Genomic DNA, 115,343 nt, shown 5'->3' with positions numbered 1-115,343 from the left:
TTTTTTCGACGATAAGTACGGTTTTCCCAGTGGCAAGCCCAGTACGATTGCCAACACGAAAGATATGCGTGTCAACAGCCATGGTTGGCTGGCCAAAGGCCGTATTCAACACGACGTTGGCAGTTTTACGACCAACACCTGCCAGTGATTCTAAGTCTTTGCGGTTATCAGGAACAGTGCTATCAAATTTCTCAATCAAATCACGGCAGGTTTTGATGACGTTTTTTGCTTTGGCATTATATAAACCAATGTTTTTGATATAGGATTTTAGACCGTCTTCGCCTAGTGCCAGTATTGCCTCAGGTGTATTGGCCACAGGGTATAATTGCTTGGTAGCAATATTGACACTGATATCAGTCGCTTGTGCGGACAAAATTACCGCGATAAGTAACTCAAAATTACTGTCATAATTAAGCTCGGTGACAGGCTCATCAATTGTCGCTGCTAGCTTTTCAAAGAATGGACGCACGTCACGATTGGGCATTCGTCTAGAGGGCGGTGTGTCAGCTGTTTTATGTTTGACCGTTTTACTCATGGCATTTTGACTATTATTTTGATGAATGATGGTGCCAAATTATATGCTAGCGCTAGCATTCATGTTAATGATTAAAGTATCAATTTATTAACGCATTAATTGCGTAATCAGCTATTACCGTTATAGCGCTACTTGTAATGACTCAAGCTCGGCTTGTAAGGATTCGAGCTCTGCTTGTTTCTTATCATTTGCACGCACACTCAGTTGCTTTTCTAGTTTTTTGATTTTGGTACGGAGCTTGGCAGCTGCGATGGTGTTTTTCGCTTGCGATTCACTGATATTTAGAGACTGGCTTGCTGCGTTATTAAGTTTAGCCTCTACCATACTAACGACAGGTCTACTATTGCTCATATCGGCAAGCTGTTCAGTAACGCGTTTTAAATGAGTGTGGTAGCGTTGTCTCAAATCCTCTTGCTCTACTATTCGCTCAGGCTCAGATATTTCCCGCTCAATCGTAACTAAGTCAATGCAATCAACAGGGCAGGGAGCAATACACAGCTCGCACCCTGTGCACAAATCTGTAAAAATCGTATGCATATGCTTACCAGTACCGACGATAGCATCGACTGGGCAAGCAGGAATGCATTTGGTGCAGCCGATACAGTCATCTTCACGGATAACCGCACGAACCTCGGTCGGACGTTCGGAAGTGGCATCTATTGGCCACTGTGAAGGTACAGCCGTCAGCGTAGTGTTAGGAGTGTCTATATCGAGAGTCTGAGCAATCGCATTGGTGACTGGCTGACCACCAGGCACGCATTTATTGTACGGCTCGCCATCTAATACAATCGCAGCGGCATATGGCAGGCAACCATCTGGGTGCTCACATAGCCCGCACTGCGTCTGTGGCAAACAAGCATCCACACGTGCAATTCTTGCCTGTATGTCAGCGGGCAAGGTATCAATGTGTAATGTATCAAATAAGATAGGTAGATTGACTAAGCGTATATTGGTGCTACTTTGCATTTAATTAAGGACCTTAATACCAGTCGTTAGAATTGGTATTAGTATAAATAGAGATAAAAGGTTGAGAAAGCGGTCTTTGTAAAACAGTATTTATAAGAGCACTGGCTCTGTCAGCGTTTTACTACTCATGTTAGCGTGTTACTTATTAAAAAACCAAATTTAAAGTAAAACGCTTATCACAGAAGCAGCGATTTTAAAGAGATGAGATTGAAAATACAACACTATAGCGAAATGTGGTATCTATAGATAAGTACTGATTATAAATTTATATTTTCTTCTTTAGCCACTTGGTCAATCAAATCACGAGCGATACTGCCCTTCGGTGGAATTCTAGGTAGGTTTGAGAGATCAAAGAAATCAGCATGTGCTAGCTCATCTTCTTGCAAGATAATATCGCCACTGGCATATGATGCACGAAAACCAAGCATTAAATTAGAGGGAAATGGCCATGGCTGACTACTCACGTAGCGGATATCTGATACGCTGATATTGACCTCCTCTGCTACTTCACGTACCACGGCATGCTCCAGACTCTCTCCAACTTCTACGAACCCTGCGATCAAACCATACATTGGCGGCAGGTTCTGCTGTCCATGACGATGGTGGTGAGCCAGCAAGATTTGCATCTCATTCGTCACTGGATTTGGACGAGTAATAGCGGTGATGACGCACGGTTGCACGCGAGGATATTGATGCAATCGACATATTGGACAAACCATGGCACGTTCGTTTTGATTAGCATGTACAGTAGGGCTAGCACAGCGACTACAAAACTGCGTATCTGCCTGCCAACTTAATAGCTGTATCGCTTGACTAATCTGATCTGATAGGGCGACTGGCAAATGAGTCATCAGTTTTCGATAAGGAACAAAAGTGTTACCACTACTTTCAGCAATAATTGGTAGCGTCACGTTATGAGCAACTGCATAGTCATAAGTCATGGCGCTCGTAGCTTGAGCGGTAAAGCTATGAGCCACATTGCGATCAACCGTATCATCTGCATGGTTGCCAGTGTTATTACTGTCGTTTGGTAGCCAATGACTTGGCGCTAGGCTCTCATGCAGTGTTACATGACCAACCTGATAAGCTTGCTCGTTTAAATCATTACTACTTTGTGATGGTTGGACTTGCAAAGGCCACCAACCATTTGGCATTTGACGGCATAAAATGCTGTCTTCACTTAATACAAAAGCATGGGCCATATAAAATTCCAAACATTATAAAGTAAGAATGCATCGATATAGACACAGACTTATTTAGAGTAAAGTATCATCACTTCGATATAAATCAGATACCCAGATATGTTGTCAGGCTGGTTCAGCCTAATGACTATAAAGCTTTCACGCACCTGACCCGTATCTACATTATCTTAAATTATCTATATTTAAATGAGATGTTATGGTTAAAAGGTAATGACCATGACATGACAATGAGAAAAGTTAAGCAGCAAGTAGGTTGCTTAAGCTTTGTTGACCAACATCAAGCGCTTGCTTGCTAACAGGATGATTGTTTTCAAAACCATCCAAATGATGATCGACCGCCATGATAACATCAGCGATGTAAGATAACGTATTGTCTTCGATACGTCGTCCATCTTCGATACGTTTTTCGATATAGTTAGCCAGCTGGCTCAGCATACTGGCCGGTGTGGCCAACTGTAAAAATCGTACCGCACCTGCCACCTGACGCATCATCCCAGGGATGTTCTGAATATTGAGCATGTCACGTTCAGGCTCGGCCAAATAGTCATTGATGGCTTGTTCAGCACTGGCAAACGCAGTACGGCTTTCTTGTATCAAGGTCTCATTGGCGGTATTCAGTTGGTGCAATGAGATATGCGGATTATTTAAGGGCAGATAGATTGCGCCTGGTGTATGCATCTCTGCCATCGCAATAGTGGCATTTTCTGCATGCATCAATGCTAGCAACAAATGGTCAAAGTCATCAGGTGAAGGTGCCTGCCAACGTCTCACACCCTCTGCTGCTGTACTAAGACTATTGGCTGCGTTTGACAATCCTAATAAACGCAAGGCTGAACTGAGCTCAGTTAGCTCTTCCATAATCTGTGCCGTTTGCATATCAACAGGATTAATTGAATCGCCACGTGCATAACCGTCTACGTTTTCTTTGATGCTATTAATTTGCTGTTGAATAATCGTGTTTAACGTATCGGTAAGTTTGCGATTGGGTCCAAACAAGAAACGCTTCATTTGTTCAAGTTGAGCACCTTCTAAATGGTTGCTTGCATATTGCTCACGTAGATGCTGTGCTTGTTCGTTATCACGTTGACAGGCAAAGCTTACTAAATCTGCAAAACGAGTATCCATTACTGGTAAATAGCTTTGAAATTGCTGCTCTAAATAGATGAGTGTGTGCTTTTGGCTTAAGGTTAATGGTAGTGCTGATTCGATATCAGTCACGGCAGCAGTCGCCGCTTGCCAAAATAAGCTATCAGTATTTGAAGCGATTAATGCGCAGGCTGCACTCATAGCATCAAGCTTTTGCTGATCCGCGGAGTCAATTTTGCCATCTCGACTAAGTAGTGCGACCCCAAGACCACTACGATACGCGTAGGTTAGCAGTTCTGTGTCTAGATTCAGTGTGCTTAAGGGTTCGAAGTTCTCTTCAGGATTGGCGATGATGACACTACTGCTACCAAATGCAGAAAAATAGTCTGCTGTAATAGGGCTGTTCTGTCCATGCGCATTAAGCTTGTTGATTACAGGAATCAGTAGAGTAGGTTCTACTGATTCAGTCAACAATACAAATTCGACATAACGATCCAGTGTCATAATGGCTTCTGATAGATCCATGATCAAATCAGTATCGTTGTTATCGCCATTATCATAAAGTTTCTGTAAACCATCAACAATGGCATTGTTCAGAGTCTCTGCACCGACTAAAGAAATTAGTTTGAAAATACAAGACAACTGCTTTAGCACTTCGATAGAGTCCGACAATAAAGGTGCCTGACTACTATCATCATTGAACTCGCTCAAATGAATCTCGGTATCGTTAAGCGTTGCTATAACCTCATCATGCAATAAATGAAGCGATGGTAGGTTAAAATCAGTAACACTAAGTGTTGGGGCGGTTAACTTCATTTGCGCAGACTGGTCCATAAGTATTTTTCCATAATGTACTGATGAGAATAGCAATGGTGTAAATTTGATTCAGAAAGTAATTGTTAGTGATGTTTTAACGCTTTCTATAATAATAATCAAGACTAAATTATACAAAAGTCGGTTCAATAAAAATTCGAACGACAATTACATGCTAGCTTTTAGTGCAGGATAATCTTCTGCCAGAGAGGCATACCAGCTTTGGTCAGCAGTTTCATCCGACGTTGAAGCCAGTAATAAATTCGCTAAATTGGCGAAACTTGCATGAGCAGTTTGTCCGCCATCGGTATCTGTATCTTCTTCGATGGCAAGCGTGACCTGTCCACCAGTCATCGCCAAATAAACTTCGGCTAAAATCTCTGAGTCAAGTAATGCTCCGTGAAAAGTACGGTCTTGCTTACCAACATCTAGGCGACGCACGAGGGCATCTAGCGTGTTTTTTTGCCCAGGGTATTGCTGCTTGGCCATCGCAAGGGAATCGGTTACTTGCACTCGATTAGCAAAATCATTCAGACCGACTTTTGCAAACTCCATGTTTAAAAAGTTCATATCAAACGTGGAGTTGTGAGCGATAATTTCAGCGCCGTCCATAAAGTCATACAAAGACTGAGCCACTTGATCAAAGGTCGGCTTGTCGGTCAAAAATGCTTCAGAGATACCATGAATACGAATGACTTCATCATCCATACCACGCTGCGGATTGATATAAACGTGCAGCTTTTCACCAGTAAACTTACGTCCGACCAGCTCCACAATACCAACCTCGATAATACGATCGCCTTTTAGTGGATCAAGCCCTGTGGTTTCTGTATCCATGATAAGCTGGCGATCTGCTTCATGGCAGTTTATCGGCTTTGGTAGTAGCGGCTTAAAATGTGGGTTGGCACGGCTAGTATCCCCATCGAACTTAGGTGAATCAGACTCTACATCTGGCAACATATCACTGTCGACGGTATCATCTAGGTGCGTTTGAATGTCTGGCATATCTTTGGTACTCGTCGTGTTATGTGCATTGTCTTCATGGCTGTTAGGTTCTACAGCAATGTTTTCATTTATCTTAAGGGTGCTAGCTGTACTCTGACTATCTTCTCTTAGCGGCTCAGCTTCTAATAGCTCTTCATCAAACTCATCGTCCATCATATCTAGACCCAATGGATCAAAACTTAACCAGTCAGCGCTAGACGATTTTTGCAAGGTATCAGTGTTAGTGTCAGTATTAGTAACGATATCAGTCGCTATGTGGTCTTTTTTTTTAGTCGTGTCTGCTTCATTGATCATTGCTGAATGGCCGCTGTTTGATGTGACGCCTAGGTTTGCCAGCTCGTCTGCTTTTTCATTACCAGCATGTCCAGCGTGACCCTTGACCCAATGCCAGCTAACATCACGCTGTTGGCAGAGTTTATCCAACTGTTGCCATAGGTCTTGATTGGCGACTGGCTTCTTACTGGCAGTTTTCCAGCCCTTTTTCTTCCAACCCTCAATCCATTCAGTGATGCCTTTTTTGACATAACTGGAGTCAGTCCAAATCTCAAGAGTATGCTCATGCGGGCTATGTGTCAGGGCTTGTATGGCACCCATTAGCTCCATACGGTTATTGGTGGTTTCTTTGTCACCGCCGTATAAATCTTGCGTGCTGCCATCACTAAATATAAGATGTGCGCCCCAGCCGCCAGCGCCAGGATTGCCTTTGCAGGCACCATCAGTATAGGCCACAGTGGTATTTGTTTTAGCAGCCAATGGATCAATCGCGTTGTCTTTATGAGTGTTTGGTATTGAATTACGGTTGTCTGACATAAAAGAGTATGGACCTGATAAGTGGTAAGCATAGGGTAGTACTAGAGCATCTCGTTTACGTTATTCGAACGATGATGATGGCGTTGTGAGTATAGCAAATCTATCATAAATATGGGCAGTCGTGATGCATAAAGTCATAAAACCCCTTACGGTAACTTATAACATAATAGTAACGTCCTGGTTTTCTGTTAAAATAGCGAAGCTCGCTGAAAGGCTCTAGTTTTTAATCGCAGAGCTGTCTTTACTACAAAGATACCCAAGCGCATTTTTCTTATATAGCTATCTAGTGACATTTTGATAATAGTACACTTAATAAAAGTTTTTAATGCATGATTGCAGGATAACCCCATTATGTCCTTACGCTCGAATTTATTTAATAAGAGACTGACTTATCTGATGCTCAGTGTGACTGCCAGCAGCGCGATTTTTCTGAGCGCTTGTAATGACACCAGTCCTCAAGCAGATACCGAAGTTGCAGCAGATCTGTCTGTCTTTGAGGGTTGTTATACGGTGAGTCAAGATGAGCCTGCTCAGATAAAGATCAGCCAGCAAAATGACACTTGGGTGATGCAGATGAAAGAACCCGTCACTGCTAAGCGCGTTTGGGATAATCCAGAGCCATTAGAAGTGATTGAAAATAGCGACATACCGCAGTTCTTCTCTATCGATCCAGATAATGTCGATGCAGTCATTGGTCGTCCTGATCGTGTACTTATACTGGCTCATGTCAAACCAGCCTATGCAAATATTGATCCGCTCTTAGACAGTGAGTACTTGTCGTATATCTACCGAGGTGCCAACACGATCTATCGCGTGGAATGTGATGAGGTGAATACTGATATTTTAGCCAATCCACATGCTAATCTTGTTATCGATAATGTTGATGATAGTATTTAAATAAGTATCGACTATAAATATCATTGTTGGTCGATGATATTTGTATAAACAGTATTTTGTTATAAACAGTCATACCATTAGAGTTAAGCGATATGAATTTTTTCAGTTACGTAGTGTTAGGTGGGTTCTCTTATGCAGCTGGTTGGGCGGTAAGGACGTATGTATTAGACAAACAACCGACGCCTGAGCAGCCTTATAATTTAAAACACCCTGCGATTTTGGCATATTTGGGTGCATTTTTTATTATCATGTTGATCGTCTCGTGGCTGCTTGGTCGCTATGCACTGGGTCATGCTGCGATTGATTTACCTTTCATTATTATCAATAGTCTCGTTGCGACATTCGTCTACTCGTTTGGTCTTAATCCAGAAAAAGCTAATTATGAAGTGCCTGATTAAAATACAGTAGTAGATAAACTATAAATAACAAAAGCCACGACCGAAATATTAATTCGCGGTCGTGGCTTTTTTGATAGTGCAGTTTTCTAATAGCTGAAAGTACTAATATTTATGAGGCTTTCTTCAGATTCGTACCAGTCTCGTCGCTGTCTTTCTCATCACTACTAGTTTTATCGTTATCAGTCTTATCCGTGTCGCTCTTAGCTTCTAACTTATCCTTAGTAGCTGATTGTTCCTGCTTCCATTCTTTATATTTTTGCAGATCTTTTCTGGCCTGCTTTAGACAGAACTTAAGTACTAGCGCATCATCGATATGGCCGATAAACGGAATAGAATCAGGAATGAGGTCAATTGGATTTAGCACATAGAGCGCACCAATAACGCCAGCTGAGATTGTTTTGAAAGGAATCTTACGGTAGTCACCTTTATAATAGTCTTTGACAAGACTCATAAATAGCATTAAATCGTCACTAAACGGTTCAAGGTAGCCGCTGTCCTCTAACTTTTCTTTCAGCTTATCTTCTTTGCCCAGCAAGTATTCTAAATTAGAGTCAAGTGACTTTTTTTTATCGGTTTTTTTATTAAACATAATTATTACCTTTTGTTTTTTGCGATGAATTTGTATTTACAGTAACAAATCTAATCGACCTATATTGTGTGTCTCAGTAGCGAAAAAGTAAATATCGGTAAAGATTAGGCAACCATCAGTGTCAGAAAAGCGTCTACAATATGCTGCTACAAGGTTTCAGAAAACAAATCATAAAAATAAAAGTGATAAGGTAGCAGTAAGATATGGGGATTAAAACTCAGGCATGGACAGATAACAAAAATAGTCATGCAACTGAAACAACATCTGGGCTAAACCGTCGGCAGTTTCTACGTCGAATCGGTGTGAGTGCAGGCACAGCAGTACTAGCGAGCCAAGGTATTTCTCAAGCGTTTGCAGCCAGTCCTATCGTGTCTGGTAATAACTCGCAACTGACCAAGGATGATCTGCCAACTTCGTTGTTAGAGGGTCAGTCGTCCTTACAAACGTCACAGGAATCACTGACGCAGGCAGGTTGTATCACGGCTACGATTGAGACGCGACTTTTTGCTAGCTCTAACGTTGGTGGTAATGATGAGCGTAATCAGTTGGCATTAGATCGAGTGGCTTGTGCTGGGTTTAAAGTAGAAAATCCTGCTATTACCAATCGTCAGTATTTACGCTTTGCGGGAACGGACTCACAGCGTGCTAGCGATTTTCAAAACCTTGCCACTGGGGCAATAGCCGCGCCAAAGCTGCTGCTAGGTGTGCGCGGTGGTTACGGTGCCATGCGTATATTGCCTATGGTGGATTGGGTGACGCTAGGACGGATTATGAAGGAGCGTGGCACGATACTCGCAGGCTTTAGCGATGTGACGGCTATCCAATGTGCGCTATTGGCAAAAGGGTCAATGAGCTCGCTTGCCGCACCGATGCTCTATAGCGAGTTTGGCAAAACTACGCCCGATAAAGTCAGCTGTCAGCAGTTTGTTGAAGTGCTGACCAATCCCAATCTGGTTATTAATATATCAGACGCATCTTTAACCAGTCAGCAGCTACCTACCATACTGACAAAGGGTGAGCCAAAACCATTAACTGGTACGGTTTGGGGTGGTAACCTAAGTGTCGTGTCAGCGCTGGCAGGTAGTGAGTATTTACCACGTATCGATGGTGGCATTGTGTTTTTAGAAGATGTTGGCGAGCAGGCGTATCGTATTGAGCGCATGTTATATGACTTATATCTCGCAGGTGTCTTTAAACATCAGCAAGCGATTGTATTTGGGGCATTGTCTGGTACGGGCGAGGACAGCTATGATAAACGTTATGATGTCGCCACAGTCATTCGTCAATTGCATGAACTAACAGGGTTGCCGATATATAGTGGTATGCCTTTTGGTCATATCGGCAAAAAATACAGCTTTCCGCTGGGAGCGACTTGCCAGCTAACACCTAATACAGATGGTGGCTATCAGTTGGTATTCAACGATTACCCAACTATTAAAGCTGATGCTATCCAAGTAGAAGGGTTGTGGCAAGATGCTTAAACGTTAATCACTGTCCTTTTTAAATAGCCAACCGCGAAAACTTATCTTGATATTCTTTAGGCGTCAGCTCTGTCGCACGTTTGAACAAGCGCGTGAATGAAGAGATATCATCATAACCTACTTGATCGGCAAGCGACTTTATCGATACATCGCCCAATTCAAGTAAGCGTTTGGCCTGTTCAATTCTGACGGCCTGAATATATTCAATCGGTCGCATCGCCACGCAGGACTGGAAGCGCCTGTTTAAAGTGCGCGGGGTAATATTTACCATGGCAGCCAGACTGCTGACCTGCAAAGAATGTTGAAAGTTCTCTTCGATATATTCTTGGACTTGTTTAATCAAATGGTCGGAATGCGGCTTGTGCAAGGTCACATTAGTATAGCTATTCTGACTGCCTCTTTTACTATCAATAATTTGAGTTTTTGCCACCTGTGTAGAAATCTCACGTCCGCAGTAACGCTCTATTAATAATAGCCCCAAATCATAAAAGGCGCTGCCGCCAGCTGCACAAAATATATTGCCCGACTGGTTTGTTGACTCGCTTCTTGAATGGGTAACAAACTGATTCTCTTGTAAGTCCACCAATGGAAAATCTGCCTTAAACTTATTGGCATAGCCCCAGTGTGTGGTGGCTATCTTATGATCTAATAATCCCGCCTTTGCCAAAAAAAATGCTCCGCTACAATTGCTTGCTATATCGGCCTTGGTATTTGCAAGCCGTACTAAGTGCGGAAGTAGCTCACTGTTTTGCGTCAACACCTTATCAATAGAGTCGCCAATGGTTGGCACAAGCAATAAATCGCACTCTGTTACGTCTCGAATATCGCAGTGGGCTTGCATGATTAACCGATTGCTGCACCTAATATCGCCACCACCTAAGCTTGCGATTTGCACATTAAACCGTGGCTCTACAGACTCATTTGAAAAGCGCTGCCAACTGACCCCCGTGAATGAAAACAAGTCCAATGCGCCAGAGAGCACACTACCGAGCACACCATCGAAGCCAAGAATAATCATTTTAAAAGGTTTGAAATAGGGCATAAGTCACTCGTTTCCTTTGCTGTACTTACCAAAATAGCCATTATTTGGTTGATTTTGACTGGTTAAATACTCTTTTTATGTCTTATTTGACCATAATTATGTCATAAATGACAATACGGACAGGTGTCAAATTAGACTAATATCAATTGATAACCACATTTAATCAGTTAACGAGAATACTATGGCCGCAGATACCCTCCTAAACGATTTTGAATTACCTTTCCAATTGTATGATGTGCTAGGCACAGAATCACTCACCGAGCACGCAAAGTTCTCAGAACATAGCCGCGAGACATTTGATGCTGTATTAGAGACGGCAAATAAGATTGCGACAGATTTATTTTTACCGCACAACCATATCGCAGATAAGAACGAGCCGCAGTTCGATGGTAAAAAAGTCAGCATGATAAACGATGTGAAAGTCGCTTTTGATGCGTTCCGCGAGTCTGGATTTATCGCTGGTCGTTATAGTTTTGAAGACGGTGGTATGCAGTTACCTGAGACAGTGATGACAGCTGTGGCAGGATACTTTATGGCAGCTAATCCATCAACGACCGCCTATCCATTTCTGACCACTGCGGCAATCAACGTCATCTCGCATTTTGCTAGTGATGATATCAAAGCAGCCTTTATGCCGCGCATGCTGACTGGTGAATTTACTGGCACCATGGCACTGACCGAGCCACATGCAGGCTCATCACTTGCCGATATCAAGACTATCGCTGTAAAACAAGAAGATGGCTCGTACCGCGTCAAAGGCAGCAAGATTTATATCTCAGCAGGTGATCATGAGCTGTCTGACAATATCGTGCATTTGGTATTGGCCAAAGTGCCAGGTGGTCCAGGCGGTGTTAAAGGTATCTCTTTATTTGCCGTGCCTAAGTATCGCTTGAACGCTGACTTGTCTGTTGGCGAGCGTAACGATGTACATCTGACTGGACTGATTCATAAGCTTGGTTATAGAGGTGCGACTTCTACAGCATTGAGCTTCGGTGATGAAGGCGATTGTCATGGTTATTTGATCGGCGAAGAGCATTTTGGCTTGCGCTATATGTTCAAGATGATGAATGAGGCACGTATCGCAGTTGGATTTGGCGCTTCTATGATTGGTTATCGCGGCTATCAGTATTCGCTAGATTATGCCAAAGACCGTACACAAGGTCGCATTGCGCCAAACAATAAGCCTGAAGATGATGCAACGGCTATTATTCAGCATGGTGATGTAAAGCGCATGCTATTGGCACAAAAAGCCTATTCTGAAGGTGGCATCTCCTTGTGCTTATATGGCTCAAACCTAATTGACCGTATCAATACCTGTGAAGACGAAACACTAAAAAATGAGCTAACCGAACTATTAGATTTGCTAACGCCAGTGCTAAAAGCATGGCCATCTGAATATGGTCCAAAAGCCAATGATTTAGGTATTCAAGTATTGGGCGGCGCGGGCTATACGCGTGAATATCAAGCTGAGCAATTTTGGCGTGACAATCGTCTAAACCCTATTCATGAAGGCACAAATGGTGTGCAGGCGCTAGATTTGTCATTCCGCAAGTTATGGCAAAAAGGTGGGTTAGGCATTCAAATCTTAAAACGTGAAATCACAAAAGATTTAGAAAGCATCACTACGCCTGAGAGCGCGCAACTTGCAGGCAAACTGATGCCTTATATGGGTCAGTTGCATGAAGTGCTCGTGCATTTGGGCAAAGTGTTGCAGACAGAAGAAGCGCTGACATTGACTGGTAATGCTCAAGCACTAATGAATATTTTTGCCTCAATTGTACTGAGCTGGATTTGGATTCGCCAAGCCAGTAAAGCCGAGCAGCTACTAAGTACGACGCAAGATGTCGAGCAGCAAAACTTCTACAAAGGCAAGATACAAGCGGCTAAATACTTCATTGATTGGGAACTACCATTAGTTAAACGCGACATCGAATTATTAACCAACACCAACTCGGTTTGCACTGATATGCAAGCGGACTGGTTCTAAGGACAACTCTAAGGAAAGAGACATGACAACGATAAACAAACAATGGCGCCTAAAAGCAAGACCAGTAGGCGAGCCAAGCGCTGAAACTTGGGATTATACCGAGACAGAAATACCGACTATCACCGATGGTCAGCTACTGATTAAGGTTGAATACATCTCTATCGATCCGGCGATGCGTGGTTGGTTGAACGATGCCAAATCTTATATTGCACCAGTACAAATTGGTGAAGTTATGCGCGCCGGTACTGTGGGTGAAGTGATTGAAAGTAAAAATGAAAAATTTGCAGTAGGTGACTATGTCGCAGGTCACGACGGCGTACAGTCGTATGCGGTCAGTGATGGCACAGGTCTACATAAAGTTGACCCAAGTCTAGCGCCGCTGTCTTACTACTTAGGCGTCCTCGGTATGCCAGGTATGACAGGATATTTTGGTCTTCTAAAAACGGGTCAGCCAAAAGCAGGCGAGACGGTAGTGGTATCAGGAGCTGCTGGTGCGGTTGGTAGCTTGGTCGGTCAAATTGCCAAAATTAAAGGCTGCCGAGTCGTTGGTATCGCGGGCGGCGCTGAAAAATGCAAGTTCTTGGTCGATGAGCTTGGGTTTGATGCGACAATTGATTACAAAAACGAAGATGTGAAAAAAGCACTAAAGAAAACCTGCCCAGACGGCGTCGATGTGTACTTTGACAACGTAGGCGGAGATATCTTAAACGACGTACTTACTCAGATTAATTTGCATGCGCGTATCGTTATTTGCGGAGCTATCAGTCAATATAACAACACCACAGCAGTAAAAGGCCCATCGAACTATCTATCATTATTGGTCAATCGTGCTCGCATGGAAGGCATCGTAGTATTCGATAATATCAAAGAATATCCAATCGCAATGAAGGATATCGCTGGCTGGATTCAGTCAGGTGATATGAAAGTTAAAGACCATATCGTTGAAGGTATCGAGACGTTCCCTGATACTTTGATGATGCTCTTTAACGGTGAAAATTTCGGCAAACTAGTACTTAAGGTAGAGGGATAGATCATGACACTGAATACAAACGGAATTGCATCAGATGTAACGGGTAAAAGAATTTTGATCACTGGCGGTGCATCAGGCATCGGAGCGGCAAGCGCATTATTGCTAGCCAGTCGCGGCGCAAAAGTCGTGATCGGTGATATGGCAGAAGAGATGGGCGAAGCGGTTGCCAAGCAAGGTCAAGACGCTGGCAACAGTATCGTCTTCAAAAAAGTAGACGTGACCAGTGGCGATGAAGTGCGTGCGTTGTTCGACTTTGCAGTAGAAACGCTTGGCGGCCTAGATGTAGTGGTAAACAACGCTGGTATTGACCACAAGCCGTCACCAATGCATGAGCTGAGTGATGATGACTTTGATCGTAATATCGCAGTGAACTTAAAAGGCGTTTGGCACTGTATGCGTGCCGCCGTCAACTGTATGATACCAAATGGTGGTGGTCATGTGATTAACGTGGCATCTATTGCAGGTCTGCGTTCAGCACCGATGCTATCAGCCTATAGTGCTGCTAAACATGGGGTTATGGGTCTGACCAAATCTGCTGCTCATGAGTACGCGCGCGCCAACATTCGTTTTAACGCGGTATGCCCAAGCTTCATTGATACGCCAATGGTACGCAATACGATGGCAACGATGGATGAGCGTACACAGCAAGCAACGATTAAGGCCAGTCCACTGCGCCGTCTAGGAGATGTAAATGAAATCTCTAGTGCGATTGCGTGGCTAGCCAGCGATGAAAGTACCTTTATGAATGGTCATGCCTTTACACTTGATGGTGGTATGTTAGCGTAACTGTGACAATTGGGCGCTCATCATTCAATTTATTAGTGCTCGATAATCGCTGTTAGACATGACAGCGATTATCTGCGTTTAGTTATCCAAATTTAGATACATGAATTCAGTGTTTAAGAATGATTGTTAGAGAATATAAAATTTATAAAAATATAAGGAATAATGATGAAAGATTTATTTGATTTAACCGGTAAGATTGCTCTAGTAACTGGTGCTAGCCGTGGTATTGGTGAGTCTATTGCTCGTTTATTGGCATCAAGAGGCGCACATGTGATTGTCTCAAGCCGAAAAATCGATGCTTGCCAAGCAGTTGCTGATAGCATCAAAGCTGACGGTCATAAGGCCAGTGCTTTTGCTTGTCACGTAGGAGACATGGAGCAAATTGACGCAATTTTTGAGCATATCAAAAGTGAATTTGGTCAAATCGATATCTTAGTTAATAACGCTGCAGCCAACCCTTACTATGGTCATATCTTAGATACGGATTTAGCCGCCTTTGATAAAACGGTTGAAGTTAATATCCGTGGTTACTTCTTTATGTCGACTGCCGCTGGCAAAATGATGAAAGAGCAGGGTGGCGGTGTCATCTTAAATACCGCATCGGTCAATGGTTTAGTAGCAGGCGATAAGCAAGGCATCTACTCAATTACTAAAGCGGCAGTCATCAGTATGACCAAAGCCTTTGCTAAAGAATGTGGCCCACTTAATATCCGTGTCAACGCGCTATTGCCAGGTTTGACGGATACTAAGTTTGCCTCTGCGTTGACGACTAACGATAAAGTCTTAAAAATGGCACTACACTCGATTCCGCTAGGACGTGTTGCGAATCCTGATGAAATGGCTGGTACGGTATTATACTTAGTATCTGATGCCTCAAGTTATACCACAGGCGCAACGATCGTGGTCGATGGTGGTATGCTAGCTTAACTAGTAAACTACAGCATATAAGCTCAAAAAAAATTTACTATGAAGAACCGCATGAGATTTATTTTCATGCGGTTTTTTTTAATTGAATATCTAAGTAGCCTTAGTTTTGTGCTATAGAATGAATGACTAATTTTGAATGGGGATCAGCGATATAATGGCATAATAAAGCTGCTAATCGCTACTTGGACAATATAATGGGGTCACGCATGGATTCAGTTATCAAAAATAAAATAAATATAATTTCTCAAAATAAAACATGGCTGTTTGTGCCAGCGACTCGCATCGATAGAGTAGCGAAAGCCTTTGCTAGTGGGGCAGATGCGGTTATTGTCGATTTAGAAGATGCAGTGGCTTTAGAAAGCAAGGCAGCTGCCCGCGAAGCATTACAGCAATATTATGACAGTGCAGATTATCAGCCGATTTGGGTGCGTATTAATAAGTCAGGTAGCGAAGAATTTTTCAAAGACATAGTTCTCTGTCAGAAGATGCCACATTTAGCGGGAGTATTATTGGCCAAAGCTGAGCAAGCAGAAGATATTAATAACGTACATCAGCTTACCAATTTACCTGTGATTGCACTGATTGAGAGTGCGATAGGATTGTATCAACTCGATAATATGGCAAAAGCAGTCGGGTTGGCCGCGTTTAGTTATGGATTTTTAGATCTGTGCAACGATTTGCAAGTACAAGTAGGAACGCCTGCTGCTGATATCATTGCCAATCAAACCCGCTATCAGTTGATTTTGACATCTAAAGTACATGAGTTAGCAGCGCCCATCGATACGGTTTATCCTGACTTTAATGATCAGATAGGGCTAAGAGCCCGAGTACAGCTATGGTCACAAATGGGGATGTCAGGAATGCTGTGTATTCATCCCAAGCAAGTGGCGGTTGTGCAACAAGCATTGCAACCAACAGATGAGACTTTGTTATTTGCACAGCGTGTAGTCGAGGAGTATGAGCGAAGCGGGCAGGCAGTATTCAAAATAGATGGCGAGATGGTAGATGCGCCAGTGATTGAGCGCAGTCGTCAACTGTTGGCAAAGTAACAGACCAATTCATGTTTAGTTAAATATAAGCAGTCGGTTCAATATAATTTAGATACTAGGGCGTGTCCTCAATTCAATCGATAGTTATCTAAATGGGTTAAAAATGGCTAAATCTTGCCAAATGGCGTCAAATAGCTGACTAATATCTCGATATTATCTGCGCTATTTTCCTTGTTTGACTGCGATTTATCTCATTTTCATCCCCATTCTTAAAATGAGAACACGCCCTAGAAAGCCGAGTGAGAGTATTACAAGCAGTATACTAAGCGAGACTGACACCGTACCTAATTTATAGAGTATTGACTATATAATGCTTTATCATAAACCATATCCATTCATATTCGATAACAGCATACTATGATTTTCATTAATAATAATATCAGTCTCAATGATAATGAGGTAGAGATCAGTGCCATACGAGCGCAAGGCGCAGGGGGGCAGAATGTCAACAAAGTATCTTCTGCCATTCACTTGCGTTTTGATATTAACAACTCAAGTCTGAGCGATGAGTACAAGCAGCGACTGCTAAATAGCAAAGATAGCCGAATAACAAAGGAAGGCGTACTAATTATCAAGGCGCAGCAGTTTCGAACGCAAGAGCGCAATAAAATAGATGCGCTTGAGCGTTTGCAAAGCTTTATCACCAAAGCCACTTACGTTAATAAAACGAGAAGGCCGACCAAGCCAAGCAGAAATGCCAAACGTAAACGGGTAGATAAAAAGACCCAGCGCGGTAAGACAAAGGCTTTACGCGGTAAAGTAGATTTTTAGAGAGTTTGTGATATTAGATTTTGTCGTTGAGAAGTTGTGCAGTAGAAAACTTATAGAGCAAAAGCTGTAATAGGCTATGAGGTTTTTTTGAATTTAGAATGGTATAGGCGATTAATTATCACCTATACCATTATTCTAGATTAACGACTTATTTAGAATGCACCATTAAGTCCAACAAATAGGCTGGTTGAGTCATCGTCATTACCTTGTGAATGTGTGACACCAGCGTTGGCATTCAATAGACCAAAGCTTCTAGATAGGCCAAGTGTCATAGCAACATTATCATCATCAGTTTCGACCATAGGCGTCTCAAAGCTGATATTTGGTAGCGTATTCAAACGTGCGGTTACCGCTTCGCGATTGTCACTCAGCTGCTTTTGGTAATGAATGTCACCAAATAAGTTGAGGTTCTCCATCAAACTATGACTGGCTTTAAGACCAAGCTTGCCATATGTCGTAGAGTATTTCTGCTCATCGAACTGCATAGCAATGCCAGACATCTCTTTTTCTTTGAGTCCGTCGATTTTTACGCGGCTAGCTGTTGCACCGATATAAGGCGTAATGGCAATATTGCTCACTTGCATTGGGTAGCCTGCCTGCAAGTTGGCATAAAAGCGCTTGCCATCAGCATTTGACTTAAACTGCTGTTGGTTACTGCCTAGTGTCACAGCACGTGTGACATCGACATCCATGTTGCCAAATCCTGCAGCACCATTGATCTGTAAACCGCCAAACTTGTTGCTGTGATAGACACCAAAACCAACTTCTCCCAGATCAATATCACTCAAACCTGTACCAACGTCTGAGTTTTCAAAGTCTTTCTGGGTAATGTTGCCGTATAAGCCTGTCACCGCATTGGCTGAGTTAGGATGAGCAAAATCTACGCCAAGCAATACTTGAGTATTATTATCACCATCAAACCCTGCAATTTCTTGATTAGCAACTTCGCCGACGGCCCATAGTGTACGGGCAGGTTTTTGCTCACTGCTCTGGATTTGATTGACGTGTGACTGTAAGCGCTCATTGGTTGCAAGTCCGGTTGTCGTTGCAATATGAGGCAATACACCGATTAGGCTAGGCGCTGTGACTACAGCGTTTGCATAGTCAGCGATCAGTTGATGCGCTTGACCAGTCGGGTGAATGCCATCAGCGAAAAAGTAGGTTTCGTTGGCATTTGTTTCTATAAGAGTATCACGGCCGCAAGTGAGAGAGCTGGCATCTCCACAAGCCTCATCGGTGACATTAGTAAAACCATACTGAGTAGGTGACGCAATTATCGCTTTTGATAAGCTAAACACATCGAGCGGTATGATATTTGCCCCAGTACCTGCGACGCCACTAAGCATAAACTGATTGTAGAGACTGGCTGCACCAGTTGCAGATGCTTGGGCTGTCAACGCATCTATAAGATCTTGACCTTCAAGACCAGGGTCTGGAGTGAATCTAGGGGTTAGACCGACATCAGGGATATTAGGTACTAAAATGTAGTTTGCGCCATTATCTTTTAGTGTGTTAATTGTCTCGATTTGGCTGGCTACTGCGCCAAGTATGGTAGCTTGGGCATTATTATCAGGGTCCGCCGCAGCCAGCAGGTCATTTGCCCCTGCCCACACGACATATAGGCCATTAGGATCTACATTGTTATTGGCTAAATAATTGTTTGTTTGAGTTTTAGCGGAGGCTATATCCACTGGGAATCCAAAATCTGTATTTATAACTTCTTCACCGGCTCGCGCGCCACCAATGGCGTAGTTATTACCAGTCTGATTTCCAAGATAGACAATGGGAACAGAGGTTGTTCCTAGCTGCTCAGCAAATGAGGTTGCCCATGTATTGTCAGGATTGGTAGTAAATTGACCTGATTCTGTAAGCCCCAAGTTACCCTGAGTTATGGAACTAAAATAGCCACCATCGGTCAGGCTATCACCAAAAAAGGTGACACTGTCATAGGCATTTGCATGAGAAATACCAGCGATAGATAGGCTGATAGCCAGTATGCTTTTGGTGAAAATTTTGAGAGTAGTATGACCAACTCTAGAACGAGAGGTATTACGAGGCATAGCGACTTCCTTGTCATCAATGTAATAGTTTGTCAATCGAGTGTAGCTATTTTTTAAAAAGCTAGCAATCATTTTGATTGTAACATCGAAATAATATCTTCTTATTTTTACAAATTTTTGAGTCCTGAAAAGAAGGGGAGCAAGTGTTGAAAGTCTATACTGTGACATCACCATTTTCTTGTACACGTCACTATTTTAAATCATTTACAAAGCGTTTAAATTACTCGCTATATCTGAATGGGCGAATTTAATTTAGCCAAGTCGCTTACTCAATTCAGGAAAACGCTTTATCATAAATAGCATTAAGAATAACGCCACAATTGCGATAGCCGCACCCGTGTATCCTACGCTAGACAGTGAAATGTGCGTTACGGCATAACCACCGAATAGCGCACCCGTACCAATTCCTAAGTTGATAATACCTGAGAACATCGACATCAGCATGTCTTGCGCATTGACATCGACCATGATGACTTTGGCCTGCATTGAGATAATCAGTAGCATGAGCGCTGCGCCCCACAGTAAGGCGATAAAGCTCAGTGCCCATACAGAGGTCACTGCCAACAATAGGGTGAGCATAGATACTAGAATCAGTATGGTCGCTATCAGCATCAATCTAGTATTGAATCTATCACCCCAGTGACTGAATATCACACTGCCTGCAATGCCTGCCGCACCAAATAGTAACAGTACAAAAGTAGCAGCGTTTTCACTGATATTACCGACTTGGCGCATGAACGGCTCTATATAAGAATAAGCCGTATAGTGTGCTGTAAAGACGAGCAAGATAAACAAATATAGACAGACCAATAATGGGTTTTTCAGTAGCTCTGGAATCTTTCTAAAAGTCCCTTCAAACATACTAGGCAACGTAGGTAAGAGCCTCGCTTGTAGAACAAATACGACTAAGGCAATGACGCCAATACCGCCAAATGTCGCTCGCCAGCCAAACCACTGCCCAATTAAACGCCCCAGCGGCACACCCAATACCATTGCTAATGATGTACCAGTTGCTAGCACGCTCAGCGCCATGGCTTTTTTGCCTTCAGGTGCCACGCGTATTGCGATTGCGGCTGTGATCGACCAAAATATCGCATGCGATAACGCAATCCCAACCCGACTAATGAGCAGCACATTAAAGCTCCATGCAAATACAGATAGCACGTGACTGGCGATAAATACGGCAAAAAGCCCTAAGAGTAAACGTTTGCGCTCAAATCGACTGGTCAATAGCATTAGTGGCAATGACATCGCTGCGACAATCCAAGCATAGAGTGTCAACATCCAGCCAGTCTCTGCCGTCGTAATGGAGAAGTCTTGGGCAATGTCGCTCAACAGCGCCACAGGAACAAATTCTGTGGTGTTCATAATAAAGGCACTAACGCCCATCAAAAATACTTGAAAATACTGAGTTCGGCGAGCGTTTGAGCTAGCCTCAAGGTTATGTGTCATAAAATCCAATACAGATGCGAATACTACGTGTGATAGGTCAAAGTGGGGCAGGCTTAATTAGAATACAAGGTTTGCGGGGCAAGATAGCAAGCCCACGTCAATCGTGAAAGGTGTTTTTTGATAAAGATTGTTAATTCATGGCTTAATATAAAAGTTGTTTGATTATAGAGATTGAGAGTTCAAATTCCGTCATCTTGGTGACATATTTTGGCCAAGAGGAGAAGGTTTTACATACCTTAAAAAGCAGTACTTAAAAATGAAAGTAAGTAAACATATCGGTATTTATTTTTTATCACCTGATGTGCTATCATCGTTGAACGATCTATCGTGGGTTTAACAGTTTTGTTATTGCCGACCATGACAATAGTCTAATGGCGGCGTGACAAACCTTGCAACTTCCAGCACGATATAAAACAACTCTGGTAAAGCGCATGAGCCTGTACTCCGACAACCTCATTTGTGCCTGATTTTTTGCCTATTTGGGCGTATATCATACTTTTTCGTCGGAGTAACAGGAGTCTAAGGTGTTCAATATCATGAGCCACATTGCTAACCCATCTAAATATACCCGTCGTTATCACCCACGCCATTCTCTAGCGCAATATATTATCAATCAAATAGAGTCGCTTGAGCTGCGCCCGCAAGATATCGTCAAGCAAATGGGCTATCCTCTTAAACACACCATACCTGCCTATGACCGCCTGCGCCATGTACTGTCGAGCAAATTCCTTGGGCTTGATGGTAGCTATATGGACAAGCACTTTACCGCTGATGAGTTTTTAGCAAAATTGTTTGCCGTACTTGAGATACCGTATCAGCCATTCGCAGAAGATATTGCTCAAATTAAATACGACTTGGAGAACTACTCTAATACGCTACCTAGATATAGCTTACGAGCGGAAGTAGATTTCACGTTTGCGAGTGCCGATAACTGGATGTCTCGTGGCGCGGCTTCACGTTTTGCGCAAGTGCATTTACCTAGTGGCTTTGCCAAACTAGACGATGCTACACGTAAATTAGTGATTCAAGACAGCATTTGCGAGCATTATCAGCAGTATGAGGGCAGTTTGCCATACGACGGTATCATCAAAGGTTATCGACTGACTATTGAACAAAACAACCACGTGGTCGATCATGCAGAGTATGGATTGCCAAAATCTAGCAGTATCTAAAAAGTTTTGAGTGTACAAGCAGCGCGAGCTGTTAATGACATTGACTGAAAAATAAGTATAAAAAAGCCTCACTTTATCGTGGGGCTTTTTGGTTTTTTACGTTATGTTTTATTCTAAAAGTCAAACACTGCTAAATATCAGTTTTATAAAATTCATTTTAAGCTTCAGGCTTAGAGATGGCGCGCCATAAAATCACAAATAGCGCATCAAACTCTGCATTTAACGGTGTTTCTGTTTGGCGAATGGTATGCATTAAACCAAGTCGACTGATGAACCCCATAAACACATCGAAGAGTATGTGCAGTGGAACAGTATCATTGAGCACCCCACGATTTTGCCCATCTTCTAATACCGCTAAAAACGCGCCAATTAACTCTTTGTTTTCATAGATTGCGATATTACGTATACGCGATGCCGAAACAGAAGACAGCACCATCACCGCATCTGGATGCGAGTCGACAAAATCAAAGCAGACCCACAACGTCTTACGTAGACGATCTTGTACGCTATCAATCCCTTGCAAATGATCCATAATTCTAGCGGCTAATCTGCCGAGCACAATATCCATTATAGTATAAAACAGCGTTTGCTTATCACCGAAGTACTTGTAGAGCGTTTGCAAAGAGACGTTTGCAGACTTTGCAATCTGCGCCATCGTCACCTCATTCGCATCAAATCCTGCAAAGACCTTACGAACGGCCTGTTCAATTTTATCCAAAGTTGCGGGCCGCATATCGGATAGGGGCGCTAGAGATCGAGTTTGCGTAAAGCTGTCTGACTGATGAGATGTTTTCATATTTATTGCTTCTTAAAGTATTGGCTATCTAATACGTCCTACCAGTTAAATAATTTGCTCGATAGTTTAACGTGATTAAATTAATAAGTAATGTAAATTACCATTTTTATTTAATTGATTGCGAAGTGGTTTTTCGTAGCCTAGTATAAGACTCATATGTTAGCAAATACAAAGAATTTATAGTATGTTTATAACGGTAATAGGAATTACCATAAATTTTTTAAAACGACTTAGCTATAGTCAGTTCAATATAATTTCGATACAAGGAAACCGAGTGCAAGTTATACATTAGTATGCTTAGCGAGGATGACGATGTAGCGGACTTATATAGATTTGACTATATAGTTGTTATTCACTCCACCTTGTCAAGGATAGACATCATGAGTATCGAAAAATTCACCCCAAACTGGATGACCGAAGAGCATCAGATGGTGTACGACAGCGCCTTAAAAATGTTTCAATCTTGGGATCCCAAAGATGAGCAGTGGCGTAAAAATGGCATGATTGATCGCGCTGCGTGGGAAGAGGCAGGCGAAATGGGGTTTCTGTGTGCAGCGATACCAAGCGAGTATGGCGGCGGCGGCGGGGATTTTGGTCATGAAGCGGCGCTTATCTACGCACAGACTGAGGCCAATCAATCGGGATTTGGCGGTATGGTGCACTCAGGTATTGTCGCGCCTTATATTTTAGACCATGGTACTGAGGAACAAAAACAAGCGTGGCTACCAAAAATGGCAACAGGTGAATATATCGGTGCCATCGCCATGACCGAGCCTGGTACTGGCTCCGACCTACAAAACATCAAAACCTATGCGGTAAGAGATGGTGATGACTACATTATCAATGGCTCTAAGACCTTTATTACCAATGGTCAGCATGCCAATCTTATCTTATTAGCATGCAAAACAGACCGTGAAAAAGGTGCGCAAGGCGTCTCACTTATCATTATAGAAACGGATAAAGTAGAAGGGTTTGAGCGTGGACGTAACCTAGATAAGATTGGTCTGACCTCGCAGGATACCTCAGAGCTGTTCTTTAGCAATGTACGTGTGCCGCAAAAAAATCTATTGGGTACGGTAGAAGGTATGGGCTTTATCCAAATGATGCAGGAGTTGCCGCGTGAGCGTTTAATCATTGCGCTGTCAGGGGTCGGCTCGATGAAGTTAGCGATCAACTTAACGCTAGACTACGTAAAAGGTCGAGAAGCCTTTGGCAAGCCTATTTGGAAGTTTCAAAATACCCGCTTTAAGATGGCGGAGTGCTATGCCGATTATCTCGCTGCCAGCACCATGTGTGATGCGGCAGTGGATGCGATGTTAGATGGCAAACTCTCTGTACCGCATGCCTCATTAATCAAATATTGGGTCACCGAAAAACAGTGCGAAGTCATCGACGAATGTGTGCAGCTGTTTGGTGGCTATGGCTATATGACAGAGTATCCTATCGCTCGTTTATATGCTGATGCGCGCGTGCAAAAAATCTATGGCGGTACCAATGAAATTATGAAAGAGCTGGCTTCACGATTTATGTAGACGCTTATATTATAAGACTACGATAATTATTGTTTATTTAAAAAATAAAAAAAGGATTTTTTATGACTGAGACCGCTTACATTTATGACGCTATCCGCACGCCACGTGGCAAAGGCAAAAAGGACGGTTCGTTGTATCAGGCATCACCGATTTGGCTGACACGAACTTTACTAAAAGAGATGCAGCAGCGCCATAATTTGGATACCAGTTTAGTAGACGATGTGGTGCTTGGCTGCGTAACACCGGTGGGTGAGCAAGGCTCTGATATTGCCCGTATCGCTGTGATTGATGCTGGTTGGGCACAAAATGTGGCAGGTCTTACCTTGTCTCGATTTTGTGCCTCTGGTCTGGAGTCTATCAACCTAGCAGCGGCCAAAGTCATGTCAGGTATGGAAGACATGGTCGTGGCAGGCGGCGTTGAGTCTATGAGCCGTGTGCCGATGGGCTCTGATGGCGGTGCTTGGTACATGGATCCACGTGTCAATGAAGCGACGCATTTTGTACCGCAAGGAGTAGGTGCAGATACCATCGCGACGCTCAAAGGCTTTAGTCGTAGTGATGTCGATGCCTTTGCCACCGAGTCGCATCGCCGCGCGGCACAGGCTTGGGAGAAAGGCTATTACGACAAGTCTGTCGTCCCTGTCACCGATCTCAACGGCATGATGCTATTGGATAAAGATGAAACCATCCGCCCTAATACCAACGTCGAGACTTTAGCGGGTCTTAAACCTTCTTTTATTATGCCGGGAAAAATGGGCTTTGATAGTGTGATATTAGACCGATATACCACGATTGAAACCGTCAATCACGTGCATCATGCAGGCAACTCTTCAGGCATCGTCGACGGCGCTGCTATTTGTTTGGTTGGTAGCGCGGTGGCTGGTCAAAAAGCAGGGCTAAAACCACGCGCCAAAATCACGATGGCCTCAGTCATTGGCTCAGAGCCTGCCATTATGCTGACAGGCCCGACGCCAGCTTGCCAAAAAGCCCTCGCCAAAGCGGGCATGCAAGCTTCTGATATAGACCTTTGGGAGATTAATGAAGCCTTCGCTGCTGTGCCGATGAATACCGCTGATGATTTTAGAATCTCGCTTGATATCGTCAACGTCAACGGTGGTGCAATATCCATGGGTCATCCGCTTGGAGCAACAGGCGCGATGCTGATGACGACTGTCCTTGATGAGCTAGAACGCCGAGACCTACAGACAGCTATGATTACGTTATGCGTGGGCGGTGGTATGGGAATTGCCACCATTATTGAGCGTGTTTAACTTCTTTCTAAAATATACCTGAAAACCAATTAGACTAAAACGCAATATACAAAGAGTCATTTAAGGGATGAAAATGATGACAAATAACCAGACAGCAGATAGCGTAACAGCCATTAATGTACTAGAAAACTTCTCTGCTCAGCGTGATGACGATGGTATCGTCACCGTCACGATTGACCAAAGCAAACGCAAAATGAATGTCATCGGTGATGGCTTTACAGAATCATTTGCCACGATGGTCGATAGTTTCATCAATGATGACGCCGCCATAGGCTTGATTCTCACATCGGCCAAAGAAACCTTTGTGGTTGGTGCAGATATTGATCAATTAAGTAAGATTGAGACAGCGGAGCAAGCATTTGCACTGACCGAAGAACTCAAAGGGAGTTTGCGCAAGCTTGAGACCTCAGGCAAACCTGTCGTCGCTGCTATGACAGGAACCGCATTAGGCGGTGGTTTAGAGCTTGCACTGGCATGTCATTATCGTATTGCCATTGACACGCCCAAGACCAAGCTTGGTTTGCCTGAGGTAAAATTAGGCTTGTTATCTGGTGGCGGTGGTACTCAGCGCTTACCGCGATTGGTCGGTATTCAAGTAGCACTGGAGCTAATGACTCAAGGTAAAGAATTACGACCAGCAGCGGCAAAAGACATTGGACTTATTGATGCAATAGCCACTGATCAAGCAGATATGCTGAAGCAAGCAAAAGACTGGATTCAAAGTAATCCAAGCGCTCAGCAGCCATGGGATAAGAAAGGTTTTAAAATTCCTGGCGGCGATAGTAAGCATCCAAAGGTGGTTCCTATATTCTCTATCGCCCCAGCCATGGCCAATCAAAAGTCACATGGCAACTATCCAGCGATTACTCACATTATGTCTTGTGTGTTTGAAGGATGCCTAGTGGATATCGATACAGGGCTTGAAATTGAGTCGCGTTATTTTGCCGCTTGCGTGATGTCTACTGAATCTAAAAACATGATCAACACCTTATGGACTCAGCTAAATAGCATCAAAAAAGGTCAGTCTCGGCCTCAAGGGTTTGAGCGAACCCAAACTAAAAAAGTCGGTATTTTGGGTGCTGGCATGATGGGCGCAGGCATTGCTTATGTCACTGCCAAAGCAGGTATAGACGTTGTCTTATTGGACACGGATATTGTCAATGCTGAAAAAGGCAAAGCGTATTCTGCTAGTATTTTGGATAAAGCCATTAGCCGAAAGCGTGCTACCGAAGAGAAAAAACAAGCTCTCTTAGAACGCATCACGCCAACAGTTTCTTATGGTGATTTGGTAGATTGTGATCTTATTATCGAAGCAGTGTTTGAAAACCGAGAAATTAAAGGCAAGTGTACCCAGCAAAGCGAAGCAGTGATTTCAAGCACGGCCGTTTATGCCTCTAATACCTCAACGCTACCTATTACTGGATTGGCAAAAGCCAGCACGCGACCAAACCAGTTCATCGGTCTGCATTTTTTCTCGCCAGTAGATAAGATGCCGCTGGTTGAGATTATCATGGGCGAGCAAACCGACGATGCAACATTGGCCAAAGCTTTCGACTATGTTGTGCAAATAGGTAAAACACCTATCGTTGTCAATGACAGTCATGGCTTTTATACCTCGCGGGTATTTGGCACCTATGTATCAGAGGGTATTGCGATGCTAGGAGAGGGTGTGCATCCGCGTAGTATCGAAGTCGCCGGTATGAAAACAGGTATGCCGATGCCGCCTTTAGCATTGCAAGATGAAGTGTCGTTAAGCTTGGCGTTACATGTTGGTGAACAGCAGCAACTTGATATGGTAGCCGAAGGTAAGCCAATCGTAGTGCGTCCTTTTTATGAAATACTAAAAACACTGGTCAATGAGCATGGGCGCGAAGGTAAGAAAAATGGCAAAGGATTCTATGACTATCCAACAGAGGGTGATAAATATCTATGGCCTGAGTTGGTAAATTTATACCCACCAAAGTCAGAGCAACCATCGCAGCAAGATTTGGTTGATCGCCTGATGTTTATTCAAGCCAATGAATCTGCTAAATGCTATGAGGAAAATGTCGTGCGCTCAGTGGCCGATACCAATATAGGGTCTATCTTTGGTTGGGGGTTTGCACCGCAGCATGGCGGTACGCTACAGTTTATCAATGCAATGGGCGTGAGTGCGTTTGTTGAGCGTAGCCGTGAGCTGGCTGCGAAATATGGTGAACGTTTTGAGCCTGCTCAAATCTTGCTAGATATGGCAGCCAAAGGCGAGGCGTTCTCCGATGACTGACATGCATGTATCAAATCATGATCAAATGGCGGACTGTCTACAAGGGTTGCAAGTGTTAGATCTGACTCGTAACCTACCTGGGCCTTTTGCCACTCGTTTGCTTGCGGATTTGGGCGCGGACGTCCTTAAAATCGAGCCCAAACAAGGCGATCCTGCTCGGGTATTTGGTGAGCTCTTCGTAGCTCTAAACCACGGTAAGAAGACCGAAAAGCATGACTTTCATGATCCCAAAGCCATTGAAGCTATAAAAGCACATCTCAAAGAAGCTGATGTGATGCTAGATAGCTTTCGCCCAGGTGTCCTAGCCGATATGGGGCTAGATGCTAAGACCTTGCATGCCATCAATCCAAAGCTAGTAATGGTATCTATTACTGGTTATGGCGTAGCAGGCAATTACGCAAAAGAAGGTATTTATTTAGAAAATGCTGACTCAAAAAGTGGCTCTCAAGTGACTCATGACTGGGCCAACAAAGCCGGTCATGATATTAATTTTATGGCTATGAGCGGTGTACTAGATCAGCTAAAAACAGCGCAGGGTGAGCAGGCTATGCCTAATATCCAGTTTGCGGATTTGGCAGGTGGTAGTGATACAGCAGTGATAGCACTGTTGGCTGCCGTATTTGCCGCGCAGCGTACGGGCAGGGGACGACACATTACTATTAGCATGACGCACAGTTTGTACAATCATATGGTCATGCCAAAGGTCACAGGCAAACTGATTAATAGCCTTTCAGGAAATGGCTTAAACGACACTCTACTGCCGCATCATGACTTTTTAGGCGGTGCATTACCATGCTATCGATTGTACCAAACCGCTGATAAGCGGCATATGGCGGTTGGTTCCTTGGAGTTGAAATTTTGGCAAGGGCTATGTGAGGTATTGGAGCTACCGTCGCTTAAAGAAATACACTGGCAACTTGGTATCATGCCCAATAGACCTGAGAGTGAAACTGCGACCAACACAATCGCGGAAAAATTCGCCAGTCAAACGCTTGAGCATTGGCAACGTGTGTTTTCAGCAACGGATGTCTGTGTGACCCCTGTGCTGAGTTTACATGAAGCCAAAGCTCACCCTTTATTTGCGCATCAAGATGAACATCATGCAACATCAGGTTGGCAGCAAATAAGTTGATAATTGGTATGTAAGTAGCTTTAGAGAAAAGTGAAAATTGGATTAAAACTTGAAGGCGATATCAAGATACTGCTGGCTAGTATCGTCTTTTTAGCCTGTGTTATTTAAACTGTTTGTCTAAAGCAAAGTGATTGAACTTGTATATTTATAACTGTCTATCTAAAATTGCCTGAATAAGAGACAATACGCCCATAAATCCTAAAGTCTTACGGTACTGAAAAATAGTAGCACGTTCAAAGGCTTTTAGAGATTGAGCAACACAGACATTTAATAAATTTAACTTAAGCAAAAAGGCAGTTTTGAATGACCAAACATAACCCGTATAATTTTTTACCTTTGCAGCCAACAGGTAGAAACGAGACCAATACTGCTAATACCTATGCTCCTGAAGATATGATTAAAATATACGAGCAGCAGTTTCTCATTCAAGTGCCTGAAGAAGAGCTGACAGAGTTTTTGCCAGCGTTAAAAGCATTCTATGATATCGACAACCATACCTTAGATGTCAGTGCCATTATTTTCGATGCAATCGCAGACTCTGCTATCATTTATAATCATAAAATCAAAGTCGGTGACTATCAAATATTAGGTGAGTTGATAGAAGAGGCGATTGAATATGATGACGACAACAAAGGTGATGAAAGCGCTGAAAATGAAGAGATTCAAGCCTATACATTAGAGTGTCAGCGTACATTTTTCATTAATGATGTAGAAATACCTTATCATTTTAACCTGTTTATTTATGGTGATGGTTATTCTACTTTGACCAAAAAAGAAACCGTACTAGAAAAAATGTACTGGTTTGTCAGAGGTAGATTTGAAGAGGATTTACTAGATGGCGCTGAAGATAATGACAGCCTAGAATCTGTTAATGCGCAACTAGTCAGTTTAGGTATTCGTGAAATGGATTTGACGACTGTAGATGAGATAATCAGCTATGTAGAAGGCAGTATCATTGACGATCCAATGGTGGACGAGCTTAATAAACTGTTGGATGATGCTGAGTAGTATGGAAGATAAGCTAGTGAAGTGTTCATTCATTAGAAAAAGAGATTTGGAAACATTTACATAGCGTAAAAATTACAAAGAAGCCTCACTGCTCTTATGATGAATGGTGAGGCCTTTTAATTTTTGGAAGTGGGAAAAGAGGTGAGTACTGTGAACAACTATGAGAGAAGCTATTAATTGTTATGCGAAAAATTTTAACGATTGAGCTGCAGAGCAGTCTTTTCGTTTTTAAAAAATATTATCAATTAGCGCGAACAAGAACTGTTTTAGTAATAATACTATTATGTGTACTTAATTAATTGTTACTAAAATAACTCTAATTGTAAAGAGGGTATGGGATACGTATAATCGTGCTAGAATAGATTTATTTCGATAGATGAGCTTCATTTTACATAGCGTTTTTCATAAGGCTTTATGTAAAATGGAGTCATTTTTTATATAACAATTATTTTTGATAACTACTGTTTATTGGAATATATTATCAAGATTTAAAAGGTCTCTACTATGCGCCAATCACTTAAGCTATCGAGTGTATCAAGCTTATTACTCATAACTTTATGGTCCGCTGGTTGCGCGACGACAACAATTAATTCTGGCCTACAAGCAGGAGATTTACCTCCTGTAGGAGATTTTACGGCTGAGAATGGTTTGCAGTTCAATATTCAACCGCTTAGTTTAGCGACCTTACCAAATTATCAAGTGACGCGACCTAGCAATGACATTTATCAACTGATTGCTAATTCAAAAAAGAGTGTATATCGTATTTCTCAAGGCGATATCCTCAGTATTAATTTGATTGGTTATCCAGATATGACACCAGCTGCTACGGCATCAGGTTATCCGGTAGATCAGGAAGGTTTTGTACAGTTTCCTTTGGTGGGTCGAGTTAAAGCTTTAAATTTAAGTGTACCTCAGTTTACTGCCTCTCTGAAGAGCAAGCTTCAGCGCTATCTAAAGTACTCTGATCCGCAGGTCAAAATTATCAATTATCGTGGTAATAAGTTCTTTATTGATGGTGAAGTCAGACAGCCTGGGGAGTTCGCTATCGAAGATGCGCCAGTATCGCTTTACAGTGCGATTTCTAAAGCGGGCGGAGCGACAGAAACTGGAGATTCAAACAGTATCGTTTTGAATCGTAATGGTCGCAATTACAACATTGGCTTACAAGATCTGCGTCAGGTAGGTGCTTCAGGGAACCAGATTTACATTCAAGATGGTGACTCAATTCATGTTAATAGCCAAAGCCGTAATACTGTCTACGTTTTAGGAGAGTTTGGTCAAATAAAGCCTGTTCCTATCTTAGAGCAGGGGCTGACTTTAGCTCAAGTACTTGGTGAGTCACAGGGGCTAAATTCGTTTACCGCGAATGCTGCAAAAGTCTATGTCGTACGTGATAATTTAGAGTCTCGTCGTACTAATATTTATTATGTAGACATGCAAACGATTACCAATTTAGCACTCGCTAATCGTTTCGAGATGCAGCCTAATGACATTCTTTATGTTGATCCAACAGGCTTAACCCGCTGGAATCGCGTTATCAACTCGCTGTTACCTTCTACTTCAGCGATAAGAAGTCTTTCAGGGTTATAGGTAATTATTATGGCATTTGAAAATATTTTGGTTGTTTGTGTGGGCAATATTTGCCGTAGCCCTATTGCTGAAGCGTTACTTACGCAGCAATATCCACATAAAACTATCGACTCTGCCGGACTGTCAGCTGTAGTCGGCAATGGTGCTGATCCTAATGCCTTAGCCGTCATGTCAGCGCTAGGTATAGATATGTCGGATCATATTGCCAAGCAGATTGATGAAGACTTGGTCAGGCATGCTGATTTGATTTTGACGATGTCTGATAGTCAGAGTAAATGGATTGAGGATCGTTGGCCACATTGTCGTGGTAAAACTTTCCGTATCGGGCACTGGATCGATCAAGATATTGCTGATCCATATCGACATGAATTGTCAGTATTTGAAGAAGCCCGACAAGATATCTTTGATAGTCTTAAACCTTGGGCTGATAAAATTACTTAAGATCTATCAAATAGACGTCTGCTGATTCTTTTTCTGTCAGATGATTAATTTCAAGCGATGAATAAACACTTATGAATACAGATTCAAAAAACTTATCTAAGCCTGCTAGCGAAGAGAGTAATGATGAAATAGACTTAATGGCACTGATGTTGGCTTTGTTAAGAGGTTGGAAAACAATAGTCCTGTTTGCTCTATTAGGGCTGGCAATCGGTGTTCTCTATAGCCGCTATGTCAACCCGACTTTTAGATCAGATGCGTTGATACAAATCGACGATAAGTCATCAGGAATTTCAGCACTTGGCGGCGATATCTCAGAGCTGGTCGGCTCTGAGGATAGTAAAGCTCAGGCGGAAGCTGAATTGATTCGCTCGCGTATGATTATAGAGCCGGTAATCAATTCATTACATCTCCGCATCCATTTAGCTGATCCTGAGATAGGCGTTATGGATAGAATTGTTCATGATCGCATTAATACGCCTATTCATACACCAGAAGGTGTAATGTTAAAAACACTGAACGGTAATGCACTTGTTAGTCAGTTCAATGTCTCGCAAGGTTACTTGAATCAACCTTTTACTTTAGTTCGTTCAAAGACAGGTTTTACGCTTAGTAATGGTTTTGATGATTTTAAAGGTCAGCTGAATCAGCCAAACCAGTTTAAAGGTGTCGATGGTCAGATTCAAATTACGGTGGCCGACCTTCCTCTTAATAGCCATCCCATTAGCCTTACTAAGCAATCACTACAAGTGACGACGAGTAATATAAATAGCACGCTGTCGGTTGCCGAAAAGGGTAATCAGACAGGTATTATTGAGTTATCTATGACGGGTAATAATCAGCAGCAGACCAGTCTTGTACTCAAAGAAATTATTCAGTCTTATGTCAGGCAAAACCAGTCGCGCGGCTCTGAGGAGACGACCAAAACACTTAAGTTTATGGAAACTCAGATTCCAGCACTTAAGAAGAAACTAGAAGATTCTGAGGCGATATTTAACGAATTTCGAATTAAGTACGGCACTATTGATATCAGTAAAGAGGCGGAACTGCTACTTACAGAGAACTCACAAATAGATACTCAGCTTAGCGAGTTAAAGCTCAAAAAAGCCGACTTAACCACTTACTATACCGAAGAGCACCCTTTAGTAGTACAAATCAATGAGCAGTTAGCGGTGCTCAATAATAGAAAGAAAAATATTGATAATACTATTGCTGGATTACCAGAAATACAGCGCGAGTTCTTGCAGTTATCACAAGATACAGAGATAAATAGAGAGATTTATCTGACGCTACTTAAAAACTATCAACAGCTACAGATTGCTAAGGCAGGACAAATTGGCTTTGCGCGTATTATTGACTTGCCAATTGACACTTTCAAGGCGATCGCACCTAAAAAGCTACAGATTATAATCTTGGCAATGTTACTAGGCGCAATGTTGGGTACCATGCTTGTGCTGCTGAAGAGTCTCCTCAGAAATGTAGTGAAAGATCCTGAACGCTTGGAAGCCAAAACTGGTGTACCAGTGCTTGCCACAGTACCACGTTCTCCATTGTTAACACGACTTCGTAAGAATAAGAAATCACCAAATCGTTTATTAGCTCATGTTGACAATAATAGCTTAAGCTATGAAGCGATTAAAAGCTTAAGAACGAACTTGATGTTCGGTATGCCTAAAGTTGGTAAAGTTGGTGAGCGAGTGAAAGTTATACTGATTACGGGAGAAAGTCCAGGGGTTGGTAAGTCCTTTATTTCTTCTAATTTGTCCGAAGTATTCAGTCAGCTAAATAAAAAGGTGTTGATTATGGACGCCGATATGCGCTTAGGTGAGTTGCACAGCTTATTCAATATGTCTCAAGACAATGGTTTAGGAGAGTATTTGTCACAAGACGTCACTTTAAACACTGTGATTCATCCAACTACAATGGATAATATTGATTTTATGCCACGTGGTCAGTACCCGAAAAACCCAGCATCGCTACTATCTGGCGATAAGTTCGAGCAAATGATGATAGCTCTAAATGAGCATTATGATTATATTGTTATAGACTCACCACCAATATTGGCAGCTTCTGATGCTATTATCATGTCGCAGTATGCGGATAAAGTACTCATGGTTACGCGTTATGATAAATCGATAGAAGGGCAGGTCGCTTACGCTATTAAGCAGATGAGCAAAGCCAATATCCAAGTTGATGGTATTATCCTCAATGATGTGCAGCAAGGTCTTATGAGTAAATATAGCTATCACTATAGCTATGCTTACGGCAATAATAGCTAATTATTGTTTATAGTTAGTCTTTTTTAATTTATCATAAATGAGTAAAGCTTAAATAACATAGTTGTCAATTATGTCTACAGAAATAAATCAAGTGGGTATTCAGAACAGCGCTGAAACTGATATGCGCTTTGCACAGCGCACTGCGAGGTATTTACTGAGCTTACCGCGCATTGCCAAGCGCATCATCCTAATGTTAGCTGATTTTATGGTATCAGCGATGTGTCTATTCTGCGCTATTGCTGTCCGCTATGGTTATGTCGATTACCATATAGATATGTTGATGCTCGCACTTTATGCGCTGATACCAGTAGTGGGTTTATATATTATTGGCTTCTACAAAGGTGTGGCCCGAAGCTTTTTCGATGCAATGATGGGTAGTGTATTGCAGCTGTTCTTTGTACTGATTGTCATTGCTCAAGCTGTGCTGTATTTAGGACTATTACCAGGTGTGCCGCGTGCGGTTCCCATCCTGTATCTATTTTTGTTTTTTATTTGGCTTTGGAATAGTCGTCTGACTATTCGGGAATTATTAGCACGCGTGCAAGGCCAGCGTCAGCATCGTTATCATAGTGACGGTTATGACAACGTACTAATTTATGGCGCTGGTGAAGCAGGCAAGGAGTTATTGGAAGGACTGCGTAACTCACACAAGTATAATGTAGTCGCTTTCATCGATGATGATACGCAGTTAACTGGTGCATATGTGCTAGGCAAGCGCATCTATAGTGATAACGAATTAGTGGCCCTAGTAGCAAAGTTAGAAATTTCGCAAATTTTTTTGGCGATGCCGTCCATTAGTCGAGCTCATAAAAGACAAATAATCGATAAGCTATCGGGCATCTCTATACAGATCAAAGAACTACCCAGTTTAGAAGAAATCGTTGATGGCAAGGTTACTGTGAGCAGTATGCGGAAAGTAGATATACTAGACGTATTAGATCGTCAGACGGTAGATCCTGTAGAGAGTCTATTGAAGCTCAATATTACAGATAAATGTATACTAGTCACTGGTGCGGGCGGCTCTATCGGTAGCGAGCTATGCCGTCAGATTATTAAAAATAAACCGCGTTGCTTAGTATTATATGAGCTATCAGAGTACGCACTTTATAGTGTCCATCAAGAGCTTATCGCTAAAGTGGCGAGTAAAGATATTTATCAAGGCATTGAGGTCATCGCTATCATCGGCAACGTTACCAATGAATCCAACCTAATACGGGTGCTGAGAGACTATGGCATTCAGACAGTCTATCATGCTGCGGCCTATAAGCACGTACCTATTGTTGAGCACAACCCGTTTGAGGGCGTTATTAATAATACCAAAGGCACGTATCATTGCGCTCGAGCAGCGATAGCGGCCAATGTCGAAACTTTTGTACTGATTTCCACTGATAAAGCAGTGAGACCGACCAATGTGATGGGTGCAACCAAACGTCTAGCAGAGCTGGTCTGTCAAGGGTTTAGTCAAGATCCTAATAATACTCAAACGTGTATTAGTATGGTGCGCTTTGGCAATGTACTAGGATCATCTGGCTCGGTGGTACCGCTATTCACTAAACAAATCGAGCAGGGTAAGCCTATCACGGTCACTCATCCAGACGTGACGCGTTACTTTATGACGATACCGGAAGCGGCGAATTTGGTCATTCAAGCAGGGGCGATGGCGACAGGCGGTGAGGTATTTGTGTTAGATATGGGTGCTCCGGTGAAGATCATCGATCTCGCACGTCGTATGATACATTTGAGTGGTTATGAGCCGAAGGATGAGTATAACCCGGATGGCGATATAGAGATCATCTTTACGGGTCTTAGGCCGGGTGAGAAGCTGTACGAAGAGCTGATCATCGGTGAGGATAATGTACAGCAGACGCCGCATCCGCTGATTATGCAAGCGATGGAGCATTGCTTTGCGCTAGCGGATATTGAGGCGATTTTATGTCAGCTCGAATATAAGGCAGAGCAGCATGATGTGGACTGGCTTAAACAACAGTTTGAACGTTTTGTAGCAGGATATCAGGATGGCACACCCCATACAGAGACAACTAAAAATAGTGCTAATACACTGATTAATAATACGACTAAGTAGACCGTTAGAGCAATGGAATAGAAAGTAATGACTAAGATTAATGATAGATATAATGTTAAAAATCTAAAAATAGCGGTGATCGGTCTTGGCTATGTGGGCTTACCCCTAGCGGTTGAATTTGGTAAGCAGCATTCGGTAGTAGGCTTCGATATAAATGCTGAGCGTATCACAGCGCTCAATGCTGGCACTGATCATACTTTAGAGGTCAGCGAAGAGGAGCTAGCAGAAGCCACACATTTAAGATATAGCTCAGATATCAACGAGTTAAAGGACTGTAACTTCTTTATTGTTACTGTACCTACTCCTATTGATGACTATAAGCAGCCTGACCTAACGCCTTTGATCAAAGCATCAGAGGCTATCGGTAGCTTAATAAAACAAAATGATATCGTGGTTTATGAATCAACGGTATATCCAGGCGCGACTGAAGAAGTCTGTATTCCAGTACTAGAGAAAATTTCCGGATTGATATTTAACCAAGACTTTTATGCAGGTTACAGTCCTGAGCGTATTAATCCAGGTGATAAAGAGCACCGTGTTACTAACATCTTGAAAGTAACAGCTGGTTCAACGCCTGAAATTGCAGACTTTGTCGATGAAGTCTACAACTTAATCATCACTGCTGGTACGCATAAAGCACCTAGTATTAAGGTAGCAGAGGCAGCTAAAGTTATCGAAAATACGCAACGAGATGTCAATATTGCATTGATTAATGAGCTAGCAGTTATCTTCAACAAAATGAACATCGATACCGAAGCGGTGCTAGAGGCTGCGGGGACTAAGTGGAACTTTTTACCGTTTCGTCCGGGTCTAGTTGGTGGTCACTGTATTGGTGTGGATCCGTATTACCTTACCCACAAAGCTCAAGCTATCGGCTATAACCCAGAGATCATCTTAGCTGGTCGTCGCTTAAACGACAGTATGGGCGAGTATGTGGTTACTCAATTGGTCAAAACCATGATCAAAAAACGTATTCAAGTTGAAGGGGCCAAAGTTTTGGTATTAGGCTTGAGTTTTAAAGAAAACTGTCCTGATGTTCGTAATACTAAGGTCATTGATATTGTTCATGAATTAGAAGAGTATAACATCGAAGTCGATGTTTATGATCCTTGGGTAGATACTATAGAGGCTCAAAGAGAGTACGGTATTAATCCTATCAATGAGCCTGTGGCCAATAGTTATGACAGCATTATCCTAGCAGTGGCTCACAGTGAGTTTGTCGCTATGGGTGCAGGGCACATTCGAAATTTAGGTAAAGCCAGTCACGTACTTTATGATTTAAAATATGTATTCGCTAAAGAAGACACAGATATCCGTCTATAAGCCTATATAGTCTTACAATAACAGCATGCGAGCAATACTATGACAGCGACAACCTATCATAAAGTGAAAGAAAAATTAGTACAGACGCCTAAAACTTGGCTAATTACGGGGGTAGCGGGTTTTATCGGCTCTAATTTGCTTGAGACACTATTATTGCTTGATCAAAAAGTGGTGGGTTTAGACAATTTCGCCACAGGTTTTCAGCACAATTTAGATGAAGTAAAAAGTTTAGTAAGCACTGAGCAGTGGGAAAGCTTTACTTTTATAGAGGGTGATATTCGTCAGTTAACTGACTGTTCGAAAGCATGTGAAGGCATTGATTATGTGCTGCACCAAGCAGCGCTAGGCTCAGTACCGCGCTCTATCGCTGATCCTATCGCGACTAATAATACTAATATCTCAGGCTTCTTAAATATGCTGGTAGCCGCTCGTGATGCTAATGTTGAAAGCTTTACTTATGCTGCTAGTAGTTCAACATACGGTGATCATCCGGCATTGCCAAAAGTTGAGGAAAATATTGGTAATCCTTTATCGCCGTATGCGGTGACTAAATATGTCAACGAGCTATATGCAGATGTGTTCTCACGTACTTATGGTTTTAATACTATTGGTTTGCGGTACTTTAATATATTTGGTAAGCGTCAAACCCCTGATGGTGCCTATGCAGCGGTAATACCAAAATGGACGGCTGCCATGATCGCTGGTGATGAGGTATTTATCAATGGTGATGGCGATACCAGTCGCGATTTTAACTTTATTGAAAATGCTGTGCAGGCTAATGTTTTGGCAGCGACTGCTGCTGAAGAAGCTAAAAACCAAGTTTATAATGTGGCAGTAGGTGGACGCACTACCCTTAATATGCTGTTTTCAGCGCTTAAAGAGCATTTAAGTACTAATGGCATTAGCTACACTCAAGCACCAGTCTATCGAGATTTTAGAGCAGGGGATGTGCGTCATAGTCAGGCTGACATTAGTAAAATACAGAATGGGTTAGGCTATGCGCCGCATTTTAATATTATTCAAGGTATTGAAAAAGCGATGCCTTGGTATGTTAAGTCCTTAACTTAAGAAAATAAGTAGATTTTTATGAAAATATTAGTTACTGGTGGCGCAGGGTTTATCGGCTCTGCTGTTATCCGTCATATCATCCATAATACTGATGATGAAGTTTTAAATGTCGATAAGCTAACCTATGCAGGTAACTTAGAATCCCTCAAAGATATTGAACAGAGTGCTAGATATAAGTTTCAACAGATTGATATCTGTAACAAAGAAGCATTAGAGCAAGCATTTGACAGTTTTCAGCCTAATCTTGTCATGCATTTAGCTGCAGAGTCACATGTAGATCGCTCTATTGATGGACCAGCTGAGTTTATTAATACTAATATCGTAGGGACTTATCATCTATTAGAAGTGGCACGTCAATACTGGCAGAGTCTTGATGACATAGGAAAGCAACAATTCAAGTTTCATCACATCTCTACAGATGAGGTCTACGGTGATCTAGAAGGGACAAATGATTTATTTACTGAAATTACTCCTTATGCACCAAGCTCACCTTACTCTGCGTCTAAAGCTAGCTCAGACCATCTAGTACGAGCATGGCATCGTACCTATAGCCTGCCTATTTTAGTCACTAACTGTTCTAATAATTATGGCCCTTACCATTTCCCTGAAAAGCTGATTCCGTTAGTTATCTTGAATGCTTTAGATGGGAAGGCATTACCTATTTATGGTAAGGGCGATCAAATACGTGATTGGTTGTTTGTAGAAGATCATGCACGGGCTTTATATACAGTGGTTACTGAAGGAGTAATAGGAGAGACTTATAACATCGGCGGGCACAACGAAAAACAGAATATCGAAGTAGTCAAGACGATCTGCCAAATTTTGGATGAGTTAAAGCCACAGGCAAATGGTCAGCAGTATGAATCATTGATTACGTTTGTAAAAGACCGTCCAGGACATGATTTGCGCTATGCCATTGATGCTAGCAAAATTGCTGATGAGTTGAAATGGATGCCTATTGAGACGTTTGATAGTGGCATTAGAAAAACGGTCGAATGGTACTTAAATAATATAGAATGGTGTAGGCGCGTCCAAGATGGCAGCTATCAACGTGAAAGACTAGGAGCAGGTGAATAATGAATACAAAAGGCATTATTTTAGCGGGTGGTTCGGGAACACGTCTTTATCCTATTACAAAGGGTGTTTCTAAGCAGCTGCTACCTATTTATGATAAACCGATGATTTATTATCCGCTATCTGTCTTGATGCTCGCTGGGATCCGTGAGGTGCTTATCATTAGCACACCTGAAGACATAGAGGGTTTTAAACGCTTACTCGGTGATGGTGGCGAGCTTGGCCTTGATATCAGTTATGCCGTTCAACCAAGCCCAGATGGGTTGGCGCAAGCATTTATTATTGGTGAAGAGTTTATTGGTAATAGTAATGTCTGCTTAGTGCTCGGTGATAATATATTTTATGGTCAAGGATTTACTCCGTTACTTCGTCAGGCTGTCAATCGTCAAAAAGGTGCAACTGTCTTCGGCTACCAAGTTAAAGATCCAGAGCGCTTTGGTGTAGTGGCATTTGACGAAAATAAGCGCGCCATTTCGATAGAAGAGAAACCTAACAAACCTAAATCTAATTATGCAGTAACTGGTTTATATTTCTATGATAATGATGTCATAGAGATTGCAAAGAAGGTCAAGCCTTCTGAACGAGGTGAAGTTGAGATTACTACGGTCAATCAGATGTATATGGAGCGTGGTGATCTAAGTGTGGAACTACTAGGTCGTGGTTTTGCTTGGTTAGATACGGGCACGCATGAGAGCCTGCTAGAAGCTGCACAATTTGTAGAGACCATTGAAAAGCGTCAAGGTTACAAAGTGGCTTGCTTAGAAGAAATTGCTCTTAATAACGGTTGGCTGACCAAACAGCAGGTGGCTGAAATTGGCCAATCGATGAGCAAAAATGCGTATGGTCAGTATTTAATAGATTTAACGAAAGAATCATAATTATGATACCTGTTACTAAAGCATATTTACCCAATAAAGAAAAATATCAGTCTTATATTGACCGAATCTTTCAAAGTGGTTGGCTAACTAATAATGGTAGTCTATTGCAAGAGTTAGAAGGTAGGCTGGCAGAATATTTAGGGGTTAAAAATATAATCCTTGTAGCTAATGGTTCGTTTGCTTTGCAGCTTGCTTATAAGGCTTTAGATCTGAAAGGCGAAGTAATTACGACGCCTTTTAGTTTTATTGCAACAACCAGCACGCTAGCCTGGGAAGGTTTGAAGCCTATCTTTGCCGATATCAATCCGCGAACTTTCAATATAGATCCTGGTCAGATAGAAGCACAGATAACCCCTAGTACTAGTGCTATCGTACCGGTACATGTATTCGGTAATCCTTGCAATATCGAAGAAATACAGGCTATTGCTGACAAGCATAATCTTAAGGTTATTTATGATGCTGCTCATGCTTTTGGTTCAGAATATAAAAATCAAAGTGTTCTAAATTTTGGTGATATTAGTACACTTAGCTTTCACTCCACTAAACTCTTTCATACTATTGAAGGTGGTGCAGTTATCACTAGTGATGATGAGCTAGCCAAAAAAATCAGGTTGATGATTAATTTTGGTATTGAAAGTCCCACAACTATTGATTCAGTGGGTACCAATGCCAAAATGAACGAGTTTGAGGCTGCCATGGGTTTATGTGTACTCGATGAAATAGATACGATTAGACAGCGACGTGAAGATATTTGGCAAGATTATACCAATAAGTTATCCAATATAGTCGAAATGCAGCAGTGGAGTGAACATGGTAAAAATAACTGCGCTTATGCACCAATACTCTTTGATAGCGAAGAGCAGTTACTCAAAATTGAAGCCAAGCTTAAAGAAAATGATATATTACCTAGAAGATATTTTTATCCAAGTCTAGATACGTTGCCTTATCTAGATAGTAAACAGATTTGTAATAACTCGAGAAACATAGCTAGTCGAATTTTGTGTTTACCTATATATCCGAATCTAAAACTTGATGATGTTCAAAAAATATTAAACATAATGGAGACTAACTAATATGGCTTTTTTAGGCAAAGAGCAAATAGCATCTATGGGCTTTAGATCTGTCGGCGAAAACACTCTTCTTTCAGATAAAGCTTCTTATTATAACTGTAAAAATATAAGTATTGGAAGCAACACACGTATTGATGACTTCTGTGTTTTATCAGCTGGTGAAGGTGGTATTGAAATAGGTCAACATGTACATATTGCAATTGGAGTCAGTATAATAGGGACTGGAAAAGTAATACTGGAAGATTTTGTGGGACTTTCTTCAAGAGTCTCAGTCTATAGTAGCAATGACGATTATAGTGGCATGTTCATGACAGGTCCTACTATACCTGTTGAATTTACGAATGTAACAAATGGCCCCGTCACGATTGGTAAGCATTCGATAGTAGGTTCAGGAACGGTTATATTACCGAATATTGTTATCAAAGAAGGTGTCGCTATTGGCGCTTTAAGTTTAGTAACCAAAGACTGTGATGAGTTTGGTATCTATATGGGTACACCGGCCAAAAAAATAAAAGAAAGAAAAAGAGATTTACTTGAGTTGGAAAAAAGCTATTACCTTTCTCTTAAAAAAGATTAGTGGATTACGCTAAAAAGACACATTTTATCTTTCTATAACTACTTTATAGTAGTTATAAAAGCATAGTTATTATGTATATTATAGTCATGTTAAGGTTTTATGAAAACACCTAGTCTTAAAATTAATATATTATCTAGCTATATTAGTCAAGTGTATATAATATTTATTAGTATATTCATATTGCCTTTTTATATTAAATATATGGGAGCTGAAGCCTATGGATTAGTAGGGTTCTTTGCCATGCTTCAAGGTGTATTTGCTTTACTGGATTTTGGGTTGAGACCTACTATTAGTAGACAAACTGCGCAGTATAATGGTGGCAGTCTAAGTAAGCTAGACTTTCGCCGTCTATTTCGTGCTTTAAATATAATCTTTATTTTTATTGCTGTACTAGGAGGTTTAATACTTCTTATTTTAAGCAAAAAAATAGTTTCTGATTGGTTGAAGATTGAGAACCTTACGCCAAGTGATGTACTTTTTGCAGTACAAATAATGGCCATCTCCGTGTGTTTACGATGGATGACGGGACTATTCCGTGGAGTAATATCAGGGTTCGAAAAGATAGTGTGGTTAAGTGTTGTAAACAGCTTAATTGCTACGCTTAGATTCCCTTTAGTATTAGTCTATATGTATTATTTCGGTTTTACTGTTAGAAGCTTTTTCGTTTATCAGCTTTTTGTGGCGTTGCTAGAGTTCAGTTTATACAGCCTTAAGAGCTATCGCTTATTGCCTAGACTTAATACTAATGAAAATATTGGCTGGTCACTAAAACCTATTCGACCTATTATAGGGTTTGCTCTCTCTGTTGCTTTTACATCCTCGGTATGGATTATAATAACTCAACTTGATAAGTTTGTTTTATCAGGCATTCTAACTCTTTCTGAATATGGCTATTTTAGTTTAGCAGTTCTAGTATCTGCAGGTGTATTACAAATTAGTGCACCTATTAGTGGTTCAATAATGCCAAGAATGGCAAAATTACAAGCAGAAAAGAAATTTGAGGAAATTAGAAAAATATACTTAAATAGTACTCAGTTTGTATCAGTGGTCGTCGTTACGGCAGGAATAGTTCTTGCTGGAGTAGCAGAGCCCTTTCTATTTGCTTGGACAAATGACATAGACCTTGCTAAAAATGCAGCCCCCATTCTGACACTATACGCTTTAGGAAATGCCTTATTAGCACTATCTGCTTTTCCATATTATCTTCAATATACTAAAGGAAACCTCAAGTATCATTTAATAGGAAATATAATTCTTGTCTTAACTCTTATCCCTATGATTATTTGGGCAGCTATTAATTATGGCGGTGTTGGGGCGGGTTGGGTATGGTTAATAACCCAAGCCATTTATTTAGTATTTTGGGTAAGTTATGTTCATATTAAGATAGAGCCAAGAATAAACATTGAATGGTTTAAGTCCTTCTTACCTAGCTTAATATCAGTTTATATTTTTATTGCATTATTCTCAAGTTGGTTAACCCTTGAGGAGTCAAGACTCATAATAATACTTAAAATATCAATTTTAAGTCTATTAAGCATAGTGATATCCATATTTAGCTCTCGTAATGTCTTTAGAGGTGTGAGAAAAAAATTAATCTATAAAAAAGATCTTCTTAGTAAGTTAAAGTAAAAATGTTTCACGCTTCACATTTTAGATGGGTCAACTGGAAAATCTTCCTTATCTACATCGTTATTCCATAATAACTGTAAAATTGTGAATTACATAAGTGGTTCTAATAGTTATTGAGACCTCTTTTTACAAGTAAATATAAATACAGGAATAAACAAATATGGAATCGCAAACTCTGGTATCTATATGTTGCTTAACATATAATCATGAACTATATATTGAAGAAGCAATAAGCTCTTTCATAAATCAGAAAACCAATTTTAAATTTGAAGTCATTATTTTCGATGACTGTTCCACTGATTCTACAACACAAATTGTCAATAAATTTAAACTACAGTACCCTGATCTTATTAAAGTAATATTGCCACAAGAAAATACTTTCTCTAAAGGAAAGACTGTTTTTTTTGATTTAATACTGGAAGCGAAAGGCAAGTATATAGCTTTCTGCGAAGGTGATGACTATTGGATTTCTGATAAAAAACTACAAGAGCAAGTCGATTATTTAGAAAGAAATAGAAATGTTAATATCTGCTTTCATCCTAGTTATACACTAATTAACAATCAGTTAAAGGATCTACGTTATGGGTTCTACGGTGAAAAATTTGAAACTCTAGATGCAAAAAGTGTTATAAAATCTAGTTCAGGATTTATGCCAATGGCCTCTATTATGGCAAGAAAAGACTGTTTTACAGATTTTTTTACCAGTCATCCCGACTTCTTTTCAGAAAACCTATGGCATTCTACTATCCAGATCCTAGGTTCTTATAAAGGGGGAGCAGGTTACTTGCCTTATTATTACTCAGTATATAGATCAATGCACTCAGGATCATGGTCTGAAGCATATCAAAAATCTACTGACCATAGAGTAAAAAATTTCGAGTCTTTTTTAACGAGAAATAGAGCCCTAAGAAAAATCCTTCCTCCAGACTTAACACTTTACTTTTATTATGCGCTCACGCGAAAAACCCTAAGTTTCATTTTAAAAGAAAAAATAAGTATCCAAGAAAAATATAAATTACTAAAAAATTTTCTTTAAAGTATAAAACATCTATTTAAGGTTTGATATGAGCATCTATAATAATTTTTCTAAAATAAATAATTACATTTCAATAAAGACTAAGTGTTACTCAACGGCGTTTCTTGGTTATTTTCAAAGAGGACCTTTATTGAATTATTGCCTAGAAAAAAATGCAGGAGATTCTTTCAATAGTGATTTCATAGAAGATTTTTTCCATAAGAAAACTAGGCTATATTATGGTGGTAAAAGAAAACATGCTTTGTTTTGTGGAAGTATTCTTGCAAAATCTAATAAGAACAGTGTGATTTTAGGAGCTGGATTTATATCTAAAGAGCAGTCATTAAAAAAAATTGATTATGATAGTGTAATTGGCGTAAGAGGTGACCTAACTGCTCAAAGCTTGCTAGCATATGATACTAGCATTGAGTTTAAGTTCAAAGCTGATCCTGGACTTCTCGTAAAGGAAGTTATAACACCAAGGTCTGATCAATATAGTAATACAGGTTTAATTGGAGTGATTCCACATTTTATAGACTTAAAGGTCGTGAATAAAATTCTCAAAAATAATCCTAATTATTTAATAATCGATATTAAGAAAAATTATAAAGAAGTTTGTAAGCAGATACTGAAATGTGACAAAGTTCTATCTTCTTCCTTACATGGATTAATTTTCTCTGACGCTATGAATGTCCCAAATACTTGGGTAGGTTTCAGTGATAATGTGAAAGGAGGTAGCTTTAAGTTTAATGATTACTATTCTGTTATGACCAACCCACAGTTAAGTGTACATCACTGCAGACAAACCTCTGATTTAGTCGCTGCTGAGAGTATATCAAAAGTATCTACAAGCCTAGAATATAGCAGGTTGTATGAAGCTATTAATTATTATTTTAGTATGTGAAAGATTTTTTCTAGGGTTTTAATTAAATTAGGGAGAAGAGTTTGTTCTTTTCTATAGTCGTGCCTTTATATAATAAATCATACTCAATATGCCGTTGTATTGATTCAATTTTATCTCAAGACTTTACAAATTATGAGGTGATTGTAGTAAATGATGGTTCTATAGATGAATCAGTAAACATTATTGAAAATTCTTATCAAAGTGAAATCGATTCTGGCATTATTAAATTGATCAACCAATCTAATCAAGGTGTATCGGTTGCTAGAAATAAAGGTGTTGAAATATCAATATCGGATTATGTTTGTTTTTTAGATGCTGATGATGAATGGAAGCCTGGTTTTTTGAATAAAATGGTGGCACTGATAGAAGATTATCCTAATGCAAATTTATATTCTTTAGCGCATATGACACAAAAAGAAGGTTCGAAATTAATAAAACCTAAACACGGGTTGCCTGATTCTCATCGAGGATATGTTGAAGACTTCTTTGAAGGATCATCTAAAGGTAGTATAGCTAATAGTTCGAAAGTATGTGTGAAAAAACAGTCTTTAATCAGTTTTGATGGATTTCCAGAAGGTGTTGTTGCAGGTGAAGATATTTACGTTTGGATTAGGTTGGCACTAAAAGGTGAGGTTGCTTGCGATATGAGTTATTTGTCGATTGTACATCAAGAAGCAGACCACTCTAGGAATTCGAGGAAAAACAGCGTACCTTTCCCTCTAGTTTATTTTTCAAAAAATAACGAGGTTGTGAGATCTAAATCTCTGAATAAATATTTATTCTCAATTTTTTACAAACATTTTCTTTATTCGCTTGTTTCTTTAAAACCTAGAGAGGCTATGCTTCGTATGAAGGTATACATGAGAATATATCTATAAAGGTATTCCTCGGTTAGCCTTATTAATATGTAATTATAAAGTGAATATTTATGTTCGAAAGCTCATGGTCAATAATTAGTGCCTTTATAGTTTTCTTATTAGGTTATATACTCATAGCTAGAATTAGTAGTTACCTAGGATTAAAAAATAAGCGCGCCCTGTTAATATATATATGGCATACAGTATTCTGCTTCGTTTATTTTTTTTATGCTCAAGCAAATGGTGCAGATTCACTAATGTATTACAATGTCGCTACTACAGGGCGTTTTGACTTTAGTTTTGGCACTTCTTTTGTAATTTCTATTACTAGTTTACTGGTACAAGGGTTAGGATTTGGGATAGTAAGTTGCTTCTTATTCTTTAATATCTTAGGTTCGATAGGGCTACTCGCTTTTGATGGCTCTTTGAAACAGGCAACTAAGTACAAAAGTAAATTTTTGAAGAAATTGGCAACCTTAATTATATTCTTGCCTTCAGTTAGCTTTTGGTCGTCGGCTATTGGTAAAGACGCCATTTCATTTTTGGCAATGGGTTTAGCATTATGGGCAGCTCTGCAGCTTAATAAACGTGTATGGCTTATGGTGTTAGCTGTATTTTTAATGCTTATTGTTCGTCCACATATGGCAGGTATGATGATAATAGCATTGGCTATGTCAGTGATGTTTGATACAAAAAGCAGTCCTCTTAAACGCTTTTCTTTAGGAGCAGTGGCTATTGCTGGTGCAGCTGTAATGGTACCTTTTGCCTTGGAGTATGCTGGAGTATCAGACTTAAGTAGCTCTGAGTCTCTGATAACTTATGTTGAGAATCGTCAATCGTATAACATGGATGGTGGTGGTGGTGTAGATATTGCCAATATGAGTTTACCTATGCAGTTATTTACCTATATGTTTCGCCCAATCATTTTTGAAGCTCGTTCTGTAACTGCTTTAGCAGCAGCAGTAGACAATCTGATTTTGCTCTATTTATTTGTCATAGGTTCATATGCATTAATTAAGAAAAAACGGAAAAGCTTCACTGAAAATCGTAAGTTTATGTGGGTATACGTGATAATAGCATGGATAGTTTTAGCTATGACTACTGCTAATCTAGGTATAGCAATACGTCAAAAATGGATGTTCGCCCCAATACTTATATTCTTATTAATTTCTCTAGTAGGTAAAAATAGAAATTATTCGGAATATTAAATCGATTTTAGATGTTAAGGTTACAATAACTAATGAAATTCTTAATCATAGCCAGCTATCCAGCCTCTATTCTAAAATTCCGTGGTGATCTTATAGCTGCTATTCAACAAGCTGATTTCGAGATCCATATCGCAGCCCCTGACTTTGACGACTATCCAGAGGAGCGTGATAGTTTAACAAGTTTGGGCTATGTTGTGCATGACATACCCATGCAGCGTACAGGTACCAATCCGGCTGCAGACGCCAAGACTTTATTAGCTTTGTATAGCTTAATGAGAGAGATCAAGCCTGACTATATGCTGGCTTACACTATTAAACCAGTGATATATGGGTCAATAGCGGCTAAACTGGCTGGTGTTCCACATCGTTTTGCGCTGATTACAGGTTTGGGTTATGCCTTTCAAGGAGCGGATGGAGCAGATTATAAAAAATCTAATCTGCAAAAACTAATGCATAAGCTTTATTCAGTAGCGCTAGCCTCGACTCATAAAGTATTTTTTCAAAACCCTGATGACGAAGCATTATTTAAATCTATGGGTATCTTAAAGTCTACTGCAGCGACCAAGGTTGTGAATGGGTCAGGGGTGGATGTATCAGAATATAGCTTACAACCCTTTCCTATTGCTGATGACAAGCCATTGTTTAAATTTCTACTAATAGCGCGTCTACTGGGGGATAAAGGGGTAAGAGAGTATGCTAATGCAGCTCGGCTGATCAAGACCAAATACCCACAAGCCCAGTTTGATTTGGTTGGATGGATAGATGACAACCCTGATGCTATTGAGCAGCAAGAGTTAGACAGCTGGGTTAATGAGCGATTATTTACCTTTTGGGGTAAGCTGAGCGACGTAAAGCCTGCTATTGCAGCCAGCTCAGTTTATGTATTGCCTTCTTATCGTGAAGGCACTCCGCGAACTGTGCTAGAAGCCATGGCAATGGGGCGACCCATTATTACCACTGATGCGCCAGGCTGCCGTGAGACCGTGATTAATAGCTATAACGGCTATTTAGTGCCTGTTAAAGAGGTTGACGAGTTAGCTGCTGCTATGGAACGGTTTATTGTGAGTCCAGAGCTTATTTCACAAATGGGCAAGGCTTCGCGCCAATTAGTAGAAAAGAAGTTCGATGTGCATGCCGTCAACCGAACAATGCTTAATGAGATGGATATTTTATGATAAAACGCCTTTTTGACATCACTGCCGCGAGTGCCGCCTTGGTCGTACTCTCTCCGGTATATGCGATAACTGCTTATAAGGTCAAACAAAATCTAGGCTTACCAGTGCTATTTCGTCAGACACGCCCCGGACTACATGGCAAGCCTTTTGAGATGATTAAGTTTCGTACCATGAAAGATGCGACAGATAGTGATGGCCATCTACTACCAGACAGTGAGCGTTTAACCCCTTTTGGTCAGACTTTACGCAATACTAGCCTCGATGAATTGCCCGAGCTATGGAATGTGCTCAAAGGTGATATGAGCTTGGTCGGACCCCGACCGCTGTTGATGGAGTATCTGCCCCTATATAGTGAGGAGCAGTCGCGTCGTCATCAGCTACGTCCTGGTATTACTGGCTATGCGCAAGTCAATGGTCGTAATGCCATTGACTGGGACAAAAAGTTTGCATTTGATACTTGGTATGTAGACAACCAATCATTGTGGTTAGATATCAAGATATTACTCAAAACTGTTGGTAAAGTAGTGGCTCGTCATGACATTAATGAGGCTGGTCAAGCAACTGCAACTGCCTTTAGAGGAAACAATCATGAATTATAAGATATATGATGGTGCTAAGATAATTAATAAAGATAATTTAACAATAGGTTTTAATTCGCAAATTGATGATTTTGTGTTTTTTAATTGTGGTGAAGAAAGTATTTTAGGCAGTTTCGTTCATATTGCTGCATTTTGCAGTATTATTGGTGGGGGTAAGCTGTATATGGGTGATTTTTCTGGCTTAAGTGCTGGTTGTAGAATTATTACAGGAAGCGATGATTTTCTAGGTGGTGGTCTTACTAATCCAACGGTTCCAAAAAAATACACTAATGTAAAAACATCTACAGTAAGAATTGGTAAGCATGTCATTTTAGGTACAAATGTAACGGTTTTACCGGGTGTAACAATTGGAGAGGGAGCAGCAGTTGGTGCAGGTGCTTTAGTACGTAAGGATTTAGAACCTTGGACAGTCTACGTAGGCATAGATTGTAAGCCAATAAAAGCTCGACCTTCTACCAAAATTTTAGCCTTAGAAAAGCGGTTATTAAAAGATTTGGGACTTGATCTAGAGTCTGCTCAGAAATAATAAAGGTTAAATTACTATGTCACAATATAAAAGTATAAGTGATATTTCTGTTGGAATGAAGGCTAGCGCTTTTCATCTGATTACAGATGAAAAAATTAGAGCGTTTGCTACAATATCAGAAGATTGGAACCCAATCCATTTAGATGAAAAGTATGCAAAAAATAGTAAATTTGGCAGACGTATAGCTCATGGCGCTATGGTTGCAAGCTTTTTCTCTGCGTTATTCGCGATGGAGCTACCTGGAGCAGGATCTATTTATGTGTCTCAAAATACTCAATTTAAAAAGCCAGTTTTTTTAGATGATACAGTCCTTGTTGAAATTGAAGTTATGGACATAGATATAGAAAGAAAAAGAGTTTACTTTAATACGACTTGTTTTGTAAAAGGTGCTGTGGTGTTAAGCGGTAAGGCTGAGATTTATATACCCTAAGATCTTACAGGTTTTCACCATTATTGTAACTCAACTCTATCTTTCAAATTAATTAAAAATTATTCAAAAGATAATCAATTTTAAATAAGCACCATTGAGATCCCTATGCTAAACACTCCATTTTCACCGTGGCCCAGCTTTACCCAAGCCGAAGCTGATGCCGTCAGCCAAGTCTTGTTATCTAACAAAGTCAATTATTGGACTGGACAAGAAGGTCGTCAGTTTGAGCGCGAATTTGCCGAGTGGGCAGATAGTAACTATGCGATTGCCATGGGTAACGGCACGCTAGCCTTAGATGTCGCCTTACAAGCGTTAGAGATTGGTACAGGTGATGAAGTAATCGTTACCCCGCGTACCTTTATCGCTAGTATCTCCTCTGTCGTCAATGCTGGGGCGACTCCTATTTTCGCTGACGTTGATGCTGCTAGCGGTAATATTACCCCTGAGACTATCTCGGCGGTAGTGTCTGAGCGAACCAAAGCTATCGTTTGCGTGCATCTCGCTGGTTGGCCTTGCGACATGGACGGCATTATGGCTTTAGCTGCTAAGCATGACTTATACGTGATAGAGGACTGCGCTCAGGCGCATGGTACTCAGTATAAAGGTCGTAGCGTCGGTAGCATCGGTCATGTTGGCGCTTGGAGCTTTTGTCAGGACAAGATCATGACCACTGGTGGTGAGGGCGGTATGGTCACGACCAATGACGAGCAGCTGTGGCGTAAAATGTGGGCGTATAAAGATCATGGCAAAAGCTATGCTGCTGTCTATGAGACAGAGCACCCACCCGGCTATCGCTGGTTACACGAGAGCTTTGGTACAAATTGGCGAATGACCGAGATGCAAGCGGTGATTGGGCGTATGCAGCTACAGCGTATGGACGATTGGACCACTAAGCGTAAGGCTAATGCTCACGCTATCCTTGATACCTGTGATAATTGGGTTCAAAAGGGCTATCTCTCTGTGCCTAGATTAGAAGACACGCCTGAATTTGCTGACTGTACTCACGGGTATTATAAGCTCTATGTCTATGTGCAGCCAGATAACTTACCTGAAGGGTGGTCGCGCGATCGCCTTATCGCTGAGATTAGTGCATTGAATGTACCGTGTTTTTCAGGTTCTGCTTCTGAGGTTTATTTAGAAAAAGCCTTTGATAATACTGGATTGCGTCCAAAGTCACCGTTACCAACAGCCAAGCAATTGGGGGAGACTAGTCTGATGTTCTTGGTTCATCCTACTTTGACTGCTGCTGAGATTGAGCAGACCATTCAGGCAATTGACGCTGTATTTACTCAAATGGCTGATGTTAATTGAGCTTAATTAGCTTATATTATATATACGCCTACTTACCATACTTCGAGATAAAAGCAGACCCTTATGAATAAAAAGTTAGCCACCACCCTGAGCGCCAGTATCGTATCTATAGCTTCGATGCTAGCCACGACTGCATCGGCGCAGAATCTCTACATGAATGACTTACGCCTGAAGGCTGATATTGATTGGTTAAATACCCAAGGTGTCACTCAGATCAGTACCAGCACTTGGCCACTAAGCGCCAATGAGATTGAGCGAGGATTACAAGATGCTCAACTGACTAATACTGTACAGCAGCAAGTCGTGCAGTCGATACAGACGCGGCTTAGTCAAGACCGCGACTCTTTGGTCAAAGCTACTGGCGAGATCACGCTACAGACTGATCGTCAATCCTTACCGCAGACCTTTGGTGATGATCAGCTGGCAGGGCAGCAAGTTAGTGGCTCGGTCGGGTTGAGCGAAGCCAATTGGGAGTTTAATCTACAAGCTACCCTAAAGAATGATGAGTTGATCGATGATGACTCAGATGTCAGCTTTGAGGGCTCTTATATTGCCGGTATGGCAGCCAATCAATGGCTGATCGCTGGTAAGGTTCCGGCGTGGTGGGGTCCGGGTTATGATGGGAGCTTGATACGCGGTGATGCCAGTATTCCAGTTACAGGCTTTACGATGCAGCGTGATACGCAAACCGCACCAGATTACAAATACTTAAACTGGGTTGGTCCTTGGCAGTATCAGCTATTTGCGGGACAGTTGGATGACTATGAAGCTATTCCAGATACCAAGCTATTTGGTGCGCGTCTAACAGCCAATCCATTGCCTTGGTTAGAGGTCGGCGCATCACGTACTTTTATGTGGGGCGGAGAAGGTCGTCCAGAGAGTATCAGCTCATTTGGTGATGCTATTTTGGGAACGAAGGATAATGGCGGCAACGATGAGGGCGACCCAGCCAATCAATTAGGCGGCTTTGACGCCAAGGTTCAGCTTGCCTCATTGATTAATGTTCCAGCGAGCGTATACGGTCAGTATGTTGGCGAAGATGAAGCAGGAGGTTTACCAGCCAAAAATATGTATTTGGCTGGGATAGATTATGCTTCTAGTTTACAAGGCAAGCCTTATCAGCTCTATGCCGAATATACCGATACGCGCACTAGTGGTGAAGTGAGGGGTGTCTCCTATGATCATAGTACTTATACCGATGGCTACTATCAGCAAGGCTACCCATTAGGGTATTCGCTTGGCGGTGATGCTGAGAGTGTCGCTGTTGGCGGTCGGTTATGGTTAGATGGTCGAAACTTTATCCATGCTAAATTGCAACATGCTCAAGTCAATCAGTCAGGAGAGTTAGACCGTCGTACGGGAGAGGCGGACAATCAAGCATTCCCGATTGCAGATAAGCTTACTGCTATTGATGTCTCTTGGGAACACCAACTACAGCCTTTGACAAAATTGACGACTAGACTATGGGCGGTCGATGCAGATAATCGCTCTAGTGATATCGGGGCTGGTATTGGACTTGAACTGGCGACTTATTAATGTTGTATAGTATTTTTCATGGATAGTTAGTGTATGCATGAAAGCTATATCTAGTATCTAGTGAGCACATACAAGCCGTCTAGCAGTGTTAGACGGCTTTGTTTATGTTAGCTTTATAAATGTCTCTTTTTCTTGGTCTTTACATAAAAGAAAATAACACGCCTGTTACTCACTCTAGAAACTAAACCCTTAATTTTCATTGCCGCTTTTTAAAGCTTTAACCTCATAAATAAGTACTTTCGACATCATCCAAAATTACATGACGCTATACATTTCTAGGTTTTTACCCATCTCCCCTCAAAGGATCAGTCGGTTTCCTATATAATGTGAGCTATTTCGTTATTGTTGATTCATTCAATTTAGGCTTTTTTCTTAGTAAAAAACGCTTCTTATCAGGTAAAACGGTGCTTTATGTTCAACGCTTCCTCGACTCGTTTAAATAAATACATCAGCGAAAGTGGTATTTGCTCCAGGCGCGATGCTGACCGCTTTATTGAACAAGGTAATGTCTACATCAATGGCAAGCGTGCTTCGGTCGGTGATCAAGTGGTTGCTGGAGATGCAGTAAAAGTCAACGGTCAGCTTATTGAGCCGCGAGAGCCTGATGATTTTATTTTTATTGCATTGAATAAGCCAGTGGGCATTGTGAGCACCACGGAAAGCTCCGAGAAGAATAATATTGTCGATTTTGTGCGACATAGTTTGCGTATTTTCCCGATTGGCCGTTTGGACAAAGATTCCCAAGGTTTGATTTTTTTGACTAATAATGGTGATTTGGTCAATAAGGTACTACGTGCTGGCAATAATCATGAGAAAGAGTATTTGGTGACAGTGAATAAGCCGTTAACTGATAGTGTTATCGAAGGTTTAGCGGGCGGTGTGCCTATGCTTGGCAAGATGACCAAAAAATGCCCAGTGACTAAAGTAGCTCCTAATGTCTTTAATATCACGCTCGTACAAGGCCTGAATCGTCAAATTCGCCGTATGTGTGAGCACTTTGGCTATGAAGTCGTCAAGCTTGAACGCACGCGAATTATGAATGTAAGTCTCAAGGGTCTTCCCATTGGTGACTGGCGAGACTTAACCCCAAAAGAGCTGTCTGTGTTGCTTAAATCTGTAGAAGACTCTTCTTCGCAAGACACTCATTCGGGCAAGAAATCTCGGAATGCGCCACGAAAAAAACCACGTACGGATGCTTCGTCAAAGTCAAAACCATCTACAAAATCGGCAGGTGCAGCAAAGGGGCGTAACAAATACGCCAAAGACGATGCTAAAAAGCCAGCGGGTTCTAAAGGTAGAAATGGACGTCCTACTGGTCGTGGTAAGCCGTCAGGCAGTAATGGTAAGTCCGGAGGCAGTGGCAAACCTGCTACCAATGGCAGGCGTCCTTCAAAGGGACGCGGCTCTTCACGGTAATAATTTTTCACAATGTGACGGCTATATTTATTTCTAAAATAGCAGTAAGCTAAATAAATTTAGTCTTAATGAGATAATATTATGTTTAAAATAAAAGTAGAGCGCATTGTCAAAAAACCGATTGATGAGGTATTTGAGGCACTGAGTGACCACGCCAGTTATGGCTCATTTAAAGCGGTGGGGGTTGCTAAGTTGGTGAATGAAGGTGACGAGGAGCGTAATGGCGTTGGGGCTTTACGTAGTATTCAAACGGGACCCGTTAAGTTCTGGGAGCGGATTACGGCGTTTGAGCGCCCTACTCATATGCAATACCAAATCGAGAAATCTAAACCTATAAAGATGCGACATGATAAAGGAGTCATTGATTTAAAAGACTTGGGCGATGGCACCACACACGTGACTTGGGTATCTGAGGGTCGATTGACGGTACCATTGCCATTAGTCGGTCGCCTGTTTGACCGTCAAATGCAGAAACAAGGAACTATAGGTTTTAGTAGCATACTCAAATCTATAGAAAGTCGCTAATCTAGCGGCAATGTTGGATTTTTTGATATTACTCTCTAGTGGTGGCTTATTTTATTTGAGCTATAGCTATCAGTTTTAATCCGTTTTATTCTTAGCAGCTTCAATCTCGTTAAAACGCGCTAACTGCTCTGGCGTTGCTTTTTGTTGATACTTCTCTTTCCATTCAGCATAAGGCATACCATAAACAAGCTCGCGCGCATCCTCGTATTCGATTTCAATACCACGTTCTTCACCAGCCGCTTTGTACCATTTAGATAAGCAGTTACGACAAAAGTCGGCAAGGTTCATCAGCTCGATGTTTTGTACATCTTTACGCTCGTCTAAATGAGCCAATAAGCGACGAAATGCCGCGGCTTCTAATTCGATGTTTGATTCTAATTTTGCCATAAGGTTTTTCCTAATTGTAATTGAGTCATTTCAAAACTGAAATGATACTAACGATATAAATATTGCGCAACCTATGTCATTAATTAGAATGACCTGTGGTGATAGTCAACTTTAATAGTACTCTGTACTCTTCTAATATCAATTACGACTTGTCATCAATTAAATCAAAAAATACCAGAAGCCAAATGGATAGAATCCACAAAACAAAGGACTGATTTATCATATCAAGTACAAAGCGCGTGATATAGCTTCATCTTCGTAAAGAAATTCTAAGTGAATTAGCGTGCTTTATAAAGCTATCTATTGAATCTTTGGCTGAGGTAATTGACATACTTGGCTAATAGGCTTTGCAATGTATTGTGCTCTTTAGCGATATAAACATCCATTATATGGATCATTATGGTGAGCAGAGTAGGGTGATGCATAGTCTCTAATCACCAGAGGCATCAATTTTAAATTGTTAAACTCTTCAATCTTAAAAGCTTTTTTTGGACCAATTCGACGGCATTGCAAATCGTCGTGCTAGTGTTTAAACATGTTAATAAAAGGAGTCTTGTCGTTAGATCTTGATAGACCATGTTAGTGTGCCAAACAAGAATTGGACAACCTTCACGCAGGGTTAATAGCCCTGTTGCATGGTCAAGCTGACTGTCTATCACGACCACATTGGTGATGCCGGTATTTCTCAATCGATGCGCTGGCTACAAAGACTTAAATCCGAATAATTACTGACTAATGTCAACTAATGTATTGAATGAAATCCAATCTATGGTATTTTCTGATATGGATAATGAAGATTAAATGCAGGCCTTTTATTGTATGGCTCCTAGCCGAACACCATAATAGTTATGGCAATTGCAACTCTGGGTCGGAAAAGAATATCAGCAGCAGAATCTAAAGCATAAGTAAAAATAAATCAGTATTTCCAAAAAAAAGCCCTAGTGATCTAGGGTTTTTTTAATGGATGTAAGTTTAGTAAATTTTAACGGGCTTCGAAATACATAGTAACTTCGAAACCAATACGGATATCTTGAAAAGCTGGTTTGGTCCACTGCATGAGATTGCTCCTGAATGATGTTACTGGTTGATAGGCAAGATGAACAAAGGGAATGCCTCATGCTATTACAATCTGCCCTCCGCTGTCAATTTGTTAGATGTTAACTTGGTAAATTTTAATTACGCCACCTGGCGATAATAATAAAACATACTTATGTTGATTTATGTAATCACTTATTGTGAAGTGAGTATTTGAAGATTATTGATGGAGCATGCTAATTGTTGGACTTCAGGTTTTGTGAGTTAGGAAAGACTATGGCTAGTACTTATTAAAGAAATAAAAGCCAGCTTATGTTCATTAAATAACTAAAAAAGGATTGAACAATTCTTTTGGCTTTGGTATGTTTCAAGCCATGTTTTCATTTCGTAGAAATTGAATTCCATCATGCGTAGTTCGGGCCGGTACAATCAGTACGGTCAATCGAATCCTCGTTTACCATTAATAAGGAAACCGCTATGACTAGTGATGTTGCCCGACACTCCGGCACCCCGCTACACCCGCTGCATGCGTTTTTTTTGGCCGGGATAGTGCCTCTGTTTATCGGAGTTTTACTTAACGATTATGCCTATTGGTCTAGCTACGAGCTGCAATGGAAGAACTTCGCTTCCTGGATGCTTATAGGTGCTCTGATATTTAATGGTTTGGCCTTGCTAGGCTCCGTTTTATCTCTAGTCCGAGCCGATAAGCGCATGGGCACACCAGTAGCCTATTTTCTGTTGCTGCTGGCCACCTTTGTACTGGGTTTAATCAATTCGTTCATTCATGCAAAAGACGTTTGGGCCAGTATGCCGACCGGGCTTATTCTATCTGTTATCACTGTCATTCTGGCCTGCATTGCAACCTGGATTGGCCTCACAAGCTGGCGCATTGGAGGTGCAAGATGAAATCACTCAATATCTTATCGATATCTTTTTTAGTCGCTGCTCTCTTAAGCGCATGTGGCGAAAATAATGTAAACGATGCAGAACAGTTAGGTGCTAATCCAACCTTGCCTGAAGCTCAACGCGGCTTATTACCTACTTTAAAAATAGCTGAGCCAGCAGGTTGGGGTGATAACCGACCTATAGTGCCGTCAGGTTATAAAATCACAGCCATTGCCACTGACCTTCAGATTCCACGGCAGACGCTAGTTTTGCCCAATGGTGACATACTGATTGCTGAGGGCAAGGGTGGTGGTGCACCCAAGCTACGTCCTAAGGACATTATTGCTACTTATTTCAAGGCTAAAGGTACTACATCCGTTAAAGGAGGCAACCGTCTGACTCTTCTGCGCGACAGTAATGACGACGGCACTTACGAGACACGTACTGTATTCGCCGAGAATCTGAATGCGCCTTATGGTCTTGCACTAATCGAAGACCAACTGTACGTTGCCAATCAAGATGCGGTAGTGCAATTCGATTATCAGCCCGGACAGACCACCGCTAGTGGACCGCCACGCAAACTCACCGACCTGCCTAGCATGGTCAATCATCACTGGACCAAGGCGATGACGGCCAGTCCGGATGGGCAATTCCTGTACGTGGGCATTGGTTCCAACAGCAATATTACTGAAAACGGACTGGATGTAGAGGCGGATCGTGCCATGGTCTGGGAAATCGATGCCAAAAGCGGTGCTCACCGACCTTATGCAACCGGTCTGCGTAATCCAACGGCGTTAGCTATCCTGCCTGGTACTAACCAGTTATGGGCCGTGATCAACGAACGTGATGAGCTCGGTCCACGATTGGTACCTGATTACTTGACCTCAGTTCAAGAGGGTAAGTTTTATGGTTGGCCTTACAGCTACTGGGGACAAAATGTTGATCCGCGGGTCAAGCCAGAGCAACCTGATATGGTAGCCGCCGCGATTGCTCCAGACTACAGCCTTGGGTCGCACAAAGCTCCTTTAGGTATAGCGTTCTCAACGACAACCATGGGCAGCAAGTTCAGCGAAGGCGCATTCATCGGTGAGCATGGCAGCTGGAACCGCTCAGACCCAGCGGGCTACGACGTAGTGTTTGTCCCTTTCAGCAACGGCAAGCCAGCCGGAGACCCAATTAACTTTGTCACTGGATTCCAGGGCGAAAATGGTAAGACCTTTGGTCGACCAGTAGGCGTGACAGTGGATCCAAAAGGGGCACTCATCGTTGCCGATGATCTGTCTAATACCATTTGGCGGGTGACCCCAAATTGATAAGCAGCATGTAGCAAACCCCCTATGTGGGTTGCTTTTACCCATGTAGAGTTATCAAATAATAGCTCTCCTATCATTAGCAGAGCGAAATAGACTATAACCATGCCGGAGGTGTTTTCAGAAAATCGATACCTCCATTGCTTTTTGCTTGTATGAAGGTAGGAATGCCTTGATCTGTGTACCTTGTATCCTTCGATTGCAGGTTCTCAGGCATGTAGCCAATCTTAGAAGTTAGGGCTTGAATGGCTGACTATATGAAGGGGTAGTCGTCTTCTACCTCTACAAACAACAGGTGCTTTTTAATTATAGTTTGATTGGTCAATGAGATGTAAAAACGCTGTAGCCCCTGAAAATTAGACAAAAAAAAGCCTCACTACCTATTTAAGGAGTGAGGCTTTTAGTGCTTTTTCAAGCCATATTTGGAGCGGGAAAAGAGATTCGAACTCTCGACCCCAACCTTGGCAAGGTTATGCTCTACCACTGAGCTATTCCCGCTAATTATCAATTAACTATCGTCAGTTGATGAAGGCGTATTATACGCAGTTTTTTTTAGGTGTCAACACCTATGACGAAAAAAATTAAAGTTATTAAAATAGGCGTGTCTTCTGGCCATAGATATATGTTATAACGGTTTATTATAATATGTATTCCAAAAGCTTTGTAGTACATAAATAAGCTGGGACGCACTTTATAATTTAATCGTAATCACATTCACAATTATCAATACTTACAAAGATAAGTCATAAGGATAAAAAATGAGTCAACAATATACCATCGCTGATTATTTGTTTGATCGTGTCGCAGAAGCGGGTGCATCTGAGATATTTGGCGTACCTGGTGATTTCAATTTAACTTTTTTGGATAACGTTCTCGCCTCTGACAAGCTACGCTGGGTAGGTAATACCAATGAGCTAAATGCTGGCTATGCTGCCGATGGCTATGCACGCGAGCGTGGGTTTGCCGCTATGGTGACGACCTTTGGTGTAGGCGAGCTGTCAGCGATTAACGCAACTGCAGGTTCTTTTGCTGAGTACGCACCTGTATTGCATATCGTAGGTGCACCAAGCACGGCTCTACAAGATTCAAAGCGCCGTATTCATCATTCGCTTGGCGATGGCGTATTCAATCATTTTATTAAGATGGTCGAGCCAGTGACGGTGGCCCGTGCGCAGCTTACTCCTGAAAATGCTGCCTCAGAAATTGATAGAGTAATTCGCTTGATTCTCAAAAAGCATCGCCCAGGTTACTTACTATTATCACCAGACGTTGCGCGCCAGCCTATCTATCCACCAACGACCAAGCTGATCGATAGTCAAGAAGACATTACTAGCCAAGCGGCATTATCAGATTTCAAGCAAGCACTAACAGAGTTTTTGCCAAATAAGACCACGACCCTAATGGCGGATTTGATGGTGCATCGCTTAGGATTGCAGTCACAGCTCAAAGCACTGATCGCTGATACCGATATTCCTTATACCACGCTATCTTGGGGCAAGACGCTACTTGATGAAAATAGTGATCGTTGGGCAGGTACTTATGCGGGTGTTGCTTCGCGTCCAATTGTGAAAGATGCGGTAGAAAACTGCGAATGCCTCATCAAAGTAGGGGTGCAATACACTGATACCACTACCGCAGGGTTTAGCCAAGATATTAATGAAGATGTGGTCGTAGACTTGCATTATGAGCGTGCTTCTATCAGTGGTAAAAACTTTGCACCGATTGCGCTAAAAGATGCGCTGCAAGCCCTACATGAAGTGATGACCTCTGGCATTAACATCGTACCAAAACCTTTCTGTGAAGAAGTTAAGCCGCACGAACAAAAAGGTAAAGACAGTGAGGCTATCCGCCAAGATGACTTATGGCATATTATCGCTGAACGTTTAGATCACAATAACTTGGTGTTTTCTGAACAAGGGACGGCCTATTTTGGTATCAGTGATGTGCGTCTGCCAGAAGGGGTGACGTCATATGGGCAGCCGATGTGGGGGTCAATTGGCTACACGTTACCTGCCAGCTTGGGCGCCGCAATCGCATCGCCAGATAAGCGCAGCGTGTTATTAATTGGTGACGGTTCAGCATTGCTAACGATCCAAGAGCTAGCGGTCATGATTCAAGAACGCATCAATCCTGTGATCGTCTTAATCAACAATGATGGCTATACGGTAGAGCGCGCGATTCATGGTGAAAACCAATACTATAATGATATTCCTAAATGCGATTGGCAAATCATGCCGCGAGCGTTTGGCGCGACAGAAGCGAATAGCCTATTACTCAAAGCAGAGTCAGCAGGCGAGCTAAAATCTGCTCTCGACAAAGCTGCTGCGACTACCGATAAGCTTGTGATGATCGAGGTAATTGCAGACAAGCATGATATTCCGCCATTGCTAGCAGATATCAGCGCCGCACTGAAACCAAAAAAGGATTAAGTCATTCGCAGAAGCTCGCTCAATAGAAGTAGAAAACCCCATTTAGCAAAATAGCTAGATGGGGTTTTTTGCATTTTTTTACCATACGGATTAATTAATCAGCGATTGCTCTTATGTCAGTTTGCAGACTTTAGTATCATGGCGGATTGGGCTACGTTCAGCCTTTATAGTAAACAGGAGATGGACCCGTCGTGATTTGGTTAAAAATGCTTATCGGCGCATTGATGGTACTGGCGATTCAAATGTTCGCCCAAACCCGATTTTTCTATTTGGCCGCACTTGCGCCACTATTCCCCACTTTTACGTTAATCAGTCACTTTATCGTTGGTACTGAGCGCAGTCCCGCTGATTTAAAGGTCGCGTTGATATTCAGTATGCTTGGCGTCATACCGCATTTGATTTATACCTTTGTGGTGTTTTTTAGCATCAGTTATATGAGCTTATACAAAGCACTAATGCTAGGTGTGATCGCTTGGACGGTTGCGGCTGCGATCCTGGTACTGACATGGCAATACATTCAAGGTTAAGTAATATTAAGACGTAAACTCTTTTAGCACAGCAATGGTATTTTGTGGGCTTCACTTTAATATTTGAGCGTTTTCTTTTGAAGTATTTTTGTTGAATTAGTATTGGCTGCTAGTTCTGATGGTGATGCTAATATCATCATAAATAATTGTCATTCATATTTTGAATAACGGCCGCTTATGATAGGCTCACTGGTGTAATATCTACTAACAGCAAGATAACGAAAACCCCATCGCAATCAATTACTATTCTTAATAATAAAAAATAGGGCTCAAAAAAAATGGATACCTTAAATATCCTGTATCTCGTAGGCGCATTATTAATTTTCGCCAGTATCATGGCGAGTACATTATCAGCGCGCTTAGGCGTACCATTGTTGTTGCTGTTTTTGATAGTGGGTATGTTGGCAGGCGAGCAGGGTATCTTGGGTATTGAGTTCTCTCAATATGCGCTAGCCAATTTCGTTGGGCAGGCAGCCTTAGCCTGTATCTTGCTAGATGGTGGTTTACGTACGTCCTTTAAATCGTTTCGAGTGGGCCTAAAACCTGCGATTACGCTGGCTACATGGGGCGTGTTAGTCACGGTCATGGTGCTAGGGGTATTTGTCACTTGGCTGCTCGATGTCGATTGGCGATTTGGTTTGCTGATGGCTGCGATTGTCGGCTCTACCGATGCCGCTGCCGTATTTTCTCTATTACGTAATGGCGGTGTCAAGCTTAACGACCGTGTACAAGCCACGCTTGAACTTGAGTCTGGTGCCAACGATCCTTTGGCTATTTTATTAGTCACTGGTTTGATTGCCCTAAATGTTGATCCTGCTGGTCAGACAGTGTTTGGATTTCTAGTTTTATTACTACAGCAACTGAGCTTTGGGCTAGGAATGGGCTTATTGTTCGGTTATTTTCTATCCCGATTATTGCCCAAGGTACATTTAGCAGAAGGCATGTACGCCATTTTAATCCTCTCTGCTGGTTTGGCCGTGTTCGCTGCGACCAATCTCATTGGCGGCAGTGGTTTTTTGGCGGTATACCTCACTGGTGTGCTAATCGGTAACCACAAGGTACGTTCAACAGAGCATGTTATGCGAGTGATGGACAGCTTTGCTTGGCTATCTCAGGCAGTGCTGTTTGTGGTATTAGGACTGCTGGTCACTCCATCAAACGTCCTCAATGTCTGGCATTATTCGGTTGCGATCGCGCTCTTTATGATCTTTGTCGCGCGTCCTATTGCCGTCTATACCAGCGTAAAACCATTCAAATTCAAAGACAGAGAGATTGGGTTTATCTCTTGGGTTGGTTTGCGCGGTGCAGTGCCTATTACCTTGGCAATTTTACCCGTCATGGCTGGTATAGATAACGCTTTTATGCTGTTTGATATTGCCTTTGGTGTCGTGGTTCTGTCGTTGATTTTGCAAGGCACAACCATCCCTACGATGGCCAATCTATTTAAGGTACGTATTCCAACCAATAAAGACCCGAAAGAAGAGCATGAGGTTTGGGTGTCGGATAAGGCCAGTATCACGCTATATGAGTTTGAGGCAAAATCAGGCGCATTTGCCATTGGGCGTCATCCTATGGGTATATCCAAAGGCATCAACCCAGATGAAATCAGTGTCTTTGCGCTAGTCCGTAATCAGCAAACCGTAGTAGTCGATGAGCATACAAAGCTAAAATTCGGCGATAGTGTCTGGTATGCGATGAGAGGTAATCACGCTAGCAAAATCGCTAAGATTTTTAACGACACGACATTAGATCGCAAAGCTATCGATGATTTCTATGGCGATTGGTTGCTATCACCGAGTGTTAAGCTTGGAGACTTGCCGTTTTTTACAGGAATTATGGCGTCTGAGACATTGGTAAAAACACTCAAAACGTCCGATGAAGACAGCGTAAAAAATATGTGGGAGCAGACGGTGGCTGAGTACGTGAAATCACATTTAGGTACAGCGCCAGTGTCAGGCGATACCGTTGTAATAAGTGATGAATGGTCGTTGGTCATTAAGGAAGTCGATGACAAAGGGAAGCTAAGAACTATCGGTCTAAAGTACCAACAACCGTCTGTAGTAGTGTAATAAATCTAGTGGTATCCTATAGCAAGTTCATCATCTTATTCAAAAAGTCAGCCGCTTGTTTAGGCTGATTTTCCCGATATGCCCAATGGTGCTCGACATCATAGCTTGCTTCATCAGGCAGTAGTATTTTCATCAGTCCCATACCTTCATAACGCTTCGCTAAATCACGCGGCAAGTAGCCAACATGGTGGCCTGCAAGGATAAGCTGTGCCGTCGCTTCCATATGATAAGTAGTGGCACTTAACGTTTTGGGGCGAATATGATTGATATGATGCTCGACCACATAGCCCCTTTTTATCCACGGATAGTTCTGTTCTAGGTCTTCAAAAGTTAATCCTTCCGAGTTATAAAACAGCCCATGCTCGCGTCCACAGCAGACCACTTGTTTTTCAACAAATGCTGGCTTAAAAGTCAGTAAAGGTGGAAAGCTGCCAAAATAACCCACACCAATGTCACTCTCATTACTTAAGAGCTTTTCTAACATGCTCTCAGGGCTTTGTACGTCGATAGAGAAGTGTATTAGCGGGTTATTGCGGTAGCTGTTAGCGAGACGCTGTCTAAGCGCGTCATAAAAAAACTTGGGCATCTGATCAATCAAGCAAAGCCTAATGTGCCCGCCGTGGACTGAGTCTAGTTGTCTAATATAATGCAGCTGATGTTGAAAGCTGGCGACCGATTCGGTAAAGCCCAAACAAGCCTCGTAAACAGCAGCACCATCTTCTGTCAGTTTAAATCCTGCTCGACCACGGTGACATAGTGTCATCCCTAAGCGGTCTTCTAAGTGGGTTAAATGCCCACTAATGACAGAGGTTGTGACATTTAAACGCGACTGGGCAGCAGTTACGCCTTGACACTCTACAATAGCCATAAAGCTGCGTAGCGTTTTGATGTCTATTTTTATCAATTCATCCAATATCAAAAGTGGCTCCTTATTTACTCAATCAACATTATCTCTTTTTCAATCGACATTGCGTTTCCTAAACTTCTGATAATAACTTATAAGCGCATTTTACTACGAAAAAATAGAAGTTTACTTCTAAATTTTACCATGGTTCCTTCTCTTATATTTATGTATTGTCAATGACATGTAGCAAATTGTGTACTTAAACCAAATAAGCAAGGAAGTAACCTATGACATTTAATCAACCATTAAGCGGCAACGACATGCCAAGATTTGGTGGCTTCGCTTCTATGATGCGCTTGCCGACTCAAGCTGATGCTGAAGGGTTAGATGTGGCATTTGTTGGTGTCCCTTTAGATATCGGTGCATCCAACCGTAGCGGGGCTAGATTGGGTCCTAGACAGATTCGTGATGAGTCAAGAATGATTCGTCCTTACAATGTGGCCACTCGTGCTGCGCCTTTTGAATCATTACAAGTCGCTGATATCGGTGATGTGCCTATCAACACATTCAACCTGCTAAAAAGCGTTGATATCATCGAAAAATTCTATACCGATAAAATCGTCAAACACGGCGCGATTCCTCTAACACTAGGCGGCGATCATACTATCGCATTGCCTATCCTGCGCGCACTTGCCAAAAAACATGGCCCTGTCGGTATGGTACATATCGATGCTCATGCTGATATCAATGATGATATGTTTGGCGAAAAAATCGCTCATGGCACACCTTTCCGCCGCGCTGTCGAAGAAAACCTCATCGATGGTAATCGTGTGGTACAGATTGGTCTACGTGGTACAGGCTATAGCGCAGAAGAGTTTGACTGGTCAACCCAGCAAGGATTCCGCGTGGTACCTGCTGAGGAGTGCTGGTACAAGTCGCTAACACCGCTTATGGCTGAAGTACGCGAAAAGCTAGGTGATGGTCCTGTCTATTTGAGCTTCGATATCGATGGTATTGATCCTGCCTTTGCCCCAGGTACGGGTACTGCTGAAATCGGTGGCCTGACCTCTACTCAAGGTATCGAAATCATTCGTGGTATGCGCGGTCTGGACGTGGTAGGTGGGGACTTAGTTGAAGTATCACCACCGTATGATCCATTTGGTAACACCTCGGTATTGGCGGCGAACTTATTGTTTGAGATGCTATGTATTTTACCAGGTGTGCGCTATGACGATAAGGTCAAAGCGGTTTACTAATCGCAGCCAATTATTGGCTAGAGTTGGCGCATAGAACAGTTATTCCAATGCGGTACATCAGGGGATAGCAGCCTGATGAAGATAGTGACCAGTGTATTGAGTTGCTGGTATGAATATAATTCGGTTAAGGAAGACCCCAATGAGTAAATCCTCTTCATTTTTTGGTCAAGACACGCTCTCTCCAAATGAGGTTGGGCATAGTCTAGGTTCGATTGGTACGTTTGCACTATGGTTTGGTGCCAATATCGTGGTGACGACTATTTTAACGGGAATGTTATTAGTACCTGACCTACGGTTTACCACAGCTATCACAACCGTACTCATTGGCTCGTTGATAGGGGCAATCCCGCTGCTTTTAGTTGGTTTGATGGGGCAGCGCACAGGGTTGCCTTCGATGGCGTTGACGCGCCGTGCTTATGGACCAGTTGGTAGTCAGTTGATCTCGTTAGTGAATATGGGTGTGCTGATTGCGTGGAGCTGTATTCAGGCGCTGCTGGCTGGTATGAGTCTCGACTATGCGATTGAAGCGACCACGGGCTATAGCAATCTGCCGCTGTTTGTGATCTTGTGCGAGACCGTCGTGGTGCTGATCGTGCTACGCGGTCACCTCGGGATTGAGCTTGTTGAGCGCTGGGCCGCATTGGCAATGGCCGCGCTTACCGTTATAGTGCTGTATCAGCTAAACCAACATTATGATGTATCGACACTATTTGAGATGCCTGTTGAATCGCGTAATGGCATCACCTTAGGTATCGCCTTTGATATTGTCATCGCTACTGCGTTTTCGTGGATGTCTTCGGCCGCTGATTATAATCGCAATTGCAAATCCCCAAAAGTTGCCATATGGGGTACTTATTTTGGCTACATTGTGGCAGCCATCGTTGCGATGGGTCTAGGTGCTACCATTTCAGGATTGTCTATCATGTATGGCATGGAGCAGACTTATGATCCGACGCGTTTGCTCGCTGACTTTGGTTTTGGTTTGCCAGCTGCTCTAGTTATCTTCTTTTCAGTTATGACAACCAATGTAATGGCAGTCTATAGCGCCACGCTATCCTGCATGAACATCAAACCCAATATGAGCTTTTGGAAACCTGCGCTAATCATTGGTCTGGTCACCATCTTTGGGGCACTGATTCCGGGTATTTTGGATCAATTCCAAAACTTCCTGTTAGTCGTAGGCGCGCTATTCATCCCTGCATTTTCAGTTATGATTGTCGATTATTACCTCGTCAGCAAAGAAGGCTATACGGCAAAACTGCTTGATGCGACACACCAATTGGGCCGTCCTACTGCAAAGATTGCTATCGCAGCATATCTAATTGGTGCAGCGCTCGCCGCATACTGGACTTTGATAGCGCCTCCATCTTTTGGTGCTTCATTACCTGTCTTCATTATTACTGGTGGACTTTACTGGTTAGGTGCAACTCTGTTCACTCGCCCTAATAGCGATGTCACTTCAGCTCAAAAGGAGCCATCATTATGAAATTGATGATTGCTCAAACTAGTCCTTTATTGGCTGAAGCGACGGCCAATCTAGAAGCTTTAGAGTCGCTTTGTCGCCTAGCAGCAGAGGCAAAAGTAGATCTGCTCGCATTGCCAGAGCTTGCATTCACAGGCTACAACATCTTTGAGCGTCTTGATCGCTTAGCGCAAACTATCGATGGTCCAATTGTCACTGAAGCAGCTAGGCTTGCTGATAAATATAACTTGCATCTACTGTTTGGTCTCGCTGAACGACAGCCTAATGGTGAGTTAAGCAACTCTGCCATACTGCTAGATGACAATGGGCAACACCTTGCGACTTATAACAAGCGTCATTTATGGGATCGTGAAAACGAGTTCTTTACAGCAGGTAAAAAATCCTGCGTGGTTGACACTCGATTTGGCAAATTGGGTTTAATGATTTGCTACGATAATGAGTTCCCAGAAGTGGCAAGAGAACTGGCACAAGCGGGGGCGGAGGTCATACTGTCACCAACAGCAAATATGTTGCCAAATGCAGAACGTCAAGTCCTCCAAATTCGCGCTCGTGCCATGGACAATCAATGCTTTGTTGCTTGTATCAACCGCTCAGGCATAGAAGACACTCTTCATTACTGTGGCAATAGCATCGTCGCTGGTCCCGATGGCGAGGTAATCGGAAGGCTTGGTTTGACTGATGGCACGATGATAATAGATATTGATCTTACGTGCATCGACGAGAGTCGCACGCACCAAAATTATCTTAAGGATCTGCGTGCTCTTAAAGATACTCATGTCGTTAATGGAGCTGACTTATGAGTGAGCAGTCATTACCTCGAATCAAGCCAGAAAACTGGTATCGAACCACTACGCTCAGTGACGGAATCACACTTATTGATGAGCCATGGATTAAGCCGTTTTTCCGCTGTAATTTGTGGCACGTACGGGGTAGCAAACGCGATTTATTAGTAGATTTTGGGTTAGGTGCTGTACCATTGCGCCGCCATGTCGCTTTGCTCGCTGATCGCGATATCGTTGGTGTTGCCAGTCACACTCATTTTGACCATATTGGCGCGGCAAATGAATTTGACTGCTGTCATGTCCATTCTGCTGAAGCACACATCTTAGCTGAACCAGATAATGCTCGTACTTTGGCAGATATGTTTGTTAACGATGAGATGTTTGACGCGCTACCGCCTGAACCTTATGCCCATTGCGGCTATAAAATTGCGGCACCAGCGAAAATTATGCAGCTTGAAGATGGTGACGTGATTGATCTGGGCAATCGTCAATTTGAAGTGATTCATACGCCGGGTCATTCTCCAGGTGGTATTGCCTTGTGGGAAGCTGCTAGCGAAACGCTGATTTCTGGTGACCTTATCTATGATGGCCCATTAATTGAAGATACGTGGCACAGCAATATGTCTGACTACGCTAAGAGTATGCGCCGTTTAAATGCACTGCCGGTGCGTGTCGTTCATGGTGGTCATTTCCCTAGCTTTTCAGGTAAACGCTTAAACATCATGATTGATGATTGGTTACGGCACCATGACTTGTAATAAATAGCACTTAATAACGATTAAAAATAAATTATTAGCCAATATAAAAATTTTAACTTAATACTAATTATATTTTTTAGGATGACTGACCCATGACCCAATTGACGCAAACGCCTTCTTCTTTGTCTGACACATCATCATTGACCTGCGGTGAGCTATTGGTGCAGTGGCTAGAATATTATGGTGTAGAGACCGTTTTTGGTATCCCTGGTGTACATACGGTAGAGCTATATCGCGGTCTGCCAAATACCAATATCCGTCATGTGACACCGCGTCACGAGCAGGGTGCTGGGTTTATGGCAGATGGCTACTACCGTGCCTCTGGCAAGGTTGGCGTGTGTTTTATTATTACTGGCCCTGGTATGACCAATATTATGACGGCGATGGCGCAAGCACTGGCTGATTCGATACCGATGTTAGTGATTTCTAGTGTCAATAAAGTCAAAGACACGGGTAGTGGCGAAGGGCATTTGCATGAGTTGCATGATCAGCAAGGCATGATTAGTAAAGTAACATTGACGAGTAAGACTATTTGGCAACCTGAATCGCTACCGAAAGTCATTGCAGAAGCTTTTGCATTATTTCACGGCGCACGTCCTGGGCCAGTACATATTCAGCTGCCTATCGATATTATCACTGCTGATGCTAGTCATGTTGCTAAGCCGCCTAAGTTAGATGCTGTAGCAAATAGCGAAGCTAGTACAAATAGCTTGAGCCTACCACAGGTCACAAGGCCACTGCCGAATCCTACGCAATTAGACCTAATCGTACAGTCATTAAAAACAGCCAAAAATCCTGTAATACTTTATGGGGGCGGCTGTGTTGATGTCGATCAAGATGCACAGCGATTGGCAGAGCTGATAGATGCGCCAACGTTTTTGACAATTAATGCCAAAGGTTTGCTGCCACCTGGTCATCCATTAAGTTTGGGTAGCAACCAGTCATTAGACGCAGGCCGAGCCGTGATTACCGAGGCCGACTGGGTGTTAGCGATTGGTACTGAGCTTGGTGAAACTGACTATGATGTGTTCTTTAATGGTGGTTTCAAAATCAACGGCACGCTGGTACGTATCGACTGTGATGCCCAGCAATTGCAGCGTCCATTTAGAGCAGATATCGCGGTACTGTCCGACGCGCAGATGGCGATTAGTGGTTTATGTAGTCGCTTAGAAGGTCAGACATTCGATCATCAAGCACTGTCACGTGTCAATGAGGCAAAACAAGCCATCTTGAAGGATGTAACGACAGACTTTGCGGGTCAAAATGCATTACTAAAACTGATCAGAGATGAAGTGGAAGACGTCATTTTCGTTGGTGATTCAACGCAGCCTGTCTATAGCGGCAACCTTGGTCTTGAAGCCTTGGCAACGCGTAAATGGTTTAATTCATCGACGGGTTTTGGCACGTTAGGCTATGGTTTGCCTGCTGCTATCGGGGCCATGGTTGGCTCAAACCTACCTGTCGTCAGTCTAATGGGTGATGGCGGTATTCAATTTACGATTGCCGAGCTTATCTGCGCAGCCGAGCTTGAGCTACCATTGATCGTCTTACTATGGAACAACCAAGGCTACGGTGAGATTCGTCGTTACATGGAAGAGGGCGGTTTACCACTGATTGGTGTCAATATCAAAACGCCAAATTTTGAGCCACTAGCAGCAGGATTTGGCGCTGGCTATCGTAGAATAACCGATAAGCAGCAACTGCTAGACGCATTAAAGGCAGACATAAAGGGTAAACAACCAATCATTTATGAGATTGATGAAGCAGACGACTTTCTAAAAGAAATGGCTGAGACAGTGACTTATTTTAGTTAATAGTAATACTGGCTCTAATGCTACGGATAATCACGAGACCGATAGTCACAGTTCTAAAAAACGACAAAAAAATGACAAACGCTGGTTACGCAAGGAAGCACCTTCATGACGCCCAATGCTAGAGAAATGTCAGAAAGTAGGCATGAGCAAATACCGCGTTTGTTGACGGCGCTTGCTATTGTCGTTGGTACGACCAATGTATTGACAAAACCTAGCCAACAGCAGTCTTATATGCAAGGTGCGATTGAGGCTATCACAGACGCTACCGTCGCAGTTGTGATACCGCACTCTCTTGTGGCACTATGGCGCGTCATTAATATCTGTGCCGCTTTTGATGTGATTATCATTGCTCAAGCGGCCAATACAGGTCTGACAGGTGGCTCAACTCCGAATGGAGATTATGATCGACCACTAGTCGTGATCTCTATGCAGTTATTGGGCGGCGTGCATTTACTCAACGATGCAGCAGAGCTGATTGCTTTGCCAGCCGCTACTTTGCAGCAATTAGAGTCTACCCTTGCGCCACTAGGACGTGAGCCGCATTCAGTACTAGGCTCTAGTTGTGTTGGCGCCTCAGTGATAGGCGGCATCTGCAATAGCTCAGGCGGTATGTTGGTGCAGCGTGGACCTGCCTATACTGAGATGGCTTTATTTGCCAGACGCAATGCCTCAGGAGCGTTTGAGTTAATCAATCATCTGGGACTGGATTTGGGCACACAGCCAGAGGAAATGCTAGATAACCTAGAAGCTGGCACGTTCAATGAAAATCTGAATAGTACGAACAGTAAAGTTTGCACCAATCAGCATTATCAGCACAAAGTACGTGATTGTGAGGCAGAGACACCTGCTCGATTTAACAATGATCCTAATGCTCTGTACGAAGCGTCTGGTTCAGCTGGCAAGGTCATTGTATTTGCGGTAAGAGTGGCGACCTTCGCCAAGCCTAAGCGAGAGCAAACGTTTTATATCTCGACCAACGACGCTGATACCTTCACCACACTCAGGCAACAATGGCTAAAAAGCGAGTTGAAATTGCCCGTGTTGGCAGAGTATATGCACAAAGACTATAACGATATCACGATGCACTATGGTCGAGACACTTGTCTGAGTATGCGTAAGCTCCCTGCCAGTAAAATAGGGACGCTATATCGACTGCAAGCGAAAATTGGCTACTATCTGGATACATGGCATCTCCCAAAGACACTGCCAGATCGAATACTGCAACTATCATCTAGGTTTATGCCACCGTCATTACCAGCCACTTTGACTACGCAGGCACTCTCATATAACTACCATTTGATTATTAAAGTCGCAGATGGTTTTGATAGCGACTTTGATAATGGCATTAATAAAGATTCTGATAAAAATGATGACAACAATATCGCCGCGGTGCAGGCATTTTTGCAAAACCATATGCAGCAGTATCAAGGTGCGTTGCATATATGTACAGAGCTTGAATCGCAAGCATTATTGGTATTTCGCAGTGCCGCGACCGCTGCCATGTCTCGTTATCACAATTTAAATCAAGATAAGTTTGGTGAGCTGCTATCGACGGATATTGCCTTACCTAGAAATGCCGTAGATTGGGATGAAGCGTTACCTAATTACTTAAAAAGACAAGTCAGCAAAACCTTTTATTTGGGGCATTTTTTCTGTCATGTCTTGCACCAAGACTATTTGTTAAAACCGACTACCAATGCAAAGCAATTCAAGGAAGATCTGCTGGCATTTTATGACCAACGTCATATTGAGTATCCTGCTGAACATAATGTGGGGCACATGTATCCCGCTAAGGCTGAGCTACATCATTTTTATAAAAAACTGGATCCAACCAATTCACTAAACCCAGGTATTGGTCAGACAGAAAAATGGAAAAACTGGCGATCATCGCCCATTAAGGAGAAGTTAAATGACGAATTCTATTGATAAATCGCAGCAGCCGATTTTAGGAAACAATACTGTCGATCCAGCAACACCGCAAGCAGCACAGTGGCGTGCGGCTATGTGGAAATTTTTGTTGTTTTCAGCATTGGGTATTGCACTTTTTATCATACCATTTCAATGGGATGGTAAGGTCACGATTTTATTGGGCGTATTGACTGATACTTTGCAAGCCGTGTTAGGCGGACTTGTGGTCTATATTGCTATGGCGATAGTGACTATCTCCGCTCTTGGTGCACTAGCAGTCAAAGCGTTAAAACCCAATTTGCATGAAGATTCACTGGTAAAGAAGCTCTTTGATGTTGACTGGTTTTGGCTGACTACACGTTTTTTAGGCATGTTGTTTGTTTGGATGATTTATCTACAGGTCGGCCCTGAGTTTATTATCAATCGTAATACGGGTGGCGTCATTTTCGAGGATTTGATTCCTATTCTGATTCCGTTGTTTTTCTTTGCTATTTTATCGCTACCATTTCTGACTGATTTTGGTTTGATGGAGTTTTTGGGTACATTATCCAGTAAGATATTTATCAAACTATTTAAACTACCAGGTCGTTCGGCTGTCGATGCGATGTCCTCTTGGTTTGGGGCAGCGTCTATTGGCTTGCTGGTCACCATGCAAGAGTATGATAAGAGTTTTTACAGCCAGCGCGAAGCGGCAATTATTGCGACCACCTTTTCGGTAACTTCTATCGCTTTCACATATGTGGTCGCCAAAACCATCGGCGTGGACAATAACTTTGTATACTTTTATTTGACCATTGCTCTGACAGGTTTTATCGCTGCGATTATTATGCCGCGTATACCGCCATTATCACTCAAGCCTGATACTTATCACTCTGGCAAAAGCATGCTAGACGAAGGTATTCCTGCTGAGTACACCACTTATCAGTGGGCAGTCAATCGTGCAGTTACTCGCGCGCACTCTATGCCTAGCTTGGGTCAAGTGTTCAAACGTAGCTTAAACAATCTGTTCGACATCTACTTTGGACTGATTCCTGTTATCTTTGCGATTGGTACCATTGGTCTTGGTTTAGCAGAATACACGCCAGTCTTTAATTGGCTTGCGACACCACTTGTGCCATTACTTGAATGGTTGCAGATTCCAGAGGCGGCAAAGGCTGCACCTGCCATGATTATGGGCTTTGCAGATATGTACTTGCCAGCACTAGTCGGCAAAAGCATTGAAAGTGAGATGACACGTTTCATCGTTGGTGCGGCCTCAATTACTCAGATTATCTATATGTCTGAAGTAGGTGCGTTGATTTTGAAATCAAATATTAAGCTAAATGTGTTAGAGCTATTTTTAATCTTCATACTTCGTACACTTATCAGTTTGGTAGTCATCACATCAGTGGCGCACCTGCTGTATTAGTGACGCGCCTAGTATTCACAAGGCATCTAGCCTGACGATAATATGCAAATGGTCGGTTTTTCTGTAGTCAGTTAAACCGACCATTTAGCCAATGACGTTATGCATATAAAAACAATTTGATCAAAAATATAAGGCGATTGACCATTATGGAAATGCTGAACTCTACAGATTTAACCAGAGAAACTGCCATACAAACGGCTCAAAACGAAGTTATATTAAATGCCGCTTATATCAATGGTGATTGGGTTACGATTGAAGCGCTCGTGACCGATCCTGATCATTCAAATATCCAAGCGTTGTATGATCCAAATTCAGGCGAGGTGATTGCAACGACGCGCTTATGTACCAGTACCCATGTAGAGCAGGCAATTGCAGCGGCTGATGAAGCCTTTGCTAGCTGGTCACAGATTAGTGTAAGTGAGCGTGCCCGCTATCTAAATGCGATTGCGGAGTCTATGGAGCAGCAATTTGACAAGTTGGTTGGATTGTCTGTACTAAATAACGGCAAGCCAATTGAAGAAGCAAAGATAGACGTAGGGGACGCCATTGCTTGCTATCGCTACTATGCCAATCTCATCACAGAGCAGGCAACATGGTCTAAGGTCTCAACGCTTGAATCAGGTATTCGTTTGTTAAAAACATACTCGCCAGTGGGTATTTGTGCGCTGATTACCCCTTGGAATTTCCCAATGGTGACGACTTCTTGGAAGCTGGCACCTGCGCTAGCGGCAGGGTGTACCGTGCTATTAAAACCGTCTGAGGTGACATTATTACCAGAGCTTATGCTAGGTAATATCCTATCGGAGATTGGCGTACCAAAAGGAGTGGTTAATATTTTACCGGGTGCTGCGGAAGTGGGCACTGCTATGACCAGTCATCCGCTGATTGACAAAGTATCGTTTACTGGCAGTAATATAGTCGGTGAAAAGGTGATGGTTCAAGCAGCAAAAGGTATCAAAGACATTAGCCTAGAGCTAGGCGGTAAATCTGCCATCGTGGTCTGCGCAGATGCGGATATTGACTACGCTTGCGATTTAATCATTGGTGGTATATTTACCAATGCAGGTCAGATATGCTCGGCCACGTCGCGTTTGGTTGTACATCAAGATATCGCTAAACAGCTGTTTGACACATTAAAAGTCAAAACGGAAAGTCTGCAAATTGGTGACGGTTTTGCGACAGAAACGCAAATGGGTCCATTGGTGAGCGAGCAGCAATTGAACCAAGTTAAGAAATTCTTTGATATTGCGACAGCTGAAAATCTAAATTGCTTAACTGGCGGTCAGTTGTTAGAAGCATCTGGCTATTTTGTAACGCCAACTGTCTATACGAATGTGCCAACGACCAGTCAATTATGGATGGAGGAAGTGTTTGGGCCTGTATTAGTCTGTGCAACCTTTACTGACGACGCAGAGGCTATCCGTCTAGCTAATGATAGCAAGTTTGCTCTAGCAGCAACCATCGTGAGCCCCGATGAAACTGCCGCACTCGAGATGGCGCTACAAATAAAAGCCGGACATATCTGGATTAACGAGCAACAAATCGTATTGCCAGAAGCAGGCTGGGGCGGATTTAAGCAAAGCGGTATCGGCCGTGAGTTGGGCGGTGATGGTTTGTCCGCTTATCAGAAGAGTAAACATGTATTGTTGACCGATTAATTGGATTTCTAAATAGATTGTCATTAGCCACTATAGAGTGGCTATTTCCTAGCTATCAACATGACTGTTGAATTATTGTGGAATTATTGTTGATAGCTAAGTCGCGCTCTAGCATTACGTTTGTTTACCAGACCGTTTCTTATATTAACTTTACTGTCGCACCCATTCAGGATAAAATTGAGCAATCATTCAAGTTTTATAGCCGTGCCCATTTTTATATGAGGTCACGGCTTTTTAAATGGGGCACATTATGTCACGCACCGCACTTTACAACCGTCATGACGCCTTGGAGCGTGCGCTACAGCTTTTTTGGCAAAAGGGTTTTCATGCCACGTCTCTAAAAGACATCGAGCAAGCGCTCGATATGCGCCCAGGTAGTATCTATGCTGCTTTCGGTAATAAAGAAGGCCTGTTTCAAGAAGCGCTAGAATACTATGCGCGTTTAGGATTGACTGAGCTTGAGCGAGTGTTGAGCCATCATGAAACGCCTTTATTAGGACTGGCCGCTTATATACGTCAGCTTGGCGGGATTCGTGATAAAGCGTTACCGAGCCGAGCCTGTATGCTGGTCAAAAGCTTACTAGAGCTGGGCGCACGTGAGCAGACAGCGTTAACCAAGGTGGAGATGCTACTGGCAGGTATGGAGACGCGATTTATAGAATGCTTTAAGGAAGCGCAGAATGTCGGTGAGATAGATAGTGAGCTTGATCCGGTTAGACTTGGACGCCGTCTACAGGCAGAAGTTATGGGACTGCGTGCCTTTGCACAGCGTGACATAGAGAGTTCGACGGTACACGCCCTTGCTGAAGATATGGCTTTATCTATAGAAGCACTGCGACTCGATGATTCAGTCAATGCTTAGAGGTTCATTGCTGGGTTTTGATACGGTGTATATCTTCAGACGCTTACTTGGTGGATTTGAACTGCTTGAGGGTATGATACCCACCATGTATACGAGTAAAAATAGTAACAGCGCAGGCAGTAGCAAAGATACCAGCAAGTAGCACAAAATGCTGCGGCCAAATACAGAGAGCAATGAAAAGAGCAATGGTCTCGGTGCCCTCGGTGAGACCATTAAGATAATAAAAGCTCTTATATTTAAACTGCGGTTTGTCTAATTGAAACTTTTCCGCAGAAATCGCAAAAGCTAAAAAGCTCGAACCTGTCCCGATAAATGCTGCTAATAACAAGGCACCTGCAATAGCGTTTTGTGCAGGATTGGCCAAAATAAACCCAAGTGGCACAGCGGCATAAAACAAAAAATCGAGGGTGATATCTAAGTAGCCGCCTGCGCTTGAGCTTTGTTTTGCGTAGCGTGCCATTGCGCCATCCAGCCCATCAAAGATACGATTCAATATTATCGCTGCCAGTGCGCCATACCATAGCTCAAACGCAAGTAGTGGTAATGCCAACATACCAACCAAGAATCCAGCTACCGTAAGCTGATCAGCCGTAATACCGAGCTTATGCAATGTCGCTACTATTGGGGTCAGCAGCGGTTTGATGACGGGCGTAATAAACTTGTCTAACATGCGAGCTGCCTTTTGTATTTTGCTTGGTTTGATACTTTGTTTGGGTATTTAGCGTTGATATTTGACTCTGATATCTAAAATTATCGCCCTACATAAATAACCTTACCGTTAGCTGCTTCGGCGTCGCTTTGGTCGTGCGTGACCATGATGGCAGGCAGCTTGTGAGTACGAATCTGATCAAATACTAATTGCCGCGTATCCATTCTCAATTGAGTATCAAGTTTGCTAAACGGCTCATCAAGTAGTATCGCTTTAGGCTCACTCAACAGCGTGCGTAGCAGAGCGACACGCGCTTGTTGACCACCTGATAGGTTATCAGGGTGACGATCTCCCATCCCTTCTAAGCCAACTTGCGCTAAAGACTGCGCTATTTTTTCAACTCGCTGTTTTTTGTTTCCTTTTGGCATGGCAAAAGCAATATTGCCCGCGACGGATAGATGCGAAAACAGCAGTGCGTCTTGATACAGCACACCAATACGGCGCAAATGGGCTGGCAGGTAAGTTACGTTCTCATCGTTTAACCAGACAGTACCCATCGCGGTAAAATCACTCGCCAAAGTGCCTGTTAGCCAGTTCAGTAAGCTGGACTTGCCACTACCAGAAGGGCCCATCACGGTTAGGATGTCGCCACCAGCGATGTGCTCATTGATACTCAATAACTGCTCGTTTTGACGAAATAGCTGTAAGTCTTTTATCTGTAGAGATGATGGCATCAGGAACCCTTTATTTGCGTTTTTTACAACTAATTATTTTAGTATTTCGTATTTCGTATTTCTAGCAGCTAGTTTTTTCATAACGGCTGTTTTCGATAGCTGATGCTTCTCAAAACTGTTCTTATTCGTGGTCAACCTGCTACCGAGCGCCACTTCTAAAAAAGTATTTGGGTAGCATCCAAGCCAATATAAAACCGATGAGCGGTAGCGCCATTTGCATAATGGCATAGACAGCACTGGTGCGCCTACTGGCACCATTCGCCAGTGTCACCGCTTCTGTCGTAATAGTAGCAATACGTCCGCCGCCCGCCAATAAAGTTGGCAAATACTGACCAAAGCTGATTGCTAGACCGAGAGCAATGGCAATCAAAATAGGAGCAAATAGCTGCGGCAGCTTTATCTGAAAAAATACTTTGATGGGTGCAGCGCCAAGGCTGGCAGCTACATGAGCGAAACGTGAGTCTAAGCGTCGATAGCTACTGGCCAATGATAAAAACACGTACGGTAGCACGAATAAAAGATGGGCAAATGCCACATTAAAAAATTCCGATTGATGATTGGCTAACTGCTGTAACCATACTAAGCCGAATAGAAACGCAATACTTGGCACCAAGAGCGGTAAGTAAATAATAAAACTGGTGAAGTGTGACAGTGGTTTAGCACTCAGTTGCTCAGCTTCCAAGCATAGCAAAGTTAGAAAAACAGCAAAGGCAGTACTGACAGCCCCAATGCTAAGCGTATTGACCAATGGTGTGCTCATTTGGGTAAAGGCACTTTGAAAGTGTAGTAGCACGAATTGCTCTGGTAGCATCGCCGGAAACCGCCAAAACCCTGCAAATGCCCATAACACAAGGCCAGAGAGTGACAGTAGCATAAAACCAATCACGCCTACGGTAAGTATAGCGGTGACTTTTTGCCAAATAGCATCTGCATAATGACGTTTGCCATTGACTGACGAAACATTAAAGACTGCTTTGATCGTTTTTTCGCCGCCCAGCCAAAAGGCGACTAAACTTGCTGTCAATGCGAGCTGTAATAATGCGCCTGCTGATGCCTTGATACGTAATGTTAGGTCAACATCGTTGAACCATTGTATGATAGAGACAGCAAGCGTTGGCGGTGTGTTAGGACCCAATATCAACGGCATCTCGACACTCGCACTGGCATAGGCCAATACGGCCAAAATCGGTAAACGTAGAAAAGGATATAACAGGGGCAAGACCGCCTTAAAAAAAGCAGTAATTGGGTAATAACCTAAATTGAGCGCAACGGTATATTGTTGGCGCAGTTTTTTGCCAAGCTCAGGCTGAGCAAGTGCGCCCAGTGCCATTAACAATAAAAACGGCAGCTCCTTTAAGGTTAAACCCAAGATGATACTGATACCGTATGGATCATGTGGAAACATACCATCGGGTGCCATCTCCCAACCAGTTAGCCAAGGAGAGATGAGCCTTGCAAACATACCTGATGGCGCAATCAAAAACCCAACGGCAATGGCTGCAGCTGCATGAGGAATGACCAAGATAGGACTTAATAAATGCTCAATACGCTGCAACCAAACACTGTTAAAAAACGCGGCCAATATCATCAGGGCAATGATAAAAGCGAGTAGGGTGCTGATAAGCCCCGTAGCCAGACTTAATGCAGCCATCTGCGTGATGCCCGGCGTTTGCCACAGGTCTATAAATCCTTGCAGGTTCAAGGTTGTTTTTTCTAGGGCAGGAACCCAGCTTAGGGCGGGCAACAGTACACAGATGAGGCCACAGAGTACGGGTAGTATTAATATGAGAATTAAGAGTTTGGGACTAAAAGACACGATACACGTAAACAGGTCTTTTTTCTCAAGCGTAATAGGTCTAGGGCTATCACCTTTTTTCGTTATTTTATCAAAACCTTGGCTCATGGACTCACCCCATAACGTGCTTGCCAGCCTTGATGGATGGCCTCTACCCAACTTGGATGCGGCTCGCTTACCGTGCGTTTGACACTGTCAAAGGGCAGGGCGCTTAGATGGGGTTGTTTGGTTTTGAATAATGCTTGTTGTGCAGGGCTAAGCGTAGATTGAACCAGTACGCTTTTGTCACCCCATACTGAAGGGGTTTGTTTTTTTGCTTGGGCTTCTGGGCTCATCAAAAAGTTGGCTACCAATTGCGCCGCTTGAGGATGGCTAGCGTTATAAGGAATGGCAATAAAATGAGTATTGCTTAAACTGCCGTCACTCATCGCATAGCTGCGAATGCTCTGGGGTAAGTCATAACGCTGTACGGCCGCAGGAACCTCTGGTGCCGAAAAGGTAAAGGCGAGACTCAGCTCAGTATCATCGACCAAGCGCCGCATCTGCGCACCTGTCTGCACGAACTGCTCACCATTACGCCATAGAGTTGGATGAAAGTCATCCAAAAACGCCCATAGCGGATCTAATACGAGCGCGGTGTTTTCTTCGGTGGCAGGCAAGTTGAGTTGTGCGCTAATATTCTTACCCGTTTGAGCATCTTGTTGTTCATGTAGCATGACTAGAATGTACTTTAAGAAGCTCATACCCAAAAAATCAGGCGGTTTGGGGTAGCTAAAGCGGCCAGGGTTTTGTGCTGTCCAAGCGGTCAACTCATTTAGAGTCGTTGGCGGTTTACTGGTTGATAAGCTGTCGTAATAAAACGTCAGAGAGGCTTGTCCCCAGGGTGCTTCCATACCATCGGTTGGTACACCAAAATCGAAGTTTACGGTTGGATTATTCTCTGGGTCAGTCAGTGAAAAATTCGGCAGTTTGTTTGCCCATTGTTTGAGTAACAATGAGTTCTCACTCATGGTGGCAAAGTTAGCACCATTGATCCAGACCAAATCAACACTGCCTTGATCGTCATTATGAGCGGATTTTTCTGCGAGTACCCGACTGACCGCTTCACTGGTATCGCTCAATTTAACATGCACTAAGTTGATGTTATATTTGTCATCGACTTGATCGCCGACCCACTGTAGATAAGCATTAATCTGTGGATCACCGCCCCACGCATAAAAGTAGACGTCTTGATTGCTACCTTGGGCTTCTATCTGCTGCCAAGGTGACAAGTCTTGGTTAACGCTGGCAGTAGTAGGTGATGCCGTGCTTGCTGATATACCAATACAAATGCTCATCGCCATAGCGTAGGTGCTATAGCGCGTAAGACGTTTGAGCATCGGTAAAGCGGTAATAACGCGCATTTAAGTTTCCGTTATGATTTAAATGTTAGTAAAGCTGGTAAAGATTTCATAGTCTGCCATGTCAAATCAAACAGATACTACGAAATCTAAACCAGCTTTGTTCAGCTTTTTTTAGAGTTTTCCTACCAGTCGCATCATTTAACGATGCCTACCAGCAAACTGCTATTAATTAACTGCTATTAACTAACCGCGACGCCAAGTATGGTATTTTTCTAACCAACTTAATACGGTCTCAGGCGCATGAGCACGTTTCCACTCACCAGCGGCGTATTTGTTACCTTCTGCCCAAGTAGGGTAGCTATGAATGGTGCCCAATATTTTGTTGAGACCTAGACCGTGTTTCATGGCCAGTACAAATTCAGCGATTAGGTCGCCTGCATGTTCAGACACTACCGTAACACCCAGTATTTTGTCTTTACCTTTTGGCGTAATGACTTTGATAAAGCCTTTAGCCGCGCTATCCGTAATGGCGCGATCCAGCTCTTCAAACTCAAAACGAGTAATCTCGTAATCGATGCCTTTATCAATGGCTTCTTGCTCGTTAATACCGACACGAGCGACTTCTGGGTCGATAAACGTAACCCAAGGAATCACGCGATAATCCACTTTAAACTTTTTAAAATTACCAAATAAACCATTCACTGCGGCGTACCAACCCTGATGGGCAGCGACATGAGTAAACTGGTATGGACCGACAATATCACCGGCAGCAAAAATATTAGGATATAACGTCTCTAAATATTCATTGGTCACGATAGTACGATTGGTTTCGATACCTAGCGCTTCTAAACCATAACCTTCAAGGCGTGCGCTACGACCAACGGCACAAAGTAGCTCATCATACTCGATATCGATTTCTGTTTCATTGTGTTTGACGATAATGTATTTTTTGCCATCACGCATCTCGCAGCGTATCGCTTGATGTGAGGTCAAAATATTGATGCCACTTTCAGTAAGCGACTGGTGAGCAAAAGTAGACACTTCAAGGTCTTCTTTGCCCATAATGCGATCACTCATTTCAATTTGCGTCACATTAGAACCCAGTCGAGCAAAGCTTTGCGCAAGTTCGCTACCAATTGGTCCACCGCCCAGTACTACTAGCTTCTTCGGGGCTTCTTCTAGCTCGGCAAACTTAGTCCATAGCGTGTCACTGGTCACGTAACCTGTTTCTTCTATACCTGGTAGAGGCGGTACAAATGGGCGAGCGCCAGTGGCGATAACGATAGTACGTGCTGTTAGGGTTTGCATGCCGCCGTCATTTAGCTGGATTTCTACTGTCCACGGGTCAACTAATTTGGCATAGCCTTTGACCACATCGACGCCCAGATTGGTATAACGCTCAACACTATCGTGCGGTGCGATATCAGCCACTACTTGCTGTACGCGTGCCATCACTTTTTTGAACGAAAACTGCGGTACAGTGTTCTCTAGACCATAGTTTTCCCCATGGCGAATTTGGTCAGCGATTTTTGCGCTCTTAATGATGGCCTTACTAGGTACACAGCCATAATTGAGACAATCACCGCCCATCTCACCTGCTTCAATCAGTGTGACTTTCGCCTTTACTGCTGCGGCAATGTAGCTTGTAACCAATCCACCAGCGCCTGCGCCAATCACAATCATATTGCGATCGAACTTTTTAGGTTTGGTGTGGTTTTTATAAACACGGCGTTTTTTAAACATGTTCAACACTCCTTTTGCTATTAATGGGAAGAAACCTAATAACGCAAACGAGACAATTAAGTTGAAAGATAAAATACCCGATAAGCTGTCTATCTGTGCCAGCTGTGTCCCTGCATTGACAAAGACAAACGTTCCAGCCAGCATACCGATTTGACTGACCCAGTAATAAGTCCATGTTTTAATAGACGTTACACCCATCAATAGGTTAATTAAAAAGAATGGAAATATGGGTACCAGACGTAAGGTAAATAAATAAAATCCACCTTCTTTTTCGACGCCTGCATCAATAGCTGCCAACCGCTCAGGAAAGCGTTGTTTGATAGTGTCACGCAGTAGATATCGCGATGCCAAGAAGGCAATGGTAGCACCAATACTCGATGCAAATGAGGCAACGAGTAAGCCCTGAACCAATCCAAATAGTGCACCCGCGGCTAGCGTCAAAATCGCAGCGCCTGGTAAGGAGAGGGCAGTGACGACGACATATAGTAAGAAAAACCCACCGATAATCAACAGCGGTGACTGCGCTTTGTATTCATTAAATTGCGCCATCGACCCTTTTAAGCCATCAAGCGTCAATAATTGATTTAGGTCAAAATGAAAAAAGCTTGCCGCTAATATCAATATTAATAGTATTAAAAATATTCTTTTAATCATGAAAAATCCGGCCAAATAAGGGAGCGAAGGCTAAAATCGTAGTTATTGCTTAAACTGTAGAATACTCATCCCTGAGCAATCCTGTTTAAGTAATGGTGGCGATCAAATCGAATTGTCTGAATCGCTTAACTACGATAAAAAAATGAATTCGGCAGTCTTGATAGTATATACATTATGTCTTGTTGTCTGACATTTATACGACTGAAGCAATAAGCACTGCTGCCAACAGTTATACTGGAGACGTATTTTTACCCAATGTTAGGGTGTCATAGTCTCTCATTAGGTATAGCGACAAACAGGCTGCCAACATCGGCCATGCGGCAAAAAATAACAAGTTATTAAAAGGCGTTAAATAAAGACCAAAGGATGCAAACGTAGAGGCGGCGTGTAGTAATAAAATGATGCCGTAGGTCCATTTTTTGAATAAACCCATGACAAACGAGAAGATAAGAATTATTTGTAAGCTACCAATAACGTAAACAATAGTAATGCCCAAGTTTTCCAATGCATAGAATTTAGCAAACACATTGGCGGCATGCTCAGGATTTACAAATTTGTCGACTGTCCAAAAGAAAAATACGATGAAAACACCAAGGCGAAGAAATAATAGTGAGAGTGGCAAGTGTTTTGGCATGAATTATCTCTTTTTGAGAAAAAGTAAAAGTGAATTGGAACAAATTAAGCAAATAAAATGGGCACGATGGCACCGAACTATCAGGTAATAAACACAGGTAAAGTATGAATAATATTGAGTGATTACTCAAAAATAAACAAAGTATTACCACCATATGTGCTGAAAATGCATTGTAGTAGTTATTGAATAACTGTTCAAGTTGGTTGTATCTATGTTCTGGCAATTATGGAGCTGGGTTACTTTCTTTAACTAAACCAGCAATGTTAGGTTAAAGAAGCCCGATTTGTGTACGTTTGATTGAGTCTGTCGACACATTTAACGCTTATCCCATGCTGTAAGGATTTGTCTAATCTGTATAGATGCAAAAAGCCCTTTATAGAACGCAAATTCTATAAAGGGCTCTTGATTGAAGGCTTATAACACTATAGTAAAGCTAACAGCAGTAAAACAACTCTCTACCACATCAAATCATCTGGAATCACATAAGCGGCATACGGATCGTCTTCTGCCAATGCTTCTTCGGCAGTATCGTTGGACACAACCATAAAGCCTTCCATTTTTGAATCAATACGATCAGCCAATGGACGAGGTAATAGCGCGTAGCTTTCTTCCAAGCGTGCGATAACCACGTGACCAGCCACTATTTGATCGTAGAGTTTCTGAGTGATAGCGATTTTCTTTACCTTGGACTCATCGACAAACTGATAGCTGATCTCACCTTCTGTCTCAGTAATTTGATGCTGCTTAATCATTTGGACGATATTGGCCTTTAATGCTTTCTCTTCCAATACGCGCTGTTTTTCTTGATTAAGCTTTTGATCCTTTTCTAGCTTTTGAGCTTGCGCCTCTGCCAACGCTTTTTTTGCTTCGACGCTTTCTGAGTCACCAGTACGCTTGGCATGTTGCGTTTGCTTGCTGATTTTTTTGGCCTTTTTGCTATCAACCAAGCCAGCCTTTAATAATTGAGCCTGTAGGGCATTTTTTGCCATAATCCAATCACCTAAATAACGATACCGAAATCATAAATGCTAAAAAATACATTGTAGCAAACTTTGCTAGCGCATGTGGTCAGACGATGATAAGACTTTATATATAGCTAGGTGTCAGTCTGCGGTGAGCCGTGCACGATGCTGTCAGTAACAAATTGCAATTATTGCAAAAGGGTCGCACACATCGCTGGATGAAGCCGTGTAAATTGGTTATTATCAAATGAAGGGGCAAATTTGCTTTATAAGAGGATTTCTGCAAGGTAACTGTTGTGAAGTAAGTAAAATATACCCTACCCAGAGAGCATAGCTTGGTCAGAACTAACAAGCTGTATAGGATTAAATAATTAAATTTAAGGACAGATTATGACAACATCACAGCACATTTTAGCCTGTATTGACGGCTCGGCAGTGACTGAATCGGTTTGTGACTATGCAGCATGGTATGCCAGTAAATTAAATGTACCTGTTGGGTTATTACATGTCAGTGACGTGCCTGCTTCAGTTAGGCGTGACTTGTCAGGCGCGATAGGCATCAATAGTCGTCAGTTTTTATTAGAAGAGTTGTCCCAATTGGATGAGCAAAGAGCAAAAGTCGTCAACAGCTATAGCAATGCGTTGGTACAAGATGCCAAAAGTCATATTCAAAGCAGTTTCGCTGATGTCAGTGTTCGAGTTTATCAACGCCACGGCAAACTGCTTCCTAGTATTGAGCATTTCAAAGAAGAAAATCGTGCGATTGTAATGGGACGACGCGGAGAAGATCATAAGAACAGTCGGATCAATATTGGTAGTCAGATTGAGACGGTCGCTCGTGGGTCAGATATTCCCATATTGATTTGCTCAGAGAAATTTGAAGAGCCAAGCTCCTATATGATTGCCTTTGATGGTAGTAAAACCTCTATCAAAGCGGCACGAATGGTGTCAAAAAGTCCATTATTAAAAGGTCTAAAAGGCCATATCGTGATGGTAGGTAATCAGAATGACGCCGCCAAGCAAAGTATGAGCGCCGCCGCTGCACAGTTAGAAGATACAGGGTTTGTCGTTGAAGCACATCACTTATCTGCTTCTGATGCGGTAGATGGGTTGTTAAAGTTTCAGGTAGAGAACAATGTCGACATTATGGTGGTGGGTGCGTACGGACATTCGAAATGGCAACAACTGTTTCTCGGTAGTACAACGACAGAAATTATTGCTAGCACGTTATCACCAGTCATTCTAGTGCGGTAATAACGTCATATATTTGTGTTTATCGTCTAGGGCGTGTCCTCAGTTTCATATTGTGGGTCCGCCCTAATCATTTAATACCTTTGGAATACTTTATGCTTATCAACGCAGATTTTTCACAACGTGCTTCACTGGCCCCCGAAGCACATCAATGGATTAAGTCACCACAAAATGGTGTGGAGCGTGTCATGCTTGATCGTGTGGGCGCGGAGAAGGCTCGCGCTACCAGTCTTGTGCATTATGCGCCAAACTCTTACTTCCCACATCATTTGCATCCAGGCGGCGAAGAGATATTGGTATTGTCAGGCACTTTTTCTGCAGATGACACTCATTATCCAGCAGGTTGGTATCTACGTAATCCACCGTCTTCAGGTCATCGGCCTTATAGTGATGAAGGTGCTGTTATTTTCGTCAAGTTACGGCAAATGTCGTCTGACGAAACGCAGCACGTGGCTATTGACACTTATAATGATGCTAATTGGCAACAACAAGGTAATCGTACTGTCTGCCCGCTTTTTTCCGATGGGGTAGAGCACGTTAGTCTACAGCGTATCGATGCAGGCGAGTTGCTATTCACTGAAACAGTTCATGGCGGTGCAGAAATATTAGTGGTAGCAGGTGAGCTAATAGAGGGTGAACAGGTATATCAGCAGGATAGTTGGATACGCCTACCAATAGATGCAAGCGTACAAATAAAAGCAGGGGTAGAGGGTGCAACAATATATCTAAAAACTGGACATGTTGTTCAAATCATTGGCTTGAAAAATGATCAGGCTTGATGTGAATGATAATAAAGAAAAAATATGTGCGCACTTATGTATAATTTAAATATATAGATGTTCTGTAGTTATCTTTATCTAAGGATGAGCTATATAAAGTTTAATAAAAAACTGTTTAATTGCTATCAGCAGACAAAGTCTTATTTACAATTTGATAAAGATAATAACGTTGTACTATAAATAATAAAGGATATGATAAAGAGGAATAAATAGTTTTCAAATTGATAGGAGGTCAATTATTATGTTTAGTTCAACCGGACTATTGACGGCTAAAAAAGCCAATTTAGTAGGTTGCCAAGTCTCAATGGCTAAACGGATAGGGCCTGCTCGTCAAACTATAATTCCAAAGAGTTCAGCTACTAACCAGATAGTTGCTAACATTCCTTTCTGTGCTAAAAAATATCTATTTGTTTTCCATGTAAGAACTCTCTTACGTCTATGCTTATCTAAAGTAAAGCGACTTACTATTCTACAAACAACTTTGATTCAGAAACCATGGCTCTTATGCTCTGTCAATAGGGGTAGTCACACTAGCTGTGATTTAACTCCTGTTCTTAATATTTGTCTATACATCAAGACACGTACGAACCACAAACTACATTTTTCTCATTTTCATAAGAGTTCCCTCGAATAAATTTTTGTATCAGAATAGGTTTTAGTTTTTTAGCAGCAAACTATAAAAAACATATTAAGGTGTTTACCCAGTCACTATTATCAAAAAATGAGCATATCCATAAAATAATTTATAAATATAAAGGTTATAAATATAGACAAAAACTTAACTCGTAATTAACTAATCAAGGAAGATTTTATGAAAACTATAACTGTTAAAGCCAATAATCAAGTCGGGACAGTTACTGAACATACTGTAGTTACTCAGACGAATACGCCGACAGTGATAAAAGCTACGGATAAAACCAATTATGAGATTTTCGATACAGTAGAGGGTCGAGCACCAAAAGATATTATTACTAAAAGAGTGGATAAAGATCTTCATGTTTCTTTTGAAAATGACATTCAAAATACTGACCTAATTATTGAAGGGTTTTATGACAATATCGATAGCGCTCTGATAGGTGTCGCCGATGATGGAAGCTACTATTATTATGTTCCTGATACAGGTGAGATGACAGATTACGTTACCGAGCTACAGATGGGAGAAGTACAAAGTCAATCATTAGGCGGAAACTCCTATGCAACCCCTTGGTGGATAGGTGCCACAGAAGCAGAAGGGCTAAGTGCCTTGCCTTGGCTGTTTGGTTTAGCAGGAGTAGGTATCGCGGCAGGGTCATTAGGAGGAAGCGACAGCAGTAGTAATTCACCAGTGGACACCATGGCTCCAGATGCGCCAACAAGTATTAATGTTGGTAATGGTGATGCCTTTATCACTGCTGATGAAATTACTGATGGTCAGGTTAGTGTCGTTGTTGGTCTACCAAGTAATGCGGTTTCAGGTGATGTTGTTATTGTCAATGGTACTGAACAGAACCTGTCTGAAGACGATATTCTGAATGGTAATGTCATAGTTCAGGTCAATGCTCCAGCAGAAGGTGAGTTGTTTAACGTTAGTGCAACTCTTAGAGATGAAGCTGGTAACGAGTCAGATGCGCTGGACACAACAGTAGGCGTAGTAGACACTATCGCGCCTGACACACCAGCCGCAGCCCCAGAGATTAGCGATAATGTAGCCAATGACGGCAGTGGTGACGTACTGGACCCAGCAGAAATTATTGGCGCTGATGGCCTGACTAATGACAGCACCCCAAGCGTCGTGGTTCCTGCTGATCAACTGGCTAACGGTACTCCGCAACTGGTCATCGATGGGGTGGTGGTTGCCTCAATCGCTGAGACCAATACCGATGGTAGTGTGAGCTTGACGCCGACTGACCCTCTACTAGATGGCGAGTATGACGTAAGCTACAACATCAAGGATGCAGCTGGTAACGTAAGTGGCAATGCACCTGTAGTAACAGTGATCGTAGATACCACCACTTCAATCACCATTATTGAACCAATTGCTGGTGACAATGTTATCAACGGAGATGAAGCGGCTGAAGGCTTTAATGTGAGAGGCACAGGCACAGCTGGTGATACCGTAACCCTAACCAATGGATTAGGTACCGTTATTGGTAGTGGTGTAGTGAGTGATAATGGTCAATGGATTATCAACGTAAATTCAGTACAGATCAATGCTATGGGTGAAGGCGCAGAAAGCTTAACGGCGACCGCTAAAGATGCTGCTGGTAATGCTGCTGTCGCGACTGCTGACATCACTGTGGTTTCTGCCACGACAGTGTCTATTAGCTCACCAATTGCTGGTGACAATGTTATTAACGCAGATGAAGCGGCTGAAGGCTTTGATGTGAGAGGCACAGGCACAGCTGGTGATACCATTACCTTATTCAGTGAATCAGGTAACATCATTGGTACGGCTATAGTTGATGCAAACAACAAATGGATTATTCCAGTTGATGAAGATGACGTTGATGAAATGGGGCAGGGTGCAGAAACCTTAACAGTGCAGGCTGAAGATGCAGTAGGTAACATTTCCACCGAGACCGCATCTATTACTGTGGGCGTAGATACTATCGCGCCTGGTGGTGGCACAGATGCGACACAAGTGGCGCCAGTAGTGGCCATTGCTGAAGCAGCGGACGGTGTCAATGCAACCGAATTCCAAAACGGCGTTCAAACCCAAGTCACCTTACCAACGGGCACGATAGCAGGTGATATCGTAACACTTACAGTCACCCCTGATGGTGGAGCTCCGATTACTGTTGATTATGTTGTGACTGCAGAGGATCTTAGTGGCGATGGCATAGCTGAAGTGACCATTCCAAATAATACAATTGGTGGCATAACTGCCGATGGTGACTATAGTGTGACAGCGGTGGTGACCGATGCAGCTGGTAATAGTAGTGCTGTAAGTGATGCAGTGGGCTTCACGGTAGACGTAACTATTATTGCTCAAGACGATACTGCTAATCTTGATCTGGCATTACAAGTCACCACATTGGTCGCAATAAGTGAAGAAGAGTCTACAATACTTGAAGCACTTGAGACAAACAATGGAACGGAAAGTAATTTAAGTTTTACAGTAAATGACAATACAAGTGGTACCGTCAATATTGAGCTTACAGAAAGTGCATTAGTACAAGTAGCCGACGCGATCAGCCTAGAGGTCTACAATAGTGATAATGAGCTTGTGTACATTGCGGCTAATGTAAATAATCCATTGGTAGGGAATGTTGCTGGTTTAGAAGTATTGGGTTTAACAAATAATAATGGTAGCTTGACAGCAACGTTATCTGGTTTAGAGCCGGGTAATTATAAGATAGTGGTAAGTAAGGATAGTAGTACCTTAGAAACCCTAATAAATGATCTTACAGTATCAGAGCTGGGTGAAGCGGGTGTGGTATTAGGGACTGATAATCAAGATGCTATTTTAGATGCAGTGGAAACTGGGTTAGGTTTTCCTTTGGGTTCTACAGTCAGAGCAACTCTTGAGATGGCTCTAAACTTAACAACAGACCTAGGCGTTGGTGAGTTCCTCAGTATAGCCCAGCCGATTTTAATTGCTGCAGGTGCACCAATTGATCCTTTGCTAGATGCCGTCGCTGCTGAAGTTCTGAGCAATACTCTGGCGTTACTTGAAACAACGGAGGTCACGGCAACACTGACTGAATACAGTTTCGATAATAACACTGTAGTTTCAGGTAATGTTATCGATCCTGATCTAAATTCAATTGGTGAAATAGGCGAAGATATAGTCACTGCTAATACTGTTTTGACTAATATAATAGGCGCTAATGGCATAGCCACTTCTACTCAGCTTGATGGTGTCAATGCATTCTCTATCAACGGTGAGTACGGTGTGCTGATTATTGATGAATATGGTAAATACGAATATAGAGCTAACGGTGACTATGCTTCTTCAGGCCAGTCAGATGTATTTACCTATACTATTTTCGATGATGTCACTGGTGCTAGTGATACGGCAGAGTTAGTGATTGATTTGACTTACACGATTGATATGGCAGCTGGTGATGATATTGTTAATATTACAGACAATGTTCTTCAATCGTCGTTGGATGGATTGGATGATAATGCAAATACTATCAATATCGACTCATCTTTAAGTGTGAATATTATAGGTGGTGAAGGTTTTGATACTATCAATCTAACTGGAGCAGGTCAGACGTTAAGTCTATCTGATATTTTCCAAACGGAAGTGGTTGATATTAGCGGTACAGGTGCCAATACACTGACTCTTCAGGCAGCGGATATTACCAACTCAGGAACCTCTGATCCTATTTACGTGAAAGGAGATAGCGATGACACAGTAGATTTAGGTGGTGTCGGTGCTGATCTTAGCGACACAGATGGCGCTAACAGTCCTTCAGTTTGGGTAGACGCAGGAACTGATGTCACAGATACTAATGGTCAAGTATATAACGTGTGGCAATTAGATAATAATGCTGCTACGCAAGTTTATATCGATACTGATATCACTGTTATCTAATATTGTCTGGTTATCTTTTAATGTAGAAAACGCTTCCAAAACGGAGGCGTTTTTCGCACTATTCATTTAATTAATTTTAAATATAATATCAATGACAAAATTGATTTTATGGGCGTTTCTATCGTGAGTTGCCCGTCCTTTTAGGGTAGCAGTTTACTCAAGAAGTTTTTTATTCAGTGTTATGCCAATGACGATGACTAAATAAACTTACGTTACTGAAATTTTACTCCATTTTATACATTAGACGTCATTTCAGATATTATCTTATTGCCTTATAAGGTGAGTTTTAGTAAGGTTTAATGCACAAAAGATCAACATTTATTCAAAAAACACTCATAGAGCTGATCACTGAAAACTAATATGAAAAATTCGTCAAATCGTAAGCAGTTACCTTGTAGTATTTCAGTGCGCCATTTTATGATTGCTTTGGCGACTGGTATATGTTTTACAGTGACTTCACACGCAGCAGTAGAAGATTTTCAAATAAATAGCCTAGTGGCGCAGGCAATTCAAACGCATCCTTTAGTAGGGTCGGCTCGAGCGAGTCAACAAGCAACAACTGAAGGAATTAATGCAGCCAAATTAAACCTTCTACCAACGCCAAGCGTAAGCTCAGGTTACGATAGAGACAATGACTTTGTCTCAGAGCTGACCATCCGCCAGCCCCTATGGACAGGTGGTAAGCTCACCGCAGATGTCAATCAAGCCATATTCGATGATAAAGCCGCTGTAGAGTATATATATGAGCAGCAAAACCTAGTGGCCAAAACGACGATTGATGCTTGGCAGAGCTATCTACAAGCTGTCGCCAAACAAAGTGTCCATGTGGAGAATTTGAAAGAGCTGAATGATTTTGAAGCCATGATGCAGCGGCGCGTTGGTCAAGGCGTATCAGCTCGTATTGAACTTGATTTGGTAACCAACCGTATCCTGCAAGAGCAAACATCTTATCAAGCGGCAGTTGAGCAGCAACGTATCGCCGCTGCTAGGCTAGAACAAATCATTGGTCAACCACTGTCTCAGATGAGTGTCACGAGCATACCGAACCTTAAGGTGTTGGTAAATCAAGCTAAGCAGCAATCCGTTGACTTTGAAAGAATGGCGTTCGATAGAGCTGGCTTTTACAATCCTACCGTTGTAAAAGAACATTTCCAAATTGAATCCGCTAAGCAAGGTGTCGAAGCACAACAGGCAGCTCGTTACCCAACCATTTATGCCCAATATGAGCATGCTTACTATCATGAGGATAACGAAAACGATGGTAAGTTCTCAGTAGGATTGAGCTATGCACCAGGTGCTGGATTTTCGAATTTTGCGCTAGCACGAGCCTCACAGGCAGAGGTCAAAAGCCTAGTACAAAACCAAGAAGCCGCACGCCGTAATGTCATCGAGAATATTCAAGTACAGTATCAGCAGTTTGTCAGTGCCAAAGATAGAGAAACCTCGTTGGTTGCTGCTGTGGCAGGGGCACAGATTGTAGTCAGCTCTTACCGCCGGCAATTCATTGCAGGACGCAAGTCTTGGCTTGAAGTCCTGAACGCTGTCCGTGAGCATAACGATTATCAAGTCCAGCTGGTACAAACTCGTGCAGAAATGCTAGGTGCATTTTATAGACTACAAGTAGATTTTGGCATCATGCAGTGGCAGCAGTTTTCTCATAATCGTGACCCAGTGACTTTGTTTAGCCCAGCAAACTCTGTTAAGCAATGGCTTAGTAAGCAAGACAAAAACAGCGCTAGTAGTCATTTCGGTTATGGAGACAACGCAGCAGAAGAATATATCGATATTAAGCTGCCCGCGACGGCAGAGCAAAGCTTGAACAATGGTGAGTATCTCATGTTAAATGATGATTACAGTATCACGCCGATAACTGATCAAGAGAATATGACAAATAAGTAAATAACAAAGTCATATAAGTAGACGTAAATTATCCTACATACGCAACCATCTAAAATATTAAATAAGCGATCAATATGAGTGCACAATTACAAAAGACACCGTCTCAGTCTGTTGACCATCATGAGCTGCAATACTCAGAGCAGGTCGATCTGACCGAAACGTTGACTGATGCGATTAAGCATTTACTCGGACAGCAAGGCTATCCAGTAGACAATATACGGCTCCATGATGTTGTCAAACGTCATAGTGAGCAATCGGACAGGCAAGGTCATAGCATTCATGAGTTAGGCGGTGTCATTGCAGTATTACAAGGCATTGGCATAACAGATACACCAGAAATATTAGAGCAGCCTGATGCCGCTTTTTTGCCATTATTGGCGTATCGAACGGATTTAGGTTGGGGCGTGATTGACAGCCAAACGCCGCAAAAAAGCTGGAACTTTAGACAAGCGAACCAGCAGGTACATACGCGTGCCGAAGAATTGACTTTGGTTATGCGTATTCGTTTGAAAGAAGATCATATTAAGCGGCGAAAGGCCTCATTTTCTGATCTGTTAAAGTCTGATTTGGGTAATTATAAAGGCATTTTAGCTGAAGCCGTTATTGCCACTTTTCTAATTAATATGTTGGCATTAGCTGTTTCTCTATTTTCTATGCAGGTTTATGACCGTGTCATACCAACGCGTAGTGAATACACGCTGATCATTTTAGCCAGTGGCGTCTTCTTAGTGATTATGTTTGAAGCGTTTATGAAGTTTTCTCGCTCAAGAATCATGGATAAGGTCGTCGTCGGTCTAGACCAGTACCTATCTCGAGAAGTGTTCCAACGTCTACTCAAAGTACGTATCGACCAAATGCCGGGGTCAGTTGGCTCTATGGCAGCACAGCTACGTGGTTATGAGCAAGTACGTAGCTTTTTTACGGCGAGCACGCTTTTTGGTTTAGTCGATTTGCCCATGACCATTATTTTTATCAGCTTAATAGCTTTTATTGGCTCGCCATTAGTCGCTGTTGTACCAGTGATAGCGGCGGTCATCGCAATTACGATGGGACTGATTGCACGCAAACGTATCGATGCTATTGCATCAGAGGGCGCGACTGCTTCTTATTATAAGACAGGTCTGTTAGTAGAAGCTGTGGAAGGCGTCGAGACAATAAAAGCCGGGGCAGGCAGCTGGAAGTTTCTCTCGCGTTGGCTAGATGTGATGGATGTCACTATCAAAAACGATTTGGATATGAAGCATGCCAATGACAACTTAACGTATTTTACGCAGATGCTACAGCAAGTAAGCTACGTTGGTATCGTGATAGTCGGGTCGTTTGTCGTCATGCAAGGTGACATGACAATGGGCGGACTGATTGCCTGCTCGATACTTGGTGGTAGAGTGTTAGCGCCTGTTATGGCGATACCCAATCTGCTAGTACAGTACGCTCATGCCAAAGCGGCCAAAATGAATATTGAAAGTCTGTTTGCACTAGAGCAAGACAACCAAGGCGTTGCGTATCCATTATCGCCTACGCATATAAAAGGCGCGTATCAGTGCGATGGATTGACGTTCAATTACCAAGGCAACGATCGACCAGCCATTACGGTTCCGCAACTATCGATTAAACCAGGAGAGCGTATAGCGATACTTGGGCCTATTGGTTCAGGTAAATCTACCTTGCTTAAGGTGCTGGCAGGACTGTATGCACCAACGGAAGGACGCGTGTTGTTAGACGGACTTGATATACATCAGATCAGCCGTGAGACACTTAGTGAGCGCTTGGGTTATCTGCAGCAAGACCATCGATTGTTCCAAGGAACGCTGCGTGAGAACCTATTAATCGGTATGGCAGCGCCCAATGACGATGTCCTTCAAGAGACTTTAAACAGGACAGGGCTAATCAACTTAGTATCCAGTCATTCAAGCGGTCTTGACCTACCGATCAGTGAAGGCGGCAAAGGTCTATCAGGTGGACAAAAGCAACTGGTGGCATTTACCCGTTTATTATTGACCAAACCTGATGTGTTCTTGTTAGACGAGCCGACGGCTTCTATGGACAACCGACAAGAGCAGCGCTGCCTACAAGTGCTACGTCAGGAGTTGACGAAAGGGCAAACGTTTATTGTGTCTACCCACAAGACAGCATTGCTCGACTTGGTAGATCGGCTGATCATTATGGATAACCAACGTATTATTATCGATGGTCCAAAACAAGCTGTACTTGATGAGCTCAGAAAAAACGATCAAGCAAAAAATAAAACCACCGTACAGCAAAAAGATAGAATCGTTGATAAAACCAATCAACCGTCAAAAGAAGGTGCAGACGAAAATAAGCCTGCTACATCCAGAGTAAGAAACATCAGCGTAAAACCCATCAATGCTAAACAGTCAACAGACGATCAAGGGAAGTAGGCATGTCAGAGTATAAGTACACACCCACTAAACCCCAGGTTAATCGTTCCAGGTTGAGTATTTGGATAGCATTAATCGGGATCGTCACTTTAATTGTCTGGGCCTCATTTGCCAAGATTGACCAAGTGACCCGTGCGCAAGCAACGGTAATCGCCAGTGCTCGAACGCAAGAAATCCAAGCGTCAGAAGGCGGCGTATTGACTCAGTTGGCTGTCACAGAAGGTGAAGAGGTTAAGGCTGGTCAGTTATTGGTAGTGTTGGAGGAAGAGCGTGCTAAAGCAGCTGTTGATAATTCTGCTTCTAAGACAGCTGCGCTAACTGCTAAGTTAGCAAGACTAAATGCTGAGATTTTTGAAAAACCGTTGGTATTTCCTAAAGGGGTACAGGACTATCCTGAGTACGTACAAAACCAAAGGGCACTATACAACAGACGTCGTCAAGCTATCAACGAGGAAGTCTCTTCCCTTGAAAAAATGCTAGTGCTGGCACGTCAAGAATTACGCATGAATGAGCCTTTATTAAAGTATGGCGATGTGAGCCAAGCTGATGTCATCAAGCTCAGTCGTCAAGTTGCTGATATCGAAGCGCAGATTAATAACAAGCGCAATAAGTACTTCGAAGAAGCACAGGCTGAAATGACGAAGGCTCAAGAAGAGCTAGATACAGAGCTTGAGCAATTGCGAGATCGGGCACAAGTACTTGAAGAGAAGCGCTTGATGGCTCCTACAGAAGGTAAAATTAAAAACATCAATGTGACCACTATTGGCGGTGTCGTCAAGCCTGGTGAAGTTATCATGCAGATTCTACCGACCAGTAGTGACTTGGTTATAGATGCCAAGGTCAATCCCGCTGATATTGCTTATGTCAAAGAAGGTCAAGAAGCGACGGTTAAGCTCGATGCTTATGATTACTCTATCTTTGGAGCCATGAAAGGGACAGTTAACTATATCAGTCCAGACACGCTAATGGAGCAAACACCTAAAGGCGAAGAGCCTTACTACCGTGTATTAATTGTGATTAATGGTGCTGAGTTTAAGGGGCGCGGTGATGAGATTGTCATTAAACCTGGTATGACAGCTTCTGTCGATATTAAAGCGATGGAACGTACGGTATTGTCTTATTTAACTAAGCCAATTACCAAAACTTTATCAGAAGGTTTGGGTGAGCGCTAACAGCTTAATATTGAGTATTTATTGACGAGATTAAAAAACCCCAGTTAATTGCTGGGGTTGTTTGTATATAGAGGTATTGAGTCTAATTGTGCTACTGCTTATCACTCTTATATTCTTAGTTAGAATTTTCAGGAAGTCTTTGGCTAGTCGTCTCTTTTCTTAACTGTTGTTGCTCATCAATTTTCTGCTGATTACGCTTTTTGACTTCGTTAATAGCGGCACTTAATTGATTATTTATTGTTTCCACTTCAGTTTTTGCTGAAAGATAGTCTTTATCTATTTTGACGTTACTTTTTTGAGCAGGGACGTCTATATCCAGCAAGCTTGCATTGTTTCTAATCTCTTCTAATTTATCATCAGTACTCGCAACTATAGATTGGGTATTGCTATCTGTTTGAACATTTAGCGCTTTTTCCTCTTGCGCAGGAGTTTTGTTTGTTTGAACTGATTCTATCGATGTAGAAGTGGGTTTTTTAGGTTTATTATCGACGTTATTGGCAGCTGAAGAAGAGGGCGCTTTTCTGCTTTCCACGTTGGCTGTTTGTCCATTATTACTTGCTAGCTGAGATGCCTCAGACTTATCACCAATCTCAGATTTTTTATTGACCGTGTCTTCTACATTGTCGTTAGTGTCATTAGATGTCTTAGTGCTGGTGACAGTAGTGGTATAGACCTTTTCAGGTATATCTACATTGTTGATAGCAGCAGGTTCAGTCGTGTTCGTTTGGCTATCAGCTACTTCTACCGAATCCGTCTGATGAGTGTTGAGATAGAAAATAAAGAAAACCCCAACATGTACTAATACTGCAAGGCACAACGCCCAAAACCATTTTTCGCGGAACTTCATCATTATATGGCTTTACCTCTATCATCTTAGTACACGTGTGACACACCTTGAGGTTATCAAATAATTGGGATTGTTGGTAAAGAGAATAGGCTAAGCCTGTTCAGTATTGTCTTTGATTTCAGAGTCTTTATTTCCAGAGTCATTGTTCTCAAACTCATTGGTTTCAAAGTCACTGCTCTCAAAGTCAGCTAGCATCTCTGTGATAAGTTGATCCTTTTGATGCCATATTTGCTCTACCCAATCAAACATCTGTGCTTTTATCGCTTCATCTGTTTCATAGCCGCCGTTCTTGATCGCAGTAAACAGGTCTTTGGGTATCTCAATATGTCGCACATCGACGCCTAAACGTTTGATATTGCCTTTCCATAGATCGCTATAAGTGGGCACACCGTCAGGGTAGACAATCGTCATGTCTAAAATCCCATCAATCTCTTCCCCTAATGCACTCATAGCCAGTGATAACCCGCCAGCGCGTGGCTTAAGTAAATGCGTATAAGGGGATTCTTGCTTATCATGTTTGCTAGGAGTGAAGCGAGTTCCTTCTAGATAGTTCAATAGCGTAAAAGGCTTGTCCTTGAGCAACGCACACGCTCGTTTCGCTTCTTCGATATCCTTACCCTTTAGAGCAGGGTTTTTGGCTATGGCTTCTTTGGAATGTCGACGCATCATAGGAAAGTCGAGAAAGTAGAAAGCTTGACCAATGACAGGGATATATATGAGCTCAAACTTGGTAAAAAAGCGCGTCAATGGCAAGCGTTTTTCGCTGATATATTGCACGATACTGGTATCAACCCAAGACTGATGATTGCTAACCAGTAGATACTTACCGTTTGTATGCACATCATCAGGTAAGTTAATGCGCCAGTCTTTACGTGGTAATACGTTATCGATCAATGCATTGTTGCTATTGATCCAATAGTTTGTCACATCGATAACGGCTTTGTCAGCGATGGCAGCACCAGTGATAGCCTTGGTAGCACCCATTACCCAGATAGGTAGCCCAGCTAACATGCTATTAAAAGTGATAACGCTAGTTGCCGTCGTTAATGAAGCAGCTTTGCCCAATTTTGGAGCGCGTTCATGTAGTTTTTGAACGATTGATTTCAATCGCATATTGAATCCTTTTACTCATATTTATGATGAGATATTGATAATGTCGCTATATAATTTTAGCAGAAATTAATCTCAGTGTACGAGTGTTAACAACAAATAATAAACAGCATTGGTGAATTAGAACGTACAATTATATCAAGATTTTGCCAAAGCGAAATACGAACCAGACCATAAAGACAGCCTGTTTTATTTATAAAAACTAACCGATGAAAAAAGAAATATAGCTTGCTCAAAGGTAACATGTTTGTAGATGATATTTTGAGTTCAAATATAGCCCTTATATGCTGGCTAGTCTACGAGTTTCTTCTAGAACCTCTTTTTATAGATTCACAGTGCTACTCACACATTAGTACTGAGCAAAGATTAATGAAATTAGATATGAAGCGACTACGTTTGATAGCAGATAGGTTATCAATAAATAAAAAAAGGGCGTATCAAGAATTATCTCGATACGCCCTTTGCAATTTAACTGGTTAGATACTGATTAGATAGTAATCAGCCAAATAATCGAGTGAATCAACACTCTATATTTACTATATCAATTAGCCGTGCATACCACGGATAGGGTAGTTGTTTTCTGGGTTTCTAACAAAAGCCAAACCATTTGCCAAGGCTTCAAGATCTGGTCTAGAGAACGGTGCATTTGAGATATCAACGATATGTACTTTTCCTTCAGCGTTGATAACGAACACAGCAGGCTCAGCGAAAGGATGATCAGTTTCTTTTTCTGAACGTGGGTCAGAGATGTATAGACCTAGCGTGTTCATCTGCTCGATAGTCAGACCATAAGCCATAGGGAAGCTAACATCTATCTGATCTAGATGACCTTCTAACTGCTCTTTACTGTCTGCAGATACTGCGATGATATCGACACCGACGTCATAGAAAGATTGTTTTACTGTCTCTAAGGTATTTAGATACTTTGTGCAAATTGGGCAATGCTTACCACGATAGACAACGACCATTTTCCAGTCATGACCATTTTCAGGTTTGCCTAATGAAGTCATTTCACCGTTTAATACTTGTACTTCCATTTCAGGAAACGTAGTACCGGCTTGAATTTTTTGAGCATAATCTGTTGACATAGTTCTTATCCTTTTTAATAGTATTTTTATGGTTAGTTGGTATTTAACAGCCTTACATTAGCAGTCTTAAGTGCAAAAGTGTTGGATGTTTACAGTCGTCCCAAGTAGTAACAGGAAAAATTAACATTACTTTTAAAATCGACCAATAAGACTACTTAAGTAAGCTAGTAAGTCATAGACAAAGCGTCTATTTTTTTGCTTCTTCAGTTGTCTGAGCATCTAGTTTATCTTGAGTTTTTAGCTCAAAATCTGAGGCATCATGACGTTCGTGTAATTGCTCAGCAGGTTCACCCCAAGTGCGGTTTACCTTGCGCCCACGTTGCACAGCAGGACGCTCTAAAATCTCAGTTGCCCAGCGACGCACATTGGGATAGCTCTCAACTTGCAGGAACTCTCCTGCATTGTATGCTTCGCCTAGTATTAGATTGCCATACCAAGGCCAAGTGGCGATATCTGCAATCGTATACTCATTGCCACCTAGATAGCGATTTTCTGCAAGCTCACGTTCTAGTACATCTAATTGGCGTTTTACTTCCATCGTGAATCGATTGATAGGGTATTCAAACTTTTCTGGTGCATAAAAGTAAAAATGTCCAAAACCGCCGCCCAAGTAAGGGGCAGAGCCTTGTAACCAGAAGAGCCAATTCATCACTTCAGTACGTGCTGCTGCATCTTTAGGCAGCAGTTTTCCGAATTTTTCGGCCAGATAAAATAAAATAGCGCCACTCTCAAACACACGGCTACCAGTCTCTGTATCCAAAAGCACAGGAATTTTTGAGTTTGGATTTAGCTCAACGAAACCTGATGAGAACTGTCCACCTTCACCAATCTGAATAAGGTGCGCGTCGTACTCAGCTTCTGTCACACCTAATGCCAATAATTCTTCGACCATAATGGTGACTTTTTGGCCGTTAGGGGTACCCATTGAGTAGATTTGCAACGGATGTTTGCCGCGAGGTAGTTCTGCTTCATGCGTTGGGCCAGCGATAGGGCGGTTGACACTTGCCCACTTACCGCCGCTTTCTGCATCCCATGTCCAGACGCTAGGTGGCTCGTAATGATTAGAGTTTGACATAATGATGATACCTTTTTATATACTGTGCTCAGTAGGGTGTAATTGGTAAATCAGATCCAGTTTATTGTTTTTATTCTGGCATGTCTGCTAGTTGCTTTAAGATGCTTTTGTAGTTTTCTATACCTTGTGCGCCGCTCACCAGATGACGACCATTAAAGATAACGGATGGTACGCTTTGAACACCTTGCTGCTTTGAATGCTGTACGGCTTCACGTATCACATTGGCAAAGCGTTGATCTGCGATAACGGCAAGCGCCTCAAAACGATCTAGTCCGATATCTGCTGCGACATCTGCCAGTACGGTACTGTCAGCCACGTTTTTATTATTAACGAAATGCGCAACGAACAATGCTTGTTTTAGGTCGTGCATACGTCCTTGCTGATCAGCCCAATGCAGCAATTGATGCGCATTAAAAGTATTGTAGGTTCGAAACTCATCGGTAAACTGAAAGTTAAATCCAGCTTCTGCACCTGCTGCTGTCATTCTAGCTCGGTTCTCTTTAACGTCCTCAGCAGTTGTACCGTACTTCTCCATAATATGCTCACGATAGTTTCTTCCTTCGTGCGGCGTATTAGGATTTAATTCAAATGGGTGCCAATGAATCTCATGCGGCGTGTTGGTTTGTTTTAGTGCCTCGGCTAATTGGCTATAACCGATAGCGCACCAAGGGCATACAACGTCTGACACGATGTCTATTTGTAAAGGTTTTTTTGCCTGTTCCATAGGATCTCTCATTAGCGATAAATTAAAATGAAAAACTGCTGCCCGAAGATGTTTCGAACAACAGTATGAAAACATCAAATGGACTGTGTCAGCGTTAGCCGAAAAACGTATTAGTCAGCTTTATGCCATTCAAATTTCTGGAATGGTTTGTCGACTGGGGTATTAGCTAGGTGATTCGTGTAGTTGCTCATGACTTTTTGAGCAGCACCAAGAATAACTTCAAGGATCTGGCGCTTAGTGTAGCCTGCATCTAAAAATGCTTGAACCGCGCTGTCATCAACGTTACCACGACCACGTACGACAGAAAGCGTAAAGTCACGTAGCGCTTCTAGACGTGCAGTTGGTAGTGGCGTCTCATCACGTAATGCATCAGTGATAGCGTCATCTACTTTCATGCTCTTAGCAATACCAGTATGCGCAGGCACACAGTAATGGCAAGCATGTTCAACGTTGATAGTTTGCCATACAACAGTAGTTTCTTCATCATCAAAGCTGCTGTCTAAAAACAGTTGATGTAGATTTTGGTAGCCTTCTAGCAAGCCAGGCGCTTCAGCCATCACGGCGTGTAGGTTAGGTACCATGCCAAATGCTTTGATAGAAGAATCAAGCAAGTCTTTGCTTTCTGCTGGGGCTGTGTCTTTGTCGTGTAGAGTAAATTCGGTCATAACATAATTCCTAATAATAGGTTTGAGATTTGGTCTGTTTTAGAGTTTTCATGCCCGCTTCAAAGCAATCGCTGATTACATTCAATTATTGGCTTGAGTATTTACTCAAAATTAGCAACTTTGCTTAGTAAGCGAGTCAATAGAGACTACTATAAATGATATTGAGCAATCGCTCAATAATTATTTGAGTAATCGTTCAAGTAAATTGTAATGGCTCAATTACATTTCTCTGCGTAATTCATATTATTCTATTAATATCAGTGCCTTAATAAGGTAACACTGTGTAAGTAGTAAGAAAAAATAATGGTAAAAAAGCGATTATTAGCGTTAATAACATTATCTTCTCTAGTGTTACGCACAAAGCTTATTGAAATGATTGAGTGAATCGAGATTAATTAACTTCAGTCATCTCATGTAGAACGAATGATTCAACCGCGCCTTCTGTTGCGGCAGAGAAGTCTTTTAAGTGTTGGTTTTCCATATGTATTTGCCATAGCTCACGCGTAGCCCAGCTTTCATGAAACATAAAGTGAGTGGGTTTTTCATTATCTTGAAACAAGTCATAACGAATACAGCCTTCTTCGCTGCGAGTAGCTGGTATGAGTTTTTCGAGTTCAGCTTTTACGAGAGCGATGCTATCGTCCTTTGCTGTTATGTGGGCGATGATGGTTAATGTAATCATTTTTAATCCTTTGAATTGGTGTGATGGTTAAACAAGTTGTGAAGATGTCTGTTGGTAAAAGAGACGATATGCGAGCAGGGTTATACCGATACTGTATTTATTATATCAATATATAACATTACTTGAACGACCGTTCATTTGTGGTTATAGTGTATATCAGACAATAAAAATGTGCTTCAAATTTCGACGTCTATTTTTGTTATCTCATTACAGCTTTTATAGTCATTAGTATAGTCACTAGATTTGATGGTCATCAGACGACTGTCTTCATATAATAGGATAAAGTTATGCTTAAATTTTATTTTCATCAAACGCCAAACCCAATGAAAGTAGCATTATTTCTTGAAGAAACAGGGCTGCCTTATGAGCTTGTTGCAGTAGACACGCTAAAAGGTGAGCAGCATACACCTGAGTACCGTGCTATCAACCCAAACGGCAAAACACCTGCTCTAGAAGATGACGGCAAACGCGTGTTTGATTCTACGGCAATCTTGATGTATCTTTCTGAAAAAACAGGAAAGTTAGCAGGACAACCAGAAGATCGTAGCGAGATGCTTTCATGGCTAATGTTTGTGGCATCTGGATTGGGACCTTTCTCTGGTCAGTCTGTTCACTTTAGACATAAAGCGCCAGAAAAAATCCCATATGCGATTAATCGCTACCTTCGTGAGGCCGAGCGTCACTATGAAGTGCTAGATACGCATCTAGAAGGCCGTGAATATATGGTTGGTGATAGCTACTCAATCGCTGATATTTCTACTTGGGGCTGGATTGACAAGGCGACAGTTGTGCTAGGCGAAGGCGGCTTGGATAATTATCCGAATCTAAAGCGCTGGTTTGATAGCATTAATGCTCGTCCAGCGGTACAAAAAGCCCGTGACATTCCCGAAGGTATTGATTTCAAAACTGAGTTTGATGACGTTGCTGCACGTGCGCTTTATCCGCAAAACTTTGATAAAAATAGTTAATCGAAGCAAAGAGGCTTAATAAGTTTTATAATATAAAAAGTGATTAAAACCAGTAACTAAGGTTGATTCTACAAACTTTGCCTTAAAATAGATTTTAAGGCAAAGATATTAAGGTGAAAATTATGAGTGCTCCGATAAAGTTCAATCGTGAGGATGTGATCGAAAAGGCAAAAAATCTCTATTGGGAGAAAGGCTATCACGCGACATCAATGCGCAATTTGCAAGATGTGGTAAATATGCACCCAGGTAGCATTTATGCAGCTTTTGGTAGTAAAGACAAACTATTTACAGAGTCGCTGAATCGCTATGCCGCAGATGGTGCCAAGAGATTGGCCGACTGTATTGAGCAAAAAGACACAGTGCTAGAAGGCTTAAAATATTTTATCCATACGATGATTGTCTGTAATAGCGCTACTGCGCCTAGCGGTATGTGCATGATCGTCAAGACAGTCGCTGAGCTTACTCAAAACGATAGTCCAGATTTGCTCACACATGCAACGAATATCTTAGAAGGTATAGAGGCGTCGTTTGCCGTGCTCTTTGGACAAGCCATTGATAGCGGTGAGATTAGCGCAGAAAAAGATCCAGTTGAGCTGGCGCGTTATTTCCAAATTCAAATTATAGGTCTCAGGACTTATGCGCAAGTCACTAACGACAATGATGCAGTAGAAAAATATATCGATGATATTTTTAAAAATATCGTATAGCAAGGTTGTATAAAAATTAGATTTTTTAGTTTTGACAGCTCGCGCATTTTGTCGTTGACCAATTATCACGGCATTACTAAGAACCCTGATTGCTAGTACATTAGCAATCAGGGTTTTTGTTATCTATTACTGTGCTTTTGGATTGTCATTGATGAACTTCAGTAGAAGCTGAGCTAATGTTTCGCCTTGGTCTTCTTGCAGGAAATGACCGCCATTAACAATAGTCGTATGATTTTGGCCTTTGGTACCCGGAATTAGCTTTTGCATGATGCGATCGCCGCCACCAGTTACGGGGTCAGAATCACTAAACAATGTGATAAATGGCTTGCTCCATTTGCTCAGCACGACCCAAGCTGCACGATTGTCTTCTGAAGCAGGATCATCTGGTGTCGTGGGCACTAGGATAGGAAACTGTCTGGCGCCTTCTTTATAAGACTCATCAGGGAAGGGTGCATCGTAAGCATCCAGTACGGCTTGTGATAACGTCGTTGTGGTACCGCTTTTAATGGTGCCTGCTACATTAAATTGCGGCGTCTCTTGAGAGAACTTCTGCCACTTGCGAAAGCCTTCGCCAGGATCATGATCTCCAGTCGGTAGCATCGTGTTGCCTGCTGCGACGCGATCGAATTTATCAGGATGCGCTGCTACTAAACGTAGACCGATTAAGCCGCCCCAATCTTGACAAAACAGGGTGATATTTTTTAAATCTAATTGATCAAGCACCGATTGCATCCAATCGACATGGCGCTGATAAGTGTAGTCAGTACGCAATGCAGGTTTGTCTGAACGTCCAAACCCAGGAAGGTCTGGCGCGATAACGCGGTGTCCTGCTGCTGTTAGTATCGGAATGACTTTACGATACAGATAAGACCAAGAAGGCTCACCATGTAATAACAAGATAGGGTCGGCGTCGCTTGGACCTTCATCAAGGTAGTGTACGCGTAGCTCACCACCTTCTGTATCATCAACCATCAAATAGTTCGGTTCAAAATCGTAGTCTTGCAAGTTATCAAAATACGAATCAGGTGTCCTAAGTTTTTTCATATATCATCCTTGGGTTAGAAAAATAACAGCGCATTCCGGCACTGGTGTTAGACAGTCTATTAAAGGTGGGTCTCTGGGTGCTACTCGACTATCACTGGTAATTCTAGCGATAAGTCTATCTACCTATAGTCTATATTGATTAAACGTTCAAAATGAAAACTATACCTTACAAACATTCGTTGCTGCAAACATTAATAGTGGATGCGCCAGTAGCATCCACTATATATAGGATAAGTTTTGATATAGGATAGGTTTTGAGTTTCATCTTATAGAGCTAAACTAATCGTGACGCCAATATACCTTTACCACAACATCTGTACGACTAAGCTCAAGTCGGTCTTTCAGTAATGGGCGCAATGCTTTGGCGGTATTCGCTTCTAGCGCTCCCCAGACTTTATCAACCTGTAGAGGGTTATTAGTCAAATAATCACCTAAATTACTGTCAATTAGCGTGGCTAACTCTGCCCCTGAGTTTGGTTGATTGGTTACTATAGGCAATACGGTAAAGTGGTTATCCTCGCGGCTTTCAGTATTGCAATCATTATTAGTGTCACTGTCAGTATTGTTGTTGTCATTACCAATGTTATCAATGCCACTACGCATTTTTACAGTATCGAAGTAGCTTTGATCGCCTGCATCTTGCGTCACACAAATGACCAATGGTGGTATAGGGTTGCTCCATAGCTCCAGCAGCCGAGCTGCCGTTGGCATCGAGGTTTCATCGACAATCAGTACCGCTTGACCGTCTCGTAAGTGCTCTACCTTTTCTGGAAACTCTCGTTTTGTGACGACGGTCTCGCCTGCTTGTAGTGCTGTTGCCCAGTTGCCGCCCGGCGTATCCCCATGTAAAAAAACATCGACCCATGCTTGTATCTCATCATCAGCTTGCCATGCTTTTCTTAAAGTGTAATAGCAGTGAGGACGAGCAAGGCGTATGTTCTCTTTTTCGCTGTCATCAGATTTACGGTTGTCAGCTTTATTGTCATCAGTGCTGTCATTCATCAATGCGTTGGTCATTGCATTGTGCTCTAAATCAAACAAGTACGCGTAACCTGCTTCGTTGGTAGGTACTGACGTCGAGCTTGTTGCGCCCTTAGCATTACTTAATTGAGCAGTATTATTTAATGGCGTATCACTATCTAATGACGGCATGCTCAATTCAAGGCGCAGCATATTTTTGCTGACTCTATAACTACTTTGCACATCAAATACTTGCTTGGTCAGTTTGATTGTTTTTTTGCCTAGCTTTTTATCGGCTCTTTGTTTTAGCAAGATATATTGGGCTTGCAAATCATCAAGCTGGGAGATAGGTGCAGCAAAAGCGATAAAGAAAGTCTGGTCATGAAGCGAGTTATTTTGAGCGTCAGTTTGTTGAGTCTCTGAGTTTTTTGAACGAGTCTGTATGGCAATACCTTCAGCATAAATATCAGTTATTTGCGCATCGACCAGATCCAATTCGGCGGTAGATAATGAAGTGAATGCGTTCAAGAATCCAAGCAGTTCGTCGAGGTGCTCTTCATTAATATGCGCGACCACACCTGCTATTTCAGGGTCGTTTAGGGGAGTGTATTGGCTGTTTTGGTTATTGGTGTTTTCTGTAGTAGCTAAAAGAAGATTAGTCATATAAATACTCGCAATCAACAGAGCGTTGAAATTAAAGTGAATGAGTTTATAGTTAATGATAATTGTTTTTGTTATCATTTACGAGTAAAATCAATTTTTATTGTAGTTTGATCGTCAAAAATTGGTCTACAACCAATGGCCGATGAACCATCATTTTTATGACATATTATTTTTATCAACAATGAGTGCTTATATGCTACGTGCAAACCAGCTGACTATCAGCCGTCAAGGAAATACTCTATTAGACAACGTGACTTGTGAGATTGATACCAATCAACTGGTGGCTTTGGTTGGGCATAATGGGTCTGGCAAGTCGACCTTGATCAAAGCGCTAGCAGGTGAGATGGCAAGTAGTAGCGGCAATGTCACATTAGATGAGCACAGTATCAATGACTACGGCAGCAGGGAGTTAGCGCGGCAAATGGCATATCTGCCGCAGCAATTGCCAGAAGCTGCTGGATTCACAGTGCGTGAGCTGGTCATGCTAGGGCGCTATCCCCATCAAAAATGGCTGCAAAAGCCAACTCAAATAGATAAAGACAAAGTTGCGCAAGCATTAAAAGTAACTCAAACCGAAGCGTTTGCTGATCGAATTACTGCCACGCTATCAGGTGGTGAGCGCGCTCGTGCTTGGCTCGCGATGTGTCTGGCACAAGATACCCGTTACCTATTGCTCGATGAGCCACTTGCTGCGCTTGATATGCATTATCAAATCGAGGTCATTCAGCTCATTCGTCGTTTGGTGGATGAGCAAGGCTTAAGCGTGGTAATTATTATTCATGATATTAATTTGGCAGCGCAATATGCCGATCGAGTCATCGCGCTGAAAAATGGCCAAATATGTCATAACGGCGATATTGCCAGTACCATGCAACCTACCGTGCTACACGATATCTTTAATGTCGATATGCAGCTGCTCAGTCACCCTATTACTGGACAGCCTGTCGCAGTCGCTTAACATCTGGTTTTGCTCCTTCTTTTTAATTCGCCTACAAAGATACGCTTCTATGCCTTCCGTTTTTTATACAGATAAATTATCGAAACTTCCAATAGTTACATCAGTATCAGTAATGACAACACTAAAATGGTTCGCCCTCGCATGGTGCTTGGTATTGACGGCCTGTAATAGTCAGACATCCACGCAAACAACTGCTACCTCAAAAGCAGAAAACAGTCATAGCGATAGGATGAATATTGTCTCTCCCGACTGGGGTAATGCAGCGACTTTGACAGCGATGGGGCATGCTCCGATTGCGACAGGTGATGTCAGGGTTTGGGACAGATGGGTGGGAAGCCCCGAACTGCCAACTTCGATAACAGACTTAGGCATCCGCTATCAGCCCAATGCTGAGCTAATCGCTCAACTGCCTGTCGATATGGTCATAGATAATTATTTTTATGAGCATGCACGTAACTTATACGGTGATGTCCCTGCTGAGTCGGTGATGTTTGCCGCCAAAGGAGAGACGGCAACATGGGCTGACTATACCGAACCGACGCGGGAGCTTGGCGTGCTGATTGATAATCCGAAGATGGCTGAAGACTATATTGTACAAAGTCAAAAAGACATACAGCTGGCCAGTCAGCAATTCCAGCAGCGTTATCCAAAAGCCAAGAAATTCGCAGTGGTACAGTTTGCGGATGCTAATAACATGCGTATGTATGTGGCGAATAGTTTATTTCAGCCTGCGTTAGAGCAGATGGGTAGAGCGCTTGTGGTATTGGGCAAGGGCAATCAGTGGGGGTTTGTGCCAATACGAATGGGAGATTTGGCGCAATTAGATGATGAGACTTGTCTATTAATTATCGATCCACTAAGCCCAATTACTAGAGCTGAAATTGATGACAGCTTGATTTGGCAGCGCCTGGGTTATGGTAATACCCGCTGTGTGGGAGAGTTACCACCAGTATGGATTTATGGCGGGATGTCATCATTGGTTAGCTTAGCAGATAACTTGTCAGAAGTTTCATTAAAAGGCGGGGAAGTACTATGAGCGCCAATGCAGATACTCACAACAACCAAAACAATAATATCAATAACCACACCGACAGTTCTCATAACGACAGTGCTCATACGATGACATTAGCTTCTCAAGCAGCAACGGTTTCAAAACCTTCATCAACGTTATCATCGTCGCAATCATTGAAACAGTCATCATCACCACTGAATCAGCCACCGAATCAACCCAATTCTCAAACTTCCTTGTTTGCCAATTTGTCTTGGCGACTATGGACCATGCTCATCGGACTAGCGGCTTTGTCGTTATGGAGTAGTTGGGCGCTGTTAGACCAACAGTGGACGCGCCCAGTCAGTGACTTGCTTATACCAAGCTCGCAATTGGATATTGCCAGTATGGCGATACAGCTGCATATCGTGGCGACCAGCGTAGTAGCGTTATTGGCTGGTGGGTTATTAGGCGTGGTCAGTATTCTACTACAGCAATTGGTAAAAAACCCCTTAGCATCAGATACGACGCTAGGCGTGGGCGTAGGTGCACAGTTGGCCATGCTTATCGTCACGTTATTTTTGCCAAGCTTGGCTATTTATGGCGGAATTTACGTGGCCTTTGTGGGGGCTATCATTAGTATGGGTCTGGTATTTGCCTTGTCAGCACCCAGTCGATTCAATCCATTGATTTTGATATTGGCCGGTTTGGTCGTCAATATTTTGCTGGCCGCAGTAGCCAATGTTCTAGTACTGTTTTTTGCTGAGCGTAGCAATGGCATGCTGTCATGGGCGGCTGGGTTTTTGGCACAAAACAGCTGGCATACCAGTATCGCGCTAGTCATCACTGCTATTTTGATGGCGGTTGTATGTCTGCCATTACTAAAGCCATTAACACTGATGAGCCTAGATGACACCCAGGCAAAACGTTTGGGTGTGCCTATTAATGGCATTCGTGCACTTGTTGTGCTGGTTGTTGCCGTTGTGACCGCCTTAGTGATTAGTGAAGTTGGCTTAATTGGTTTTATTGGTCTTGGTGCAGCAAGCTTGGTCAATGCGCTGGGCATCTCTGCTATTGGTAAGCGTTTGGCCACTGCCTTTGGGTTAGGGGCGCTGCTGTTATTATTGACCAGTAATGTCGCATTATTGCTTGAGCCAATACTTGATATGCAAATTCCAGCTGGTGCCATGACAGGTATTTTGGGCGCACCGCTGATTATTTGGCTAATTTTACGTCAGCGTCGTGAGCGGATAGAAACAGTGACGCCTATGCTTACAGGTAAGCATACATCCATTGCTTTTTGGCGATGGGGCGTTGGCGTGCTCGCTATCATCATGCTGGCTTGTCTTTTTGTACAAGATATCAATGGTTGGGGACTCAGTATGGACTGGGCGCTCACGCAGCAGTACCGCTTGCCTCGTAGTTTGAGTGCTGCAGCGACAGGCTTGATGTTGGCGGTCGCCGGTGTGCTACTGCAAACTTTAACGCGTAACCCTATGGCCAGTCCAGAGGTCTTGGGTGTCAGTTCAGGCGCGGCACTTGGGGTTATTTTAGGGTTCTTACTATTACCAAGTTTAGGGCTATCTGCTGGAGCAGGGACGTTGCTGATTTCAGGACTCTCAGGGGCGATGGCCGTGCTGCTATTGATTATTTGGCTGGCACGCAGGGTCAGCTCAGGTTATTTATTATTAGTAGGTATAGGCATTGCCGCCATGATGGACGGGGTGATGCATATGGTCAAGCTCTCAGGAGACCCGCGTTTAGAAGCTATGCTCAGCTGGCTGTCAGGGACAACTTATAGCGCCCAGCCCAGTACGGTATGGTATCTCATTGGTATTGCATCTATCTTATTTATACTCAGTCTATTGCTGATTAAGCCTTTGCGTGTCCTTGGCTTAGGCACAGGGGTAGCACGTAATCTAGGTGTGGCAGTTACGCCCGTTACCTTGTCACTACTGGCACTAGTAGCAGCGCTTAGCACAGCCAGTACGCTTGCCGTTGGCCCATTGAGCTTTATTGGTTTGATGGTGCCTCACTTAGCTACTTCATTGGGTGCTGTAAAGCTTGAACGGCAATTGCCACTAGCTGCACTCTTAGGGGCAGGGGTGATGGTGATAGCGGATTGGATTGGCCGTTATGTTATTTTCCCTTATGAGCTGCCCGCTGGCACGATTGCAGCTATTATCGGTGGTGGCTACTTCTTATGGCTCATTCGTAAGGTACCAGCCTCAGCAAATAGATAGCCGCTGTCTTTAGATAGCTATTAACTAACGATAAAAGTGAGCACAGATAGTCTAGAACTGTCTGTGCTTGGTAGCTGTGTGTCATTGATTAGTCGACAGTTTGTAGTAGCCTGCATTGTTCCTAATTAATCGCTCTTGATTCGTCGTTCTTAGATTCACGCTAGCTGCTATCTTTATCATTTTTATCAACAGAAAATTCGAAAACTGGGTTGACAGCCAATCATTGGTAGTAGATACTACGCCTCATAAATAATAATGATTATCATTTACATTATCATTCAATATAAATGAGCGTTATTTTAAGAAGTAAGCGTCAAAACTTACTTTCGAATGTTTATCCAAGACCACTGACAATAACAAGGCTGAAGCTATGGACACGATCTTATTAGACGAATCACGTGATAACGAATGCTACTTAAACCGTCAAGAACAATTTGAATCGAAGGTTCGTAGTTATCCACGCAAGCTGCCATTTGCGATTCAATCAGCTAAAGGCGCTTGGATTACCGATGTGGAAGGTAATAAGTATATCGATTGCCTATCTGGTGCTGGCACGCTAGCGCTTGGGCACAATCATCCTGTGGTTATAGAAAGCATCAAAGATCTATTAGACATTAATTTACCTCTGCATACATTGGACATCACCACACCGTTAAAAGACAAATTTAGCGAGTTCATGTATAAGTTGCTTGCTACCAATAGCGATAAATATTGCTTACAGTTTTGCGGGCCGACAGGCGCTGATGCGGTAGAAGCGGCTATTAAACTGGCCAAGCAAGTCACTGGTCGTTCAGGTGTTGTAAGCTTCAGCGGTGGCTATCATGGCATGACACATGGCGCTCTGGCGGTGACAGGGAACTTGGCACCTAAACAGGGCATCGAAGGTCTGATGAGCTCGGTACAGTTTTTGCCTTATCCTAATATGTATCGCTGCGCGTTTGGCTTGCCTTTTGAGCAAAGCATTCATGCCCATATGAGCTACTTTGAAAACTTCCTAAAAGATGTAGAGAGCGGTGTGGTAAAACCAGCAGCGGTCATTTTAGAAGTTATACAAGGGGAAGGCGGTGTCAACCCTGCGCCAATAGAATGGCTGAAGCATGTGCGCCGAGTGACAAAAGAGCTTGGTATCATGCTTATCATCGATGAAGTGCAAACAGGGTTTTGCCGTACAGGACGTTGGTTTGCCTATCAATACGCCGATATTGATCCCGACATGATTGTGATGTCAAAAGCAATCGGTGGTGGCCTGCCACTTGCGGTATTGGGTATCAAAAAGCAATACGACGTATGGCAGGCGGGCAATCATTCCGGCACGTTTAGAGGCAATCAATTAGCGATGGCGACTGGCCTTGCCACCCTTAATTACTTAAAAGATAACAACGTTGCTGACTATGTTTTAGAAATAGGCACATGGTTCATGGCGCAGCTAAAGCTACGCCAACAGCGCTATCCAAAAATGGGTCAAGTCAGAGGACGTGGTCTCATGATTGGTATAGAAATCGTCAATCCCAGTCTACCTAAGCAAAATGATGGAAGCTATCCAGCAGACAGTGATATGGCCGCCAAAATTCAGCAGTCGTGTTTTAAACATGGATTGGTGATTGAAAAGGGCGGACGCGGTGGCACAGTATTGCGATTATTACCGCCACTCAATATAACCAAAGATGAGTTGCAGCAAGTCTTGCAGAGGCTTGATATGGCGCTAGAGGACAATCAATAGTCTTGCCAGCGCTTTAGCATGATTCACACATTTATAAAAAAACTCTGATAACAACTCTAATAACGACTCTAATAACGACTCTAATAATAAGTCACTTATTTGCGATTTATACATTCGTAGAATAAACAAGTGAGGATATTTTGCATTTATTAAACCAGAAAACCAGTGAGCAATATGTCACGCATATGCAAAAAACCAGCGCTGTTATTAAACAGTGGCTAGACGACAATAACGTGTATTTGGGCGGCACACCGCAACAAGTGCAAGCGACCAATGCCTTTAGCATCCGTGAACAAGGCCGAGACATCGACACGATACTCGCTGATATTCAAAACAAGTTTTTACCCAGTTGTGTGTCGACGGCCAATGCGAATTGCTTAGCTCACTTACATCCGCCCACACTGGTCATCGGTCAGATTGCTGAGATGATTATCGCGGCTACTAATCAAAGTATGGACTCGTGGAACCAAAGCCCAGCCGCGACCTATATCGAAAAAGACTTAATCCACTGGTTATGTCAACGTTGTCAGTTTGGTGATATCTCTGATGCCTTCTTTGATGAACAGACAGACCATAACGCTGGTGGCGTCTTTACCAGTGGCGGTACGCAAAGTAACCTGATGGGTTTATTGCTAGCACGCAATCAATTCTATAAAGCTAAGGGCGTTGATGTGCAAAAGGACGGCCTGATGGGTCAGCCTAGTGGCACAATCCTGTGCTCAGACCAAGCGCACTTTTCTATCGAAAAAAACGCCGCGCTACTAGGTTTAGGTCAAAAATCTGTCATTAAAGTAGCGACCGATGCATCAGGTGCTATGCTGATGTCTGACTTACAACATCAGATAGATAAGCTAGGTGCTGACAATGTGATGGCTATCATTGCAACTGCGGGCACAACGGATTTGGGTGCAATTGATCCTCTAATGGCTATTGGCAAGATCTGCCATGATGAAAATATATGGCTACATGTCGATGCAGCATGGGGTGGGGCATTGTTATTATCACAGCGCTATCGACACTTGATTGAGGGTCTGAATCAGGCTGACTCTATCACCTTGGACTTCCACAAACATTTCTTCTTGCCGATTAGCTGTGGCGCTTTTCTCTTACGAGATAACCAAAATTTTGAGAGTATTCGCCATCATAGTGAGTATCTAAACTCTGCTGATGACGAACAAGACAATATCCCAAATTTAGTGACGTATTCTTTACAGACCACACGACGTTTCGATGCCTTAAAACTGTGGATGGCGCTGGACTTACTGGGAACGGATGGCTATGCAGCATTGATTGATAACTGTCTGAATACTGCCAAGCAGGCGGCACAGCTGATTGATAAAAATGAAAATTTTGTGCTGGTACATGAGCCTATTATCAGC

Annotated in this window: 95 protein-coding genes and 1 tRNA gene (2 of these 96 cut by a window edge); 65 read left to right on the top strand and 31 right to left on the bottom strand. The window is 42.5% G+C overall.

Annotated features, from left to right (window positions below; translation table 11 throughout):
• The 5 genes from nth to dnaQ form a co-directional block, all read right to left on the bottom strand.
• Positions 1–535: the 5' portion of an endonuclease III gene (gene nth, locus DXK30_RS02040; RefSeq protein ID WP_114700247.1), read on the bottom strand. It extends 161 nt beyond the left edge of the window; 535 of the gene's 696 nt are visible here — the first part of the coding sequence; the start codon lies at positions 533–535; its stop codon lies off the left edge, out of view.
• Positions 536–655: 120 nt separating this feature from the next.
• Positions 656–1,501 carry an RnfABCDGE type electron transport complex subunit B gene (locus DXK30_RS02035; RefSeq protein WP_114700246.1) on the bottom strand — a complete coding sequence of 282 codons (846 nt, stop codon included), beginning with the start codon at positions 1,499–1,501 and terminating at the stop codon, positions 656–658.
• Positions 1,502–1,758: 257 nt separating this feature from the next.
• Positions 1,759–2,703, bottom strand: coding sequence for an NAD(+) diphosphatase (gene nudC, locus DXK30_RS02030; protein WP_114700245.1), 945 nt, complete (start codon positions 2,701–2,703; stop codon positions 1,759–1,761).
• 237 nt (positions 2,704–2,940) lie between these two features.
• The gene (locus DXK30_RS02025) at positions 2,941–4,623 is read right to left on the bottom strand and encodes a hypothetical protein (protein WP_114700244.1); all 1,683 of its coding nucleotides are present in this window, start codon (positions 4,621–4,623) and stop codon (positions 2,941–2,943) included.
• Between the two features lie 147 nt (positions 4,624–4,770).
• On the bottom strand, positions 4,771–6,417 hold the full coding sequence (gene dnaQ / locus DXK30_RS02020; protein WP_114700243.1) for a DNA polymerase III subunit epsilon: 1,647 nt from the start codon (positions 6,415–6,417) through the stop codon (positions 4,771–4,773).
• A gap of 351 nt (positions 6,418–6,768) precedes the next feature.
• Here dnaQ and DXK30_RS02015 point away from each other — a divergent pair, with 351 nt between their 5' ends.
• A complete protein-coding gene (locus tag DXK30_RS02015) occupies positions 6,769–7,314 on the top strand; it encodes a hypothetical protein (RefSeq protein ID WP_227670671.1) in 546 nt (181 codons plus the stop codon).
• 92 nt (positions 7,315–7,406) lie between these two features.
• Complete coding sequence (locus tag DXK30_RS02010; RefSeq protein ID WP_114700242.1) at positions 7,407–7,712, top strand: hypothetical protein; 306 nt, start codon at positions 7,407–7,409, stop codon at positions 7,710–7,712.
• 109 nt (positions 7,713–7,821) lie between these two features.
• Here DXK30_RS02010 and DXK30_RS02005 read toward each other — a convergent pair whose 3' ends face one another.
• Positions 7,822–8,301: a YkvA family protein gene (locus tag DXK30_RS02005; protein ID WP_114700241.1), complete on the bottom strand. Its 480-nt coding sequence runs from the start codon at positions 8,299–8,301 to the stop codon at positions 7,822–7,824.
• A gap of 203 nt (positions 8,302–8,504) precedes the next feature.
• Between DXK30_RS02005 and DXK30_RS02000 the strand changes: the two genes are divergently transcribed.
• On the top strand, positions 8,505–9,782 hold the full coding sequence (locus DXK30_RS02000; RefSeq protein WP_114700240.1) for an LD-carboxypeptidase: 1,278 nt from the start codon (positions 8,505–8,507) through the stop codon (positions 9,780–9,782).
• Positions 9,783–9,801: 19 nt separating this feature from the next.
• Here the strand turns inward: DXK30_RS02000 and DXK30_RS01995 are convergent, their stop codons facing one another.
• On the bottom strand, positions 9,802–10,824 hold the full coding sequence (locus DXK30_RS01995) for a GlxA family transcriptional regulator (RefSeq protein ID WP_114700239.1): 1,023 nt from the start codon (positions 10,822–10,824) through the stop codon (positions 9,802–9,804).
• A 181-nt stretch (positions 10,825–11,005) separates the two neighbouring features.
• Between DXK30_RS01995 and DXK30_RS01990 the strand changes: the two genes are divergently transcribed.
• The 6 genes from DXK30_RS01990 to arfB all read left to right on the top strand — a co-directional run bounded on the left by DXK30_RS01990 (position 11,006) and on the right by arfB (position 17,374).
• Positions 11,006–12,811, top strand: a complete 1,806-nt coding sequence (locus DXK30_RS01990; protein ID WP_114700238.1) for an acyl-CoA dehydrogenase — start codon at positions 11,006–11,008, stop codon at positions 12,809–12,811.
• 22 nt (positions 12,812–12,833) lie between these two features.
• Positions 12,834–13,841 carry an NADP-dependent oxidoreductase gene (locus DXK30_RS01985; RefSeq protein WP_114700237.1) on the top strand — a complete coding sequence of 336 codons (1,008 nt, stop codon included), beginning with the start codon at positions 12,834–12,836 and terminating at the stop codon, positions 13,839–13,841.
• Positions 13,842–13,844: 3 nt separating this feature from the next.
• The gene (locus tag DXK30_RS01980) at positions 13,845–14,627 is read left to right on the top strand and encodes an SDR family NAD(P)-dependent oxidoreductase (protein ID WP_114700236.1); all 783 of its coding nucleotides are present in this window, start codon (positions 13,845–13,847) and stop codon (positions 14,625–14,627) included.
• A 162-nt stretch (positions 14,628–14,789) separates the two neighbouring features.
• Complete coding sequence (locus DXK30_RS01975) at positions 14,790–15,554, top strand: SDR family oxidoreductase (RefSeq protein WP_240314049.1); 765 nt, start codon at positions 14,790–14,792, stop codon at positions 15,552–15,554.
• Positions 15,555–15,760: 206 nt separating this feature from the next.
• The gene (locus DXK30_RS01970) at positions 15,761–16,603 is read left to right on the top strand and encodes an HpcH/HpaI aldolase/citrate lyase family protein (protein WP_114700234.1); all 843 of its coding nucleotides are present in this window, start codon (positions 15,761–15,763) and stop codon (positions 16,601–16,603) included.
• Between the two features lie 357 nt (positions 16,604–16,960).
• Positions 16,961–17,374 carry an alternative ribosome rescue aminoacyl-tRNA hydrolase ArfB gene (gene arfB, locus DXK30_RS01965; RefSeq protein ID WP_102091188.1) on the top strand — a complete coding sequence of 138 codons (414 nt, stop codon included), beginning with the start codon at positions 16,961–16,963 and terminating at the stop codon, positions 17,372–17,374.
• Positions 17,375–17,526: 152 nt separating this feature from the next.
• On the opposite strand, the gene DXK30_RS01960 is transcribed toward arfB, so the two are convergent.
• Positions 17,527–19,434 (bottom strand): autotransporter domain-containing protein, encoded by a 1,908-nt coding sequence (locus DXK30_RS01960; protein WP_114700233.1) that lies wholly within the window; start codon positions 19,432–19,434, stop codon positions 17,527–17,529.
• Positions 19,435–19,686: 252 nt separating this feature from the next.
• On the bottom strand, positions 19,687–20,886 hold the full coding sequence (locus DXK30_RS01955) for a sugar transporter (RefSeq protein WP_114700232.1): 1,200 nt from the start codon (positions 20,884–20,886) through the stop codon (positions 19,687–19,689).
• Positions 20,887–21,422: 536 nt separating this feature from the next.
• Between DXK30_RS01955 and DXK30_RS01950 the strand changes: the two genes are divergently transcribed.
• Entirely contained in the window at positions 21,423–22,058 is a 636-nt protein-coding gene (locus tag DXK30_RS01950) for a hypothetical protein (RefSeq protein ID WP_114700231.1), read from the top strand.
• Positions 22,059–22,215: 157 nt separating this feature from the next.
• Here DXK30_RS01950 and DXK30_RS01945 read toward each other — a convergent pair whose 3' ends face one another.
• A complete protein-coding gene (locus DXK30_RS01945) occupies positions 22,216–22,854 on the bottom strand; it encodes a TetR/AcrR family transcriptional regulator (protein WP_114700230.1) in 639 nt (212 codons plus the stop codon).
• Positions 22,855–23,234: 380 nt separating this feature from the next.
• Here DXK30_RS01945 and DXK30_RS01940 point away from each other — a divergent pair, with 380 nt between their 5' ends.
• The 28 genes from DXK30_RS01940 (at position 23,235) to DXK30_RS01805 (ending at position 55,571) form a co-directional block, all read left to right on the top strand.
• Positions 23,235–24,386, top strand: a complete 1,152-nt coding sequence (locus DXK30_RS01940) for an acyl-CoA dehydrogenase family protein (RefSeq protein WP_114700229.1) — start codon at positions 23,235–23,237, stop codon at positions 24,384–24,386.
• 62 nt (positions 24,387–24,448) lie between these two features.
• Positions 24,449–25,657 carry an acetyl-CoA C-acetyltransferase gene (locus DXK30_RS01935; protein WP_114700228.1) on the top strand — a complete coding sequence of 403 codons (1,209 nt, stop codon included), beginning with the start codon at positions 24,449–24,451 and terminating at the stop codon, positions 25,655–25,657.
• A gap of 73 nt (positions 25,658–25,730) precedes the next feature.
• Complete coding sequence (locus DXK30_RS01930) at positions 25,731–27,920, top strand: 3-hydroxyacyl-CoA dehydrogenase NAD-binding domain-containing protein (RefSeq protein ID WP_227670672.1); 2,190 nt, start codon at positions 25,731–25,733, stop codon at positions 27,918–27,920.
• Complete coding sequence (locus tag DXK30_RS01925; protein ID WP_227670673.1) at positions 27,913–29,052, top strand: CaiB/BaiF CoA transferase family protein; 1,140 nt, start codon at positions 27,913–27,915, stop codon at positions 29,050–29,052. Before DXK30_RS01930 ends, DXK30_RS01925 begins: the two co-directional genes overlap by 8 nt.
• Before the next feature lie 303 nt (positions 29,053–29,355).
• Complete coding sequence (locus DXK30_RS01920; protein ID WP_114700227.1) at positions 29,356–30,060, top strand: hypothetical protein; 705 nt, start codon at positions 29,356–29,358, stop codon at positions 30,058–30,060.
• A 504-nt stretch (positions 30,061–30,564) separates the two neighbouring features.
• On the top strand, positions 30,565–31,650 hold the full coding sequence (locus tag DXK30_RS01915; protein ID WP_114700226.1) for a polysaccharide biosynthesis/export family protein: 1,086 nt from the start codon (positions 30,565–30,567) through the stop codon (positions 31,648–31,650).
• A gap of 9 nt (positions 31,651–31,659) precedes the next feature.
• Positions 31,660–32,091, top strand: coding sequence for a low molecular weight protein-tyrosine-phosphatase (locus DXK30_RS01910; RefSeq protein WP_114700225.1), 432 nt, complete (start codon positions 31,660–31,662; stop codon positions 32,089–32,091).
• A 71-nt stretch (positions 32,092–32,162) separates the two neighbouring features.
• The gene (locus DXK30_RS01905) at positions 32,163–34,367 is read left to right on the top strand and encodes a polysaccharide biosynthesis tyrosine autokinase (protein WP_114700224.1); all 2,205 of its coding nucleotides are present in this window, start codon (positions 32,163–32,165) and stop codon (positions 34,365–34,367) included.
• Positions 34,368–34,437: 70 nt separating this feature from the next.
• The gene (locus tag DXK30_RS01900; protein ID WP_114700223.1) at positions 34,438–36,450 is read left to right on the top strand and encodes a polysaccharide biosynthesis protein; all 2,013 of its coding nucleotides are present in this window, start codon (positions 34,438–34,440) and stop codon (positions 36,448–36,450) included.
• Between the two features lie 27 nt (positions 36,451–36,477).
• Positions 36,478–37,773 carry a Vi polysaccharide biosynthesis UDP-N-acetylglucosamine C-6 dehydrogenase TviB gene (gene tviB, locus DXK30_RS01895; RefSeq protein WP_114700222.1) on the top strand — a complete coding sequence of 432 codons (1,296 nt, stop codon included), beginning with the start codon at positions 36,478–36,480 and terminating at the stop codon, positions 37,771–37,773.
• 39 nt (positions 37,774–37,812) lie between these two features.
• Positions 37,813–38,841, top strand: coding sequence for an NAD-dependent epimerase/dehydratase family protein (locus tag DXK30_RS01890; protein WP_114700221.1), 1,029 nt, complete (start codon positions 37,813–37,815; stop codon positions 38,839–38,841).
• Positions 38,842–38,859: 18 nt separating this feature from the next.
• Positions 38,860–39,918 carry a dTDP-glucose 4,6-dehydratase gene (rfbB, locus tag DXK30_RS01885; protein WP_114700220.1) on the top strand — a complete coding sequence of 353 codons (1,059 nt, stop codon included), beginning with the start codon at positions 38,860–38,862 and terminating at the stop codon, positions 39,916–39,918.
• On the top strand, positions 39,918–40,793 hold the full coding sequence (rfbA, locus tag DXK30_RS01880) for a glucose-1-phosphate thymidylyltransferase RfbA (RefSeq protein WP_114700219.1): 876 nt from the start codon (positions 39,918–39,920) through the stop codon (positions 40,791–40,793). Before rfbB ends, rfbA begins: the two co-directional genes overlap by 1 nt.
• Positions 40,794–40,795: 2 nt before the next feature.
• Positions 40,796–41,866 carry a DegT/DnrJ/EryC1/StrS family aminotransferase gene (locus tag DXK30_RS01875; RefSeq protein WP_114700218.1) on the top strand — a complete coding sequence of 357 codons (1,071 nt, stop codon included), beginning with the start codon at positions 40,796–40,798 and terminating at the stop codon, positions 41,864–41,866.
• Position 41,867: 1 nt separating this feature from the next.
• Positions 41,868–42,440 (top strand): acyltransferase, encoded by a 573-nt coding sequence (locus tag DXK30_RS01870; RefSeq protein ID WP_114700217.1) that lies wholly within the window; start codon positions 41,868–41,870, stop codon positions 42,438–42,440.
• A gap of 99 nt (positions 42,441–42,539) precedes the next feature.
• Positions 42,540–44,069 (top strand): oligosaccharide flippase family protein, encoded by a 1,530-nt coding sequence (locus DXK30_RS01865; protein WP_114700216.1) that lies wholly within the window; start codon positions 42,540–42,542, stop codon positions 44,067–44,069.
• Positions 44,070–44,229: 160 nt separating this feature from the next.
• Positions 44,230–45,105 carry a glycosyltransferase gene (locus tag DXK30_RS01860; RefSeq protein ID WP_114700215.1) on the top strand — a complete coding sequence of 292 codons (876 nt, stop codon included), beginning with the start codon at positions 44,230–44,232 and terminating at the stop codon, positions 45,103–45,105.
• 28 nt (positions 45,106–45,133) lie between these two features.
• On the top strand, positions 45,134–45,988 hold the full coding sequence (locus DXK30_RS01855) for a polysaccharide pyruvyl transferase family protein (protein ID WP_114700214.1): 855 nt from the start codon (positions 45,134–45,136) through the stop codon (positions 45,986–45,988).
• Positions 45,989–46,029: 41 nt separating this feature from the next.
• The gene (locus DXK30_RS01850; RefSeq protein WP_162799505.1) at positions 46,030–46,866 is read left to right on the top strand and encodes a glycosyltransferase family 2 protein; all 837 of its coding nucleotides are present in this window, start codon (positions 46,030–46,032) and stop codon (positions 46,864–46,866) included.
• A 50-nt stretch (positions 46,867–46,916) separates the two neighbouring features.
• A complete protein-coding gene (locus tag DXK30_RS01845; RefSeq protein WP_114700212.1) occupies positions 46,917–48,053 on the top strand; it encodes a hypothetical protein in 1,137 nt (378 codons plus the stop codon).
• Positions 48,054–48,085: 32 nt separating this feature from the next.
• Positions 48,086–49,228: a glycosyltransferase family 4 protein gene (locus DXK30_RS01840; protein ID WP_201637749.1), complete on the top strand. Its 1,143-nt coding sequence runs from the start codon at positions 48,086–48,088 to the stop codon at positions 49,226–49,228.
• Positions 49,225–49,827, top strand: coding sequence for a sugar transferase (locus DXK30_RS01835; protein WP_114700211.1), 603 nt, complete (start codon positions 49,225–49,227; stop codon positions 49,825–49,827). The genes DXK30_RS01840 and DXK30_RS01835 overlap by 4 nt, the downstream gene beginning before the upstream one ends.
• Entirely contained in the window at positions 49,817–50,353 is a 537-nt protein-coding gene (locus DXK30_RS01830; protein ID WP_114700210.1) for an acyltransferase, read from the top strand. Before DXK30_RS01835 ends, DXK30_RS01830 begins: the two co-directional genes overlap by 11 nt.
• A 16-nt stretch (positions 50,354–50,369) precedes the next feature.
• Positions 50,370–50,783, top strand: a complete 414-nt coding sequence (locus DXK30_RS01825; protein ID WP_114700209.1) for a MaoC family dehydratase — start codon at positions 50,370–50,372, stop codon at positions 50,781–50,783.
• A 105-nt stretch (positions 50,784–50,888) separates the two neighbouring features.
• On the top strand, positions 50,889–52,094 hold the full coding sequence (locus DXK30_RS01820) for a DegT/DnrJ/EryC1/StrS family aminotransferase (RefSeq protein WP_114700208.1): 1,206 nt from the start codon (positions 50,889–50,891) through the stop codon (positions 52,092–52,094).
• Between the two features lie 63 nt (positions 52,095–52,157).
• The gene (locus DXK30_RS01815; protein WP_114700207.1) at positions 52,158–53,630 is read left to right on the top strand and encodes a capsule assembly Wzi family protein; all 1,473 of its coding nucleotides are present in this window, start codon (positions 52,158–52,160) and stop codon (positions 53,628–53,630) included.
• A gap of 411 nt (positions 53,631–54,041) precedes the next feature.
• Positions 54,042–55,046: a 23S rRNA pseudouridine(2604) synthase RluF gene (gene rluF / locus DXK30_RS01810; protein ID WP_114700206.1), complete on the top strand. Its 1,005-nt coding sequence runs from the start codon at positions 54,042–54,044 to the stop codon at positions 55,044–55,046.
• Between the two features lie 81 nt (positions 55,047–55,127).
• Complete coding sequence (locus DXK30_RS01805; RefSeq protein WP_114700205.1) at positions 55,128–55,571, top strand: SRPBCC family protein; 444 nt, start codon at positions 55,128–55,130, stop codon at positions 55,569–55,571.
• 75 nt (positions 55,572–55,646) lie between these two features.
• On the opposite strand, the gene DXK30_RS01800 is transcribed toward DXK30_RS01805, so the two are convergent.
• The 3 genes from DXK30_RS01800 to pqqA form a co-directional block, all read right to left on the bottom strand.
• A complete protein-coding gene (locus tag DXK30_RS01800; RefSeq protein ID WP_101205288.1) occupies positions 55,647–55,958 on the bottom strand; it encodes a DUF1244 domain-containing protein in 312 nt (103 codons plus the stop codon).
• 452 nt (positions 55,959–56,410) lie between these two features.
• Positions 56,411–56,647 carry an MBL fold metallo-hydrolase gene (locus DXK30_RS12920; RefSeq protein ID WP_114700204.1) on the bottom strand — a complete coding sequence of 79 codons (237 nt, stop codon included), beginning with the start codon at positions 56,645–56,647 and terminating at the stop codon, positions 56,411–56,413.
• Positions 56,648–56,940: 293 nt separating this feature from the next.
• Entirely contained in the window at positions 56,941–57,015 is a 75-nt protein-coding gene (gene pqqA, locus DXK30_RS01790) for a pyrroloquinoline quinone precursor peptide PqqA (protein WP_082894360.1), read from the bottom strand.
• Positions 57,016–57,470: 455 nt separating this feature from the next.
• Between pqqA and DXK30_RS01785 the strand changes: the two genes are divergently transcribed.
• Both DXK30_RS01785 and DXK30_RS01780 read left to right on the top strand, forming a co-directional pair.
• On the top strand, positions 57,471–57,899 hold the full coding sequence (locus DXK30_RS01785) for a DUF2231 domain-containing protein (protein WP_114700203.1): 429 nt from the start codon (positions 57,471–57,473) through the stop codon (positions 57,897–57,899).
• Complete coding sequence (locus tag DXK30_RS01780; RefSeq protein WP_114700202.1) at positions 57,896–59,191, top strand: PQQ-dependent sugar dehydrogenase; 1,296 nt, start codon at positions 57,896–57,898, stop codon at positions 59,189–59,191. Before DXK30_RS01785 ends, DXK30_RS01780 begins: the two co-directional genes overlap by 4 nt.
• A 420-nt stretch (positions 59,192–59,611) precedes the next feature.
• On the opposite strand, the gene DXK30_RS01775 is transcribed toward DXK30_RS01780, so the two are convergent.
• Positions 59,612–59,686, bottom strand: a tRNA-Gly gene (locus DXK30_RS01775).
• 260 nt (positions 59,687–59,946) lie between these two features.
• Here DXK30_RS01775 and DXK30_RS01770 point away from each other — a divergent pair.
• From DXK30_RS01770 to DXK30_RS01760, 3 genes are all read left to right on the top strand, one after another.
• Positions 59,947–61,617: an alpha-keto acid decarboxylase family protein gene (locus DXK30_RS01770; RefSeq protein WP_114700201.1), complete on the top strand. Its 1,671-nt coding sequence runs from the start codon at positions 59,947–59,949 to the stop codon at positions 61,615–61,617.
• 191 nt (positions 61,618–61,808) lie between these two features.
• Entirely contained in the window at positions 61,809–62,144 is a 336-nt protein-coding gene (locus DXK30_RS01765) for a GlpM family protein (protein ID WP_227670737.1), read from the top strand.
• A gap of 278 nt (positions 62,145–62,422) precedes the next feature.
• The gene (locus tag DXK30_RS01760; RefSeq protein WP_114700199.1) at positions 62,423–64,213 is read left to right on the top strand and encodes a potassium/proton antiporter; all 1,791 of its coding nucleotides are present in this window, start codon (positions 62,423–62,425) and stop codon (positions 64,211–64,213) included.
• Positions 64,214–64,229: 16 nt separating this feature from the next.
• Here the strand turns inward: DXK30_RS01760 and DXK30_RS01755 are convergent, their stop codons facing one another.
• The gene (locus DXK30_RS01755; protein ID WP_227670736.1) at positions 64,230–65,132 is read right to left on the bottom strand and encodes a LysR family transcriptional regulator; all 903 of its coding nucleotides are present in this window, start codon (positions 65,130–65,132) and stop codon (positions 64,230–64,232) included.
• 212 nt (positions 65,133–65,344) lie between these two features.
• Here DXK30_RS01755 and speB point away from each other — a divergent pair, with 212 nt between their 5' ends.
• The 9 genes from speB (at position 65,345) to DXK30_RS01710 (ending at position 76,986) form a co-directional block, all read left to right on the top strand.
• A complete protein-coding gene (gene speB / locus DXK30_RS01750; protein ID WP_101205270.1) occupies positions 65,345–66,313 on the top strand; it encodes an agmatinase in 969 nt (322 codons plus the stop codon).
• 139 nt (positions 66,314–66,452) lie between these two features.
• Entirely contained in the window at positions 66,453–67,799 is a 1,347-nt protein-coding gene (locus DXK30_RS01745) for a purine-cytosine permease family protein (protein ID WP_114700198.1), read from the top strand.
• Positions 67,796–68,596 (top strand): carbon-nitrogen hydrolase family protein, encoded by an 801-nt coding sequence (locus DXK30_RS01740; protein WP_114700197.1) that lies wholly within the window; start codon positions 67,796–67,798, stop codon positions 68,594–68,596. Before DXK30_RS01745 ends, DXK30_RS01740 begins: the two co-directional genes overlap by 4 nt.
• Positions 68,593–69,336: an MBL fold metallo-hydrolase gene (locus DXK30_RS01735; protein ID WP_114700196.1), complete on the top strand. Its 744-nt coding sequence runs from the start codon at positions 68,593–68,595 to the stop codon at positions 69,334–69,336. Before DXK30_RS01740 ends, DXK30_RS01735 begins: the two co-directional genes overlap by 4 nt.
• A 92-nt stretch (positions 69,337–69,428) precedes the next feature.
• The gene (locus DXK30_RS01730) at positions 69,429–71,150 is read left to right on the top strand and encodes a 5-guanidino-2-oxopentanoate decarboxylase (RefSeq protein WP_114700195.1); all 1,722 of its coding nucleotides are present in this window, start codon (positions 69,429–69,431) and stop codon (positions 71,148–71,150) included.
• Positions 71,151–71,255: 105 nt separating this feature from the next.
• The gene (gene dld / locus DXK30_RS01725) at positions 71,256–73,076 is read left to right on the top strand and encodes a D-lactate dehydrogenase (RefSeq protein WP_114700194.1); all 1,821 of its coding nucleotides are present in this window, start codon (positions 71,256–71,258) and stop codon (positions 73,074–73,076) included.
• A complete protein-coding gene (locus tag DXK30_RS01720; RefSeq protein WP_114700193.1) occupies positions 73,060–74,466 on the top strand; it encodes a YjiH family protein in 1,407 nt (468 codons plus the stop codon). The genes dld and DXK30_RS01720 overlap by 17 nt, the downstream gene beginning before the upstream one ends.
• A gap of 146 nt (positions 74,467–74,612) precedes the next feature.
• Positions 74,613–76,124, top strand: a complete 1,512-nt coding sequence (locus DXK30_RS01715) for an aldehyde dehydrogenase family protein (protein WP_114700192.1) — start codon at positions 74,613–74,615, stop codon at positions 76,122–76,124.
• Between the two features lie 250 nt (positions 76,125–76,374).
• On the top strand, positions 76,375–76,986 hold the full coding sequence (locus DXK30_RS01710; protein ID WP_114700191.1) for a TetR/AcrR family transcriptional regulator: 612 nt from the start codon (positions 76,375–76,377) through the stop codon (positions 76,984–76,986).
• A 43-nt stretch (positions 76,987–77,029) separates the two neighbouring features.
• Here the strand turns inward: DXK30_RS01710 and DXK30_RS01705 are convergent, their stop codons facing one another.
• The 7 genes from DXK30_RS01705 to DXK30_RS01675 form a co-directional block, all read right to left on the bottom strand.
• On the bottom strand, positions 77,030–77,656 hold the full coding sequence (locus DXK30_RS01705; RefSeq protein ID WP_114700190.1) for a CDP-alcohol phosphatidyltransferase family protein: 627 nt from the start codon (positions 77,654–77,656) through the stop codon (positions 77,030–77,032).
• A gap of 80 nt (positions 77,657–77,736) precedes the next feature.
• Positions 77,737–78,369, bottom strand: a complete 633-nt coding sequence (locus DXK30_RS01700; RefSeq protein ID WP_114700189.1) for an ATP-binding cassette domain-containing protein — start codon at positions 78,367–78,369, stop codon at positions 77,737–77,739.
• A gap of 139 nt (positions 78,370–78,508) precedes the next feature.
• Positions 78,509–80,272, bottom strand: a complete 1,764-nt coding sequence (locus DXK30_RS01695) for an ABC transporter permease (RefSeq protein WP_114700188.1) — start codon at positions 80,270–80,272, stop codon at positions 78,509–78,511.
• Positions 80,269–81,567, bottom strand: a complete 1,299-nt coding sequence (locus DXK30_RS01690; RefSeq protein WP_114700187.1) for an ABC transporter substrate-binding protein — start codon at positions 81,565–81,567, stop codon at positions 80,269–80,271. Before DXK30_RS01690 ends, DXK30_RS01695 begins: the two co-directional genes overlap by 4 nt.
• Before the next feature lie 183 nt (positions 81,568–81,750).
• Entirely contained in the window at positions 81,751–83,904 is a 2,154-nt protein-coding gene (locus tag DXK30_RS01685; protein WP_114700186.1) for an FAD-dependent oxidoreductase, read from the bottom strand.
• Positions 83,905–84,133: 229 nt separating this feature from the next.
• On the bottom strand, positions 84,134–84,538 hold the full coding sequence (locus tag DXK30_RS01680; RefSeq protein ID WP_114700185.1) for a hypothetical protein: 405 nt from the start codon (positions 84,536–84,538) through the stop codon (positions 84,134–84,136).
• A 455-nt stretch (positions 84,539–84,993) separates the two neighbouring features.
• Complete coding sequence (locus tag DXK30_RS01675; RefSeq protein ID WP_114700184.1) at positions 84,994–85,527, bottom strand: DUF2058 domain-containing protein; 534 nt, start codon at positions 85,525–85,527, stop codon at positions 84,994–84,996.
• Between the two features lie 363 nt (positions 85,528–85,890).
• Between DXK30_RS01675 and DXK30_RS01670 the strand changes: the two genes are divergently transcribed.
• The 6 genes from DXK30_RS01670 to DXK30_RS01645 all read left to right on the top strand — a co-directional run bounded on the left by DXK30_RS01670 (position 85,891) and on the right by DXK30_RS01645 (position 97,522).
• Entirely contained in the window at positions 85,891–86,754 is an 864-nt protein-coding gene (locus DXK30_RS01670; protein WP_114700183.1) for a universal stress protein, read from the top strand.
• 92 nt (positions 86,755–86,846) lie between these two features.
• The gene (locus DXK30_RS01665) at positions 86,847–87,530 is read left to right on the top strand and encodes a cupin domain-containing protein (protein WP_114700182.1); all 684 of its coding nucleotides are present in this window, start codon (positions 86,847–86,849) and stop codon (positions 87,528–87,530) included.
• Between the two features lie 811 nt (positions 87,531–88,341).
• Entirely contained in the window at positions 88,342–92,052 is a 3,711-nt protein-coding gene (locus DXK30_RS01660; protein ID WP_114700181.1) for an Ig-like domain-containing protein, read from the top strand.
• A gap of 360 nt (positions 92,053–92,412) precedes the next feature.
• Positions 92,413–93,951, top strand: coding sequence for a TolC family protein (locus DXK30_RS01655; RefSeq protein ID WP_227670735.1), 1,539 nt, complete (start codon positions 92,413–92,415; stop codon positions 93,949–93,951).
• A 74-nt stretch (positions 93,952–94,025) separates the two neighbouring features.
• Positions 94,026–96,350 (top strand): type I secretion system permease/ATPase, encoded by a 2,325-nt coding sequence (locus tag DXK30_RS01650; RefSeq protein WP_114700179.1) that lies wholly within the window; start codon positions 94,026–94,028, stop codon positions 96,348–96,350.
• Between the two features lie 2 nt (positions 96,351–96,352).
• Positions 96,353–97,522, top strand: coding sequence for an HlyD family efflux transporter periplasmic adaptor subunit (locus tag DXK30_RS01645; protein WP_114700178.1), 1,170 nt, complete (start codon positions 96,353–96,355; stop codon positions 97,520–97,522).
• A 115-nt stretch (positions 97,523–97,637) separates the two neighbouring features.
• Here the strand turns inward: DXK30_RS01645 and DXK30_RS01640 are convergent, their stop codons facing one another.
• The 7 genes from DXK30_RS01640 to DXK30_RS01610 form a co-directional block, all read right to left on the bottom strand.
• Positions 97,638–98,372: a hypothetical protein gene (locus tag DXK30_RS01640; RefSeq protein WP_162799504.1), complete on the bottom strand. Its 735-nt coding sequence runs from the start codon at positions 98,370–98,372 to the stop codon at positions 97,638–97,640.
• An 87-nt stretch (positions 98,373–98,459) separates the two neighbouring features.
• Positions 98,460–99,482, bottom strand: coding sequence for an acyltransferase (locus DXK30_RS01635; RefSeq protein ID WP_114700176.1), 1,023 nt, complete (start codon positions 99,480–99,482; stop codon positions 98,460–98,462).
• Positions 99,483–100,024: 542 nt separating this feature from the next.
• The gene (locus DXK30_RS01630) at positions 100,025–100,567 is read right to left on the bottom strand and encodes a peroxiredoxin-like family protein (RefSeq protein ID WP_114700175.1); all 543 of its coding nucleotides are present in this window, start codon (positions 100,565–100,567) and stop codon (positions 100,025–100,027) included.
• Between the two features lie 187 nt (positions 100,568–100,754).
• The gene (gene yghU / locus DXK30_RS01625) at positions 100,755–101,642 is read right to left on the bottom strand and encodes a glutathione-dependent disulfide-bond oxidoreductase (protein ID WP_114700174.1); all 888 of its coding nucleotides are present in this window, start codon (positions 101,640–101,642) and stop codon (positions 100,755–100,757) included.
• A 70-nt stretch (positions 101,643–101,712) separates the two neighbouring features.
• Complete coding sequence (locus tag DXK30_RS01620; RefSeq protein ID WP_114700173.1) at positions 101,713–102,366, bottom strand: DsbA family oxidoreductase; 654 nt, start codon at positions 102,364–102,366, stop codon at positions 101,713–101,715.
• A gap of 110 nt (positions 102,367–102,476) precedes the next feature.
• The gene (locus DXK30_RS01615; protein WP_114700172.1) at positions 102,477–103,031 is read right to left on the bottom strand and encodes a carboxymuconolactone decarboxylase family protein; all 555 of its coding nucleotides are present in this window, start codon (positions 103,029–103,031) and stop codon (positions 102,477–102,479) included.
• 391 nt (positions 103,032–103,422) lie between these two features.
• Entirely contained in the window at positions 103,423–103,713 is a 291-nt protein-coding gene (locus tag DXK30_RS01610) for a putative quinol monooxygenase (RefSeq protein WP_114700171.1), read from the bottom strand.
• Between the two features lie 287 nt (positions 103,714–104,000).
• Here DXK30_RS01610 and DXK30_RS01605 point away from each other — a divergent pair, with 287 nt between their 5' ends.
• Positions 104,001–104,681 carry a glutathione S-transferase family protein gene (locus DXK30_RS01605; RefSeq protein WP_114700170.1) on the top strand — a complete coding sequence of 227 codons (681 nt, stop codon included), beginning with the start codon at positions 104,001–104,003 and terminating at the stop codon, positions 104,679–104,681.
• A 122-nt stretch (positions 104,682–104,803) separates the two neighbouring features.
• A complete protein-coding gene (locus DXK30_RS01600) occupies positions 104,804–105,388 on the top strand; it encodes a TetR/AcrR family transcriptional regulator (protein ID WP_114700169.1) in 585 nt (194 codons plus the stop codon).
• A 126-nt stretch (positions 105,389–105,514) separates the two neighbouring features.
• Here DXK30_RS01600 and DXK30_RS01595 read toward each other — a convergent pair whose 3' ends face one another.
• A complete protein-coding gene (locus DXK30_RS01595; RefSeq protein WP_114700168.1) occupies positions 105,515–106,432 on the bottom strand; it encodes a haloalkane dehalogenase in 918 nt (305 codons plus the stop codon).
• A 279-nt stretch (positions 106,433–106,711) separates the two neighbouring features.
• Entirely contained in the window at positions 106,712–108,055 is a 1,344-nt protein-coding gene (locus DXK30_RS01590) for an SIP domain-containing protein (protein ID WP_162799503.1), read from the bottom strand.
• 193 nt (positions 108,056–108,248) lie between these two features.
• Between DXK30_RS01590 and DXK30_RS01585 the strand changes: the two genes are divergently transcribed.
• The 5 genes from DXK30_RS01585 to DXK30_RS01565 all read left to right on the top strand — a co-directional run.
• Positions 108,249–109,013: an ABC transporter ATP-binding protein gene (locus tag DXK30_RS01585; protein ID WP_114700657.1), complete on the top strand. Its 765-nt coding sequence runs from the start codon at positions 108,249–108,251 to the stop codon at positions 109,011–109,013.
• Between the two features lie 112 nt (positions 109,014–109,125).
• The gene (locus tag DXK30_RS01580) at positions 109,126–110,049 is read left to right on the top strand and encodes an ABC transporter substrate-binding protein (protein ID WP_227670734.1); all 924 of its coding nucleotides are present in this window, start codon (positions 109,126–109,128) and stop codon (positions 110,047–110,049) included.
• Complete coding sequence (gene fhuB / locus DXK30_RS01575) at positions 110,046–112,244, top strand: Fe(3+)-hydroxamate ABC transporter permease FhuB (RefSeq protein WP_114700165.1); 2,199 nt, start codon at positions 110,046–110,048, stop codon at positions 112,242–112,244. The genes DXK30_RS01580 and fhuB overlap by 4 nt, the downstream gene beginning before the upstream one ends.
• A 370-nt stretch (positions 112,245–112,614) precedes the next feature.
• Positions 112,615–113,964, top strand: coding sequence for a diaminobutyrate--2-oxoglutarate transaminase family protein (locus DXK30_RS01570; protein WP_114700164.1), 1,350 nt, complete (start codon positions 112,615–112,617; stop codon positions 113,962–113,964).
• A gap of 140 nt (positions 113,965–114,104) precedes the next feature.
• On the top strand, positions 114,105–115,343 hold the 5' portion of the coding sequence (locus DXK30_RS01565; RefSeq protein WP_114700163.1) for a pyridoxal phosphate-dependent decarboxylase family protein. 267 nt of this gene lie beyond the right edge of the window; only the first 1,239 of its 1,506 coding nucleotides appear in the window; its start codon is at positions 114,105–114,107; its stop codon lies beyond the right edge, outside the window.

This window comes from Psychrobacter proteolyticus (assembly GCF_003350005.1).
Classification (GTDB): domain Bacteria; phylum Pseudomonadota; class Gammaproteobacteria; order Pseudomonadales; family Moraxellaceae; genus Psychrobacter; species Psychrobacter proteolyticus.
The sequence above is the reverse complement of the archived record's forward strand: the minus strand, read 5'-3'. Positions and strand labels throughout refer to the sequence as shown.

What these genes read in the sequence shown, in the direction of transcription:
- DXK30_RS02035 (WP_114700246.1), bottom strand. Translation starts at nt 1,501, where the DNA reads ATGCAAAGTAGCACCAATATACGCTTAGTCAATCTACCTATCTTATTT.
- nudC (WP_114700245.1), bottom strand. Translation starts at nt 2,703, where the DNA reads ATGGCCCATGCTTTTGTATTAAGTGAAGACAGCATTTTATGCCGTCAA.
- DXK30_RS02025 (WP_114700244.1), bottom strand. Translation starts at nt 4,623, where the DNA reads ATGGACCAGTCTGCGCAAATGAAGTTAACCGCCCCAACACTTAGTGTT.
- dnaQ (WP_114700243.1), bottom strand. Translation starts at nt 6,417, where the DNA reads ATGTCAGACAACCGTAATTCAATACCAAACACTCATAAAGACAACGCG.
- DXK30_RS02015 (WP_227670671.1), top strand. Translation starts at nt 6,769, where the DNA reads ATGTCCTTACGCTCGAATTTATTTAATAAGAGACTGACTTATCTGATG.
- DXK30_RS02010 (WP_114700242.1), top strand. Translation starts at nt 7,407, where the DNA reads ATGAATTTTTTCAGTTACGTAGTGTTAGGTGGGTTCTCTTATGCAGCT.
- DXK30_RS02005 (WP_114700241.1), bottom strand. Translation starts at nt 8,301, where the DNA reads ATGTTTAATAAAAAAACCGATAAAAAAAAGTCACTTGACTCTAATTTA.
- DXK30_RS02000 (WP_114700240.1), top strand. Translation starts at nt 8,505, where the DNA reads ATGGGGATTAAAACTCAGGCATGGACAGATAACAAAAATAGTCATGCA.
- DXK30_RS01995 (WP_114700239.1), bottom strand. Translation starts at nt 10,824, where the DNA reads ATGCCCTATTTCAAACCTTTTAAAATGATTATTCTTGGCTTCGATGGT.
- DXK30_RS01990 (WP_114700238.1), top strand. Translation starts at nt 11,006, where the DNA reads ATGGCCGCAGATACCCTCCTAAACGATTTTGAATTACCTTTCCAATTG.
- DXK30_RS01985 (WP_114700237.1), top strand. Translation starts at nt 12,834, where the DNA reads ATGACAACGATAAACAAACAATGGCGCCTAAAAGCAAGACCAGTAGGC.
- DXK30_RS01980 (WP_114700236.1), top strand. Translation starts at nt 13,845, where the DNA reads ATGACACTGAATACAAACGGAATTGCATCAGATGTAACGGGTAAAAGA.
- DXK30_RS01975 (WP_240314049.1), top strand. Translation starts at nt 14,790, where the DNA reads ATGATGAAAGATTTATTTGATTTAACCGGTAAGATTGCTCTAGTAACT.
- DXK30_RS01970 (WP_114700234.1), top strand. Translation starts at nt 15,761, where the DNA reads ATGGATTCAGTTATCAAAAATAAAATAAATATAATTTCTCAAAATAAA.
- arfB (WP_102091188.1), top strand. Translation starts at nt 16,961, where the DNA reads ATGATTTTCATTAATAATAATATCAGTCTCAATGATAATGAGGTAGAG.
- DXK30_RS01960 (WP_114700233.1), bottom strand. Translation starts at nt 19,434, where the DNA reads ATGCCTCGTAATACCTCTCGTTCTAGAGTTGGTCATACTACTCTCAAA.
- DXK30_RS01955 (WP_114700232.1), bottom strand. Translation starts at nt 20,886, where the DNA reads ATGACACATAACCTTGAGGCTAGCTCAAACGCTCGCCGAACTCAGTAT.
- DXK30_RS01950 (WP_114700231.1), top strand. Translation starts at nt 21,423, where the DNA reads ATGAGCCACATTGCTAACCCATCTAAATATACCCGTCGTTATCACCCA.
- DXK30_RS01945 (WP_114700230.1), bottom strand. Translation starts at nt 22,854, where the DNA reads ATGAAAACATCTCATCAGTCAGACAGCTTTACGCAAACTCGATCTCTA.
- DXK30_RS01940 (WP_114700229.1), top strand. Translation starts at nt 23,235, where the DNA reads ATGAGTATCGAAAAATTCACCCCAAACTGGATGACCGAAGAGCATCAG.
- DXK30_RS01935 (WP_114700228.1), top strand. Translation starts at nt 24,449, where the DNA reads ATGACTGAGACCGCTTACATTTATGACGCTATCCGCACGCCACGTGGC.
- DXK30_RS01930 (WP_227670672.1), top strand. Translation starts at nt 25,731, where the DNA reads ATGATGACAAATAACCAGACAGCAGATAGCGTAACAGCCATTAATGTA.
- DXK30_RS01925 (WP_227670673.1), top strand. Translation starts at nt 27,913, where the DNA reads ATGACTGACATGCATGTATCAAATCATGATCAAATGGCGGACTGTCTA.
- DXK30_RS01920 (WP_114700227.1), top strand. Translation starts at nt 29,356, where the DNA reads ATGACCAAACATAACCCGTATAATTTTTTACCTTTGCAGCCAACAGGT.
- DXK30_RS01915 (WP_114700226.1), top strand. Translation starts at nt 30,565, where the DNA reads ATGCGCCAATCACTTAAGCTATCGAGTGTATCAAGCTTATTACTCATA.
- DXK30_RS01910 (WP_114700225.1), top strand. Translation starts at nt 31,660, where the DNA reads ATGGCATTTGAAAATATTTTGGTTGTTTGTGTGGGCAATATTTGCCGT.
- DXK30_RS01905 (WP_114700224.1), top strand. Translation starts at nt 32,163, where the DNA reads ATGAATACAGATTCAAAAAACTTATCTAAGCCTGCTAGCGAAGAGAGT.
- DXK30_RS01900 (WP_114700223.1), top strand. Translation starts at nt 34,438, where the DNA reads ATGTCTACAGAAATAAATCAAGTGGGTATTCAGAACAGCGCTGAAACT.
- tviB (WP_114700222.1), top strand. Translation starts at nt 36,478, where the DNA reads ATGACTAAGATTAATGATAGATATAATGTTAAAAATCTAAAAATAGCG.
- DXK30_RS01890 (WP_114700221.1), top strand. Translation starts at nt 37,813, where the DNA reads ATGACAGCGACAACCTATCATAAAGTGAAAGAAAAATTAGTACAGACG.
- rfbB (WP_114700220.1), top strand. Translation starts at nt 38,860, where the DNA reads ATGAAAATATTAGTTACTGGTGGCGCAGGGTTTATCGGCTCTGCTGTT.
- rfbA (WP_114700219.1), top strand. Translation starts at nt 39,918, where the DNA reads ATGAATACAAAAGGCATTATTTTAGCGGGTGGTTCGGGAACACGTCTT.
- DXK30_RS01875 (WP_114700218.1), top strand. Translation starts at nt 40,796, where the DNA reads ATGATACCTGTTACTAAAGCATATTTACCCAATAAAGAAAAATATCAG.
- DXK30_RS01870 (WP_114700217.1), top strand. Translation starts at nt 41,868, where the DNA reads ATGGCTTTTTTAGGCAAAGAGCAAATAGCATCTATGGGCTTTAGATCT.
- DXK30_RS01865 (WP_114700216.1), top strand. Translation starts at nt 42,540, where the DNA reads ATGAAAACACCTAGTCTTAAAATTAATATATTATCTAGCTATATTAGT.
- DXK30_RS01860 (WP_114700215.1), top strand. Translation starts at nt 44,230, where the DNA reads ATGGAATCGCAAACTCTGGTATCTATATGTTGCTTAACATATAATCAT.
- DXK30_RS01855 (WP_114700214.1), top strand. Translation starts at nt 45,134, where the DNA reads ATGAGCATCTATAATAATTTTTCTAAAATAAATAATTACATTTCAATA.
- DXK30_RS01845 (WP_114700212.1), top strand. Translation starts at nt 46,917, where the DNA reads ATGTTCGAAAGCTCATGGTCAATAATTAGTGCCTTTATAGTTTTCTTA.
- DXK30_RS01840 (WP_201637749.1), top strand. Translation starts at nt 48,086, where the DNA reads ATGAAATTCTTAATCATAGCCAGCTATCCAGCCTCTATTCTAAAATTC.
- DXK30_RS01835 (WP_114700211.1), top strand. Translation starts at nt 49,225, where the DNA reads ATGATAAAACGCCTTTTTGACATCACTGCCGCGAGTGCCGCCTTGGTC.
- DXK30_RS01830 (WP_114700210.1), top strand. Translation starts at nt 49,817, where the DNA reads ATGAATTATAAGATATATGATGGTGCTAAGATAATTAATAAAGATAAT.
- DXK30_RS01825 (WP_114700209.1), top strand. Translation starts at nt 50,370, where the DNA reads ATGTCACAATATAAAAGTATAAGTGATATTTCTGTTGGAATGAAGGCT.
- DXK30_RS01820 (WP_114700208.1), top strand. Translation starts at nt 50,889, where the DNA reads ATGCTAAACACTCCATTTTCACCGTGGCCCAGCTTTACCCAAGCCGAA.
- DXK30_RS01815 (WP_114700207.1), top strand. Translation starts at nt 52,158, where the DNA reads ATGAATAAAAAGTTAGCCACCACCCTGAGCGCCAGTATCGTATCTATA.
- rluF (WP_114700206.1), top strand. Translation starts at nt 54,042, where the DNA reads ATGTTCAACGCTTCCTCGACTCGTTTAAATAAATACATCAGCGAAAGT.
- DXK30_RS01805 (WP_114700205.1), top strand. Translation starts at nt 55,128, where the DNA reads ATGTTTAAAATAAAAGTAGAGCGCATTGTCAAAAAACCGATTGATGAG.
- DXK30_RS01800 (WP_101205288.1), bottom strand. Translation starts at nt 55,958, where the DNA reads ATGGCAAAATTAGAATCAAACATCGAATTAGAAGCCGCGGCATTTCGT.
- DXK30_RS01785 (WP_114700203.1), top strand. Translation starts at nt 57,471, where the DNA reads ATGACTAGTGATGTTGCCCGACACTCCGGCACCCCGCTACACCCGCTG.
- DXK30_RS01780 (WP_114700202.1), top strand. Translation starts at nt 57,896, where the DNA reads ATGAAATCACTCAATATCTTATCGATATCTTTTTTAGTCGCTGCTCTC.
- DXK30_RS01770 (WP_114700201.1), top strand. Translation starts at nt 59,947, where the DNA reads ATGAGTCAACAATATACCATCGCTGATTATTTGTTTGATCGTGTCGCA.
- DXK30_RS01760 (WP_114700199.1), top strand. Translation starts at nt 62,423, where the DNA reads ATGGATACCTTAAATATCCTGTATCTCGTAGGCGCATTATTAATTTTC.
- speB (WP_101205270.1), top strand. Translation starts at nt 65,345, where the DNA reads ATGACATTTAATCAACCATTAAGCGGCAACGACATGCCAAGATTTGGT.
- DXK30_RS01745 (WP_114700198.1), top strand. Translation starts at nt 66,453, where the DNA reads ATGAGTAAATCCTCTTCATTTTTTGGTCAAGACACGCTCTCTCCAAAT.
- DXK30_RS01740 (WP_114700197.1), top strand. Translation starts at nt 67,796, where the DNA reads ATGAAATTGATGATTGCTCAAACTAGTCCTTTATTGGCTGAAGCGACG.
- DXK30_RS01735 (WP_114700196.1), top strand. Translation starts at nt 68,593, where the DNA reads ATGAGTGAGCAGTCATTACCTCGAATCAAGCCAGAAAACTGGTATCGA.
- DXK30_RS01730 (WP_114700195.1), top strand. Translation starts at nt 69,429, where the DNA reads ATGACCCAATTGACGCAAACGCCTTCTTCTTTGTCTGACACATCATCA.
- dld (WP_114700194.1), top strand. Translation starts at nt 71,256, where the DNA reads ATGACGCCCAATGCTAGAGAAATGTCAGAAAGTAGGCATGAGCAAATA.
- DXK30_RS01720 (WP_114700193.1), top strand. Translation starts at nt 73,060, where the DNA reads ATGACGAATTCTATTGATAAATCGCAGCAGCCGATTTTAGGAAACAAT.
- DXK30_RS01715 (WP_114700192.1), top strand. Translation starts at nt 74,613, where the DNA reads ATGGAAATGCTGAACTCTACAGATTTAACCAGAGAAACTGCCATACAA.
- DXK30_RS01710 (WP_114700191.1), top strand. Translation starts at nt 76,375, where the DNA reads ATGTCACGCACCGCACTTTACAACCGTCATGACGCCTTGGAGCGTGCG.
- DXK30_RS01705 (WP_114700190.1), bottom strand. Translation starts at nt 77,656, where the DNA reads ATGTTAGACAAGTTTATTACGCCCGTCATCAAACCGCTGCTGACCCCA.
- DXK30_RS01700 (WP_114700189.1), bottom strand. Translation starts at nt 78,369, where the DNA reads ATGCCATCATCTCTACAGATAAAAGACTTACAGCTATTTCGTCAAAAC.
- DXK30_RS01695 (WP_114700188.1), bottom strand. Translation starts at nt 80,272, where the DNA reads ATGAGCCAAGGTTTTGATAAAATAACGAAAAAAGGTGATAGCCCTAGA.
- DXK30_RS01690 (WP_114700187.1), bottom strand. Translation starts at nt 81,567, where the DNA reads ATGCGCGTTATTACCGCTTTACCGATGCTCAAACGTCTTACGCGCTAT.
- DXK30_RS01685 (WP_114700186.1), bottom strand. Translation starts at nt 83,904, where the DNA reads ATGATTAAAAGAATATTTTTAATACTATTAATATTGATATTAGCGGCA.
- DXK30_RS01680 (WP_114700185.1), bottom strand. Translation starts at nt 84,538, where the DNA reads ATGCCAAAACACTTGCCACTCTCACTATTATTTCTTCGCCTTGGTGTT.
- DXK30_RS01675 (WP_114700184.1), bottom strand. Translation starts at nt 85,527, where the DNA reads ATGGCAAAAAATGCCCTACAGGCTCAATTATTAAAGGCTGGCTTGGTT.
- DXK30_RS01670 (WP_114700183.1), top strand. Translation starts at nt 85,891, where the DNA reads ATGACAACATCACAGCACATTTTAGCCTGTATTGACGGCTCGGCAGTG.
- DXK30_RS01665 (WP_114700182.1), top strand. Translation starts at nt 86,847, where the DNA reads ATGCTTATCAACGCAGATTTTTCACAACGTGCTTCACTGGCCCCCGAA.
- DXK30_RS01660 (WP_114700181.1), top strand. Translation starts at nt 88,342, where the DNA reads ATGAAAACTATAACTGTTAAAGCCAATAATCAAGTCGGGACAGTTACT.
- DXK30_RS01655 (WP_227670735.1), top strand. Translation starts at nt 92,413, where the DNA reads ATGAAAAATTCGTCAAATCGTAAGCAGTTACCTTGTAGTATTTCAGTG.
- DXK30_RS01650 (WP_114700179.1), top strand. Translation starts at nt 94,026, where the DNA reads ATGAGTGCACAATTACAAAAGACACCGTCTCAGTCTGTTGACCATCAT.
- DXK30_RS01645 (WP_114700178.1), top strand. Translation starts at nt 96,353, where the DNA reads ATGTCAGAGTATAAGTACACACCCACTAAACCCCAGGTTAATCGTTCC.
- DXK30_RS01640 (WP_162799504.1), bottom strand. Translation starts at nt 98,372, where the DNA reads ATGATGAAGTTCCGCGAAAAATGGTTTTGGGCGTTGTGCCTTGCAGTA.
- DXK30_RS01635 (WP_114700176.1), bottom strand. Translation starts at nt 99,482, where the DNA reads ATGCGATTGAAATCAATCGTTCAAAAACTACATGAACGCGCTCCAAAA.
- DXK30_RS01630 (WP_114700175.1), bottom strand. Translation starts at nt 100,567, where the DNA reads ATGTCAACAGATTATGCTCAAAAAATTCAAGCCGGTACTACGTTTCCT.
- yghU (WP_114700174.1), bottom strand. Translation starts at nt 101,642, where the DNA reads ATGTCAAACTCTAATCATTACGAGCCACCTAGCGTCTGGACATGGGAT.
- DXK30_RS01620 (WP_114700173.1), bottom strand. Translation starts at nt 102,366, where the DNA reads ATGGAACAGGCAAAAAAACCTTTACAAATAGACATCGTGTCAGACGTT.
- DXK30_RS01615 (WP_114700172.1), bottom strand. Translation starts at nt 103,031, where the DNA reads ATGACCGAATTTACTCTACACGACAAAGACACAGCCCCAGCAGAAAGC.
- DXK30_RS01610 (WP_114700171.1), bottom strand. Translation starts at nt 103,713, where the DNA reads ATGATTACATTAACCATCATCGCCCACATAACAGCAAAGGACGATAGC.
- DXK30_RS01605 (WP_114700170.1), top strand. Translation starts at nt 104,001, where the DNA reads ATGCTTAAATTTTATTTTCATCAAACGCCAAACCCAATGAAAGTAGCA.
- DXK30_RS01600 (WP_114700169.1), top strand. Translation starts at nt 104,804, where the DNA reads ATGAGTGCTCCGATAAAGTTCAATCGTGAGGATGTGATCGAAAAGGCA.
- DXK30_RS01595 (WP_114700168.1), bottom strand. Translation starts at nt 106,432, where the DNA reads ATGAAAAAACTTAGGACACCTGATTCGTATTTTGATAACTTGCAAGAC.
- DXK30_RS01590 (WP_162799503.1), bottom strand. Translation starts at nt 108,055, where the DNA reads ATGACTAATCTTCTTTTAGCTACTACAGAAAACACCAATAACCAAAAC.
- DXK30_RS01585 (WP_114700657.1), top strand. Translation starts at nt 108,249, where the DNA reads ATGCTACGTGCAAACCAGCTGACTATCAGCCGTCAAGGAAATACTCTA.
- DXK30_RS01580 (WP_227670734.1), top strand. Translation starts at nt 109,126, where the DNA reads ATGACAACACTAAAATGGTTCGCCCTCGCATGGTGCTTGGTATTGACG.
- fhuB (WP_114700165.1), top strand. Translation starts at nt 110,046, where the DNA reads ATGAGCGCCAATGCAGATACTCACAACAACCAAAACAATAATATCAAT.
- DXK30_RS01570 (WP_114700164.1), top strand. Translation starts at nt 112,615, where the DNA reads ATGGACACGATCTTATTAGACGAATCACGTGATAACGAATGCTACTTA.